Annotated in this window: 112 protein-coding genes, 1 pseudogene and 1 riboswitch (2 of these 114 cut by a window edge); of the genes and pseudogenes, 101 read left to right on the top strand and 12 right to left on the bottom strand. The window is 56.1% G+C overall.

All coding sequences use genetic code 11. The features are described 5' to 3' along the window. Nucleotides 1–427: the start of an AI-2E family transporter gene (locus GT003_RS11405; protein WP_161697630.1), read on the bottom strand. The gene continues 698 nt to the left of window position 1, outside the view; the window shows 427 of its 1,125 coding nt (coding positions 1–427); the start codon lies at nt 425–427; its stop codon lies off the left edge, out of view. A 228-nt stretch (nt 428–655) separates the two neighbouring features. On the opposite strand from GT003_RS11405, the gene GT003_RS11400 reads away from it, so the two are divergent. Further along, entirely contained in the window at nt 656–2,119 is a 1,464-nt protein-coding gene (locus tag GT003_RS11400; RefSeq protein ID WP_161697628.1) for a polysaccharide deacetylase family protein, read from the top strand. A gap of 118 nt (nt 2,120–2,237) precedes the next feature. On the opposite strand, the gene ilvD is transcribed toward GT003_RS11400, so the two are convergent. After that, a complete protein-coding gene (gene ilvD, locus GT003_RS11395) occupies nt 2,238–3,923 on the bottom strand; it encodes a dihydroxy-acid dehydratase (RefSeq protein WP_161697627.1) in 1,686 nt (561 codons plus the stop codon). Nucleotides 3,924–4,274: 351 nt separating this feature from the next. Here ilvD and GT003_RS11390 point away from each other — a divergent pair, with 351 nt between their 5' ends. From GT003_RS11390 to GT003_RS11365, 6 genes are read left to right on the top strand one after another with little or no spacing between them, the layout of a single operon-like run. Continuing rightward, nucleotides 4,275–4,577 carry an urease subunit gamma gene (locus GT003_RS11390; RefSeq protein WP_161697624.1) on the top strand — a complete coding sequence of 101 codons (303 nt, stop codon included), beginning with the start codon at nt 4,275–4,277 and terminating at the stop codon, nt 4,575–4,577. Nucleotides 4,578–4,597: 20 nt separating this feature from the next. Continuing rightward, nucleotides 4,598–4,966: an urease subunit beta gene (locus GT003_RS11385; protein ID WP_161697622.1), complete on the top strand. Its 369-nt coding sequence runs from the start codon at nt 4,598–4,600 to the stop codon at nt 4,964–4,966. Continuing rightward, nucleotides 4,963–6,681, top strand: a complete 1,719-nt coding sequence (ureC, locus tag GT003_RS11380; protein ID WP_161697620.1) for an urease subunit alpha — start codon at nt 4,963–4,965, stop codon at nt 6,679–6,681. The genes GT003_RS11385 and ureC overlap by 4 nt, the downstream gene beginning before the upstream one ends. A gap of 5 nt (nt 6,682–6,686) precedes the next feature. Then, nucleotides 6,687–7,430, top strand: a complete 744-nt coding sequence (locus GT003_RS11375; protein WP_338045927.1) for an urease accessory protein UreF — start codon at nt 6,687–6,689, stop codon at nt 7,428–7,430. 27 nt (nt 7,431–7,457) lie between these two features. Beyond that, on the top strand, nt 7,458–8,207 hold the full coding sequence (ureG, locus tag GT003_RS11370; RefSeq protein ID WP_161697617.1) for an urease accessory protein UreG: 750 nt from the start codon (nt 7,458–7,460) through the stop codon (nt 8,205–8,207). Next, nucleotides 8,176–9,039 (top strand): urease accessory protein UreD, encoded by an 864-nt coding sequence (locus GT003_RS11365; RefSeq protein ID WP_161697614.1) that lies wholly within the window; start codon nt 8,176–8,178, stop codon nt 9,037–9,039. The genes ureG and GT003_RS11365 overlap by 32 nt, the downstream gene beginning before the upstream one ends. Nucleotides 9,040–9,142: 103 nt before the next feature. On the opposite strand, the gene GT003_RS11360 is transcribed toward GT003_RS11365, so the two are convergent. Further along, nucleotides 9,143–9,685, bottom strand: a complete 543-nt coding sequence (locus tag GT003_RS11360; protein WP_161697612.1) for a GNAT family N-acetyltransferase — start codon at nt 9,683–9,685, stop codon at nt 9,143–9,145. A 341-nt stretch (nt 9,686–10,026) separates the two neighbouring features. After that, the gene (locus GT003_RS11355) at nt 10,027–10,374 is read right to left on the bottom strand and encodes a hypothetical protein (protein WP_161697610.1); all 348 of its coding nucleotides are present in this window, start codon (nt 10,372–10,374) and stop codon (nt 10,027–10,029) included. A 510-nt stretch (nt 10,375–10,884) separates the two neighbouring features. Between GT003_RS11355 and GT003_RS11350 the strand changes: the two genes are divergently transcribed. Beyond that, entirely contained in the window at nt 10,885–11,823 is a 939-nt protein-coding gene (locus GT003_RS11350; RefSeq protein ID WP_161697608.1) for a phytanoyl-CoA dioxygenase family protein, read from the top strand. Nucleotides 11,824–11,907: 84 nt separating this feature from the next. Here the strand turns inward: GT003_RS11350 and GT003_RS11345 are convergent, their stop codons facing one another. Beyond that, on the bottom strand, nt 11,908–13,056 hold the full coding sequence (locus tag GT003_RS11345; RefSeq protein ID WP_161697606.1) for a LacI family DNA-binding transcriptional regulator: 1,149 nt from the start codon (nt 13,054–13,056) through the stop codon (nt 11,908–11,910). A 365-nt stretch (nt 13,057–13,421) separates the two neighbouring features. On the opposite strand from GT003_RS11345, the gene GT003_RS11340 reads away from it, so the two are divergent. The 8 genes from GT003_RS11340 to GT003_RS11305 all read left to right on the top strand — a co-directional run bounded on the left by GT003_RS11340 (nt 13,422) and on the right by GT003_RS11305 (nt 23,229). Next, nucleotides 13,422–15,170, top strand: a complete 1,749-nt coding sequence (locus GT003_RS11340; RefSeq protein ID WP_161697604.1) for a cache domain-containing sensor histidine kinase — start codon at nt 13,422–13,424, stop codon at nt 15,168–15,170. After that, nucleotides 15,167–15,937: a response regulator transcription factor gene (locus tag GT003_RS11335; protein WP_161697602.1), complete on the top strand. Its 771-nt coding sequence runs from the start codon at nt 15,167–15,169 to the stop codon at nt 15,935–15,937. Before GT003_RS11340 ends, GT003_RS11335 begins: the two co-directional genes overlap by 4 nt. Before the next feature lie 204 nt (nt 15,938–16,141). Continuing rightward, the gene (locus GT003_RS11330; RefSeq protein ID WP_161697600.1) at nt 16,142–17,893 is read left to right on the top strand and encodes a type 2 periplasmic-binding domain-containing protein; all 1,752 of its coding nucleotides are present in this window, start codon (nt 16,142–16,144) and stop codon (nt 17,891–17,893) included. A gap of 93 nt (nt 17,894–17,986) precedes the next feature. Next, nucleotides 17,987–18,892 (top strand): ABC transporter permease, encoded by a 906-nt coding sequence (locus GT003_RS11325; protein ID WP_239565807.1) that lies wholly within the window; start codon nt 17,987–17,989, stop codon nt 18,890–18,892. Between the two features lie 17 nt (nt 18,893–18,909). Then, nucleotides 18,910–19,794, top strand: a complete 885-nt coding sequence (locus tag GT003_RS11320; protein WP_161697598.1) for a carbohydrate ABC transporter permease — start codon at nt 18,910–18,912, stop codon at nt 19,792–19,794. 144 nt (nt 19,795–19,938) lie between these two features. Continuing rightward, nucleotides 19,939–21,045 (top strand): glycoside hydrolase family 172 protein, encoded by a 1,107-nt coding sequence (locus GT003_RS11315; RefSeq protein WP_161697596.1) that lies wholly within the window; start codon nt 19,939–19,941, stop codon nt 21,043–21,045. A 166-nt stretch (nt 21,046–21,211) separates the two neighbouring features. Beyond that, on the top strand, nt 21,212–22,168 hold the full coding sequence (locus tag GT003_RS11310) for a 3'-5' exoribonuclease YhaM family protein (RefSeq protein WP_161697594.1): 957 nt from the start codon (nt 21,212–21,214) through the stop codon (nt 22,166–22,168). 74 nt (nt 22,169–22,242) lie between these two features. After that, a complete protein-coding gene (locus tag GT003_RS11305) occupies nt 22,243–23,229 on the top strand; it encodes a Gfo/Idh/MocA family protein (RefSeq protein ID WP_161697592.1) in 987 nt (328 codons plus the stop codon). A 161-nt stretch (nt 23,230–23,390) separates the two neighbouring features. Here the strand turns inward: GT003_RS11305 and GT003_RS11300 are convergent, their stop codons facing one another. Beyond that, entirely contained in the window at nt 23,391–24,239 is an 849-nt protein-coding gene (locus GT003_RS11300; RefSeq protein ID WP_239565823.1) for an AraC family transcriptional regulator, read from the bottom strand. Between the two features lie 173 nt (nt 24,240–24,412). Here GT003_RS11300 and GT003_RS11295 point away from each other — a divergent pair, with 173 nt between their 5' ends. The 9 genes and pseudogenes from GT003_RS11295 to GT003_RS11255 all read left to right on the top strand — a co-directional run bounded on the left by GT003_RS11295 (nt 24,413) and on the right by GT003_RS11255 (nt 31,826). Beyond that, nucleotides 24,413–24,736 (top strand): UxaA family hydrolase, encoded by a 324-nt coding sequence (locus tag GT003_RS11295; RefSeq protein ID WP_161697588.1) that lies wholly within the window; start codon nt 24,413–24,415, stop codon nt 24,734–24,736. Beyond that, nucleotides 24,737–25,900 (top strand): UxaA family hydrolase, encoded by a 1,164-nt coding sequence (locus GT003_RS11290; RefSeq protein ID WP_161697586.1) that lies wholly within the window; start codon nt 24,737–24,739, stop codon nt 25,898–25,900. It begins immediately after the preceding gene. A 22-nt stretch (nt 25,901–25,922) separates the two neighbouring features. Beyond that, entirely contained in the window at nt 25,923–27,035 is a 1,113-nt protein-coding gene (locus GT003_RS11285; protein ID WP_239565808.1) for a Gfo/Idh/MocA family protein, read from the top strand. A 170-nt stretch (nt 27,036–27,205) separates the two neighbouring features. After that, nucleotides 27,206–28,027 (top strand): hypothetical protein, encoded by an 822-nt coding sequence (locus GT003_RS11280; RefSeq protein ID WP_161697584.1) that lies wholly within the window; start codon nt 27,206–27,208, stop codon nt 28,025–28,027. A gap of 161 nt (nt 28,028–28,188) precedes the next feature. Further along, on the top strand, nt 28,189–28,941 hold the full coding sequence (locus tag GT003_RS33015) for a DUF4309 domain-containing protein (RefSeq protein ID WP_161697582.1): 753 nt from the start codon (nt 28,189–28,191) through the stop codon (nt 28,939–28,941). 257 nt (nt 28,942–29,198) lie between these two features. Beyond that, nucleotides 29,199–29,474 carry a hypothetical protein gene (locus tag GT003_RS11270; protein WP_161697580.1) on the top strand — a complete coding sequence of 92 codons (276 nt, stop codon included), beginning with the start codon at nt 29,199–29,201 and terminating at the stop codon, nt 29,472–29,474. A 104-nt stretch (nt 29,475–29,578) separates the two neighbouring features. After that, nucleotides 29,579–30,220 carry a tyrosine-type recombinase/integrase gene (locus GT003_RS11265; RefSeq protein ID WP_239565809.1) on the top strand — a complete coding sequence of 214 codons (642 nt, stop codon included), beginning with the start codon at nt 29,579–29,581 and terminating at the stop codon, nt 30,218–30,220. Between the two features lie 261 nt (nt 30,221–30,481). Continuing rightward, nucleotides 30,482–30,907 (top strand): annotated as a pseudogene (locus GT003_RS11260) (NUDIX hydrolase). A gap of 250 nt (nt 30,908–31,157) precedes the next feature. After that, nucleotides 31,158–31,826 carry a hypothetical protein gene (locus tag GT003_RS11255; protein ID WP_161697578.1) on the top strand — a complete coding sequence of 223 codons (669 nt, stop codon included), beginning with the start codon at nt 31,158–31,160 and terminating at the stop codon, nt 31,824–31,826. A gap of 322 nt (nt 31,827–32,148) precedes the next feature. Here GT003_RS11255 and GT003_RS11250 read toward each other — a convergent pair whose 3' ends face one another. Continuing rightward, nucleotides 32,149–33,003 carry an AraC family transcriptional regulator gene (locus GT003_RS11250; protein ID WP_161697575.1) on the bottom strand — a complete coding sequence of 285 codons (855 nt, stop codon included), beginning with the start codon at nt 33,001–33,003 and terminating at the stop codon, nt 32,149–32,151. Between the two features lie 130 nt (nt 33,004–33,133). Here GT003_RS11250 and GT003_RS11245 point away from each other — a divergent pair, with 130 nt between their 5' ends. Both GT003_RS11245 and GT003_RS11240 read left to right on the top strand, forming a co-directional pair. Continuing rightward, nucleotides 33,134–34,327 carry a Gfo/Idh/MocA family protein gene (locus tag GT003_RS11245; protein ID WP_161697573.1) on the top strand — a complete coding sequence of 398 codons (1,194 nt, stop codon included), beginning with the start codon at nt 33,134–33,136 and terminating at the stop codon, nt 34,325–34,327. A 15-nt stretch (nt 34,328–34,342) separates the two neighbouring features. After that, nucleotides 34,343–35,170, top strand: coding sequence for a TIM barrel protein (locus GT003_RS11240; RefSeq protein WP_161697571.1), 828 nt, complete (start codon nt 34,343–34,345; stop codon nt 35,168–35,170). Between the two features lie 519 nt (nt 35,171–35,689). On the opposite strand, the gene GT003_RS11235 is transcribed toward GT003_RS11240, so the two are convergent. Then, the gene (locus tag GT003_RS11235; RefSeq protein WP_161697569.1) at nt 35,690–35,911 is read right to left on the bottom strand and encodes a hypothetical protein; all 222 of its coding nucleotides are present in this window, start codon (nt 35,909–35,911) and stop codon (nt 35,690–35,692) included. 102 nt (nt 35,912–36,013) lie between these two features. Further along, nucleotides 36,014–36,142, bottom strand: a riboswitch (SAM riboswitch). Nucleotides 36,143–36,706: 564 nt separating this feature from the next. On the opposite strand from GT003_RS11235, the gene GT003_RS11230 reads away from it, so the two are divergent. The 42 genes from GT003_RS11230 (at nt 36,707) to GT003_RS11030 (ending at nt 74,099) form a co-directional block, all read left to right on the top strand. Further along, nucleotides 36,707–37,228: an AAA family ATPase gene (locus GT003_RS11230; protein ID WP_170312216.1), complete on the top strand. Its 522-nt coding sequence runs from the start codon at nt 36,707–36,709 to the stop codon at nt 37,226–37,228. Between the two features lie 265 nt (nt 37,229–37,493). Next, complete coding sequence (locus tag GT003_RS11225) at nt 37,494–37,976, top strand: DinB family protein (protein WP_161697565.1); 483 nt, start codon at nt 37,494–37,496, stop codon at nt 37,974–37,976. Nucleotides 37,977–38,404: 428 nt separating this feature from the next. Beyond that, nucleotides 38,405–38,944 carry a histidine phosphatase family protein gene (locus GT003_RS11220; protein ID WP_161697563.1) on the top strand — a complete coding sequence of 180 codons (540 nt, stop codon included), beginning with the start codon at nt 38,405–38,407 and terminating at the stop codon, nt 38,942–38,944. 184 nt (nt 38,945–39,128) lie between these two features. Continuing rightward, nucleotides 39,129–39,443, top strand: coding sequence for a hypothetical protein (locus tag GT003_RS11215; protein WP_161697561.1), 315 nt, complete (start codon nt 39,129–39,131; stop codon nt 39,441–39,443). Between the two features lie 136 nt (nt 39,444–39,579). Then, nucleotides 39,580–39,777, top strand: coding sequence for a DUF4177 domain-containing protein (locus tag GT003_RS11210; RefSeq protein ID WP_161697559.1), 198 nt, complete (start codon nt 39,580–39,582; stop codon nt 39,775–39,777). 130 nt (nt 39,778–39,907) lie between these two features. Continuing rightward, the gene (locus GT003_RS11205) at nt 39,908–40,426 is read left to right on the top strand and encodes a DinB family protein (RefSeq protein WP_161698236.1); all 519 of its coding nucleotides are present in this window, start codon (nt 39,908–39,910) and stop codon (nt 40,424–40,426) included. A gap of 55 nt (nt 40,427–40,481) precedes the next feature. Continuing rightward, the gene (locus GT003_RS11200; RefSeq protein ID WP_161697557.1) at nt 40,482–40,853 is read left to right on the top strand and encodes an iron chaperone; all 372 of its coding nucleotides are present in this window, start codon (nt 40,482–40,484) and stop codon (nt 40,851–40,853) included. 84 nt (nt 40,854–40,937) lie between these two features. After that, complete coding sequence (locus GT003_RS11195; RefSeq protein WP_161697554.1) at nt 40,938–41,276, top strand: hypothetical protein; 339 nt, start codon at nt 40,938–40,940, stop codon at nt 41,274–41,276. Between the two features lie 75 nt (nt 41,277–41,351). Continuing rightward, the gene (locus tag GT003_RS11190) at nt 41,352–42,017 is read left to right on the top strand and encodes a hypothetical protein (protein WP_161697552.1); all 666 of its coding nucleotides are present in this window, start codon (nt 41,352–41,354) and stop codon (nt 42,015–42,017) included. 55 nt (nt 42,018–42,072) lie between these two features. Further along, a complete protein-coding gene (locus GT003_RS11185; protein WP_170312207.1) occupies nt 42,073–42,417 on the top strand; it encodes a low molecular weight protein tyrosine phosphatase family protein in 345 nt (114 codons plus the stop codon). 199 nt (nt 42,418–42,616) lie between these two features. Continuing rightward, nucleotides 42,617–43,663: a zinc-binding dehydrogenase gene (locus tag GT003_RS11180; RefSeq protein ID WP_161697551.1), complete on the top strand. Its 1,047-nt coding sequence runs from the start codon at nt 42,617–42,619 to the stop codon at nt 43,661–43,663. 217 nt (nt 43,664–43,880) lie between these two features. After that, nucleotides 43,881–44,717 carry a helix-turn-helix domain-containing protein gene (locus GT003_RS11175; protein ID WP_161697549.1) on the top strand — a complete coding sequence of 279 codons (837 nt, stop codon included), beginning with the start codon at nt 43,881–43,883 and terminating at the stop codon, nt 44,715–44,717. Between the two features lie 46 nt (nt 44,718–44,763). Beyond that, on the top strand, nt 44,764–45,900 hold the full coding sequence (locus GT003_RS11170) for a glycoside hydrolase family 172 protein (protein WP_161697547.1): 1,137 nt from the start codon (nt 44,764–44,766) through the stop codon (nt 45,898–45,900). Then, entirely contained in the window at nt 45,861–47,216 is a 1,356-nt protein-coding gene (locus tag GT003_RS11165) for a glycoside hydrolase family 140 protein (RefSeq protein ID WP_338045918.1), read from the top strand. Before GT003_RS11170 ends, GT003_RS11165 begins: the two co-directional genes overlap by 40 nt. A 131-nt stretch (nt 47,217–47,347) precedes the next feature. Then, nucleotides 47,348–49,009: a beta-L-arabinofuranosidase domain-containing protein gene (locus tag GT003_RS11160; RefSeq protein ID WP_161697545.1), complete on the top strand. Its 1,662-nt coding sequence runs from the start codon at nt 47,348–47,350 to the stop codon at nt 49,007–49,009. Nucleotides 49,010–49,032: 23 nt separating this feature from the next. Beyond that, nucleotides 49,033–49,824: a hydroxypyruvate isomerase family protein gene (locus tag GT003_RS11155; protein WP_161698226.1), complete on the top strand. Its 792-nt coding sequence runs from the start codon at nt 49,033–49,035 to the stop codon at nt 49,822–49,824. Between the two features lie 300 nt (nt 49,825–50,124). Next, entirely contained in the window at nt 50,125–51,003 is an 879-nt protein-coding gene (locus GT003_RS11150; protein WP_161697543.1) for a sugar phosphate isomerase/epimerase family protein, read from the top strand. Then, on the top strand, nt 51,000–52,025 hold the full coding sequence (locus tag GT003_RS11145; protein ID WP_161697541.1) for a Gfo/Idh/MocA family protein: 1,026 nt from the start codon (nt 51,000–51,002) through the stop codon (nt 52,023–52,025). The genes GT003_RS11150 and GT003_RS11145 overlap by 4 nt, the downstream gene beginning before the upstream one ends. 16 nt (nt 52,026–52,041) lie before the next feature. Further along, on the top strand, nt 52,042–52,848 hold the full coding sequence (locus GT003_RS11140) for a sugar phosphate isomerase/epimerase family protein (protein ID WP_161697539.1): 807 nt from the start codon (nt 52,042–52,044) through the stop codon (nt 52,846–52,848). 166 nt (nt 52,849–53,014) lie between these two features. Beyond that, a complete protein-coding gene (locus GT003_RS11135; protein WP_161697537.1) occupies nt 53,015–54,742 on the top strand; it encodes an extracellular solute-binding protein in 1,728 nt (575 codons plus the stop codon). Nucleotides 54,743–54,842: 100 nt separating this feature from the next. Further along, nucleotides 54,843–55,739: an ABC transporter permease gene (locus tag GT003_RS11130; RefSeq protein WP_161697535.1), complete on the top strand. Its 897-nt coding sequence runs from the start codon at nt 54,843–54,845 to the stop codon at nt 55,737–55,739. 15 nt (nt 55,740–55,754) lie between these two features. Then, a complete protein-coding gene (locus GT003_RS11125; protein WP_161697533.1) occupies nt 55,755–56,639 on the top strand; it encodes a carbohydrate ABC transporter permease in 885 nt (294 codons plus the stop codon). Between the two features lie 107 nt (nt 56,640–56,746). Continuing rightward, entirely contained in the window at nt 56,747–58,492 is a 1,746-nt protein-coding gene (locus GT003_RS11120; RefSeq protein WP_161697531.1) for a sensor histidine kinase, read from the top strand. Next, complete coding sequence (locus tag GT003_RS11115) at nt 58,489–60,135, top strand: response regulator transcription factor (RefSeq protein WP_161697528.1); 1,647 nt, start codon at nt 58,489–58,491, stop codon at nt 60,133–60,135. Before GT003_RS11120 ends, GT003_RS11115 begins: the two co-directional genes overlap by 4 nt. 35 nt (nt 60,136–60,170) lie before the next feature. Further along, nucleotides 60,171–61,157, top strand: a complete 987-nt coding sequence (locus GT003_RS11110) for an aldo/keto reductase (protein WP_161697526.1) — start codon at nt 60,171–60,173, stop codon at nt 61,155–61,157. Nucleotides 61,158–61,218: 61 nt separating this feature from the next. Further along, entirely contained in the window at nt 61,219–62,301 is a 1,083-nt protein-coding gene (locus GT003_RS11105; protein ID WP_161697524.1) for a glycoside hydrolase family 172 protein, read from the top strand. A gap of 29 nt (nt 62,302–62,330) precedes the next feature. Beyond that, complete coding sequence (locus GT003_RS11100; protein ID WP_161697523.1) at nt 62,331–64,427, top strand: glucosidase family protein; 2,097 nt, start codon at nt 62,331–62,333, stop codon at nt 64,425–64,427. Between the two features lie 9 nt (nt 64,428–64,436). After that, nucleotides 64,437–65,771 (top strand): glycoside hydrolase family 140 protein, encoded by a 1,335-nt coding sequence (locus GT003_RS11095; protein WP_161697521.1) that lies wholly within the window; start codon nt 64,437–64,439, stop codon nt 65,769–65,771. A 284-nt stretch (nt 65,772–66,055) separates the two neighbouring features. Next, on the top strand, nt 66,056–66,415 hold the full coding sequence (locus GT003_RS32470; protein ID WP_338045919.1) for a zinc ribbon domain-containing protein: 360 nt from the start codon (nt 66,056–66,058) through the stop codon (nt 66,413–66,415). Between the two features lie 68 nt (nt 66,416–66,483). Further along, a complete protein-coding gene (locus tag GT003_RS32125) occupies nt 66,484–66,660 on the top strand; it encodes a hypothetical protein (protein ID WP_170312206.1) in 177 nt (58 codons plus the stop codon). A 31-nt stretch (nt 66,661–66,691) separates the two neighbouring features. Continuing rightward, nucleotides 66,692–67,228 carry an NUDIX hydrolase gene (locus tag GT003_RS11085; protein ID WP_161697519.1) on the top strand — a complete coding sequence of 179 codons (537 nt, stop codon included), beginning with the start codon at nt 66,692–66,694 and terminating at the stop codon, nt 67,226–67,228. Nucleotides 67,229–67,717: 489 nt separating this feature from the next. Continuing rightward, nucleotides 67,718–68,170, top strand: a complete 453-nt coding sequence (locus GT003_RS11080; protein ID WP_161697517.1) for a GNAT family N-acetyltransferase — start codon at nt 67,718–67,720, stop codon at nt 68,168–68,170. Nucleotides 68,171–68,218: 48 nt separating this feature from the next. Further along, on the top strand, nt 68,219–68,677 hold the full coding sequence (locus GT003_RS11075; RefSeq protein ID WP_161697514.1) for a GNAT family N-acetyltransferase: 459 nt from the start codon (nt 68,219–68,221) through the stop codon (nt 68,675–68,677). Nucleotides 68,678–68,731: 54 nt separating this feature from the next. Further along, on the top strand, nt 68,732–69,367 hold the full coding sequence (locus GT003_RS11070) for a histidine phosphatase family protein (RefSeq protein WP_161697512.1): 636 nt from the start codon (nt 68,732–68,734) through the stop codon (nt 69,365–69,367). A 90-nt stretch (nt 69,368–69,457) separates the two neighbouring features. Next, a complete protein-coding gene (locus GT003_RS11065; protein WP_161697510.1) occupies nt 69,458–69,889 on the top strand; it encodes an NUDIX hydrolase in 432 nt (143 codons plus the stop codon). 143 nt (nt 69,890–70,032) lie between these two features. Next, a complete protein-coding gene (locus GT003_RS11060) occupies nt 70,033–70,344 on the top strand; it encodes an RNA polymerase alpha subunit C-terminal domain-containing protein (protein WP_161697508.1) in 312 nt (103 codons plus the stop codon). A 95-nt stretch (nt 70,345–70,439) separates the two neighbouring features. Further along, nucleotides 70,440–70,943: a GNAT family N-acetyltransferase gene (locus GT003_RS11055; protein WP_338045920.1), complete on the top strand. Its 504-nt coding sequence runs from the start codon at nt 70,440–70,442 to the stop codon at nt 70,941–70,943. A 154-nt stretch (nt 70,944–71,097) separates the two neighbouring features. Next, entirely contained in the window at nt 71,098–71,721 is a 624-nt protein-coding gene (locus GT003_RS11050; RefSeq protein ID WP_161697506.1) for a hypothetical protein, read from the top strand. After that, nucleotides 71,706–72,002 carry a MazG nucleotide pyrophosphohydrolase domain-containing protein gene (locus GT003_RS11045; protein WP_161697504.1) on the top strand — a complete coding sequence of 99 codons (297 nt, stop codon included), beginning with the start codon at nt 71,706–71,708 and terminating at the stop codon, nt 72,000–72,002. Before GT003_RS11050 ends, GT003_RS11045 begins: the two co-directional genes overlap by 16 nt. A gap of 255 nt (nt 72,003–72,257) precedes the next feature. Next, on the top strand, nt 72,258–72,695 hold the full coding sequence (locus GT003_RS11040; RefSeq protein ID WP_161697502.1) for a GNAT family N-acetyltransferase: 438 nt from the start codon (nt 72,258–72,260) through the stop codon (nt 72,693–72,695). A 36-nt stretch (nt 72,696–72,731) separates the two neighbouring features. Then, on the top strand, nt 72,732–73,400 hold the full coding sequence (gene rpiA, locus GT003_RS11035; protein ID WP_161697500.1) for a ribose-5-phosphate isomerase RpiA: 669 nt from the start codon (nt 72,732–72,734) through the stop codon (nt 73,398–73,400). Between the two features lie 30 nt (nt 73,401–73,430). Then, nucleotides 73,431–74,099, top strand: coding sequence for an HAD family hydrolase (locus GT003_RS11030; RefSeq protein ID WP_161697498.1), 669 nt, complete (start codon nt 73,431–73,433; stop codon nt 74,097–74,099). Between the two features lie 77 nt (nt 74,100–74,176). On the opposite strand, the gene sigK is transcribed toward GT003_RS11030, so the two are convergent. Next, nucleotides 74,177–74,878, bottom strand: a complete 702-nt coding sequence (gene sigK / locus GT003_RS11025) for an RNA polymerase sporulation sigma factor SigK (protein ID WP_161697496.1) — start codon at nt 74,876–74,878, stop codon at nt 74,177–74,179. Nucleotides 74,879–75,153: 275 nt separating this feature from the next. Between sigK and GT003_RS11020 the strand changes: the two genes are divergently transcribed. The 4 genes from GT003_RS11020 (at nt 75,154) to GT003_RS11005 (ending at nt 81,147) form a co-directional block, all read left to right on the top strand. Further along, entirely contained in the window at nt 75,154–75,465 is a 312-nt protein-coding gene (locus GT003_RS11020) for a hypothetical protein (RefSeq protein WP_161697494.1), read from the top strand. 167 nt (nt 75,466–75,632) lie between these two features. Next, nucleotides 75,633–76,724 (top strand): LacI family DNA-binding transcriptional regulator, encoded by a 1,092-nt coding sequence (locus GT003_RS11015; RefSeq protein ID WP_161697493.1) that lies wholly within the window; start codon nt 75,633–75,635, stop codon nt 76,722–76,724. 62 nt (nt 76,725–76,786) lie between these two features. Further along, a complete protein-coding gene (locus GT003_RS11010) occupies nt 76,787–78,571 on the top strand; it encodes an L-fucose isomerase (RefSeq protein ID WP_239565827.1) in 1,785 nt (594 codons plus the stop codon). Between the two features lie 116 nt (nt 78,572–78,687). After that, nucleotides 78,688–81,147 carry a GH116 family glycosyl-hydrolase gene (locus GT003_RS11005; protein ID WP_161697489.1) on the top strand — a complete coding sequence of 820 codons (2,460 nt, stop codon included), beginning with the start codon at nt 78,688–78,690 and terminating at the stop codon, nt 81,145–81,147. Between the two features lie 1,128 nt (nt 81,148–82,275). Here the strand turns inward: GT003_RS11005 and GT003_RS11000 are convergent. Further along, complete coding sequence (locus GT003_RS11000; RefSeq protein WP_161697487.1) at nt 82,276–83,163, bottom strand: helix-turn-helix transcriptional regulator; 888 nt, start codon at nt 83,161–83,163, stop codon at nt 82,276–82,278. A 133-nt stretch (nt 83,164–83,296) separates the two neighbouring features. Between GT003_RS11000 and GT003_RS10995 the strand changes: the two genes are divergently transcribed. From GT003_RS10995 to GT003_RS10945, 11 genes are all read left to right on the top strand, one after another. Further along, on the top strand, nt 83,297–84,073 hold the full coding sequence (locus GT003_RS10995) for an SDR family NAD(P)-dependent oxidoreductase (RefSeq protein WP_204798901.1): 777 nt from the start codon (nt 83,297–83,299) through the stop codon (nt 84,071–84,073). 62 nt (nt 84,074–84,135) lie between these two features. Next, entirely contained in the window at nt 84,136–85,137 is a 1,002-nt protein-coding gene (locus GT003_RS10990) for a sugar phosphate isomerase/epimerase family protein (RefSeq protein WP_161697485.1), read from the top strand. After that, nucleotides 85,134–85,943, top strand: coding sequence for an SDR family NAD(P)-dependent oxidoreductase (locus tag GT003_RS10985; protein ID WP_161697483.1), 810 nt, complete (start codon nt 85,134–85,136; stop codon nt 85,941–85,943). The genes GT003_RS10990 and GT003_RS10985 overlap by 4 nt, the downstream gene beginning before the upstream one ends. Next, nucleotides 85,940–86,710 (top strand): SDR family NAD(P)-dependent oxidoreductase, encoded by a 771-nt coding sequence (locus tag GT003_RS10980; protein ID WP_161697481.1) that lies wholly within the window; start codon nt 85,940–85,942, stop codon nt 86,708–86,710. The genes GT003_RS10985 and GT003_RS10980 overlap by 4 nt, the downstream gene beginning before the upstream one ends. Nucleotides 86,711–86,797: 87 nt before the next feature. Then, on the top strand, nt 86,798–87,436 hold the full coding sequence (locus GT003_RS10975; protein ID WP_161697479.1) for a TetR/AcrR family transcriptional regulator: 639 nt from the start codon (nt 86,798–86,800) through the stop codon (nt 87,434–87,436). 211 nt (nt 87,437–87,647) lie between these two features. Then, nucleotides 87,648–89,531 (top strand): LTA synthase family protein, encoded by a 1,884-nt coding sequence (locus tag GT003_RS10970; protein WP_239565810.1) that lies wholly within the window; start codon nt 87,648–87,650, stop codon nt 89,529–89,531. Between the two features lie 115 nt (nt 89,532–89,646). After that, nucleotides 89,647–90,630 carry an aldo/keto reductase gene (locus GT003_RS10965; RefSeq protein WP_161697475.1) on the top strand — a complete coding sequence of 328 codons (984 nt, stop codon included), beginning with the start codon at nt 89,647–89,649 and terminating at the stop codon, nt 90,628–90,630. A gap of 156 nt (nt 90,631–90,786) precedes the next feature. After that, the gene (locus tag GT003_RS10960) at nt 90,787–92,838 is read left to right on the top strand and encodes a molybdopterin-dependent oxidoreductase (RefSeq protein ID WP_161697473.1); all 2,052 of its coding nucleotides are present in this window, start codon (nt 90,787–90,789) and stop codon (nt 92,836–92,838) included. A gap of 333 nt (nt 92,839–93,171) precedes the next feature. Beyond that, the gene (locus tag GT003_RS10955) at nt 93,172–93,543 is read left to right on the top strand and encodes a hypothetical protein (RefSeq protein WP_161697471.1); all 372 of its coding nucleotides are present in this window, start codon (nt 93,172–93,174) and stop codon (nt 93,541–93,543) included. Between the two features lie 157 nt (nt 93,544–93,700). Beyond that, a complete protein-coding gene (locus tag GT003_RS10950) occupies nt 93,701–94,570 on the top strand; it encodes a helix-turn-helix transcriptional regulator (protein WP_161697469.1) in 870 nt (289 codons plus the stop codon). A 105-nt stretch (nt 94,571–94,675) separates the two neighbouring features. Continuing rightward, nucleotides 94,676–95,554 (top strand): phytanoyl-CoA dioxygenase family protein, encoded by an 879-nt coding sequence (locus GT003_RS10945; protein ID WP_161697467.1) that lies wholly within the window; start codon nt 94,676–94,678, stop codon nt 95,552–95,554. A gap of 109 nt (nt 95,555–95,663) precedes the next feature. On the opposite strand, the gene GT003_RS10940 is transcribed toward GT003_RS10945, so the two are convergent. Beyond that, nucleotides 95,664–96,533 (bottom strand): AraC family transcriptional regulator, encoded by an 870-nt coding sequence (locus GT003_RS10940; RefSeq protein ID WP_161697465.1) that lies wholly within the window; start codon nt 96,531–96,533, stop codon nt 95,664–95,666. 130 nt (nt 96,534–96,663) lie between these two features. Here GT003_RS10940 and GT003_RS10935 point away from each other — a divergent pair, with 130 nt between their 5' ends. The 3 genes from GT003_RS10935 (at nt 96,664) to GT003_RS10925 (ending at nt 99,337) form a co-directional block, all read left to right on the top strand. Next, complete coding sequence (locus GT003_RS10935) at nt 96,664–97,731, top strand: Gfo/Idh/MocA family protein (RefSeq protein ID WP_161697463.1); 1,068 nt, start codon at nt 96,664–96,666, stop codon at nt 97,729–97,731. A 17-nt stretch (nt 97,732–97,748) separates the two neighbouring features. After that, on the top strand, nt 97,749–98,588 hold the full coding sequence (locus GT003_RS10930; protein WP_161697461.1) for a sugar phosphate isomerase/epimerase family protein: 840 nt from the start codon (nt 97,749–97,751) through the stop codon (nt 98,586–98,588). Between the two features lie 173 nt (nt 98,589–98,761). Then, nucleotides 98,762–99,337 (top strand): nitroreductase family protein, encoded by a 576-nt coding sequence (locus tag GT003_RS10925; protein WP_161697459.1) that lies wholly within the window; start codon nt 98,762–98,764, stop codon nt 99,335–99,337. Between the two features lie 134 nt (nt 99,338–99,471). On the opposite strand, the gene GT003_RS10920 is transcribed toward GT003_RS10925, so the two are convergent. Further along, on the bottom strand, nt 99,472–102,639 hold the full coding sequence (locus GT003_RS10920; RefSeq protein WP_161697457.1) for a beta-galactosidase: 3,168 nt from the start codon (nt 102,637–102,639) through the stop codon (nt 99,472–99,474). Nucleotides 102,640–102,811: 172 nt separating this feature from the next. Between GT003_RS10920 and GT003_RS10915 the strand changes: the two genes are divergently transcribed. The 14 genes from GT003_RS10915 to rsfS all read left to right on the top strand — a co-directional run. Further along, nucleotides 102,812–103,915, top strand: coding sequence for a LacI family DNA-binding transcriptional regulator (locus GT003_RS10915; protein WP_161697455.1), 1,104 nt, complete (start codon nt 102,812–102,814; stop codon nt 103,913–103,915). Between the two features lie 360 nt (nt 103,916–104,275). Next, complete coding sequence (gene spoVAC / locus GT003_RS10910) at nt 104,276–104,773, top strand: stage V sporulation protein AC (protein ID WP_161697452.1); 498 nt, start codon at nt 104,276–104,278, stop codon at nt 104,771–104,773. A gap of 2 nt (nt 104,774–104,775) precedes the next feature. Then, nucleotides 104,776–105,792 carry a stage V sporulation protein AD gene (spoVAD, locus tag GT003_RS10905; RefSeq protein WP_161697450.1) on the top strand — a complete coding sequence of 339 codons (1,017 nt, stop codon included), beginning with the start codon at nt 104,776–104,778 and terminating at the stop codon, nt 105,790–105,792. 23 nt (nt 105,793–105,815) lie between these two features. Then, entirely contained in the window at nt 105,816–106,166 is a 351-nt protein-coding gene (gene spoVAE, locus GT003_RS10900; RefSeq protein ID WP_161697448.1) for a stage V sporulation protein AE, read from the top strand. Between the two features lie 186 nt (nt 106,167–106,352). After that, nucleotides 106,353–107,309: an AAA family ATPase gene (locus tag GT003_RS10895; RefSeq protein ID WP_161697446.1), complete on the top strand. Its 957-nt coding sequence runs from the start codon at nt 106,353–106,355 to the stop codon at nt 107,307–107,309. 5 nt (nt 107,310–107,314) lie between these two features. Beyond that, complete coding sequence (locus GT003_RS10890) at nt 107,315–108,571, top strand: DUF58 domain-containing protein (protein ID WP_161697444.1); 1,257 nt, start codon at nt 107,315–107,317, stop codon at nt 108,569–108,571. Then, a complete protein-coding gene (locus tag GT003_RS10885; protein ID WP_161697442.1) occupies nt 108,568–110,811 on the top strand; it encodes a transglutaminase-like domain-containing protein in 2,244 nt (747 codons plus the stop codon). The genes GT003_RS10890 and GT003_RS10885 overlap by 4 nt, the downstream gene beginning before the upstream one ends. Nucleotides 110,812–111,075: 264 nt before the next feature. Continuing rightward, nucleotides 111,076–111,603 (top strand): YqeG family HAD IIIA-type phosphatase, encoded by a 528-nt coding sequence (locus tag GT003_RS10880; protein WP_161697440.1) that lies wholly within the window; start codon nt 111,076–111,078, stop codon nt 111,601–111,603. Beyond that, on the top strand, nt 111,600–112,724 hold the full coding sequence (yqeH, locus tag GT003_RS10875; RefSeq protein ID WP_161697438.1) for a ribosome biogenesis GTPase YqeH: 1,125 nt from the start codon (nt 111,600–111,602) through the stop codon (nt 112,722–112,724). Before GT003_RS10880 ends, yqeH begins: the two co-directional genes overlap by 4 nt. Nucleotides 112,725–112,790: 66 nt before the next feature. Then, the gene (locus tag GT003_RS10870; protein ID WP_161697436.1) at nt 112,791–113,654 is read left to right on the top strand and encodes a shikimate dehydrogenase; all 864 of its coding nucleotides are present in this window, start codon (nt 112,791–112,793) and stop codon (nt 113,652–113,654) included. A 25-nt stretch (nt 113,655–113,679) separates the two neighbouring features. Further along, nucleotides 113,680–113,970, top strand: a complete 291-nt coding sequence (gene yhbY, locus GT003_RS10865) for a ribosome assembly RNA-binding protein YhbY (RefSeq protein ID WP_161697434.1) — start codon at nt 113,680–113,682, stop codon at nt 113,968–113,970. Between the two features lie 45 nt (nt 113,971–114,015). Next, entirely contained in the window at nt 114,016–114,606 is a 591-nt protein-coding gene (gene nadD, locus GT003_RS10860; RefSeq protein ID WP_161698215.1) for a nicotinate-nucleotide adenylyltransferase, read from the top strand. Beyond that, on the top strand, nt 114,593–115,168 hold the full coding sequence (gene yqeK / locus GT003_RS10855; protein WP_161697432.1) for a bis(5'-nucleosyl)-tetraphosphatase (symmetrical) YqeK: 576 nt from the start codon (nt 114,593–114,595) through the stop codon (nt 115,166–115,168). The genes nadD and yqeK overlap by 14 nt, the downstream gene beginning before the upstream one ends. After that, nucleotides 115,165–115,343, top strand: partial view of a ribosome silencing factor gene (gene rsfS, locus GT003_RS10850; RefSeq protein ID WP_161697430.1) — the 5' portion only. 169 nt of this gene lie beyond the right edge of the window; only the first 179 of its 348 coding nucleotides appear in the window; its start codon is at nt 115,165–115,167; its stop codon lies off the right edge, out of view. The genes yqeK and rsfS overlap by 4 nt, the downstream gene beginning before the upstream one ends.

Genomic DNA, 115,343 nt, shown 5'->3' with positions numbered 1-115,343 from the left:
AATCGGTTACATAACCGATGACTTCCTCGGCTTTGTCTACGTATTCGGGCGGAAGGCCGGAGATTCGCTCTTGGAGCTGGCTGGTGTTGGACTGAAATTGATCCACCAGGAGCCGCTGGTACGTCGGCAGCTTGTCCGCCAGTCCCGTGATCTGCGTCGTTACCACATATCCCGCGCCCACGAACGCCGCGACGATGACCAGCGTGAACAAGAGCACCGAGATGCCCGATGCGATCGACTTCTTCAACCCCAGCCGGGATAACCATCTTGCCGGAGGTTCGATAAACAGATAGATCAGGAACGATAAAAAGATCGGCGTCGCGATTCGGTACATGTAACTGAACACGTACATGATGAGCCACACCGTCAACACGATCAGCGCGATATCGAATGCGGTGCGCCAGTATTTGCGGTAGAAGGAAAGCATGTATAAACTCCTTTTCATTCTAGTATTCTTTTATAGAATATCATTATTTCCTAAAAACGCTATGTTTAGTGCTTTTTGTTGCCGGGCGCTTCATGTTTGCCTCAACTTCCGTAGCCGATTTCCGCGGGGCTATGGTACAATGGTTGGAGTCGACAAAACATGAGCACATGGCACTCCCTCTTCCATGGACGGACAAGGATTGAAACTAGGGGTGGTGGGAAACGAGACATGGAAAACTTCCTGCTATGGGGCTTTTATTTTTTGACGTTTTATGCGTTTTTACCCGGTCTGGTCAGCCGGACATTCGGATTTCGCGTATTTAAACGAGGAAGGGCAGAACGAGAAATCGCGCTTACGTTCGATGACGGCCCTGATCCGGTTTATACGCCGCTGCTGCTCGATTTATTGAAGCGTTATGACGCGAAAGCGACATTTTTCGTCGTTGGCAACCATGCGGAACGGCATCCGGAAATCTTGAAAAGGATGCATGACGAAGGACATATTATCGGCATTCATAATTACGTGCATAAGACGAATTGGCTCATGCGGCCGCGCACGGTCAAGAAACAGATCCAACGGACCTCGGAAATCATTCGCAACGCAACCGGTTCCGATTCCGTCTACTATCGTCCTCCGTGGGGGATCGTTAATCTGTTCGATTTCTCGAATTTGGGCTATATGCAAATTATTCTTTGGTCAGCCTTGTTCGGCGATTGGCGCAAACGTGTCGGCGCGGAAAGACTGAAGAAGCGGATCATGAAGAAGCTTCGGCCAGGCGAAATCCTGCTGCTGCATGATTGCGGCGATACGTTCGGCGCGGATAAGGAAGCGCCGGTCCATATGCTGGCCGCTTTGGAGCCCGTGCTGGCGGCTGGACAAGCGAAAGGCTACAAATTCGTGCATATCGCCGAGATGATCGCAATAACGGACGAGGCAAAGAAATCGAATGCCGGGTCGGATGCCAAAGCCGAATCAAGAAAAGGCGGTTCCAAACCGAAGCTGGGCTTGATGAAACGAATCGCCGTTAGCTGCTGGATGGGCTGGGAGCGGTTGTTTCATGTCGTGTTCCGGGTGAAGTCCGTAGCCGATGGGAGTATCTTCCACTATAGGGTCATCAAGTATCGCGGCGCGACGCTCGAGCTTTCCGACGGCAATCGGATTGCGGATAAGGATGACGTCGTCGAACTGCACTTCGATAATGGCATGCTGCTGCAGCTGATGACGAATTCGCGCTCCATGATGCAGCTAGCCGTCATGCTTATTCGGGAAGTGAAGAAGAGCATGCCGCAATTGGCCGAGCGGCTCGCCTTGGACGCGGACGCGCAGCTTGTCAAAGGTCTCTACGGCGTTAGCTTGATGAACAGAGGCGTCGAGAATTTCGGCTTCGACGTTCACAAGCTGCCGAAAGGCTTGTTCGACTTCTCGAGCCGGTTGTACTTGAAACTGCTGCTTCGCGTTCTGAATCCGTCGGGCAAGCAACGTTTAAGCGAGCAGGGCGCGCGCATGGAACCTAGAATCATGGCGATGTCGATGGATACCTTCTGGCAGCGTTTCAGCAGCGATGACGAGAGGACTGCGCCGAACCGCGCTGCCGCGAGAGACTTCGACGGCCGACTGCACGGAAACGGGACGAACGAGCTTCATTCCGCCGCGTACGACAACGCGAATGCCGCCAGGGAGTTTACTCCCTAGGCGGTTTTTTGCGTTCGCCGGAGAGGAAGCATGGCCAAGAAAGACAAAAGCCTTGCGAGATGACTGTGTTCAGTCATACGCAAGGCTTTTGTTAAGGTTTCAAGCACGTAGCGGTTCGTTAAATTTTCATGACGCCGCCTTGGCTGGCATTCGTGACCATCGCGGCGTAACGCGCGAGGTAACCGCGCTTGATTTTGAGTTCGAAGCCCGGCCATTCGGCTTTGCGGCGTTCGAGTTCTTCGTCACTCACTTCGAGCGTCATCGTGCGGTTGTTCATGTCGAGCTCGATCATGTCTCCGTCGTGGACGAACGCGATCGGGCCGCCTTCGGCCGCTTCCGGGGATACGTGGCCGATCGAGATGCCGCGGGATGCGCCGGAGAAACGGCCGTCGGTGATGAGGCCGACTTTGGTGCCGAGGCCCATGCCGACGATCTGCGACGTAGGGGCGAGCATTTCCGGCATGCCGGGACCGCCTTTAGGTCCTTCGTAGCGAATGACGACGACATGGCCTTCTTTGACTTTGCCGTTCGCGATGCCGGACAGCGCTTCTTCCTGGGAGTCGAAGCAGATGGCCGGTCCGCGATGGTAGCCGCCGACGGATTTGTCGACCGCGCCGACTTTGATGATCGAGCCGCGAGGCGCCAAGTTGCCGAACATGACGGACAGGCCGCCTTCCTTAGTGTGCGGATCGTCGATCGGACGGATGACGGAATGATCGAGGATTTCGCAGCCTGCCACGTTCTCGCGAAGCGTCTTGCCGGATACCGTCATTTCGTCGCCGAACAGCGCGCCGTCTTTCTTCAGCAATTCGTTGATGATCGCGCTAACGCCGCCGGCGTTGTGCAGATCCTCGATATGATGATCGGAAGCCGGTGCCAGCTTGGACAAATAAGGCACCTTCTTCGCGACTTCGTTGATGCGTTCGATCGGATACTCGATGTCCGCTTCGTGCGCGAGCGCGAGCGTGTGAAGAACCGTGTTCGTCGAGCCGCCCATCGCCATGTCGAGCGCGAACGCGTTGTCGATCGTGTTCTTGGTGACGATGTCGCGCGGCTTGAGGTCCTGCTTGATCAATTCCATCAGCTGGCGCGCCGATTTCTTGACGAATTCGATCCGTTCCGGAGCGACCGCAAGGATCGTGCCGTTGCCCGGAAGGGCAAGGCCGAGCACTTCGGACAAGCAGTTCATGGAGTTCGCCGTGAACATGCCGGAGCAGGAACCGCAAGTCGGGCAGCCGTATTGCTCGAGCTCTGTAAGGCTCTGTTCGTCGATCTTGCCGGACATGAAAGCGCCGACGCCTTCGAAGACGGAAGTAAGGGAGATGGCGCGGCCGTCGCTCGTACGGCCGGCTTTCATCGGGCCGCCGCTGACGACGATCGTCGGAATGTTGATGCGAAGGGCGGCCATGAGCATGCCCGGCGTGATCTTGTCGCAGTTAGGGATGCAGATCATGCCGTCGAACCAGTGCGCGTTGACGACGGTTTCGACGGAGTCGGCGATGATTTCGCGGCTCGCGAGGGAATAACGCATGCCGATGTGGCCCATGGCGATGCCGTCGTCGACGCCGATCGTGTTGAACTCGAACGGAACGCCGCCCGCTTCGCGAATCGCTTCCTTGACGATTTTACCGAATTCCTGCAAGTGGACGTGACCCGGAACGATATCGATGTACGAGTTGCAAACTGCGATGAACGGTTTGCCGAAATCTTCTTCTTTGACGCCTGCGGCACGCAGCAAGCTGCGGTGCGGCGCGCGGTCGAAACCTTTAGTAATCATGTCGGAACGCATCTTTTTTGAAGCCATTTCGGTACCTCCCTAGTGTATGTCCAATACAAAGTAGTCTATCACATCAATCTAGGAATGACCAGTCGCGGCGGGGCTTGGAAGGGTCTTGAAAGCCTGCTGCCGGCCGACTTGGCCCGGGGAAACAACTCACTCATTTCGACAGGATATGACATGAGATGGTGAGATATGTTTCATTTTGATGAAATATCTTTCATATTATGTTAGTAAACTTGACGTAAAAGATTTACTTGCCCGTTTTTGCCCGCTATAATAGGAAGTGTTCACGTGTATTATCTGTCATCATAATGCCGTTTTGCCCTGCGTGCGGGATAAAGCGGTCATGCATAAAAATTAAGGAAGAGGTGCTTCATGCAGCTGACAGAACGCGAGAAAGAGAAGCTGCTCGTCACGATCGCCGCCGATTTGGCGCGCAGACGCTTGCAGCGAGGCGTGAAACTGAATTATCCCGAGAGCGTCGCCCTGATTACGTCGGAAATTCTTGAAGGCGCGCGCGATGGACAGACCGTCGCGCAATTAATGGCCTTCGGCACGACGATATTGACAAGGGAGCAGCTGATGCCCGGCGTCGCCGACATGATTCACGAGGTTCAAGTCGAAGCGACCTTCCCGGACGGAACCAAGCTGGTTACCATTCATCATCCCATTCATTGACGTTAGAGAGGATGTTCCTCATGATACCTGGACAATACCGCATCGAGGCAGGCGAGATCGAGTTGAATGCGGGCCGGGCAACGACTCGCGTCATCGTCGCGAATACCGGCGATCGTCCCGTTCAAGTCGGATCGCATTTTCATTTTTTCGAAGTGAACCGGGCGCTTTCGTTTGCCCGCGAGGAAGCGTTCGGCATGAGACTCGACATACCCGCCGGCACCGCAGTCCGTTTCGAACCCGGGGAAGAGAAGCCCGTTCGATTGGTCGAGCTTGGCGGACGTCAACGATCCTACGGATTGAACGGATTGACGAATGGGCCGGCCGTTCACGGCAGCATGCCCGATGAAGTTCGATCCCGACTGTCGGCGTGGGAGGGAGAACGGCCATGAGCACGATGGACAGAAGCAGCTACGCGGCCATGTTCGGCCCAACGGCCGGCGATGCCGTAAGGCTTGCGGATACGGAACTATGGGCTCGGATCGAGCATGATCATACGGTGTACGGCGACGAGTGCAAGTTCGGCGGCGGCAAAGTCATCCGCGACGGCATGGGACAGTCGAGCGGCGCGCTGCGCAGCGAAGGCGTGCTGGATACGCTGATCACGAACGCCGTCATCATCGACCACTGGGGAATCGTCAAGGCGGATATCGGCATTCGGGACGGCGTCATCGTCGGCATCGGCAAAGCTGGCAATCCCGATATTATGGATGGCGTCATGCCCCATATGATCGTTGGCGCCAGCACGGAAGTCATCGCGGGCGAAGGCAAGATCGTAACCGCCGGCGGCATCGATTCGCATATCCATTATATCTGCCCGCAGCAGATCGAAACCGCGCTGTCTTCCGGCGTGACGACGATGATCGGCGGAGGGACGGGGCCGGCGACAGGCACGAACGCCACGACTTGCACGCCCGGGGCATGGCATATGCGGCGCATGCTGGAGGCGGCGGAAGCCTTTCCCATGAATATGGGCTTCACGGGCAAGGGCAATGCGTCATTCGCCGAGCCGCTGATCGAGCAGGTGGAAGCGGGGGCGATCGGCCTGAAGCTGCATGAAGACTGGGGGACGACGCCGGCTGCGATCGACACGTGCTTGACGGTGGCGGACCGGTACGACGTGCAGGTAGCCATTCATACGGATACGTTGAACGAAGCCGGGTTCCTCGAGGATACGCTCGCGGCATTCAAGGGACGCACGATTCATACGTATCATACGGAAGGCGCCGGAGGCGGACATGCTCCCGATATCATTCGCGCCGCGGGCGAGCCTAACGTGCTTCCGTCCTCGACGAATCCGACCCGCCCCTTTACGGTGAACACGATCGAAGAACACTTGGACATGCTGATGGTTTGCCATCACTTGGACAGCCGCATTCCGGAGGATGTCGCTTTCGCGGATTCGCGGATTAGGCCGGAGACGATCGCGGCGGAAGATATCCTGCACGACATGGGCGTGTTCAGCATGCTGAGCTCCGATTCCCAGGCCATGGGGCGCGTAGGCGAAGTCATCATCCGCACGTGGCAGACCGCCGACAAGATGAAGAAGCAGCGCGGACCGCTGGCGCCGGACACCTCCGAAGAGGCGGACAATTATCGCATCAAACGGTACATTGCAAAATACACCATCAACCCTGCGATCACGCATGGGATCTCGCATCTGGTCGGATCGATCGAGCCGGGCAAATTCGCGGATCTCGTAATCTGGAGTCCGATGTTCTTCGGCGTTAAGCCGGACCTGGTGCTCAAAGGCGGCATGATCGCGTATGCGCAGATGGGGGATCCCAATGCATCCATCCCGACGCCGCAGCCGGTCTTCGGCCGGATGATGTTCGGCGGTTTCGGCAAGGCGACTGCGAGCAGCTCCATCACCTTCGTCTCCCAGGCGGCCTATGACCGCGGGATCGCGCAGGAGCTGGGGCTGGCCAAACGCATCGAGCCCGTGCGCGGCTGCCGCAGCGTGACGAAGAAGGATATGATCCATAACGATGCCACGCCCGTCATCGAGGTGAACCCGGAGACGTACGAAGTGAAGGTCGACGGCGTTCCGGCCGTATGCGAGCCGGCGGAGGTGCTGCCGATGGCGCAGCGTTACTTCCTGTTTTGAGCGAAGTGGCGAAAGCCGGAACGCCTGAAACGCCACATTCGGCGGTGACAACGCCGGCGCCGGCCATCGTACCGTGGCTTGCCCTGCAGCAGCTGCTCGATTCGGCGCTGCCGGTTGGCGGCTTCTCGCATTCATTCGGACTGGAAACGCTGGTCCAGGAAGGGGCGCTGCGGACAAGCAGGCAGCTTGAGGAGTATGCGGCGGCGATGCTGATGCAAAGCTGGGCAACGGCGGATGCGATGGTCATCAAAGCCGTGTACAGAGACGTTCCGGACGAAAACTGGGACTCGCTGTGGAAGGTGGAGAGACTCGTTCATGTGCAGCGTACCGCCCAGGAAACGAGAATCGGCGTGGAAAAAGTCGGCCGCAGGCTGCTGAAGCTGCTCGACGCGGCGTATCCGCAGATCGATTGGAAGCCACTCACGGAAGCGCTGCGAAGCGGGAATTGTTTGGCGACGTATCCGCTTGTTTTCGGTTACGCCTGCCATCGGCTCGGGATTTCTCTCGAACAGGCGGCGCAGGGCTATCTGTACGGCTGCGTCGTGAACGGCGTCAACAGCGCGCTGCGCTTGATGTCCATCGGGCAGACGGAAGGACAGGCGCTCATCGCCCGGCTGATTCCGAGAACAGCCGATGCTTGGCGCATCTCGGAGGCGCTGGTGCCTGAAGAGGCGTATACGAATATGCCGCTTGGCGAGATCGCGATGATTCGCCATGAGCAGTTGTATTCTCGATTATTCATGTCATAGTCCCTAGAATCTGAGGAGGAATGCAGGATGTGTCAAGGACAAGGTCATACGCACCAAGAATGGGAACAGCCGGCGCTGGATCGTTCCAGGCCGATACGGATCGGGATCGGCGGTCCCGTAGGTTCGGGCAAGACGGCGCTCGTCGAACGTTTGGCTGGCGCGCTCAAAGATACGTACAACCTCGCCGTTATTACGAACGATATTTATACGAAAGAGGATGCGCGAATATTGGCCGCGACCGGCGTGCTTCCGGAAGAACGCATCATCGGGGTGGAGACCGGCGGCTGTCCGCATACGGCGATCCGCGAGGATGCCTCGATGAATTTCGAAGCGGTCGAAGAGCTGACAAGCCGTTTCGAGGGGCTGGATCTCATCTTTATCGAGAGCGGCGGAGACAACTTGGCGGCTGCTTTCAGCCCGGAGCTGGTGGATCGTTTCATCTATATCATCGACGTCGCGCAAGGGGAGAAGATTCCCCGCAAGGGCGGTCCCGGCATTATGCGTTCCGACCTGCTGATCGTCAACAAGATCGATTTGGCTCCTCACGTCGGCGCCAGCCTGCAAGTTATGGAAGAAGATACGAAACGGATGCGCGGCGAGCGTCCATATGTATTCTCCAACCTGTACGGCGGCGAGAACGTTGACCGGATCGTCGCATGGCTGGAGCATGAGCTTGCGCACGCGCACGGAATTGCGCATCACCATGAGCACGAGCTAGCGCATAAACACGAGCATGAGCACAAGCATGAAGATGCTGCCCAGCACCGCCACGCCTAGCGGTCAGCGGCTGTCCGTCCTTCGGACGACCTTTCGCAAGCGGGAGAACGATACGGTCATCGTATCCAAATACCATACGGCGCCGATCAAGATCGCCAAGACGTTTCCGCTCGGGGACCAGCTCGGCGTCATCGTCATGGACGTCTCGCCCGGGCTGCTGGCCGGCGACCGCTATGAATTGCGATGGAACGTCGAAGCCGGCGCGCATGTGTATGTGACGAATCAATCGTTCACGAAAGTCCATCCTTCGCATGGCGATCATGACCGTTCTTCGCTCAGCCAGCATTTCGAACTGGGGAGAGGGGCGGTCGTAGAATCGATGCCGGAGCCGATCATGCTGTTTCGCGACGCCGCGCTCGTCAGCGAGACGGAAGTGCGGCTGTCGCCGGATTCGATTTGGATGGGCGCGGAAGTGTTTTGCCCGGGAAGGACGATGCGCGGAGAACGGTTCGTCTATCGGGAGTTCCGCAACAAGCTGCATGTTTATTATGGGGATGAGATGATCTATGCTCAGAATCAGCTGATAAAGCCGTCTGGGCAGCGGTTGTCCGCGCCTGGATGCATGGCGGATATGACGCATACCGGCGTGTTCTATGCGTTCTCCGACCGGATCGGCATTGGCGAAGCGGATGCAGTTCGCGAGGCGCTCGGCGCGCTGCCTGCAACAGAAGGCCAGCCATTAACCTGGGGCGTGTCGCTAACTTACAAGCATGGCCTGGCCGTGATGGCAGCCGGCATGTCTGCCTGGCAGCTGCAGGAAACGCTGGATGCGGCGTGGCGCGCGCTTCGAATGAAGCTGCTGCAGATGAAGCCGTTAAAGTTCTTAAACTAACGAAGAAGCTGGCGAACTCCGCCAGCTTCTTTGCTTGAAAACAATCGTTTGCCCTGCAAGCTTCCGATGGCCAACGACGTGAATGCATAGGATAGTAACGCGATTATAGCGTTAGGAAGTCCGCGCTCGTCAATCCGTAGTAATCGACATCCTCGTATACGTTCCATTTTCGAATATGCTGCTTGAAGCAGCCTTCATAATGCATGCCGATCTTCCGCAGCACAGCGGACGAAGCTGGATTCTTGGTCATGGCAGCCCCCACGATGCGATTCAGGTGAAGCTCTTCGAACCCGAACCGGACGATTCTTCCGGCCGCTTCCGTCGCATAACCGTTTCCCCAATAGCGGCTCCCCAGCCAGTAACCGATTTCGGCGCGTTTATGTTCCGAGGTGAGATTAAGGCTGACGCATCCCATGAGTTGATTCTCCGCCAATGCCGTTATCGCAAACGTATATCCATGCCCATGCCGCGCCGCATCCGTGCGAAAGGCGATCCAGGACTCAGCAGCTCCGTCCGGGTAGGGGTGAGGAAGCGATAAGGTGGTTCTCGCCACTTCGTATTCGCCGGCCAACTGCTGCACTTCCACGGCATCCTGCGGATTGAACGGACGCAGCAGCAGGCGGTCGGTCTGGAAAGTTCCTTGCAACTCGCTCACCTCGCGATCTTTTATTTACATTATAGCAACAAAGAGAACCCCTTGGCTTCGCATTTTCGAGTGCGAGTCCAGGGGTTCGGGGTATCGAGCCTATTGAGATTATGGAGCCAAGAGCCTAGGTTGCCGGATTACTCTCCGGAGCTGCCGCCGCTTTTCTTGTCTTTGGTTCTTGTCGTCGTGTTCTTGCGTCCGTGTCCTTGTTGTTTAGCCATGGGACGTCCTCCTTTCGCACAAGATGCCGTGTATTGTGCGTAAATCGGGGCGGCCTTATGCGCAGTAAAAAACCTAGTTCCCGGAAGACATCGTCCTCCGAAAACCAGGTTTTATGAAGGCTACATCGCCATGGGTTTGTTTGCGGACAGCAGGCTCTTGATCCCGCTCATTCTCCACTTCGGAACGTGAATGCGGTTGGCTTCCGAATAGCCCTGGTCGAAGCAAATCAACCCGTCCGTAACCGAAAGTACTTTGCGCGCATTGACGTAGCAGTTCGAGCTTACTTTGACGAAATGGCCTGAAGTGACGTAGCTGTTCAACTGCTCGGCAGTGATGCTCTTTTTAATGTTGTAGTTTCTGCCGTGAAAGCTGACCATGCAGAGCCGCCCGACTTTGAAATAGTAAATATCTTTCTCCACTTCGAAGCTTTCGTAGATACTGCGCGTTTCCTCTGCTAGTACATTCATCGTGTGATGATCCCCCTTAATAAGATGAATTTGTTAGCGCTTTCATTCTAACACAAGGCGTTTCGTTTGTGAACCGGAGGGACAAGGTTTTATAAAAAAAATTATCGATTTTTATACGGAAGCGTACGGAGACAGCTCGTGAAGAGTCGTCGTTTTTGCGTCGCCCAGCGGCTTATTATTCGTGATGAAAGTTTACAAAACCGAAAATTGTAAACTAAAATGCTATGGAATTCTTAGGTTTTAATAGATAGATGTAGTATTTACAAAAAAAAGACCGCAATATATAATCATAATCATTAAAACTGTATGTTTGTAAGTTTACATTTTGTAATTTTGTAAATGAGATTATTCTGAAAAGATCTATTCGGTCCTATTATCGGGCAACTTGGAACACGAAGAACTGGCACCGAAGATGACGTCTGAAGATTCCAATGAAGATCTGCTATGTCTCGTATGATTATGAAAGCGCTGCAATGTCCGAACGGATAATCAACCAGGGGAGTGTTGAGCATGGCGAACGTATTGACGGAAGCGCAAGTGCAGCATTTTAAAGAAAAAGGCTGGGTCAAGGTAGAAGGGGCCTATCCGCGCGAGGAGGCGCTGAAGGTGCAGCAGTTCCTCTGGGACGAGCTCGCGGCACGCGGCATTATCAAGGATGACGAACGAACATGGACGGAACCCGTTGTCCGCCTTGGAGACTATGTGCATCCCGTCATGGATGGCTTAAACTCGAAGCGGCTCACCGGAGCGATCGAGGATCTGCTCGGCGAAGGACGCTGGCAGGAAGGGGACAAGATGACCGGCGCAAGCTGGGGCGGATATATCATTAACTTCGGACCGGATATTCCTGGAGGCTGGCATTACGACGGCAGCCACTTCCGTCATTATTTGGACAGCTGGGAGCAAGGGCTGCTCCTGGTGTGCCTGTTCTCCAGCGTGAAAAAGGGAGGCTCGGGAACGCTCGTCGCCGAAGGCTCCCATAACATCGTGGCCAACGTGCTGGCGCAGCATCCGGAAGGCATGGGGCTGGGCGAGGCTTTGCGCGAGTGCGGCAAGCACCCATGGCTCGCGGAGCTGATCGGCAAGAACAAACCGGCGGCGGACGATATCTATGCGGACGCTCCCTCCAAGGAGAAGAAATCGCAGAAAGAGCATTTGGCCGCATTCATGAATACGACGTACGACGATCCTGCCGGCTTCTCCCTGCGGGTGGTCGAAACGACTGGAGAACCGGGGGACTTGGTCCTGTGCCATCCGTTCTTGTACCACGCTCCGTCGCCGAACGAACTTGGCGTCCCGAGATTCATGTGCAATCGGGTGGCGCCGACGCGCGAGCGGATGAATCTCAACCGCGAGAATCCGGCCGACTATTCGGTCGTGGAACAGATGATACGGACATCGCTGGGGCTCAAAGACGGGGAACCGTGCGCATGGGCGAGACGGGAATAGCGAGGAAAGGGCAAGAAGAAGAAGGCTGACGCGGCGTCAGCCTTCTTCTCGTTCATTGCTAGGCGGGTTACCGCGGCTTGCGGGTCATGTTCCGGTCGATCTACCCACGGTAGGCCGGCTTCGCCGTTCCTGCTCCTGCAGCCAGGGATCGGTTGAGACACTTAGTCGGTTAACCTCCGAGATAGCGGCGGCGTGCGGCGGCGTGCTCTCTCCGAATACGACCGTAGTGGACAAGCGAATCGTTTCGTGAACGCTCTCGGGTTGACTGATGCGCCGGAGTAATTGCTCCGCTGCCCGTTGGCCGAGCTGACGCTCATCGACTGCGACAGTCGTGAGCGTGAACCCTAGGAATTCCGCTTCGTCGATCTGATCGAATCCGGAGACGGACAAGTCGCGCGGGACTGCCTTGCCGGCTTCATGGGCGAATTTAATTACATGGAGCGCGATCTTGTCATTGACGCAGACGAAAGCGGCGGGAAGTTCATTCATGCCTTGCAGCGCTCGGGAGAGGCTGTCGTAGAGCTGATAACCGTCCGAGGACGGCGAAGTAACGCAAAACGCCGGGTCGACGGCGAGGCCTGCGTCGAAGTGAGCCCGCTGAAAACCGAACCAGCGTTCCATGAAGCTGCGGCAGGATGAGATATCCCCGATGAAGCCGATATCCGTATGGCCTGCTTGCAGAAGATGCCGCGTAATTTGATGCATGCTGTCCTCGTTCTCCATGAAGACAACGTCAGCCTTCAGTCCGGCAAGCGACAAGTCGGGATTGATGTTGATGAACGCCTTCGGCAGCGGCAGCTCGATCAGCTTCTCGGTGTAAGCTCTGTCCATACTTCCGGCAACGATAAAACCGGCCAAATCATTGTTGGTCAACACGGCTGGCAGCGCGAGCGAATCGATATCCTCGTTCTTGATAAAGCTGATCTTCATTTCGTATCCGTTGCTGCTGATGATCTGCTCGACGCCGCTTATGACATTCATCCAAAAGCCCGTCCCGTGATGAAGCTGCTGCTTGGTAATGTACGCGATGCTCTTGGCGGCAGGAACAGGCTCGGCAGGATGTCCGTCGTCAGACGGCTTTAACTTTTTGTACCCAAGTGCAATAGCCTGCTCGACGACTTTTCGTTTCGTCTCGGCAGTAATGCTGGGATGATCATTAAGCGCCTTGGATACGGTATTTCTGGATAGTCCGAGACTCAGTGAAATATCGTTGGTGGTGATCTTTTTGGGCAACTGCATCATTCCTTCGGCTAGTAGAAGTTTCTAGTTTCATTCTAGGGCAGGCAGTGATTTTGTCAATAAACGAATAAGGCATATTGTAAGGTTGAAGAACAAGCGAAAAGGGATTCCACAATCGAACAAGTGATAAAGAATTCATATTTACAGTGGGTTTAGCCGTGATATATAATCATCTTCAACAATAATCTGTTACATCATTCAAAATTTGTATGATTATGGATTACATTATTTCGTATTTGGAGATACGACGTTGGTAAACATGCTTCACATCAGTGAACAGGGATAAATCGCACACGTTTTTGTAAGCGCTTCAAAAATTGTATTCATAGCTAGTTTGATTACCGTCCGGGGGAATAAACATGCTTCCAAAAACGACCTACTCCTTGAAGAACCGAGCGTACTTGTTCCTGATTCTAAGCTCCATCATTCCGTTAATCACCATCGGCTATATTTCGTACATCTCGATGTATTCCTTGTTGAACCGCAATACCGACGACGGCATACGCAGCAATATGAAGCAGATCCAAGTCAGCCTTAGCAACGTCTTCGCCAACCTCGAAGATTCGGCGCTTCAACTCGCCATGTATAACGGCAAAGTCGCGGACGATATCGAAACCTACCTGGATACGACGGACATTCTGACCAAGTACGAGAAGAAGAAGTCCGTCATCGAGAGTATCTCGTTCATTAACGCTTCCAAGCCGGATATCGGACTTATCTTCATCTATTACGCGAACAAGCATCAGGTCATGTTCGAGAACCAAAGCGTGCAGCCCGGGTTCGATCCGGCGCAGCTGCCGATGCTCGCGAACGGCATCAACGCGACCTTCTACGGACCGCATACGACGGTGCGAACTACGCATGACAGCCCGGTGTTTTCGATTGCGCGCAAGGTCAATCTGATTGAAGGCGCGGACATGTACGTTTATTTGGAGACGAGCATCAAGTTATTCGAGGATTTGCTGAAATCGCAGCAGTATAAGCTCGCCGTCTCCTCTATTCTTGTAAATGACCGGGGGCGGATCATGTACAGCCAGCAGGAAAAGGATTTTCCCGTCGGCTCCATCATCGACATCGCGAAGCTGTCCGATACAGCGAAAACGAAGGAGATCCGAGGCGGCTACTATGTATTCTCCGAAAAGGGGCAGCAGGGCTGGTACGTTCTCTCCGCAGTAGACACGAAGGCTTACAGCTCCGACATCCGGCAATGGATGGGGAAGTTCGCGTTCTTCGCGGTCGTGTCCATCGTGGCCAGTCTTCTGCTTGGCCTATCGATGTGGCGGATCGTCTATCGGCCGCTCCGCACCATCAATCGAGAGATTATGCTGCTGAGCCACAATAAGTTCTACTCCAAGCTGAAGACGACCGGGATTCTCGAATTCGACAGCCTCCTGGCGGAGTTCCATGACATGAAGAGCAAGATCGCCGGCCTGTTCACGGAACTGGAGGAGAAGGAACGGAAGAAGCGGATCATCGAGGTCGAGAAGCTGCTGCATCAAATTAATCCCCACTTCCTCCACAATACGCTCAATACGGTGCAATGGCTGGCGCGGATGAACGGCCAGGACGAGATCGATCGGCTGGTGGCGCTGTTCACGCGCGTGCTGCACTACAACTTGGGCAAGGAGGGCGGGATCGTCGCTCTGAACGAAGAGGTCGAAGCGCTGCAAAATTACGTGGATTTGCAGCGAATACGCTACGCCTACCATTTTGACGTGCAGATCAAGGTCGATCCGGCCCTGCTGGACGTCGACGTGCCGCGGTTCATCATGCAGCCGATCGTGGAGAACGCGATCTATCATGGGCTCAAAGACGAGAGCGGTTATATCCTCATCGAAGCTGCCCGGATTGGCGCGGAGCTCCTCATCACGGTCAAGGACAACGGAGCGGGCATGAGCGAACGGGATATCGAACGGCTGCTGGAGCCGCTCTCCGAGGAGCATAAGAAGGTCGGCATGGGGATCGGTCTCAGTTATGTTCGCTACATGCTGGATGTCAATTACGGCGACCAAGCTTCAATGGATATCATCGGAGAGAAGGACAAGGGAACAACCTTTATATTGCGATTGCCCATCAGCCGGGGGACAGGAAAGGAGGTACGGACATGATCAAGACCTTGATCGTCGATGATGAAATTTACGTGCGCAAAGGGTTGATCTCGGTCCTTCCCTGGGAGAAATTCGGCTTCAAGATCGTCGGGGAAGCGAGCGGAGGAGAGCGAGCGCTGGAGTTCCTGAAGGATAACCGCGTGGACGTGGTGTTCATGGATCTGACGATGCCCGGCATGTCGGGTTTCGAATTAATGAAGGAAACGCGGAGCGGGCATCCCGGCGTGAAGACGGTCGTGCTGACCTGTCATCAGGATTTCGGTTTTATTCAAGACGCGATGCGCCTCGGCGCCATCGACTACATCGTGAAAACGCAGCTGGAGAAGGAGAAGCTGGACGACGTGCTGGAACGTATTGCCAACCGGATCAAGCTGGACAATCAAGACCGGAACGGCGAGTTCGAGCCGACGTACGAGAACGAGCAGGGCAAAAGATATTCTGAAGAAGTCGTGGCCGCGATTCATAATGCGGTCCGCTACATGAACGAGCGTCTGTTCGAGGGTATCCATCAAGAGGAGGTTGCCAAGGCGGTCAACATGAGCCGAGGTTACTTCAGCATGTGCTTCAAAGATATTGCCGGGAAATCGTTCAGCGATTACCTGCGGAACCTCAAAATCGGCGCTGCCGAGTCCTTATTGCGCAAAACGAGCAAGCCGGTTTACGTCATTGCCGATCAGCTCGGCTTTCAGGACGAGAAATATTTCAGCAAGCTGTTTCGGGAGCAGAACGGCATGACGCCTTCGGAATACCGGGAACGCAGTCGGTAGAGAGGTCCATCTCGGCGAGTGGTGAATCGGAGTGGATCGCAAGAGAAGTTTTTCATGAGCTAGTCCGATTCCTGTCATGTAAACGCCTTCAAACTGATGACCAAATTCCGATCAGGTTAGGAAGATCGTCTATCCCGCGGTCTTCCTAACTGCGTTTACTATTGAGACAGCAAGACATACCGCTCACGACCAAGGGGGATTCAAGTGAACAAGAAAATGAAAGCCGCCGCATCCGCCTCTCTGATCGCCGCGCTGCTGCTGACAAGCGCTGCCTGCGGCAATAATGCGGACAACAACAACACGAGCACGGATAATAACGCGAGCGCGAACAACCAAGATAAGGAGCAAGCGGCAAACGGCGGTACGGGCGACAAGAACGGCACGGCGGCCAATGCTGCGGCGCCGGCGGAGAAGCCCGATCCGTTCAGCAAGATGACGGAAATGGTGGAATTCACGACAGGTATCTCGCTCTCCGCGGATGCGAAGCCGCCGGCGGGAGAAAGCTTCGAGAACAATGACGTCGAGAAATGGTTCGAACAGAACTTGAACGTGAAGCCGAAGATGGCGTGGTCCACGAGCGACCAGAACTTCGCCTTCGAGCAAAAGGTCAGCCTGTTGATCGCGGCCAACAACATTCCGGATGTGTTATCGATCAGCGTGGATCCGAACGGGCTCAGCATATTGAAGAAGCTGATCAAAGCGGACATGATCGAAGACTTGACGCAGGTTTATGCCGACTACGCATCTCAGAACCTGAAGGACAGCATTGCGCTGGGCGGTCCGGATGCGCTTAAGTCGGTTTCCTCGGATGGCAAACTATATGCCATTCCTTCGATTGCGGACGTCGAGACTGCAATCCCGGTCGTCTGGACGCGGAAAGACTGGCTGGATCAAGTCGGGCTGCCCGAACCGCAAACGCTCGAGGATGTCGAGACGGATCTCAAAGCGTTCAAAGATAAATTCGGCGCGGGCTCGCTGCCGTCCCAGCAAAACATCTACGGCGCGGATACGGCTTCCTTCGACTTCGTCTTCGGCGCTTACAACTCCTATCCGGGGCAATGGATCCGGACGGCGGACGGCAGCGTAGGTTACGGTTCCGTGCAGCCTGAAATGAAAGGCGCGCTGGAAAGACTGGCGAAGTGGTACAAAGAAGGCCTCATCGCGAAGGATTTCATCATGAACGACAGCAACAAAGCGGTGGAAGCGATCGCGAAGGGCAAAGCCGGCCTGTTCGAAGGCGCCTGGTGGGCGACTTGGTATCCGCTGCCGGACTCGGTGAAGAACGATCATAATGCCAACTGGCAGGCGACCGTGCTTAAAGGCGTCGACGGCATCGCGCATGCCAAGGGCTACGGAGCGGTCCGGTCGTTCGTCGTCGTGAAGAAAGGCTTCAAGCATCCCGAAGCGATCATGAAAATGCTGAACTTCGCGCAGGAAGCCAACACGAAGAAACTGGACTGGTACAACAAGCTGACGATCGACGACGGAGCCAAATATTTGAACGCGAAAATGCCGCTGCTTCCGGTGAGCGTAAGCGCGAAAGACCCGCATGAAATCACGGTCCGTTACAAGGCCATTATGGACGTAAACGACGGCAAAGCGACGATGGACGCGGCCGATCCGGAAACGAAGGTACAGGCGGCGGCGATTCAGAACTATCAGAAGGCAGCCGACAAATTCGCGGATATGGGCTTGTGGAGCCTGGCGAACCAATTCTACGTCGGGGCGGCCGGCTTGGTGAAAAACCCGGTCCAGCAAACGCTTCCAGCTTTTATCGGTTCCACGGATCTGATGCAGAAGAAAAAAGCGTCCATGGACGATCTGGAGAAGAAAACGTTCCTGGAAATCATCACGGGCAAGAAGCCGATCGACGCCTTCGACGCCTTCGTCCAACAATGGAACGGCATGGGCGGCGCGGATATTACCAAAGAAGTAAATGATATCGTAGGCGGTTAAGCAAGTTCTCGACGTAACTACTTAACTTTTCGAACAAGTGCCGGGGCTCTTCGGCCGCGGTACTTGTTTCATTCGAACCGAGGTGGCATTTCGTTGAAAGAAAAGAAAATTCGCAGCCTGGAAGCCGTCCATTATCACGTCATGCTGCTTCCTACCCTTATCCTGTTGGCTATATTCAGCATTTATCCGACACTCGGTTCGATCATGGCATTTAAATATTTCGACCCGATCGAGGGGATATGGGGATCGCCTTGGGCCGGTCTCGACCATTTCAAAATGCTGTTTCAAATACCGGAGTTCAAGCAGATTACGATCAATACGATTACCATTTCGTTGATCAAGATTATATTGAATATTTCCTGCGCGCTTGCTTTCGCTCTGCTGCTGCATGAGATCAAGAAGAGATGGTTCAAGCGGTCGGTTCAGACGATCGTCTATCTGCCTTTTTTCCTTTCGTGGGTCATTATGGCCGGTATTTTCAAGGATTTCTTCTCGATCGACGGCCTTATCAACGGCATCATCCACCGATTAAGCGGCGGCGAGCCGATCATGTTCTTCAACAGCAACACGTGGTTCATGATCATCGTGTACGTGACGGACGTATGGAAAGGCTTCGGATTCAATGCCATCGTATTCCTGGCGGCGCTGACGGCCATTAATCCCAATCTGTACGAGGCAGCCGACGTGGACGGCGCTTCCAGATGGGCCAAGCTGGTGAACATCACGCTTCCGAGCATCAAAGGCACGATCGTGCTGATTCTCATCCTAAGCCTGCAGGGCATCTTAAGCGGCGGCTTCGATCAAATCTTCAATTTGTACAATCCGCTTGTCTACCAAGTTGTGGATATCTATGACACGTATATCTATCGCATGGGATTCCAGAGCAATCAATACGAATTTGCTACCGCGGTCGGGCTGTTCCGTTCGGCAGTCGCCTTTATCTTCATCCTGATCTCGCAATGGCTGGCTAAAAAATACGGCGAATATAAGGTGTTCTAGACGATGAGGTGAAACGGATGTCCATTCGGTTAACGAAAGGCGACATGATCGCCAATACGATTATCTATACGATTCTGACCCTATTGGTCGTCGTTACGCTGGTGCCGCTGCTTAACATATTGGCCATCTCGTTAAGCGACAGCGCCAAAGCGACGGCAGGTCTCGTGACGATTTATCCGCTGGGGCTGAGTTGGAGCACGTATACGACGATTTTCAAGGATCATGCGATTCTGACGGCTGCAGGCGTATCATGCCAACGGGTCGTCCTCGCCCTGGTCATCGATATGGTGCTGGTCGTCCTGGCCGCTTATCCGCTGTCGAGAAGCAAGAAGGCGTTCCGCTCAAGAGGCATCTATATGTGGATCGTCATCGGAACGATGCTGTTCGGACCAAGCACCGTGCCCATGTTTTTCACGGTGAAGGACATGCATATGCTCGGCACGATATGGGCGCTCGTCATTCCGGGCGCGGTGGGGCAGTTCCATATCATCCTCATGCTTAACTATTTCCGGAATATCCCGTCCGAGCTGGAGGAGTCCGCCAGCATCGACGGCGCAGGACCTTGGCGCAGACTGCTGCAAATCTACGTGCCGCTGTCCATGCCCATTATGGCAACCATCGCGCTCTTCGTCGTTGTCGGCAACTGGAATGCGTATTACGACGGCTTGATCTATTCGATGAAAACGAGCGATTTCCCGCTTCAAACCTACATCCAGCAGCTCGTCGTCAATTACGATACCACGATCCGGGACGTCGATCAGGTGAGAGACCTGCTGGCCATATCGAACCGGAGCTTGACCGCCGCGAAGCTGGTCATTACGATGATTCCGATCCTGCTCGTGTATCCGTTCATGCAGAAGTATTTCATCAGCGGCATCATGCTCGGTTCGGTCAAAGAATAGCAGGATTGAAAGGCGCTGGCGAAGAAGGATTGACCTGTGCTGGCGAAGAATGACAAAAGCAGTGACTGGCGAGCATTCGGAAGTCCTCTTGGACCGCTTCGGGTGCTCGTTGTTCGATTTCAGATTAGGGAGGCAGCTTCAGCGATGCTCTATGAGATGAAACAGACGAAGAGCCGGGCGTTCACCGCGGAGAACACGGCTGGCGCCGCAGGCAGCGGCGGACAAGCGAACCGCGGCCGGAAAGGGGCGCCTTGCATCGAAGGCTTCAAGCAGGGCGAGACGATCGAGCTGCTGCATTGCGAAGGGGCTGGCGTCATTCGTCATATCTGGATGACGATTCCGCCGGGCAATGCCGATCATATGCGCAACGTCATTCTGCGCATCTATTGGGACGGCCAGAAGCATCCGAGCGTGGAAACGCCTATCGGCGATTTCTTCGGCGTCGCGCACGGTCGCCAGCGGCCGATGCAGTCGGACTGCGTGACGATGCAGTCGGGGAAAGGGTTCAACTGCTGGATCCCGATGCCCTTCAAGCAGCAAGCCGTCGTCACGATCGAGAACGATTCCGATTCGGACGTGCGGCTGCTGTTCTATCAAATCGATGCGACGCTCGGGGACGAGCTGGACGACGCTGCGGGTTATTTCCATGCCCGGTTCCGGCGCAGCAACCCATGTCCCATGCATGAGGATTTCGTCATTACGGACGGGATTGAAGGGCGGGGCGTTTACTTAGGAACGACGCTCGGCGTACGCAGTTTGTATAACGACTGCTGGTGGGGAGAAGGCGAGGTCAAATTTTATCTCGATGGCGATGAAGAGTACCCGACCCTATGCGGAACAGGGGCCGAGGATTACATGGGCTCCGCATGGGGGCTGGAAGAAGTCCTGACTCCGTATCAAGGCGCGCCGCTCGTGGACGGCGGGAACGGGCTGTATTCGCTCTATCGCTTTCATGTGCGCGATCCGATCTATTTTCAGGAGCGCTTGAAAGTGACGATCCAGCAAATCGGCTACGGATCGGGTTCCAAGGCACGCGAGCACTATGGCGACGCGCTCGTCCGTTACCGCGCGTTTGGCAATGACGAAGCGGCCGATGACTGTTATTTCGAGCGCAGCGACGATTATTGCGCCGTCGCGTATTGGTACCAGTCGCTGCCGTCCTTGCCGTTTGATCGCTTCCCTACACGGGAAGAGCGAAGCCGAGATCTTGGGACGAGCGATTCCGGAAGGCCGGCGCGGACGGATATGTAGTTGAGCATTGATTCTGCGACGATTCCCCTTTTGCTCGACAGCGTAAAAAGAGTTCATGGTATGATGGACTAGAACGCTGTCTTCCGAGAGGGGATTTTTTTGCGGTTTTGTCCGCATTTGCCTCGGGAGGACGGCTTGGGAGAGAAGATAGCAGGAGGGAAACGGGATGTCACGGATCAATGAACTGCGGGACGGCGAAGAGTTTGTCGGCTTCTATCTCATCAAGGAGAGCGAGATCAAGCAGACGAACACGACGCCGCCGAAGGATTTTATGAATTTGACGTTGTCCGATGCGAGCGGCCAAGCGCCGGCCAAGCTGTGGGACGCTGCCGAGAGCGACAAGGAGCAGTTCAAGGCGCTGACGCTCGTCAAGGTGCAGGGCATCGTCCAGCTGTATCGGGAGAAAATACAATTGAAAGTCAACCGGATCCGCAAAGCGACGGAGGCGGACGGCGTTACGTTGACGGACTTTATCCGCGCGGCTCCGGTCGAGCCGGAAACGCTCGTGGCCCGCATACATGCGGTCAAGGACGGCATCGCGGATACGGTCATCCGCACGATCGTCGCTTATTGCCTCGACAAGGCAGGAGAGCGGCTGTACCATGCGCCGGCGGCGAAAACGCATCATCACGCCTATTATGCCGGACTGGCCTATCATATCGTGCGCATGCTGGAGCTCGGCGAATTCATTTGCGCGCAGCGTCCGTTCTTGAATGCGGATCTGGTTAAAGCGGGCATTATTCTGCATGATATCGCGAAGCCCGAGGAGATGATATCGGAGCTCGGCATCGTATCGGACTATAGCAATGCGGGCAAGCTGATCGGTCATATTGCGCTCGCTTCGCTGTGGATCGCGGAGGCCGCCCAGCAGTCCGGCATCGCCGCGGATTCGGAGCGGGTGCTGGCGCTGCAGCATCTCGTGCTGTCGCATCATAACCTGGGCGAATGGGGCAGCCCCGTTCAGCCGCAGATCGCGGAAGCGGTCGCGCTTCATTATATCGACTCGCTCGATGCCAAGCTGCAAATGATCGAAGACGCGCTCGACACGGCCGCGACCCACGAGGATTGGACGCCGCAGGTGCGAGGCTTGGAGAACAAGGCGTTCTATCGCTTGAAGTGGTAATGCGGAAGCCATCGTCTCGTTGTCCTGGGCGAGCATAACGGGTAAAATGAATACCGACGAAAGGGGATTGAACGATGATACGTTTTGGCATAATCGGCTCCAACTTTATTACGGATCAATTCGTGGCGGCCGTGCGCGAAGTCGAAGGGGTTGCCTTGTCGGCGCTCTATTCGCGGACGGCTGAGCGGGCGGAGGAATATGCGTCGAAGAACGGGATTCCGCTGACGTTCACGGATATCGGCGAAATGGCGGCGAGCGGCGAAGTGGACGCGGTGTATATCGCTTCGCCGACGTCCTTCCATGCGGAGCAGGCGATTCTCTGCATGCGCGAGGGGAAGCATGTGCTGTGCGAGAAGCCCGCGGCCTCCAATGCGCGCGAGCTGCAGCGGATGATCGAGACGGCGAAGGAGAACGGCGTCGTCTTCATGGAAGCGATGAAGAGCTCGTTCATGCCGGGGTTCCAGGCGATTCGGGAGCTGCTGCCGTCGCTTGGCACGATTCGTCGCTATACGGCAAGCTACTGCCAATATTCATCGCGCTACGATGCGTTCCGCGCAGGCAATGTATTGAATGCCTTCAAGCCGGAGTTCTCGAACGGCGCGCTCATGGATCTCGGCGTTTACTGCGTGTATCCGCTCGTGCTGCTGTTCGGCGCGCCTGAACGGATCTCCGCCAGCGGCACGATGCTGTCCTCCGGCGTCGACGGCCAAGGCAGCATCATTGCCGGCTACAAGGACATGGAAGCGATCATCACGTATTCCAAAATCTCGAATTCCTCGCTTCCGGCGGAAATTCAAGGCGAGGAAGGCACGATGATCATCGATGCCATCAACCTGCCGCGCCAGATTACGGTCCGTTACAGGGACGGACGCGTGAAGGAAGCATCCGCGCCGGAGCAGGGCTTGGTCATGAGCTATGAAGTGCGGGCTTTCGCCGAGCTGATTCAAGAAGGCGTACAAGAGTCGCCGCTCAACTCGCATGCGAACGCGCTTGCCGTCATGAACGTACTGGATGAAGCAAGACGGCTTCAGGGGCTTGTCTTCCCGGCCGATTTGAAGTAGTACGCTTAGGGCAATAGTCGAGGCGTAACAGATTGCTTTGCCGTAAAACCTCGAAATCAAAACGCCGCAGCTGAACGGAATTCCGTCGGCTGCGGCGTTTTTGCCGTGCTGGGGAGTAAGGCTTAGCAATTAGCCGAGGTAGCCGCAAAGACCGTCTTCTGCTACGTCCGTTTATAATGCGCAGGCGTGAGACCGGCGAATTTCTTGAACATCCGGTAGAAATGCGGCAGGCTTTCGAAACCGCAGGCCGCTGCGATCTCCGCCACGGTACTATCCGTCTCGGTCAGCAGCTCCTTCGCATGCATGATGCGTTTCGTGATGATATACTCCGTTAAGCCCAGTCCGGTGTGCTGCTTGAAGATCCGCGAGAAGTACGACGGGCTTACGGAGGCGTGCGAGGCGAGCTCCGTCAAGCTGATCGTTTGCAGCAAACGGGTCTCGATTTCATTCAGCGCGTTCTGCAGCCATGCTGGCCTGGAAGCGTGCGGCGTCCAACGGTTGCCGGGATTGATTTTGCGATTCGCGTGGAGCAGGATGCTCTTCAATAGCAGCAGTATGGCTTGTTTGTATCCGGGCTGTTTGGCGGTCATTTCACCCTGCATGTCGTTGAATACGGCTTCTAGGCGCAAGCGTTCATCGGAAAGCAGCTCCAGCTTGTAGCTTCGGCTCGTTCTTGCGGTATCGAAGCATTGCAGGAACGAGTAGGAAGCATCCATGCCGATGGAGGAGGCCTGCACGAATTGACCGCTGAAGAACACGACGGAGGACGTCAAGGGCTCGTCCGGATGAGGGAGCGTCTTGTGAATCGTATTGCCGGGAATGAGATAGAGATCCCCTGGCTGCATTTCGTAAAACGTATGGTTAATAAAGAACGAGCCTGCGCCTCCGTGCACATAGATGATCTCGTGCCAGTCATGCAAATGATCCGGCAGCTCGGCCTGCAGATTCTTCGTGCTGTGCAGCGCCAGCTCTACCGGCAGGGTATCGTCGGCAGCAAATTGCTTTCGCATCGCGTTCAACCGCTTCGTCTCCTTTCACCGTGAAGATGCATATGTGCAAGAAAGGGTATATTTCCGGCGATATGCGCTATTAAGATTCTGTTTCTTATTATTTATAATGAAACTATAACGAACGCTGCAGGGATTGTCCATCACATCACAGGGATAAGGTAAGGTGAATACCGATGGCACATGTAATCGGCACGGGCGCAGATGCGCTGTATATGAATGAACGCGATCACGTCGTAACGGCGCTTCGGGAGATTCGATCGGGCGAGACGATCAGCTATCGGAATGCGGCAGGTTTGCAGGAAGTGACGACGCAGAATGATATTCCTTTCGGCCATAAAATCGCGGTTGCGGCGATCGAGGCAGGCGACGACGTGCGCAAGTACGGTGAAGTAATCGGCCGCGCCGTGGCGCCGATCGTTGCAGGACAGCATGTGCATGTACACAATATCGAAGGCATCCGCGGACGCGGCGACCTCGGCGCGAAGGAGACGAATTAAATGGAACGTACCATTATGGGTTATGAACGGCCGAACGGCGAAATCGGCATCCGCAATCATCTGCTGATCATTCCGACTGTCATTTGCTCCAATCAGGTGTGCAGCCGGATCATGCAGATGGTGCCGGGGGCGGTTGCGATTCCGCATCAGCATGGCTGCAGCCAGATCGGCGCGGACAAAGACCGCACGTTCGAGATGCTCGCGGGCACGGGGAAGAATCCGAATGTCGGCGCCGTCTTGATTATCAGCCTCGGCTGCGAGGTCGTCGATCCGATCGCGCTGGCAGCGGATATCCGCCAGACCGGCAAACCCGTGGAAGTATTCGACATTCAATCCGTCGGCGGCTCGGTCAAAGCGATCTCGTACGGCACGGAAGTGGCGAAACGATTGATGGCCGATCTCGAGAAGCAGGAAAAAGTGCCGGTTCCGTTGAATAAATTGAAGGTTGCCGTCAAATGCGGCGGATCAGACGCAACGTCGGGCCTGGCTTCCAATCCCGCTCTTGGCGTGGCTGCGGATGCGCTCATCGGCGAAGGCGGTTCGATCGTCATCGGCGAAACGACGGAAATCATCGGCGCGGAGCATCTGCTTGCGGAGCGCTGCGTGACGCAGGAAATTTCGGACAAGCTGTACTACATCGTGGATCGCTTCGAGAAAGAGGTCGAGCGGATGGGGGCCGACATGCGCGGCGGCAATCCAAGCCCGGGCAATATTGCCGGCGGTTTGTCCACTATCGAAGAGAAGTCCCTCGGCTGCATCAGCAAATGCGGAACGGCGCCGATCAAGGGCGTCATCGAATACGCCGAGAGCATTCCGGATCATGGGCTGTACTTCATGGATTCGCCCGGCAACGACATCGAGTGCGTATCGGGCATGGCGGCCGGCGGCGCGCACATCGTCTGCTTCACGACGGGCCGCGGTACGCCGACGGGCGCAGCGGTCGTGCCGGTCATCAAGATTACGGGCAACCAGATGATGTTCCGGCGCATGGAGGATAACATGGACGTGGATGTCAGCGACATGCTGGACGGCAGCGTCAGCCTGGGTCAAGCGGGCGAACGGATATGGCAGGAGATCTTGGACGTTGCGGAAGGGAAATGGACGAAGGCGGAGGTGCTGGGGCATACGGAATTCAGCATCAACCGGATCGGTCCAAGCTTGTAATAGACAGCGGAGGTGCGCCAGCATGAGCGCGTTAATGAACGAATGGCTTGATTTGGACTATCGTCCGGCCTTGCCACGGAACAAAGAAATCGGTATCGCCATTATCGGTGCCGGCGAAATCGTCGAAGCCTGTCATCTGCCGGCTTACGAGATGGGCGGCCTTCGCGTCGTCGGTATCTTCGATCTGAACCGCGAGCGGGCGGAACAATTGGCCGCGAAGTTCGGCATCGCCAAAGTGTATCGGGAAATCGATGAACTGTTATCGGATGCCGAGGTGCGTATCGTCGATCTAGCCGTTCCGGCTAAGGTACAGCCGGGCATCGCGGAGCGGGCAGCCGCGGCAGGCAAGCATATCCTCTGCCAAAAGCCGCTTGCGGAGTCTTACGAGGAAGCCGTGCGCATCGCCGATGCCTGCGCGAAGTACGGCATTAAAGGCGCGGTCAACCAGCAGATGCGCTGGTCGCCGAGCATCCGGGCCAGCCACACGATCATCCAGCGCGGCTGGCTGGGCGAGCTGCTGCAGGCGACGATCCAGGTGAACGTGAAGCAGGATTTTGCCAACTGGGGCTGGCTGCGGGAGATGCCGACGCTGGAATTCATGTACCACAGCATTCATTACATGGATGCGATCCGGTTCTTGTTCGGTACGCCGGAATACGTCTATGCGGACGGCGCGCGATTCCCTGGGCAGCAGACGGTCGGCGAGACGCGGACGCTGCTGCATGTGAAGTTTCCCGGCGAAGCGCGCGGGTTGATTCACGATAATCACAACCACATCGCGGGCGAAGATGATTGGTTCGCGACGTATCGGTTCGAAGGCACCGAGGGGATCATCAAAGGCACGAACGGTTCCCTGTACAATTATCCGGTCGGCCGCGAGGATACGCTGAGCTTTCATTCGCGGGCGATTCACGAGGATTATTGGTTCCAACCGCGGCTGCATGGCAAATGGTTCCCGCATGCTTTCATGGGTACGATGGGCGAGCTGATGCGCGCCGTCGAAGAGGATCGCGAGCCGGAGAACAGCGTGGCGGACAATCTGAAGACGATGCAGATGGTATTCGGGGCTTACTTGTCGATGAAGGAGAATCGGCCGGTAACGCTGGCGGAGATCGCTGCGCAGAAGTTGAAGTAAGAGTCGAGATCGAGATGCAGCTCATGAACAGATCAATAATCAAGAACTATTATCAAATGAACCCATAGGGAGCGCGGTGCGCTCTCTTTTTTGCATGCAGGTGAAACCATTTTCTTCCTCATGGCGTCGATAGCCTATAGAGGATTCAATATAGTTGCAGGAGCGATGAAATGGGAAGCATGCGTAAGTGGAGGATGGGTTCAGGGGCTGTGCTGGCATTCATGATGCTGGCGACAGGCTGCACGGGGCAAAGGAACGAAACGGAGAACGCCGCGAGATCCAAGGTGCAGTCGGTTAGCGTGTCGGAGTCGAGTGCTGCGGATGATGAAGCTGCTACAATCGGGGAGATCGTAGCAGAATCGAATGCGGCTAATGCGAGTGAGGTTGATGCTGCTATCGCCGAACCTAATGGAGATAATACGAGAGAAGACATTTCCGTGCGAGCTAGTGTTCAGTTGGCAGAGGGACAGTTAGTCGTTAAACCGACTGTCCATGCGACGGTCTCGGAGCTGGGCGTGCCGAGCTGTCTCGGACTGGAATCGGATCTGAACTGGCGCGGGACGTTCGAAGCGGATTGGATTCCAAAGGATGGGGAAGCGGAGCGGGTATTTACGTTTCCCCGGGAGTTTGAAATGATCCAGCCTTCGGAGAGTCCTGTCGGCATGGAGCGTCTAGAGCTGAACGATGTGCTGCTGCTTGCTTTCAGCCCGCGGTATACGGATTGCCGAATGGTGGAAACCTATTTCTTCGGTATGAAAGACGGGAAAGCTTTTCCGGTCCCGATTATCATGAGCGACACGAGCACGTTGACCAGCATCGGACAATATCCGCATCGGAAGCTGGAAGTGAAGCAAGACGAGGTGATCGCAGTCGGCGGTTTCGGCGCAGGCATGGACGCGGTTCCGGTGTACCATTTGCGCTACGACGGGGAGAAGAAGGCTTTGGTCCTGACGAAGACCGATCTGCTACCAGCGAATGAGCTCGACCAATAAGCTTCATGGCGGCCTGCAGGCGTTTCGGCTGCAGCGAAGCGATTTAAGAGGGAATATTGTCACGGCGTTGCTGGATCAGCGGTCATGATTGGAACATTTTCAGGAAACCGTTCGTCTAGTGGATGCAAACATGAAATCTAACATAATGGAGATGAACGAAAGTGAAGAAGAGTAAATCCGTAACGATGCTGGCTTTCGCGGCACTGATGGCCGGCGTCCTGATGCTGTCCGCTTGCAACAACAACACTAACGGGGACGATCCGTCGAACACGACGACGCCAGCGAACGATAGTTCCGGCAGTAATGCCCCAAGCAATAATGCTGACCAAGGCGGCGATCAAGTTAACGGGGACAACGGTGACGGCAATTCAACGAATGCCCCTGCTGGAAACTCGGGTAATGCGGGAAATTCAGGAAACTCAGGTAACTCGGGCAACGCCGATAACGGCAGCGTGTCGACGCCGCCGAAAGATGAAGATGCGACAGCGAAGATGTTGAAAGCGATGCTGGCGCTGGCGAAGGAAGGCAAAGTGGAAGGCATTCCGTTCCAAGCCATTAAGGGGCTGACCGAAGATGTCGAGAAGGAATGGGGCAAGGCGGACAAAAGCGACTTCGCCGGCAAAGGCATCTACGCTACGTATGCCAAGAAGCATGCGGTAATTGGTTACAATAAAGGCAGTCAGATCTTCGATGTCCGTTCCGATGCGCCCGAGCTGCAGAAGCTGACCTTGAAGCAGATCGAGACTGCGCTCGGCAAAGCTGCCAAAGTCACGAAGAACGGCACGGACAGCATCTATACGTACGCTGCGAGCAAGACTTACGAGCTGCGCTTCGTCATTGCCGCGGAAACGGGCAAAGTCGACCATATCTCGGTGTACGCCCCATCGGCTGCCGTGAATAATATGGCAGGTTAAGGCGCGAACGGGTAGTAGAAAGTTAGAACAACTGGTTTGTTCTGTCGGAAAAGCAGTAGCGTTTACAAGCGATTGAGGCCGTGATAAGCTGGTATTATCGCAGCATAGACCGAAAGCATCGGGAGATTTCTTCGTCCACTTGGACGGGGGATCTCCTTTTTTGCATTTCCGGGCAGAGGCGATACTTCGAGGGCGAAGAGAACTTTGAAACGGTTACCAGTATTTAGTGGAACTGGTATACTGAAAGGGAGATTAGGATGAAGATTCGGTTAGCGAAAGAAGATGAAACCTGCCTTGCCGTTACGTTTGCGTACGAAGCGTCGATCGTGAAAGCGATCAGATCCATCGACGGCAGACGATGGCATCCTGCGTCGAAGACGTGGTTCATCCCCTATACGCTGCTTGCGCTGGAGCAGCTGAAAGAGATGTTTCTCCGGGCTGACGTGGATATCGATGCGGAGCTCGTGGAAGAGTGTCCGGCGTTAGAGGAATGGGAACCGATGGAGCCGGTCGAAGAGATCAGCTATCGTTGAGATGCCGAGCATGAGCACCGGCTTCGTCAGTCGATGGCGCTTCGGGGGTATAGTCTGAAGACGGTGAAGGCGTATTGCAGCCAGGTGGATGTTATTACCGGTTTTTGAAGGAACAGCATCTTGACGAAGATGCCCAATCAATTGCGAAATATTCGCTGCATATGCTGGGGCGCGGCTCATCGCACTCCGATGTCAATCAAACGTTGAGTGCGGTCAAGTTCTTCAGCAGCCGCGTGCTGGGAGAGACCATGACTTCCACTTCGTACGTTCGACCGAAGAGGGAACAGAAGCTGCCGCATGTATTGTCGCAATCCGAGGTCATGCAGATTCTTCGCTCTTTCGAGAACCCGAAGCACCGGGCAATTATGTATATTACCTATTCCTCCGGCTTGAGGGTAAGCGAAGTCGTGCGGCTGCGCCTAAGCGACTTCGACCGCGAGCGAAAAACACTTCGTCTCCGTCAAGGCAAGGGGCGCAAGGACAGGCAGACGTTATTGTCCGACGCAGCTTATGCAGTCGTCCAACACTACGTGGAGCGGGAAAAGCCGCAAGATTGGCTCTTTCCCGGCCAGTACGAAGGAAAGCATCTCACGGAGCGCACCGTCCAAAAGCTGTTCGAGCAGGCCCTTGCTCGTTCAGGTGTCCATAAGCCGGTTAGTCTGCATGTTCTCCGTCATTCATTCGCTACGCATCTGCTGGAAAGCGGCATCGATATTCGCTATATTCAAGAACTGCTCGGGCATTAGCATCTTCGCACGACCGAGAAGTATACGCACGTTAGCACGAGGGATATAAGAAAGATCAAAAGTCCGTTAGATCGTATGGAGGATGCGGGAGCGAGTACGTGAATACCCCCATTGCGAGTGACCGTTGGAATTACGTAAACATTCTACTGTGTGAAAGTTAGCGAAATACGTAAAAAAGACGTTAGATGAAACCTGCTAGAAGACTAAAATAAAAGGGATGAAAACCACTGGAAACTAAAAACTGATTAAAGGAGCAAAACAATGAATCCTCCTAAACATATTGTTTCCGCAGCTGCATTTGTGATAAATGATAAAAGTGAATTTTTACTAGTTAAAGGACCAAGACGAGGATGGGAGATGCCTGGGGGACAAGTTGAAGTAGGAGAATCATTAAGTCAGGCTGCAGTAAGAGAAACAAAAGAGGAATCGGGAATTGACATAGAGATCATTAAGTTTTGTGGAATATTTCAGAACATTGGAAACTCAATAGTAAATACCCTGTTTTTAGCCCGGCCCAAGGGTGGGGAGTTAATAACCACTTCAGAAAGTCTGGATTCAGGATTCTTTCCAGTTCAAGAAGCTCTTAGTATGGTAACTTGAAGAGATTTCAGGAAGAGAATTGAGTATTGTTTAAATCCCGATCAGCAGCCATTTTGTATTGAATTTAAAGACGAGGAGAACATTTGAGTGTAATTCAAGAAGTCGCAGGCATCATCTAACACCGTATTCACGCTGCGGGCTGGCGCCCTTGGTCCGGACCGAAGTAGAAGTGCCGAGGGTGAATTCAGCCGGACAGCCCTGCGAGGCTAAGTCTGGCGACCCGTTCCCTACGGTCACTTAAGCCTCTTGGGTTCGTGAATACAAGAACGTTATAGGAAATCAGCGCAAACCATCAAAAACCTTAAATAATATATCTTGAGAGGAATGAATAATAGATTTGACTATGATTTTCGACATTACAAATAGTAAAGAATATTTTAATACTGAACGCGTTTACTATAATGGACTAGCAAACCAATGTATTGAATTGCTAGATGAATTGCTTATTTTAGTTGAGGCAACGCAGGACTTGAAGGAATTGGAATATAGGTATACAAATCTATTGGTAATTCTTCGGTTTATTGATGTTGAATATAGCTATCTTCAACAAGTCGTTAATCAATTACGCACAACTGGAAGTAGTATAAGACCAGTAGAATTTCTAATGCATCTTAAGAATTACTTAGTTCATGTAGACAGTTTTATTGATTATTTAGATGGTTTTCTTGAAGTTTTAAGTGAACAGGCCGATCTTAATTATCGATTTGACCGTAAATCAATAAATGAATTCGATTTGATAAATAGTATCAGAAATCAGATCCATCATGAGAGCCTTCCAACTGTGGATTACAATCATAAATCCTATGCTCCTGCGCATGGCGATTTTGCACCAGTATCTTCTACAGTATTTGAAATTAGAATGCGTTGGCCTATGACTAAAGTAGATGTACCATCAATAGATCTGGAAAGATTAATAAATGACTCCAAAAATGCTATAAAGACTAAATTTGAATCTATAGTTGACTCGTTACTTGAAGAAGTGAGGAAAAAATCAATAATTTTATGAGTTTTTGTCATGCCAATTTTCATTCCCGTATGAAGACAATTTAAATCTCATTAGGTAATTCGAAGAAGGCGCTGACATCCTATAACACCATATTCACGCATCGGGGCATTCGCCCCCCGGTCAAGGACTCCACCTACTTTGATCGCATAACAATCCCGATAAGGGATGAATTTACAGGCAGATTCTTGGAAGTCCCTGACATGACATAACGCCTCATCTACGTCCAGTGATGGTTCTGTCAGCCAGGCGAATCAAGGCCGGGAAATCGGGAAGCGGCACTACGGCGGGGCCAAGTAAGCAAGCGGCTTACGGACTGTCGGCATCACTTAGGCGCGGTTGTCTGATGCTGCTTGGCGTACTGCCGGGGCAACAGGCCGACTTTCTTCTTGAACACACGAAGGAAGCCCGAATAATCGTTAAAGCCCGCATCCATGCTGGCTTCGGTTACGCTGCGTCCTTCCCGGAGCAGCGTCTTGGCGAGGGCGATGCGTTTGTACAGAATGTATTCGTGAATCGTGCTTCCGGTATGTTTCTTGAACAGCCGGCTGAGATGGAACCTGCTGATGAAGAACAAGCCTTCCAGCCGTTCCAACGATAAATCTTCGGCCAGGTGTTGATCGAGATAGGCGAGAATAGGAGAGAGCTGCGGAGGCAAGTCCAAGCGGCTCTCTTTTTCCTTGTTTTTATGGAAACACCGCTGCACCAGCACGAGAATTTCGAGCAGGCAGCCCAGCTTCAGCAGCGGCGCTTCGGGAAAAGGCTGCTTCTGCAGGTCGGCGTATTTGGCGAACAATGCGGACAGCGCCGTTTGATCGTGTTCGCTCAGCTTGATTATGTTATGCTCGCCGATCGGTCGGTCATAGAAGCACTGCAGCAGGTTCATGTCGGCCGTCTGAAACAATGCGATCAGCGCCGGGTCGAATTCAATCGTGACGCGTTCGTACACTGCATCCGTCGTGAGGGCGGGCTTATGAATTTCATGTTCGTTCGTAATGACGAGATCGCCGTGTTGAAGCGGGTACACGGCTTTGTCCACGAAATAATTCACGTCGCCGCGAATAAGGAAGTAAATCTCGCAGCCTTGATGCAAGTGGAAATGAATGCTGAACGGCGGCTGCCGGGTCGCATGCAGGAATTTCACATGGTCGTCGAGCCGAGCCATATAGTCGCTGATCATTCTGCCGGACCTCCCGTGATTTTGAGCAATATTATCCACTTTGAGGGCAATTCCGTCAAGGAAGTTGTACTTGGAATTCGATAGTATGGGAGAGTAGCGTGTATTTCAACGTATTCGGGAGGGCTAACGGATGAACGATCATAGTATCAAATTCGGGCTTGTCGGGATCGGCGGCATCGGACAGCATCACGTGAATTATTTGCGCACCATGGAGCATGTAGCCTTGGTCGGCGTCTGCGATACGGACAAGGAGAAGGCGGACGCGACGGCACTAGCCTGCGGGGCAACGGCCTATTACGACGCCATCGACTTACTGGAGCAAGCGGAAATCGATGTTATCATCATCGCCGTGCCGCATTACGATCATCCTGCGATCGCGATCGAAGCGTTCAAGCGGGGCATACACGTCATGTGCGAGAAGCCGATCGCGGTGCACGTCAATGCCGCGAGGGCGATGATTCAGGCGTACGAAGCGGCCAAAGCGGACAAACCGGACCTGCAATTCGCCATCATGTTTCAGGAGCGGACGCTGCCTTTCTACGCGAAGCTCAAAGCAATCATGGACGGCGGATCACTGGGCAAACTATCGCGCGCGACTTGGATTCATACGAAGTGGTTCCGCTCCCAAGCCTATTACGACAGCGGCGGCTGGCGCGCTACTTGGGCGGGCGAAGGCGGAGGCATTCTGACCAACCAATGTCCGCACACGCTGGATATGTACCAGTGGCTGTTCGGATTGCCGGAACTGATTTCGGGTCATGCCCATATCGGCAAATACCACGATATCGAGGTCGAGGATGAAGTGACGGCATATTTCGAGCATGCATCCGGTATGGTCGGCCATCTGATCGTGACGACGGCGGAGCTGCCGGGTACGAACCGGATGGAAATCGTCGGCGATCTCGGCAAGCTGATCTTGGAAAACAATAAACTGCTCTATTATAAATATCCGCAATCGATGCTCGCGTTCTCCCAAGAGACGGACCAGCGTTTCGCCGAATGGGACATCACGCCGGAGGAAATCGTTGTCGACACGGACGTTCCGAACGGCCACCATGTCGTTACGGAACGGTTGGTGCAACGGCTGCTTGGCAAGCCGGTCGACTTGATCGCGGAAGGACCGGAAGGGCTGGGCTCCCTGACGCTGGCCAACGGGATCATGCTGTCTTCCTTTCAGAAGCGTCCCGTCGCGGTACCGATCGACGGCGATGCTTTCCAAGCGGAGCTGGAAGAGCGGATCCGCACGTCGAGCTACGTAAAGAAAGCCATCCAAGAGCCGGGTGCCAGCCAAGATATGTCCGCTTCTTTCGGGACGACCAAATAGGAGGAGATCGCGATCGTGGCTACCGTCAAACTAACTTGCTTCGCTGATGAAATATCGCAGGATTTAGAAGAACAGCTGGATGTGCTGCAGCAGGAGGGACTCCGCTATATCGAGGTTCGCGGCGTATGGGGCAAGAACGTTCTCGATTTGACCGGCGAGGAGCTCCGGCAAATCCGTGCGTTCACGGAAGAACGCGGCTTCGGCATCTCGTCCATCGCGTCCCCGATCGGCAAATACGCTTTGCAGGACGATTTTGCGCCGCAGCTTGAGAGCTTGCAGCGCGCGATTGCGGCCGCGCATGCCTTGGGAACGCCTTATATTCGCGTCTTCTCTTATTATTTGCCGGAGAACAGCAGCCTGGATGATTGCAGGGACGAAGTGTTGAGCCGCATGAAGCAATTAGCGGAGATCGCCGAGCGGAACAACGTTATTCTCATTCTGGAGAACGATGATCATCTTTACGGCGCGAAGGATGACCGCTGCTTGGATATCTTGCAGCATTGCGCTTCGGATTCGCTGCGGCTTGCGCTGGATCCCGGCAATTTCGTCATCAACGGTGTTAAACCGATGTCGGAGGCCTATCCGAAACTGCAGGCGTACGCGTCGTACGTTCATGTGAAGGATGCCACGTCAGAGCCGAGACAATTCGTCCCTGCCGGCGAGGGCGAAGGTCAACTGGATCAGCTGCTGCCGGCGCTCCGGGAGCGCGGGTACGATGGGTTTCTGTCTGTGGAGCCGCATCTGCACAATTACATGCCGCATGCCAGCAATCCGAAGCGCGTCGTGACGGCCGTCCGCGCGTTGAAGCGGCTGTTGGAACGGGCCGATATGGCATGGAAGTAGGTTATTCATGCCTTTGAAGCTACAGGGAAGAGAAGAATAGGAATGCGAATACGAAAGAAAGCCATCGTTGCCCTGTGACGATGGCTTTTTGGCGCTGCTTCCGGCTAAGGTACTGCGGACGAGCAGGGCAGGTGTTTTCAGTTTTTTCTCAACTTTAGTCGGTAATCACTTCATGGCCGCTCACGGTTACAGAGGTCCCGTTTAGAAGGAAACGTACGATTGCGTATGACGAAGCAAGTAGGTGCGATCCCCGAGGTATTCGCGATCTTCATCGTTAGCTGCTGTCCGTTCACGATTGCCAATAAGCTCTTTAAGCGCCAACGCAAGGAGTTCGGATCTTGCTGGCCCCCAAGTGTCCTGCTTATCCTGAACGTAGTTGAGGCTCTCAAGCAAGGTTTGACCTTTCATCCGCTGAAAAGGGGCGGCCCACATCACCAAATCGCCGTTCAGGCTTTTGCAAGGAATCGCGAATTCCCCAATTCCCCTTGCTCCTGAATTCGTGGTGATTGCAAGCAGACCTCAGCAATCATCATTACCGCGGCCGGGACGCAGCTTTTCCGTAAGCGCGCTGTCGAATCGAAAACATTCGATATGGGAAATCTTGCATTGCTGTAAATAGGCTAACGATAATTCAATGACCGAATTCCTCAAATTGAGGAAAGAAATCAGTTGGGACAGCGGTTCCGGTTGATACTCGATGGAATCAGCCAGGATCGAAAAGTCAGGCATTTGGTTCGGCATTATGGTTTTCCTCCCGTACGCAAGGTGAATTCAGTTTGGAAATCAAAAAAGACCCTCTCTGGAATCAGAGAAGGTCATAGGATTTCATGTCATCGATCCTCGCTCTTATCTCCCAGATTCGCTTCGTAAAGCGTTCCGCAAGAATTAGCACCGTGCATGCCTTTGGTTGACAAAGGTCTGTCGGTTGCCGGGTATCATCGGGCTTGTCCCTCCACCTGCTCTTGATAAGAAAATACATATTAAATTTCCACCATTATGCGATAAAAGTAAGCAGGATGTCAAGTCTTGTTCAGGCCAGCGGCTCATAGGTGGAATATGGTTGGGAGCTATTCAGAGATGACACATTCCATTTTGTTTGCTTTATTTTTACATAGGGTATTTAATACATTTTCGATTCTTTATTCAAAGAAAATAATAAGAATGAGCCGTTTCTGACGGCTATAAATTAATATTCATATTGTTTTTCATAAGTAAGCGAATCTTCGCGACTTTTCTTATGCATTGGAGAATTGGATTAGAAGAAAAAGGGAAATCAGGAAAGTGGAGTGAATAGTTAACTTATAGAAATCCATAGAAGGGATGATCGATATGGAACACTGGGAATACAAAACCATTAATTTTAAAATTGGCGGCTTGTTTACACAATCTATTTTACAGACTCTTGAAGGAAAAAATCACCGGAAGCGATTAGTCGGATAACCACTTGGCCTAAGTCTTGCAACGCTTTCACCCCAGTCAATTACGACTCTCAACGGAGATAATCTAAACGAATATAGGAGTGATAACGTGATCATCATGATCAATGGAGCCTTCGGCTCCGGCAAGACTTCGACTGCGCAGAGGTTACAGCCTTTGATTGCGGATAGCATGATTTTTGACCCTGAGGAAATAGGATATATGTTAAGAAAGATCCTTCATGAAAACATGCTATTCGAAAATGAACGAACGGATGATTTTCAAGATATTGAATTATGGAGAATCTTAACCGTAAAGACGGCTGAAGAATTAAAACGTAGATACAAGAAACATCTCATTGTTCCAATGACGATATACAAAGCTGATCATTTCGACTACATATTGAATGGATTTAAAAGGATTGATGAAGAGGTATTTCACTTTTGTCTTACTGCATCTGAAGACACGATTAGACAACGAATCGAACAACGAGGAGATACCTTTAATCACTGGTATCAGCTGCACACCAGAAGCGGGGTATCTGCCTTTGCGGATAAAAAGTTTCATGATCATATACAAACCGATCAGTTGGAACCAGATAAAATTACTGCAATTATACTGCAGAAGATATCCCAACGCTGACTTTCGTTCTTTGGCCAGTCTTAGTGTGATTGTCAGATAAACCTATAAACTCATGAAGGAATTCGTGAGGATGGATGTTGAAATTACTACACTCATGAACCGAGTGAAGGAGGCAATCCATGGAGGATGCAGATTTTGGCACCAAGAGATCGTTGAAGAAGCAAGGTATTATAGACCCTGGCATGATTAGGTCGATTCAGGTATCGGGAACAAAAGAACATGATCCGAAAGAATGCTAAATACAGTCAGAGATGAGGAGTTTTGGATGACCTATAAAACCATTTTAATCGATCAATTAACAGCCTGTTATAACGATAAGAGCTGGTTTATTCCTCTGGCGGAGATGCTGGCGGATCTAACAGTGAAAGAAGCAACGACTGAGAATGAAAGTAAACAAACCATAGGGGCAATCCTGAATCATCTTCTTTATTGGAACGAAACATGGCTTGAGCGATTTAAGGCTGGAGAAATCGTATTGAATCATGACATCGACAATGATGAAACGTTTTCTTTGCGTTCCGATCAATCGGATGAACTTGGTTGGAAGGAAACCTTAAGTAGACTTGAGAATGTGTTTGGCAATTGGAAAACGGTCTTAGAAGAATCTGATGAAGCAAAGCTTACGCAGCAACTTCCAGAATATTTTAATGCTCCTTGGTGGGGAGTCGTATCTAATTTGATTATTCATAATGCCTATCATATCGGACAAGTGATGTTGTTGAAGAAACAAATTCGAAAGGGGCTTTGAAATTTGATATCGCAGGCAGTCGTCGTCATTGAAGGGAAAGTACTTAAACGAAGATATCATTGAAATAGGATGGCAGCCGATTACAGAAATGCAGACATTTGATCGTTACACTAGACGGATATATAGAACAATTTGTTAATCAACTCCAAGTCCCGAACGTCCTGTAACACCACTCACCTTTTGGCCACTGGCCCTCAGTTAACATGCTTCCACTACGGTTTTACGAGGAGACACAATGAAAATATTTCTATATATGATTTATGCCGGCATCCTTGGGGTCATTTCTTTTTTCACGCACGAGATTGTCGCCTACGTTCTGTTGGGATTTATATTGATTGCCCTAAATAATATATTAACCGTCTTGAGAGAAATCTCGAAGAAAATGGACACGAAATAAGCGGTTGCGAGAATGCATGATGGAGGCGCTAATGAAGACAATCTATCTGATTAGGCATTGTAAAGCTCAGGGTCAAGAGCCGGATGCGACGCTCACGCTAGAGGGGCACGCTCAGGCAGAAGCGATTACTGAGTTTCTCATGGATAAGGATATCGAATGGATCATTTCAAGCCCTTATTTAAGGGCCATCCATTCGATTGAACCATTTTCAAGGTTATCCAGGATTCCGATAAATGTAGATCCAAGGCTGTCGGAAAGAGTCTTGAGTTCAGAAGGCATGGCCGACTGGATGGATAAATTGAAAGCATCCTTCGAGGATATAGACCTCAATCTGCCTGGAGGAGAATCCTCTGCGGAAGCTGCCGATCGAGGGGTTGAAGTCATTCGCGAGATTGCAGAAAGCAGCGCCAATCCTATTGTGGTCGTGACGCATGGGAATTTGCTTTCTTTGATCATCAACCATTTCAAAAAGGAATTCGGATTTAATGAATGGAAAGGTATGACAAACCCTGATGTTTTTGAGCTACTTATGGAGAAGGACAAGTTCCAAATAAGCCGGATTTGGAAATGAGGCAATGTAGAAGCTGCAGCACATCAAGTAATGACGAGGAATGATTATTGGAATGGTATTTCAAATAACTCTTTTTGCAAAATTAGTCTTCATCCTCGTACTAAGTGGTATAAATGCGTTTTTATATTTCAACATTCTTGGTATCTATGTAGTTATAAGTGTTATCGTTTCAGGAATCATAATCGTGATGAGTTCCGGAACAAATTATGAAATTTCGGACGGGATGCTTCGTAAACGTTTCTTTGCAATCATCCGAAATGAAATAAACATTGATGATATCCAAACGATTGAAATCTACAACGAACTGAAAGCAGGGCAAATAAGAATCAACATTGCTAGCCCGGACGAGGACGAATACAGGCTTATTTTTAAGAGCGGCGAAGTCATGAAGATACCGTCTTATTATATGAACAAACGAACTTCAGTCGGGAAGTATCTCGCTAAGAAATATAAAATCAAAACAAAAGATACCAAGAAAGTGAAATATCTTTATGGTTGAATCCCATTGTTAGTACCAGTCGCGACTTTCGCGGCTTTTTTTATGCGTTGGAGAAATTACATGAGGAGGAAAAGGGAATTCAAGAAACTGGAATGAATAGATTACGTATAGAAACCAAAAAGAAGGGATGATCGAAATGGAACAATGGGAATACAAGACCATTAAATTCAAGATAGGCGGCTTTCTGGGCGGCAAATTAGATCCGAATGAATTCGAAGACATGCTAAACCAATATGGCGTCCAAGGCTGGGAGCTCATATCTTGCTTTGATACGAGTAAGTATCAAGGAGAATCGAAGGACATCATTTCGATTTTTAAAAGAAGAACATCATAAATCATCGCGCATTCACGAATCCTGCCGAAGGAATGTTAAGCTTCTGCTTGGATCGTTCGAGTGAACTCGCCAAAACGCTCAAATTGCACCATACGAAGGACAAAAATCGGAGGAATAATCATTGATCCATATGGAGAACCTGCTGCGAATAACCGATATTAAGGGCTATGCGCCTCAAATCGGTCGGTTAATATCCATGATGAATTATGCTCGATTTACAACCTTGGAAGCGGTAAAGGATTTGAATCCCGAACAACTCGATTTTCTCCTTGATCCGCAGAGCAACTCCATCGGAGCATTGTTATTGCACATTGCAGCGGTAGAATATGCTTATCAAGTCTCGACATTTGAAAAGCGTACATTGAATGAAGAAGAGCTCGCAACTTGGGGTCCTGCGCTGGATTTAGGAGAAGAAGGGCGAGAGAAGATCAAAGGGAATGATTTAGCCTTTTATCTTACGAATTTAGAAAAGGTAAGGAATCGAACGCTCGAATTGTTCAGTTCCGTTCAAGATGATTGGTTAGCTATTGAGGAAGAATTTTGGTGGGACAAGCAGGCCAACCATTATTTTATGTGGTTTCATGTATTCGAAGACGAGATCAATCATAGAGGTCAGATCAGAATGATTCGGAAGAAGTTGCTTAGTTAGGTTGAAGGTCAGTTGGGTAACGACAAATTGGAATCTCAATAATGGAGGACATGACATGGAAACTTTTGCAGAATATTTAGAGAAAATCGGTAATCCGCAGCATCGGGCGCGAACAGAAGAAGTGTTGACTTGGGTCGCGCAGACATTCCCTCAATTAGAGACGAAAATCGCGTGGAATCAGCCGATGTTTACCGATCACGGTACGTTCATTATCGGTTTTAGCGTATCCAAACAACATTTGGCCGTTGCGCCCGAGAAGGCGGGCATGAATCGATTCTCTGAAGAAGTCGTTCAGGCGGGCTATGCGCACACGAAGGAACTGGTTCGGATTCCGTGGGGAAGTCCGGTGGACTGTGATTTATTGGAAAGAATGATCGATTTTAACATCATCGATAAAGCGGATTGTTCCACGTTTTGGCGGAAATAAGGGGAGGCGTGATCGCTAGTTCGGCTGCTATCCGTTCGTTCGCAAAGTTCAAGATTAAGTTTCGCCTTCACTTGGAGGGATGATATGAGTATGGATCGAGGACATTCGCTTTTTGATTCGATAAGCCGCGATAACGTTGACCTCCATAAAGAGGGCTTTGTCATGGTTACTCGCGGCAGAGGGGGCAACATTTATTTTGTTGAGCATCAGGCTGTCGTTGTAATCGGCATTGAAATGCCTGGTGTCGCTGATCTGGATGTCCTGGTCTATGGGGAGCTGCAGTACATCGTCAATCGCTATGATCCTATACGCCGCACCGCAGAACAACTGACGATCGAGGAGCGTAAACGAATACAAAAGCTCTTGATCGAGTGGCTCGCTCTGAAAGGCTTGCGTCATGATATACATACAGCAGCAGAATAACATGGGCTTCTCCTAGAGAGTCTCAGCTGCGAAGTACCCCTGATAGTACGATGGGGGCAGCGAGGAGTGGAAGAAATGAACCGGTATAACCTCATTACCGCGAAGAATCAGGTAACGCCTAATTATGAGATCGGCGGCAAAGAAATAACGTTTGAAATCTATGTAAGTCCTGAAGAAGAAGTATGTGTGGTTGGTACGGTAGATAACAACTATATTTGTTGGTGCTCCATCACGAAAGGCGCAGATAAGGACACGAACGTTGAAATATTAAACGACTTGCTGACAGAACCCCAGGAGAGATTATACGGTACGAAATTCAAGGTGCTAGAGTCACGCTATCAGGAAATCATGCAATGGCATTCGTTTACGGTTTCGAAAGCATGGCATCATGATCAGTATCGCTACCGTTCACCCGTGAGCAATAGTTTCTTGGGTGCTCCTCCGTATAACAATGGCATATTCTTAGCTGCAGAGATTCGGGCGTTCTTCCGAAAAGAACTTCGAAAGTGTGAATATCGACTCGTAGATCCGGTCTATGTGAAGGTTCTTCAAAGCTATAAAAGGCTGCTTACGATGGAACGTAGTCCGGAATATTATCATCACATGCTGCCCGTTATCGATATTTTGAAACATGAAGCTTACTTAAAATTATGTCCTGATGTAGACGTGAGAAAGCTGTATCTGGAATGTCTTGATCTATGCTCGAGCTTGTATAACACCTATATGTCCGCTTCGCGTTAAGCCAAGGATGCAGTCAACGCCGGCAGTGACATCATAGGTCATAACTCAATTCACAATGAAGGTGATTTTAATCAGGGTATTGTTTATTTGCAGCAGAAATAAATGGAGAAGCCTAACGGCTGAGAAGATTTTCGAACCATACAGCGGCCTTCAGGTAAGGTCTGCGGGAACCGAAGAAGGCGCGCGCATAAAAGTAAATGCTGGACATATTGGATGGGCAGAAATGATTTTCGTTATGGAGAAGAAACATGAGCAAAGACTCCACGAGAAGTTCAGGCAAGAGATCATCGGGAAGCGACTCATTAGACTGGATATCCCGGACGACTACGGCTTTATGAATGAAGAGCTAATCGATATTTTAAAGAGCAGGGTATCGGACTATATTGAATTACCGGATTAAAGAATTGGACTGGTATGATAATTGGTATTATCCTCCATCTGTAGAACGGACAAAAGTTGATGTGATCCTGCGGTGTGATGCTTCTTCCCTGCGTGCTATCATCTGGATAACGGCGGCGTTGACGTGCAGGAACGACCTAGGATCCGGTCATGAATACCGCCGATTTGCCTAGCGCTTGCGTAAATTGGAGGAGAGACATATGGGAGAGGTAGTGGTGTTCGATCAGCCGCGGTCGGTTCGTATCGACAATTTTCGGGAGAATGAACTGCAGCTCGGACAAGTAAGGCTGCAAACGTTGTACTCAGGCATTAGCGCGGGGACGCAGTTAACCGCTTACAGGGGCAGTAACCCGATGGTGGGCAAGGTCCGCGATCCGGAAACGGGCCTGTTTGTCGAGCGAAGCAGCGGCTCGTCGCTGTACCCGGTCGTTGGCGGCTGGGCGTACGAGGAAATCGGCAAAGTCATTGAAATCGGACCAGGCGTGGAGCATGCCGCCATCGGCGATTTGATCTACGGCACGTGGGGACACCGAAGCAGTCATATCGTAACGGAAGCATTCGCCCTCGATCATAAGCTGCCTGCCGGACTCGATCCGATCGTCGGCATTTTCTCGCAAATGGGCTCGATCGCGCTCAATGCGGTGCTCGATGCCCACATTCATGTCGGCGAAACGGTGGTCGTGTTCGGGCAAGGGGTGCCGGGCCAGCTAGCCGCCCAATTCGCCAGGCTGAACGGAGCCCGCGTCATCGCGGTCGATCTGGACGACTGGCGCCTCGAACGGTCCAAGCAGTTCGGCGCCGCGGCGACCATCAACAGCGCGAAGGAAGATCCCGCCCAAGCCGTCAAGGCGCTGACGTCGGGACTTGGCGCGGACGCGGTAATCGACCTGTCCGGCTTTACGGAAGGCCTGCATCAAGCGATCCGCTCGGTCGTCTATAACGGCCGCGTCGTAGCGGCAGGCTTCTATCAAGGGGAAGGACGCGGCTTGTACCTCGGCGAGGAATTCCATCATAACCGGGTACAGGTCGTCTGCTCGCAGATCGGCAATGTCTCGATCGAGTTGACCAACCGCTGGAATCAGCTTCGGCTGGAGCGTACGGTCTATGAACTCGCGGCTGCCGGACGGTTGGACCTGGAGGGACTCATTACGCATGTCGTGCCATTCCGCGACGCGGCGGCGGCTTATGACATGCTGGATATGCGAACGGAGCCCAGCATGCAGGTCGTGCTGAAGTTCGAAGAATAACTCGAGCTCTCTTCACCGTTATTTCTATATGAGGGTTCTTCGAGCGAAGGTGACGCAGCAGCATGGCGAGCCCTTCGCTTTTTTTTGCAGGGCCGCATGTGGGAGCGAAGGTCTCCGAGAAACTGCCCGATGTCAATAGATAGCATGGAATGTCAATCGATTCAGGTAGAGCGAGCCGAGCGGCGCGCTTACAATAGAGCTACGGGGAATCGAAAGGGTGGAGACGGTGGAACAGTGGGATAGGCTGCGGACGATTGTCGAGATGGCGGCATTGGATATCATGACGTTCGATGTCCACAGCCGGACGGAGCTGAATTATCGGGATCGGGTGCTGCCCTGTTACGTCGTGTCCTACATCAAGGAAGGCTCGTGCAGAGTCCGGTTCGAAGGCAAGGATTACGCTGCGGGTCCGGGAGACGTCATCTTCCTGCCGCCGTTCATCCCTCACGATCATGTCAAGGACACGAACGAGAACACGGTGTTCATGTGGTGGCACTTCAATTACCGGATCGCGGGCGCCATGGACGTGTTCAGGCTGTTCCATCTTCCGGTATGCTTTCCGCTGTCGAATGCCGAGCGGCTGGAAGCCATCTTCAGCCAATATATCGGATATGCGGGCAAGCCGGGGAGCATCGCCGATCTGATCATGAAGGAAGCCAAGGCGTTGGAGTTGATCGCGATCCTGCTGGAGGCCGTCGTGACCACTAGCGGGATTCGGCCTACCGATAGGGTTTCCGAGGCATTCTCCGAGATCTTGACCGACATGGTCCGGCATCCCGAGCGGCATTACACCTTGAACGAGCTCGGGGAGAAATACCATATGCATCCGACCTATATCACGAATCAATTCAAAAAAATATTTCAGCTGACGCCGAAGCAGCTGCAGTCGAAGATCCGGGTGGACAAAGCGCAAAAGATGCTGCTGGCCGACCGGACGGGCATTGCGCAAATCGGGTATTCGCTGGGCTATGCGGACATCGACGACTTCACCCGATTTTTCAAAAATCAAGTCGGAGTCTCTCCGCTTGCTTACCGGAAAGCGAAACAACCGTAGGACCCCGGTACGATAAAGGGACGCAGATCAGAGGAGGGGCATAAGGATGACGGCGCTTGATTCCATCTATCAGGTTCGGAACGGACGCAGAACGAAGCGCATCTCGAGCTACGACAGGTCGGGAGGCAACAAGGACTCGGTTGCGATTCCCGCTGGCGAGACCGCCGAGATTGCGAACATCGGAGGCGCGGGCGTGATTCGCCACATCTGGATGACGATCAATTGCGCGGACCGGATGATCCGGCGTAATGCGGTGCTGCGCATGTATTGGGACGGCGAGAGCGAGCCCAGCGTGGAATCGCCGATCGGGGACTTTTTCGGGCAGGGTTGGGGGGAGAACTACAACTTCGCCTCGCTGCCGCTCGCGGCGGCGCCTCATAAGGGACAGGCGCTGAACTGCTATTTTCCGATGCCGTTCGGAGACGGTGCCGTCATTACGCTGACGAACGAATCGGAGGAACCGATCGAATCCTTCTATTACTATATCGATTACGAGGAGCACGACGCCATGCCGGAGGACGCGGGCCGGTTTCATGCGCAGTGGCGGCGGGAGCTGACCGAAGCCGATTCGGCGGACGGCGAGAACGAAGGCCTGGAGCTCGTGCCGCAGCAGCCGAACCAATCGGACGCGGGCAACTACGTCTTTGCCGATATTCGCGGCAAGGGCCATTTGGTCGGCATCAACTATTACGTGGATAATCCAAGTCCGATGTGGTACGGCGAAGGGGACGATATGTGGATGATCGACGGCGAGCCATGGCCGGGCTCGCTGCATGGCACCGGGACGGAGGATTTCTTCAATACGGCCTGGTGCCCGAAGGAAATTTATATGCACCCGTATTTCGGCTGCGCCAGGGTGAACGGCGAAACCGGATTTCTCGGGCGGACGCACGTGTACCGGTTTCTGCTGGAGGACCCCGTCTACTTCGAGAAGTCGCTGCGCGCCAGCATCGAGCACGGCCACAATAATGCGCTGACGCTTGATTTGGTTACCGTCGCCTATTGGTACCAGCTCGAGCCGCATCAGCCATTCCCCGAGCTTCCGGACAAGGAAGGCAGGCAAAACAAGCCGATCATCAATCTGCACGATATCCATTATTGGCGGCATGAGTACCGCAAGGCATTCGGCGGCGGAACGACGCTGTGGGGGAACGAGTGGCGGTCGAAGCGGGAGGAACCATGATCAAGGTATCGGACAACAAACGGTTTTTGACGTACGACGACGGACGGCCGTTCTTTTATCTCGGCGATACAGCCTGGGAATTGTTTCACCGTCTTACCCGCGAAGAAATGGCAGCGTATATGGAGAACCGCAGCGCCAAGCGTTTTACGGTCATTCAAGCGGTCATCCTGGCGGAAATGGACGGCCTCGAGGAGCCCAACGCTTACGGTGACGTGCCGCTGAGGAGGAACGCATCCGCCGCGTTCGATCCGATGCTGCCGGCGGTCGATCCGGACGGCTACGATTATTGGCAGCATGTCGACTATGCGGTCGATCTGGCGGCTTCCCTGGGTCTGGTCATGGGGCTGGTCCCGACATGGGGAGACAAAGTGACGCTCGGCAATCCGTATGCCAAGGGGCCGGAGCTGTTCGCTGCCGACAATGCCCGCGCATTCGGCCGTTATGTCGGCGCGCGATACAAGGCATGCCCCAATATCGTATGGATTCTCGGCGGCGACCGCAATCCGGATACGAAGCTCGCCGTATGGCGCGCGATGGCGGAAGGACTGCGCGAGGGCGACGGCGGCAGTCATCTGATCACGTATCATCCGCTGGGGGGTTATTCCTCTTCCATCTGGTTCCATCACGACGAGTGGCTCGACTATCATACGAACCAGTCGGGACACGGCGCCAGGCATTTGGACAACTACAATATGATCGCAAAGGATTACCATCTCCATCCGCCAAAGCCGACGTTCGACGGGGAACCCCGCTACGAGGGACATTCGGTCAATTGGAACGAGACGGCCGGCTATTTTACGGATGACGACATTCGGCAGGCCGCCTATTGGGCGGTCTTGGCCGGCGCGTTCGGGCACACCTACGGCCATACGAGCGTGTGGCAGCTGTTCGAACCCGGCAGACCGGCTTACAGCGGCGCGAAGCTGCATTGGCGCGAGGCACTGGACAGTCCGGGAGCGGAACAAATGCGGCATTTCCGGGCGCTGTTCGAATCCAGGCCGTTTCTTAGGCTCGTGCCCGACCAGCAGCTGCTCGTGGATCCGCTTGTCGGTTCCGATCATATCCGGGCGGCGCGCGGCGACGATTATATCTATGCGTACAGCTCGACCGGGCAATCGTTCGAGCTTCGCATGGGCCGCATTCCGGGCAGCCTGGTGCAGGGGCACTGGTACGATCCGCGAACGGGACAATCGACCGCACTGGCCGAGAGGACGGCCAATCGCGGCATAGCCCGATTCACGCCTCCGACGTCCGGCATCGGCCAGGATTGGGTGCTCATTCTGGATGCGGACGAAGAAGGAGATTGCGTCGTTTGAGCAGAAGATGAGGAAGAAGCGGGGGCCGCACGAGGTCGGCCAACGGAACGTGCGGCTCCCATGCAGCGTTTCGGAAAGCGGGCAGCAAGCCGGCTCCACGGACAGGTTGAAAGCGAATGGAGGAGAATACGATGAAAGCGATCCCATTGGAGCGTTTATCGCTCGAAGGCGATCTGCGCGACCGGCTGACGGCCAGCGCCTCGCGGCTAGCCGATTCGCTGTACGGCCCGGACGAGGTATTCAAGCCGGCGAGCTATGATTGGCCGGGCGACAATGAAGGCAGAACGCTGCTGGCTCAAGTGTTGACCGCGCGCGCTACGGGTACGGAGCCGCTGCACGCGGCGGCGATCATGGCCAAGCTGCCGGAGGCCGTGAATGAACGCGGGTATTTCGGCAGCATACTGCCTGACGGGATGACGGACGAGCAGCAGCTCTCCGGCAACAGCTGGTATCTGCGGGCGCTAGCCGAGCTGTATGCGTGGAAGAAGGAGCCTGAGGTGCTTCGTCAGATCGAGCGGGTCGTCAGGGGGCTGCTCCTGCCCGCCAAGGCGCATTTCGAGCATTACCCGACCGATCCGCTGGAACGCGCGAACGAGGGAGAAGCCGCAGGGACGCGAGGGGACAAGCCCGTACGGGACTGGTACCTGTCGACGGATATCGGCTGCGCGTTTATTATGCTTGATGGCGCCACGCACGCTTACGAGCTGCTCCGGTGGCCGGAGCTGCGAGAAACGATCGACGCGATGATCCGGAAATTTCTGTCGATCGATCTGCTGGCAATCAACGCGCAGACGCATGCGACGCTGTCGGCGCTGCGGGGGATGCTCCGCTATTACGGCCTAAGCCGCAATGCCGGGCTGCTGGCTGCGGCCGAACGCGTATTCGAACTGTACGTCCAGGAAGGCATGACGGAGAACGGCGCCAATCGGAATTGGTTCAACAGGCCTTGGTGGACGGAGCCGTGCGCCGTCGTCGATTCGTTCGTCGCCGCGTTCGAGCTGTGGCGTCTCACCTCGAAGCCGGATTACTTGGAGACTGCCCATCTGATTTATTATAACGGCCTGAGTCACGGCCAGCGGCCGAACGGCGGCTTCGGCTGCGATAACTGCGCCGGATCGAAGGAGCGCGAGTTGTTCGCGCTGGAGAATCTGTACGAGGCGTATTGGTGCTGCACGATGCGCGGCGGCGAAGGGCTGGCGCGCGCGGCGGAATACGGCTACTGGCTGGACGGAAACCTGGTTACGGTGCCTTTCTATCATAACGGAGTCGCCAGATTGCCGTTAGCCGCGGGAGAAGCGGTTATTCGGCAGACCACCTCGTATCCGTACGAGGGGCAGACCGTATTCGAGGTGTTGAGCGTCCCTGCGGCTTGCGGCGCGACGCTCCGCTTCTACGTTCCGCAGCATGCGGTTCCTGGAACGGAGGCCATCAGTCTGAACGGCGTACGACTGGATGCCGCTAGCGATAACGGGTTTCTGGAGATTCAAGCGGAGTTGGCGGCGGGAATGCGCTTGGAGCTGAACTTCGAGCTCGGCCTGACCCGCGTTCCGGCGGCGCATGCGCCGGCCTTTCCGGATGCCGTCACACTGCGGCATGGAGCGCTGCTGCTGCGCGGCACGCGGAAGCAAGAAGATTCGGATCGCGGCGAATCGGAGCTTGGACCGCTGAAATATGCCTCAGAAGGAACGTATGCGGACGCCGACGGATCCGTCGTACTGTCCCCCGTATTCGTGCCGATTCGCAAGAACGATAAAGAAACGGTGCTAGAGCAAAAAACCATACTGTTCACATAAAACGAGGAGGCAGGAACGTGAATATGAAATTTTCTGTATCATTAGGCGCGGTATTTGGCGGCAGCGGCATGTCCACGGAGGAGAAAATCAGAAAGTCGGCGGAACTGGGGTTCCCCGCGATCGAGTTCTGGGCCTGGTGGAACGAGGATCTCGAGCTGGTGGCGCGGGTGACGAAGGAATGCGGCATCGCGGTCGCATCCGTCTGCACCCGATTCGTGTCGCTCGTCGACGCCGCGCGAAGGGCGGAATACATCGAGGGACTGAGGGAGAGCATCGAGGCGGCCCGCAGGCTTGGATGCCGCTATCTGATCAGCCAGACCGGCGACGAGCTCGCCGGCGTCGACCGCTCCGAGCAGGCCGCTTCCCTGGTGGCGGGCTTGAAGGAGGCCGCGCCGCTTCTGGAGGCAGCGGGCGTGACGCTCGTCGTGGAGCCGCTTAATACGCGGGTCAACCATCCGGGCTACTTTCTGCAGACGACGGAGGAAGCGGCTGCCCTGATCGGGGAAGTGAACAGCCCGAATGTCAAAGTGCTCTACGACGTCTATCATCAGCAAGTCACCGAAGGCAACCTGATTCCGAATATTCGGGCGAACATGGACGTCATCGATTATTTCCATATCGCCGACCATCCCGGCCGCCATGAGATCGGGACTGGCGAGATCAACTATGGCAACGTGCTGCGGGCCATCCAGGAAACCGGCTTTGCCGGCTATATCGGGCTGGAATATTTCCCTTCGGCCGAGGCGACCGAAACGCTTCGTCAGCTGCTGCGTTCGTACGGCAGCTTCGTACAGCCTGCCCCTGCAGCAACCTGAAACCCGTCCAGCGCATGCGGGCATCAATAAGCGGAGAGATTCAACGAGTCGAGAGCCATCCAGGTCCATATGCCTGCGTGGCTCTTTGCGTTTCAGGCGTGCATCTCACGAACGGCTGGCCGGCGACAAGGAACGGGTTGTCGGTCAAGGACCCGGATGTCAATAGAAAGCAAGGCAAGTCAACATCCTCTTCTAGCGGAAGACGCCGCGGCGCGTCTATACTTTGGATGAGTTTTAAACCGTGCGCGAACCGGATTTCTCGACTTGGAATCGGAAAGCAGCGATAAAGGAGCGAGCATCATGTCTGCAAGTGAAAGCAATCAACTGACGCGAATCGGGCGCTGGGGGTATGCGGGCCCGTGGTACGGCGGGCTTACGACGCAGTCCGAGCATCCGCTGCTGGGCAGGCTGGCCATGCTCAGGCGGTTCGGCCTCGAGGTGTTTACGGTAGGATTAACCGATTGGGACTCGCTCCGGGAGCAGGAGCGCAAGACGATCGTCGACCTTCTGGATGCATACGGCATGCAGCTTGCCGTTCATATCGGCTATCCGTATATTACGGCGAGCGACGAGGAGATTCGCGCGAACAATGCGCATATCCTGCTGGCGCTTTCCCGGCTTGCGATGTATCGGCAGCCGGCGATCGTGACCACCGAGCCTCGCTACAGCCACCGCTTCGACAAACGCCTGCCGCTCGATCACGCGCTCGAGCGGCTGTCGAAGTCGATTGCGCCGATCGCCGCGGGCTGTCGCGACCTTGGGGTACGGCTGGGCATCGAAAACCACGGCGATTTCTACTGCTCGGATCTCGTGCAGGTATGCCGCGAAACGCCGGATTTATATCTGTTTCTCGACACGGGAAATACGTTCCTCATCGGGGAACGGCCGCTGGAAGCGTTCCGGACTGCGGCCCCCTATGTCATCGGCGCGCACTTCAAGGACCATAAGGTGCGTCCGAGGCTGGACGCGAGGCCGCTGCATTTGGAGATCGGACCGTCCGCGCTGGGCGACGGCGACGTCCCGCTGCAGGCTTGCTACGACCTGCTGGCCGAACAGGCGCCCTATCCGTATGAGCTGATCATGGAAATCGAGATGATCTGCCCGGACGATGAATCTCCCATCGACTGCTTGAACCGATCGATTGCTTATATTCGAACGCTGGACGGTGAACAAGGATGAGCACTCAATTAAAGGCTGTCGTCGTCGGCTGCAACATGGGCAAGAACCAGGCATTCGCGCTCGCGCAATTGCCCGAATACGAGCTGGCCGCGTTATGCGACCTGCAGGAGAGCACCGCCCGCCGGATAGCGGACGGCAGCGGGAATCCGGCCGTGTATACGGATTTCGCAGCCATGCTGCGCGAGGTACGCCCGGACGTTGCCGTCATTGCCACGCCGAACGGCAGCCATGCCGCGCTGTCGCTGCTGGCGGCGGAAGCAGGCGTCCGAGGCATCTATTGCGAGAAGCCGATGGCGATCAACCTGGGCGATGCCAGAAGGCTCGCTCGGGTCTGCGAGGAACGCGGCATCGCGCTCGTCGTCGGCCATCAGCGGCGGATGACCGCCGTCTATCGGACGATGCGCGATATCATGGACAGCGGGGCGCTGGGCGACATTCAGCTGATCCGCGGCATGTGCGCCGGCGATTTGCTGTCGGACGGCACGCATCTGATCGATTCGATGCTGTATCTGCTTCAGGACGCGCCGGTGAGGCGCGTAACCGGGCAAGTGAATCGGAGCCTGACGCCCGCGTTTACGGGCAAGCGTTACGGGCACGATGTAGAGAGCGGCGCCATGGCCGTTCTGGAATTCGAGGGAGGCGTGCGCGGCGAACTATTCACCGGGGAATGCCGCATGCCGGACAGCGGCTATCAGGATATCGAAATCATCGGCAGCAAGGGCCGCCTGCGCCGGCGCGGCGACGGCAGCCAGCCGCCGCTGCTCGTGGCGGACGAGCGAGGGGGATGGCGTCCCGTGCCGGTTGCGGAGGAGCGCGAGTCGATCTTCCTGGACGCGTTTCGCGCGATGGCGGCTTCGATTCGCGGCGGGACTCCCCATCCGATGTCAGGCGCGTCCGCGCTGGCAGGTCTCGAGGCGCTAATGGCGATTTTCGAATCCGCCAGGCGCCATGCGCCGATGACGCTGCCGCTCGCGGAGGAGCGGTTTCCGCTGGAAGCGATGATAGACGAAGGACGGTTTTGAGAGAGGAGCACCGACAATGACGATTGCATGTTCGACTTCCATTCGTTCCGGCAGCTCGCTCGAGGCGGCGCTGGCCGAAGTAGGGGGGCTCGGCTTCAGCCGGGTCGACCTGCTGGCGATCGACGGCTGGGCGCATATCAACCCGAGCGACCTCGCGCGAGACTACGAGGGAGAGCGCGACAGGCTGACAAGCCTGCTTGCGCAATACAAGCTGCAGCCGCTCGCCTTGAACACCGGGACGGGGCCGCAGCTGCACGACAGATCCGAGCCTTCCAATCGCAGGCGGATCGAGGAAATTCAAGCCATCATTCGACTTATGAACGATTACGAAATCACCTTGGCAGCCATTCAACCGCGCAATAATGACCCGGGCAGGCCGTGGTCCGATGTACTGGCGGACTGCGTGGCAACGCTGCGCGAATATGATGCGCTGGGCAGGGCGGCGGGCATCACGTTCGCGCTGGAGCTGCACGTGAACAGCCCTTTCGAGACGCTGGAGCAGGCGAAACGCCTGGTCGATGCGATGCCCCAAATCCGGCTCGTCTACGATCCGACCCATTTCGTCATGCAGGGCATCGATATCCGCGAGACGGAATGGCTGATGGATTATGCTTCGCATGTTCACCTGCGGGATGCGTCCTTAGGGCGCATGCAGACCGCTTTCGGCGCGGGCGGCGTCGATTTCGACTGGGTGCTCGGAACGCTTGCAGCCAGAGGCTACGCGGGTCACTTCTCCATTGAATATTTGGAAGAAGGCGGCGTCGATTGGACGGCGGATATCTTGGCGCTGCGCGATCGAATCAGCCGGTACTTCCCGGAATAATCATAGCGGTTCGCTCGCTTCATCAGGACAATATTGACATTCCCGGTCCTCCGTTGACAAAGGTAAACAGAGGTCAAGAAGAGTCAATACTTTCGCATTTCACGGCTGGGCGGTCTTCGTTATGATGAGGCGGCAGGGCAAAAATAACATAGGGAGGCAACAAGCAATGAAACATTCGAGGAAGCTCGCCATGCTTGCACTGATTCTGATTCTTGCGCTCGTTACGGCCTGCTCGAAGTCGAACGATAACGGCAGCGGCAGCGGCACCAGCAATGGAAACGCGGACGGCAGCACGGCTGCGGAGAACGACGGCAAAGCGGCGGGCGATGCGGCGCCGGCCGATATCAACGCGAAATACGATCCGCCGATTACGGTGACGGCCGTGCGGGATCAGGACGCTTCGATCACGTTCAAGCAAGGCGAGGATTTCGACGCCAATAACTGGACGAAAGCTTACCAAGACGAGCTTGGCATTACGGTCAAGCACAACTGGATCGTGCCGAGCGATCAATATAACGCGAAGCTGAACATCGCGATCGCTTCCGGCGATCTGCCGGATATTTTCAAGGTCAACGGTTCCCAGTTGAAGCAGCTTGTCGATGCGGGCATGCTGGCGGATCTGACGGACGTGTACGAGAAATACGCCTCCGACCTGACGAAGAACGCGATCGATTCCGGTCCGCTGGCGAAGGCGGCGGCTACGTTCGACGGCAAGCTGATGGCGATACCGCCGGATGAAAGCGGATACGAGGGCGGGCTTAACCTGCTGTATCTCCGTTCGGATTGGCTGCAGAAGCTGAACCTGAAGACGCCGACGACGTGGGCGGAACTGGAGAACGTGATGGATGCGTTCGTCAACCAGGACCCGGACGGCAACGGCAAGAAGGATACGTTCGGCCTGGCGCTCACGAAGGACCTGTACAAGAACGGCGTGGCGGAATCGACCGGCGTGTTCAATGCCTTCGGATCGCACCCGAACATCTGGATCGAAGGGGCGGACGGCCAGATCGTCTACGGCGGCATTCAACAGGAGACGAGAACCGCGCTCGCGAAGCTGCAGGAAATGTACAAAAAAGGCTGGATCGACCCGGAATTCGGCGTCAAGGACAGCGGCAAGGTCGGCGAGGACTTCGCCAATAACAAGGTCGGCGTCGATTACGGCGCGCTGTGGGATCCGCTGTGGCCGCTGCAGGACACCGTCACGAAGAACCCGAACGCGGACTGGAGCGTATCGCCCGCCGTATCGGCAACGGATAAGCCGCTGCAATATTCGGCAGACCTCAGCTTCAACGAATTCATGGTCGTGAACAAGAACATGAAGAACCCGGAGGCCGTCATCAAGCTGATGAACTTCGGCAACGATAAGCTGTTCGGCGGCAAGGCAGATCCGAAGGTATTCCATTCCGAGAAGATCGGCGACAAGCAGTACGATTACTTCAAGGAAAACGTTATCCGCGTCGCCGGCTCCAATCCGATCGGCGGCAACTTCGGCCACTACAAGAAAGTAACGGCGGCGCTGTCGGCGAACGATCCGTCCGGGCTCAATCCGGAGCAGAAGGACTACTACGACAAAATCGTGGCTTACAACGGCGGCGACCGCACGGCATGGGGAACGATGCGCGTCTTCGGACCGGAGAGCGCCTACAGCACGATCGAAGGCGTCTACCAGAACAAGGAGCAAAATTTGAAATTCACGAAATTCTACGGCGCGCCGACGAAGACGATGGCAGCCAAGAAGTCGACCCTGGACAAAATGCAGCTCGAAACCTTCACCAAGATCATTCTCGGCTCGCCGATCGAAGACTTCGACAAGTTCGTCGCGGACTGGAAGAAGCTCGGCGGCGACCAAATGACGCAGGAAGTGAACGAATGGTCGGCGCAGCAAGGTAAATAACGCCGAACCGGAACGGGGCGAAGAAGGAGAGCGGGCGGGAACGACCGGCCTGCCGCCTTCTTCTTTCCTGAACCGGATTACCGAATATGGAGGACGAACAATGAATAAAACTCGAGTCAGCCAGCTGCCGTTCCACCTCATGCTTCTGCCGGGCGTCGTCCTGGTGCTCGTCTTCAGCTACGGTCCGATGTTCGGCATTATCATGTCGTTTCAACAATATATTCCCGCCAAGGGCTTCGCCGGTTCCGAATGGATCGGCTTGGATAATTTCCGCTACGTGCTCGACATGCCGGATACGTTCACGGTGCTGTGGAACACGATGTACATTTCCATGATGAAGATCGCGGCAGGACTCGTATTTCCGATTCTGATCGCGCTGCTGCTGAACGAGGTGCGCAAGAACGTCGTCAAACGGACGATTCAAACCTTGATCTATCTGCCGCACTTTCTATCGTGGATCATTCTGGGCGGCATTCTGATCGACGTGCTGTCGCCGTCTTCGGGCATCGTGAACCATTTTCTGGCCATCTTCGGCATCAAGCCGATTTTCTTCCTCGGCAGCAATCACTGGTTCCCGTTCACGATCGTCCTCAGCGACCTGTGGAAAGAGTTCGGCTTCGCGACGATCGTCTATTTGGCGGCCTTGACCTCGATTAATCCGGTGCTCTACGAGGCCGCGATCGTAGACGGAGCGAACCGCTGGAAGCAGACGCTGCACGTGACGCTGCCCGGCATGGCGCCGATCATCGTCCTGCTGCTGACGCTGAGCCTCGGCAACGTGCTGAACGCGGGCTTCGATCAAATCTTCAATCTCTATTCGCCGCAAGTGTACGAAAGCGGCGACATCATCGACACGATGGTGTACAGACTCGGCCTTGTCGACGCGCAGTTCGGTCCGGCTGCCGCGGTAGGACTGTTTAAATCGCTCGTTTCCTTTGTGTTTATCTCCGTTTCTTACTTGCTTGCCTATCGTTTCGCTAACTACCGCATCTTCTAGAGGGGAGCATGCCGCATGGACTTTCATATGACTACCGGACAGAAGGCATTCAATGTCCTGAACCAGATTTTTCTGATCGCGCTCTCCATCGTCTGCATTCTGCCGCTCATTCACGTGCTGGCGATATCGCTCAGCGACAAGACGGCCGCATCGGCGGGCGACGTCGTGCTGTGGCCGGTTCATTTTACATGGCAATCGTATTCCTACGTGCTCGGCAAGCCCGAATTCATGCGCGCGTTCTGGATCACGCTCGAGCGGGTGGCGCTCGGCCTGCTGGTCAATATGTTTCTGACGATCCTGCTCGCCTATCCGCTGTCCAAGGAAGTGCGGGTGTTCAAATACCGGACCGTGTACGCCTGGTACTTCGTCCTGACGATCCTGTTCAGCGGCGGCTTGATCCCGACCTATATGATCGTCAACCAAACCCACCTGATCGATTCGATCTGGGCGTTGATCATTCCCGGCGCGGTGCCAGTATTCAACGTGATCCTGCTGCTTAACTTCTTCCGCGGGCTGCCGAGGGAGCTGGAGGAAGCCGCGTTCGTCGACGGCGCCAAGCAGTGGACGGTGCTGTGGCGACTCTTCGTGCCGCTGTCGACGCCGGCGCTGGCGACCATCGCGCTGTTCACGATCGTCGGCCACTGGAATGCGTGGTTCGACGGGCTCATCTACATGAACAAGCCGGAGCATTACCCGCTGCAGAGCTACTTGCAGACGGTGATCATCAAGACCGACCTTGCCATGCAGTCGGCCAGAGATTTGGATTCGTTGTCGCAGGTCTCGGAGCGTACGAGCAAAGCGGCTCAGATCTTCATGGGCGCCCTGCCGATCCTGCTCATCTACCCGTTCCTGCAGCGGTTCTTCGTCAAAGGCATCGTGCTTGGCAGCGTGAAGGAGTAAGCTTGAAGCGGATAGAGGATGCGGGAAGCATGAAGGCGTAAAGACGTACGACTTTTCTGCACGGAGGGCGTATACATGATGATTAATTCCGAAGGGAAGTCGATGAATTGTTACGCCTGAGAATGCCGAAAATCGCAATCTTTTACAAGCTTGTCATCGTTCTGCTGCTCGTGATCGCGCCGTTGTACGGCATCAGCATGTATCTGAACCAGCAGGGCGAATCGAGCGTGCGCAGCGAGATTTCCGGTTCCATGCAGTCCCGGGTTCACTTCTATATTCAGTCGCTCGTCGTCGAGCTCGACCGGATCCAGCGGCTGCAGCGGGAATTCATCAACGACGACGACCTGCAGAAGCTGAGCGTCGCCGGCCCCGTCATGTCCGACCTGGAGCGCACCGAGGCGATGATCCGCCTCCAGAAGCGGCTGCTGCTCGTGCAGAATTCCAGCAACTATATCGACAGCGCCAATGCGTACGTACCGGGCCTGGGCAAGGTGCTCAATTCGAACGATATCTACGTGACGGCCAACCAGGATCGTCTTGGCCAGCTGATCGGCGCGTCGCAGCTTCATCTGTCTCTTGTCCCGCTCGCGGATGAATTGTTTATTTGCCAGCAGTATCCGGATACGCCCGATCAAGACTCGCTTATTTTCTTTCTCTATCTCGAGCTTTCCAAGCGTGCGATTCAGCAGGAACTGACGCAGTTCATGAGCTTCAACGGCGAACAAGCGATCTTGTTCGGAAGCGGCTTCGAATGGTCGATCACGACGGACGACAACGCGGAACGCACCGAGGCGCTCAAGACGATCGCCAAGTCGAGCATCGACGGCGCCGCCCCGGGCATGAATGCTTTCACGTACGACAAACAGCGGTATATTCTGACGCTGGAGCATTCGGCCGCCGTCGATATGACCTTGCTCATCTATACGCCCGAGAAGAACGCGCTCGGTCCGATTCAGAAGTACAATACGTGGTTCTGGGTGCTGTCCCTGTCGTCGGTGCTGATCGTATTCGTCTTCTCCTATTGGATCTACAGATGGATTCACCGCCCGCTCAAGCAGCTTGTCCGGTCGTTCCGGAAGGTGGAGAAGGGCAATCTGGACGTGAAATTGACGTTGAACAGCAACGATGAATTCGAATATTTGTACGCGCAGTTCAATTCGATGCTGAGTCAACTGAAGATATTGATCGAAGAAGTGTACGAGGAGAAAATCCATTCGCAGAAGGCGGAGCTGAAGCAGCTGCAAGCGCAGATCAATCCGCATTTTCTGTACAACACCTTCTTTATTCTGAATCAGATGGTGAAGCTCGAGGATTACCCGAAGCTGAAGCCGTTCACGAAGCATCTCGGCAATTACTTCAAATTCATTACGAGAGACGCCTCCGACGACGTTCCGCTCCGAGAGGAGTTGGAGTTCGCCAGGGCGTACCTCGAGATCCAGAAGATCCGCTTCGAGGATCGCATTGCCGTACAAGTCGATGAGCTCCCGGATATGATCGCCGGCGTGCTCGTGCCGCGCTTGACGCTGCAGCCGATCATCGAGAATTCGTATAAATACGGTCTCGAGGAAGTCGGCGGCAGCGGGCGGCTGAACGTGCGATTCCTTCTTGCAGCCGATCAGCTCGTCATCGAGATCGCGGACAACGGGAAAGGCATGAGCGACGAGGAGCTGTGGAATTTGAACCGCAGGCTGAACGATCCCCCTCCCCATATCGAGAGTACGGGAATCATCAACGTGCACAAGCGGCTGCGGCTGAAATACGGACCGGGGAGCGGCGTCAAAGCATCGATCGACGGCAAGCTCGGCGGCTTGAAGATCAGCCTCTATATTCCCGTAAAGGAGAACAATCCATGATGCTGCACCGGATGCTTATCGTCGACGACGAGCCTTACATCGTGAACAGCCTTCGCATGCTGTTCGAGGAAGCCGAGCAGCTCAAGCTTGACCTCTACACGGCGACTTCCGCCGCGGAGGCGCTGGACTGGCTCGGGAAGACGCGAATCGACATCGTCCTGTCGGACATTCGCATGCCCGGGATGTCGGGGCTCGAGCTGCAAGAGCGGATTCGCGAGCAGTGGCCGTCCTGCAAGGTCATCTTCCTGTCGGGGCACAATGAATTCGGCTACGTACAGGCAGCCATCCAGAACGGAAGCGCGGGTTACTTGCTCAAGACCGACGACGAGGAAGACATTATCCGCACGGTGGAGAAGGCGGTACGCGAGCTGGCCAGCGAGCGCTCGATGAACAGCTTCATCGACCAAGCGAAGGAGCAGATGCGCAAGGCGCTCCCCGTCCTGCAGCGGGATTTTCTCGCCGCCATGGCGGAGGGGGAGCCGACGAGCGAAGCGATCCGCGCGAGACGGTTCGGCGAGCTGGAGCTCAAGCTGTCCGCCTCCCGGCCCGTCATGCTCGTGGTCGGCCGCGTAGACCGGTGGGGAGAGAACTACTCCTCGGTCGATAAGGAGCTCCTGCTCTACGCCGTGCAAAATATTGCCGTCGAAGTGTTGAGCCATTCGGCTGCCATGGCGACGGCGGTGATCGACCGCACGCGGTTCATGTGGCTGCTTCAGCCGGACCGCGAGGATCGCGCGGAGGACGCGACGTGGGTTCGGTTCGTCCAGGAATCGCTCGATTTCATTCAGGACCGGTGCAAAACGCTGCTTCACGTTCCGTTGTCGCTCGGCGCTACCGTGCAGCCTTTCGAGTGGGAGGAGCTGTCGGCGAAGCACGCCCATCTGTCCCGGCTGCTTATCCGCGGACTCGGCGAAGGCGACGAGATGCTCCTGTACGAGATTAACGGGAACGCGGAGGACGAAGGGGATGCCGCCGATTCGCGCAGGGAAACGACAGCGCATCAGCGCCAGGTAAAGCTCAATCAACTCCGGACGCTGCTCGAGAGCGGCCAGAGCGTCCCGTTCGCCGAGCTGTTCGACAGCTTGTTCGCGGAGGCGCCGGGCCTGCAGTACGAAGAGCTGCAAGAAATCTATTACTCGGCGGCAACGATGATTCTATCGCAAATCAACCGCTGGTCCGCCTACGAGCGAATCGCCGGCCGGCTGCCGCTGAACCGTCTGTTCGCGCTCGACGCGCATGCCTCCTGGCCGGAGGCCGGCCGTTATTTGCGGGGGCTGGCCGATGCGCTCACCGTGCTTCTTGCGGAAGACAGCTCCGAGCGAAGCAACGAAGTCGTCGAGAAGCTTCACCGTTACATCCACGACCATATCGCCGGCGATTTGTCGCTCGTGCGGCTCGCCGACGAGGCGGAGTTGAACTCCAGCTACCTATGCCGCTTGTATAAACAGCTGACCGGCATCGGATTGTCGGATTACATCACGGACGCGAAGCTGGCGCTGGCCAAGCAGCTGCTTGGGGAGACGACGCTGAAGGTAAGCGAGGTCGCGGTCCGAATCGGCTTCGATTCGGGCTACTTCTCCCGGTTTTTCAAGAAAAGCACGACGATGACGCCCCAAAAGTACCGCGAGAACGTAACCAAATGAAAACCATATGAAGCGACGACTGAAGGAGGGATACGATGCGAACGAACCGCATTGCGAATACGGATCTGCAGCCGTCCGTCATTTGTCTCGGAACGTCGGGGTACGGATCGGAAATCGAGAGAGAAACCGCATATCGTCTCATGGATCTGTACACGGAGCGGGGCGGTAATTTTCTCGATTCGGCGAATATCTACGACGATTGGGCGGGGCTTGGCAAGAGCCTCAGCGAGAAAACGGTCGGCGCCTGGCTGAAGGAGCGGGGCTGCCGGGACCGGATCGTGCTGGCGACGAAGGGCGCGCACCCCGACCTGGCGGCGATGGATCGATCGCGTCTTAGCCGCGCCGACATCCTGCATGATCTGCAAGACAGCCTGTCCAACCTGCAGACGGACTATATCGATCTCTATTGGCTGCATCGCGACGATCCCCGGGTCGCCGTCGAGGGGATCGTCGACGTGCTCAACGAGCAGGTTCGAGCTGGGACGATCCGTGCGTTCGGCTGCTCGAACTGGACGACGCGGCGTATTCGCGCCGCAAATGAATACGCTTCCGGAAGCGGGCTGCTCGGGTTTGCCGCCAACCAGCCGCTCTGGAACCTCGCCGTGCTGAACCCGGGCGCGCTCGAAGGCTCGACGGTTGCGGCGATGGACGACGAGATGGCTGCCTATCATGCGGCCGCGAATCTGGCTGCGGTGCCGTTCTCTTCCCAGGCCAACGGCTTCTTCGGCGGGCGCTACGTTCGCGGACAGTCGCCGGAGAAGGGCGGCCGGTCGGCCATCGTCGCGGCGATGTACGCGAACGAGGCAAGCTTCGACCGTCTCGACCGCGCGATACGGCTGGCCGAAGAGCTGGACACGACGCCGACGCGGATTGCGCTTGCGTATTTGACGGCGCATTCGTTTCCCGTGTTTCCGATCATCGGCGTCTCGAAGTCCGACTATCTGCTCGACAGCTGCGCGGCCGCCGATCTGCGCCTTAGCCCGAAGCAAGCGCGCTGGCTGGAAACCGGCGAAGCGCAGTAAACTCGCCGCAAGCAGGCTAGGCATGCCATCATTTCATTATTCATTCATGGAGGAGATCGCGATGAGCTTTAACGGAACGAATTTGAACATGGGCAATCTTGCCCGGCTGTCCAAGGCCAAGACGCGTTCGATCAGCGCCGAGAACTTTACCGGGGAGAAGGGGAAAGGCGGCATGTCGCTCGACGGCGCCAGCGCCAGCTGCGCGCGGGATCTCGGCCAAGGCTGGAAAATCTCGCCGTGCATTCCGCTCAAGAAAGGCGAAACGTTCGAGCTGGCGAACATTCGCGATTCCGGCATGATCCAGCATATGTGGATGACATGCGCGCCGGAGCGGTGGAGAAGCTTGATCCTGCGCATGTATTGGGACGGCGAGGAGTCGCCTTCCGTGGAAGTGCCGCTCGGCGACTTCTATTGCAACGGCTGGTGCCAGCGCAGCATCGTCAATTCCATGCCGATCTCCGTCATGACGGGCGGCGGCATGAACAGCTATTGGCAGATGCCCTTCCGCCAATCGGCCCGCATCACGATCGAGAACCTCGGCGGGGACATTCCGCAATTCTTCTATCAAATCGACTATACGCTTACGGATATCCCGGAGGATATGGCGTACTTCCATGCGCAGTGGCGCCGCAGCAATCCCGTCGGCTACAAGGACGTGCACACCATCCTGGACGGCATTAAGGGCCATGGCCATTACGTAGGCACGTACATGGCTTGGCAGTCGAACAACGACGGCTGGTGGGGCGAGGGCGAGATTAAATTCTTCATGGACGGCGACGACGAGTTCCCGACGATCTGCGGCACGGGAACCGAGGATTACGTAGGCGGCGCATGGGCGTTCGAACAGGTCGAAGGCGAAGGCTATCTGCCGTATACGTCCCCTTACCTGGGCTTCCATCAGGTGTCCAAGTCCAATGGATTCTCGAAGGTCAATCAGCGTTTCGGCATGTACAGATGGCATATTCTGGATCCGATTCGGTTCGAGGAGGACTTGAAGGTGACGATCCAAGCGCTGGGCTGGCGCAGCGGAGGCCGGTATTTGCCGCTGAAGGACGATATCGCCTCCGTCGCTTATTGGTATCAGGCAGAGCCGCATGCGCCGTTCCCGGCGCTGCCGGACAAAGACGAGCTTGAGGTCATTTAACTAAGCCCCCAACCAGGAGGAGAGACGAGATGTCGGACAAACCGATTTATAATGTCCACAGCATGGTGGAGCATTTGAAGATGGCCGAGATGAGGAAGAAGCATCCGGACTGGCTATGGAACCGCAGCGACACGCATGTGCTGCTCGGCGTACCCACTTCGCACGAGGGTTATAAGACGGCCGTCGAGCCGGGCAACTCCTTTTCTCCGGGCCACCGTACGTACGGCGTATCGACATGGCTGTACGCGGACGGGAAGCTTCATGCGCCGGAGGAGCTGCCGATCGAGCAGCTGAACTGGTCCTTCCTGGAAGGCCATGTTCCTATCCTTCGTTCCGTCTGGCAGGCCGGCGGCTTCTCGGTCGAGTCCAGGCTGTTTACGGACGGCAATCCCGATACGAACGACATCAAGACGTATCTCACGGTCGAGCTCGGCAACGAAGGCGGCGCGGCAGTAACCGGTATCTTGTACGTAACGATCCGCTCCTTCGGCGCGGCAGGAGGGGCAATCTCCCGGCTGGCCATGGACGGGACCAGTCTCAAGCTGAACGGCGAGCGAGTCATGGTTGCGGAAGAGCCGCCGGCCCGATTCGGCGCGGTCAGCTATGCGGACACGGGCCAGGATATCTACGCGTACCTTGCGAAGGGACAGTTCCCGGAAAACGCGCAGGTGGAAGACGCATCGACCTGGGCAAGCGGCGCCCTCGCGTACGACGTGACGCTGGAGGCCGGCGAGAAGCGATCGCTGTCGTTCGTTTGCCAGGTGCACGGGGACAACTGGATGGTGAAGCGCATGGTCGATCTGCCCGCGGCTTGCCCGGACGTCGGCAGCGTCGCCGAGCAGTTCGCCGCGGACTGGCAGGCGAAGAGCCGCATCAAGCTGCAGCTTCCCGACCGTCGCTTCCAGGAAGCGATGCTCGCCCAGCTGACGCATCTCTACATGTTTACGGTCGATGCGGAACCTCGCATTACGCCGGTCTCCTATCCGCTGTGGTGGTTGAGAGACGGCGCTTACGTGGTCGTCGCGCTCGACAAAGGCGGCTATGGCGAATTTGCCGAACGCGCGCTGCGGGCTGCGGCTCACCGGGATGCTTTCGGAGGCTTCGGCGCGGAAGGAGACGGACCGGCGAACGGGATCTGGATGATCTCCGAGCATTACTTGCTGACGCGGTCGAAGCCGTATCTGCAGGACATGTACCCGCATATCGTGCGCAAAGCGGAGTTGCTGCGGGAAATGCGCCATACGACCGTTCCGGTCAAACGGCATAACGAATTCCGCACGCCGGAAATGCTGCTGCGGGCGGAGAGCGATATCCTGTGCATGGCGAGCCGGGACGGCCTCATCATGGGCCGGATGGACCATCATCAGCCGATTCTGTGGATTAACGGCTACGCCTATCTGGCGTTGAAACGCGCCGCCATATGCGCCGAAGCGCTTGGCATCGAAGGAACCTGGTTCGCGGAGGAAGCCGAGGATCTGAAACAGGCGATCCGCCGCAAAGCCGAGCAAATCTTCGGCGACAACCCGCGCGATCCGAATTCGGTCTTCTGGCCGACCGGCTGGGGAGAGAAGGACGACGCCCGCATCGTCGAAGGCATGGAGCGTTTCTGGAACGAGGAGCGTTTCCCTAACGGCCGCCACAATCCGGAACCGCATTGGACGTATTTCGAAGCCGGCCAGGCGCATAACCTCCTATTGATGGGCCGCCGCGACCGCGCTTGGGTATCGATCGAGCATTTCCTGAATCTCCATACGGCGCCGGGCCTGTACACGTACCATGAAGGCTGCGATGACGAGAATTCCTCCCTGCAATGGCAGCGTTCGCGCGGCTGGGACGAGATCCGCTATATTACGCCGCACGGCTGGACGGCCGCGGAGCTGTTCCTGCTGCTGAGGGACTGCCTCGCAAGAGAGGAAGAGGAGACGCTCGTGATCGGTTCTGGGATTCCGGAATCTTGGATGAGCGAGCCGTTCTCCGTCTCCGGTCTGCCGACGTACTTCGGATCGGCGTCATTCTCGTACGCGCCGGAGGGCCGCAAGCTGCGCGTGACCGTCGAGCGGCTTCCGCAGGGCGGCATCCGTTCGGAGCTGCCGGGCGATGTCGAGGTTGTCGTCGAGAGAGGCTGAGGGCCGGCGATGATCGAACAAGCAAAGGGTCTGCAAAAGCTGCGGATTAGCGAAAACAACCGGCATATCGTCCATGAAGACGGTACGCCGTTCCTCTGGCTCGGCGATACGGCGTGGGAGCTGTTCCTGCGTTTGAACCGCGAGGAAGCGGATCGTTATTTGCGCCGCCGGGCGGGGCAGGGCTTCACGGTCATTCAAGCGATCGCCTTGGGCGAGACGGACATGTCCCGAGCGGCCAATGCTTACGGCAGAAGACCGCTGCTTCGGGGCGGGAACGGCGATTGCGATCCGTCGCTTCCCGATCTGGCGCAGAACGGCGAGTATGGCTATTGGGACCACGTGGATTATATCGTTGATCGAGCTGCCCATTACGGTTTATATATCGGGATGCTTCCGACATGGGGAGACCGCATCCATACGGCGTGGGGAGGCGGACCGGAAATGTTCACTTCGGACAATGCGGCCGTATACGGCAGCTGGCTGGGCAGTCGGTACCGAGATCGCGGTAATCTGGTCTGGATTCTCGGAGGCGATCGGCCGCTGACGAACAGGCGGCATCTCGGCGTCGTTCATGCGATGGCGGAAGCGCTGCGCGCAGGGGACGGCGGCGCGCATCTCATGACGCTGCATCCGAACGGCGGACAATCCTCGTCCACTGCCGCGCATGAAGAAGCGTGGCTGGATTTCAACATGATTCAATCCGGTCATGAAGCGAATATTGCGAACGAGACGATGATTACGCGCGATTATGCGCTCCAACCGCCGAAACCGGTCCTCGACGGAGAGCCGTGCTACGAGGATCATCCGGTCGGCTTCAAGACGGAGAACGGGTTCTTCGACGCGAAGGATGCGCGGCAGGCGGCTTACATGGCATTGTTTGCCGGCGCGTTCGGCCATACCTACGGCCACCATTGCGTCTGGCCGATGATCACGGAACCGAACGCTTATTTTATCATGAGCTGGCAGGATGCCCTTGGGCGTCCGGGCGCCGAGCAGATGAAATACGTCCATCGTCTGATGACGTCCAGACCGATGCTGGACCGCGTGCCGGACCAGTCTCTGCTCGTCCGCAATTATAAGGGCAGCGGCCGATTGCAAGCATGCAGGGGCAAGGACCATGCGTTCATCTACAGTCCGAACGGTCTTCCGATTTCGCTCCGGTTAGGCGTCCTATCGGGAAGCGCTTTGCATGTGCAATGGTATGACCCGAGGACGGGGCAATCTCTTTGTTGCGGTGACGTGGACAATGAGGGCGAGCGGACGTTTAGGCCGCCTTCCTGCGGACGGCAGGACGACTGGATACTGATGCTTGACGATGCGTCAGCCTGCTACTCGGCCCCGTAACCGATATGGGGGACAATTTATTCTATTAGGATCGTCCGCATAGGACAAAGAAAATCCGAAATCTAGAAGCAATGACTCGCCTCCAGGGTGCAATGGGTAACCCCATTTGCCGCTGGGGGCTTTTTGCATGCAAGATAATCGATGCCAACCTGCTGGAGATGGGATACAATACCAGTTGAGGGTGGTTTTAGAATGCTAATTGGGCACTTCATAGTCCGAGCTTCTCATTCCTATAGGATCGGATGTGTGTCTCTATGGTGGAATGTCCCTGGTGTCACGAAGAGGTGGAAGTCAACAACGGACGATGTCCCGCATGCAAAAATGATATCGATGCAGAGGCCATTGTCCATGAGTTTGATCCGGAACGGGAGGAATTCATCTTTAAAGCCAACGCTCATTTGAGCGTGGAAGACAGGATAGCCCATTCATTTCAATGTGCCAAATGTAAATGCGACGAATGCTTGATCAAAGAGGTTGCCATGACCGGAACCGGGCTGAGTAAATTATTCGATATCGAGCATCACCATTTTCTGGCCGTCTCCTGTACGCATTGCGGCTTTGCGGAATTCTATAATCCCGATATCCTGAAGGGCAAGAAATCCGGGCAGCTGGGAACGATCATGGATATTTTGTTCGGAGGATAATCGCGGCTGTCGTTCCGTGCCCAGTAGGAAATAGGAGCATCGATAGGGACTGAAACGGAGGCAATGCCATGAATTTTTCATCGGGATCTTCAGTGATCACGATATTACCCTTCATTTTGTTCGTCGTATACGGTTTATTTCTATTGCTCGGTCTTTACGCGCTCTATCTGTTTATTAAGCTGGCGATTCGCGCGATCGCGGCGCTCGACATTTACCTCGATGAGAAGAGAAACAGGCGGTTATAAATAAAACCCAAATCAGGAGAACGGAATCGCTATGATCAACTACAATATTTGCTTCATTCAACGCAAGGATCACATCCTGCTGCTCAATCGAAACTTCAAACCGTGGATGGGCTGCTGGAACGGCGTGGGCGGAAAAATCGAGGCGAACGAGCTTCCCAGGGACTCGATGATAAGGGAAATTTTCGAGGAAACAAGCATCGTCGACTATGATCTGTTTTTCAAAGGCTTGATCACGTGGACGGTTAACGATAGCCATGTCGGAGGCATGTATCTTTATCATGCGAAGGTTAAGGATTCCTTGGTCTATGAAACGCCGATAAGAACCGAAGAGGGACTGCTGGACTGGAAATCGATTCCGTGGATATTGGATCCGAGCAACATGGGGCTCGCGGCCAATCTTCCACAATCCGTTGAAATCATGATGAAGGATTCCCATTGCTACGAACAGCATTGCACCTATGCCGCAGGGAAACTGATCAGCCTCGAATCGAGCAGAGTGGATCCTAATCTTGAAACGAATCGAGAATTGAGAGAAGCCTATTTGCGGAAGTATCAATTAGAGGTGTAGCGGCGGAGGTGAGCATCTTGAGCCAAGAGCTGAGCAAAAGCAAAGTGATCGCAATATGCGGTTCTGCATGCGGAGTCGGAAAAAGAGTCGTGCGAGCGACGAAACCCATGTTGATCGTCGGTGCATTATCCTTTGCGTTGTTGGGGTGTACAGACTCTAATCAATCATCGGATAAACAGAATGCGGTGGTTTCACCGAATGCGCCTAATACGCCAGCTCAAATCGTCTCCTTGGAACAGCTGAAGCAGGTTTCTCCGAATATGACGTATGGTGAAGTAATCGGAATTTTGGGAGACAGCCAAGACATTGGTTCAGGAAGATATATCAGACGGTATCGGGACAAGGACGGAAGACGGTTTACGCTAAACTATGGAAGTTCCCAATCTGTCATTAGCAGCAGAGAGTATAAGATCCTTCACAATTTGATAAATGACAGGTCTTGATAACGATAACTTTACGATCGTATTCTTCGTTAGAAGAGGTGTGTATATGACGGACAATCCGGCTCGAATGATTCAACCGGACGAACTGCCCCAATTGCTTGACCTGTATAAGCATTTGCACGAGCAGGATGCAGACATCGTAGACCAGGAAGCCCTCCAACGGCTGTGGAGCGAAATCATGACGGACCCCTACATGAAGATCATCGTCATGGAACGGGATGGCAGGCTCGTCTCCACTTGCGTGCTGAGCATTTTGAAAAACGTAACGCGAGGCGCCAGGCCGTATGGTCTGATCGAAAATGTCGTCACGCACGGCGATTATAGAAAGCAAGGGCTGGGGCGGGCGGTGCTCCAGAAGGCGGATGACATTTGTCGGGCATACAATTGCTACAAAGTCATGCTGTTAACGGGATCGACGCGCGACGAGGTGCATCGCTTCTACGAGCAAGCCGGCTACAGGAAAGGACTCAAGACAGGGTTTCTCAAGAAATTCGAATAACGGGCATGAGCTGTCATTTCGGGTGCCGCAAGAAGGAGAGTTTGACTCATGGAGTTCCGCATTCGAAGACTGGAAGACAAGGAAGAGATCCCCTATGATCTCTTGCTGCTTGCCGATCCATCCAGGGAGCTAGTAGAGGCCTACATTCAGAAAGGCCAGTGTTATTTGGCTTATCGAAATGACGAGGTAGTCGGAGAATTCGTTCTCGTGGAAATAGCGCCGTACGCTTTGGAGATCATCAATATCGCCGTTAAGGAAGCGTTCCGGAGGCAGGGGATCGGAAAACGCTTAATGCTCGAAGCCATAGAAGAAGCGAAGAAGCGGGGAGCGAAGCATGTCGAGATCGGGACTGGCAATTCCAGCGTCCATCCGCTTAACCTGTATCAGTCCTGTGGGTTTCGGATCATCGGCATCGATAAAGGCTTCTTCATTCGAAATTATGCAGAGGAGATCTATGAAGACGGGATCCAATGCACGGACATGATTAGGCTAAGGCTGGACTTATAGTCATAACGCCGTTTATTGGAGGAAACGTTGATACTCGAAAGGGGAGGTTGTTCCATGCAGGAGCCGACGCTCGTATATCTGGTCAGACATGGTCAAACAGAATGGAATACGCAGCGCAGATTTCAAGGCCATGAAGATTCTCCGCTGACGGAGCTCGGCGTGAAGCAAGCGAGCTGGTTAGGCGAGTCGATGCGCAGCATAACGATTGACGTGATCTATTCGAGTACCAGCCCGAGAGCTCGTCGGACGGCGGAGATCATCGGATCGGACAGAAGCATACCGCTTCATACGAGCGACGGCTTCAAGGAAATCCGGCTCGGCCTATGGGAAGGGATGAATCAGGACGAAGCCAAGAGCTTGCATCCCGTACAATTTCATCATTTTTGGAATGACCCCGAAGCGTTCCAGGTGCAGGATGCGGAAGCCTTTCAAGACGTGTCCGAACGAGCGGTCGCCCGGCTGCGCCAGATCGTCGAGGAGCATGCAGGCAAAGCCATTCTGATTGTCGCCCACACGGTAGTGGTGAAGCTCCTGATGGCGTATTTTGAAAACCGCGCCTTGAAGGATCTCTGGAATCCTCCCTATATTCACCCGACCTGTTTAAGTAAAATCGAGATTCGTCAGGACGGTCATGCCATCCTGCTTCATGGCGATATCTCGCATTATAAGGAGGAAACCGTGGAGAACTGAACCGATTTCCCCGCTGGACGGTAAATGAATTGCCAGATGAATACCCGCGCGGATGCACGTGTCGAATTAGAGCCAGGGAGGCGCAGCGCTATGCAGAGAGTCGATGTTACCTATTCCTTAATTACGGATCTATCCCGAACGAAAGTGTTGATGGTCAAAAATGTCGGCGATGCCGGAGATTTCAGATGGTCGCTACCCGGCGGGGCGGTCGAGGCCGATGAAACCTTGGAACAAGCTGCCGTAAGGGAAGCGAAGGAAGAGACCGGACTGGATGTTCGCGTCTATGGCGTCGTTGCCATAAATGAATGCAAGTACACGAAATCTCAAAACCATGCGATCTTCTATACGTTTCGGGCGGAAATCATCGGGGGCGAAGAAACGCTTCAGCGGCCGGACGAGATCGCGGAAATCGCTTGGATCGCCATTGAACAAGCCGATGAACTCATGCCTTACTATCCTGGCGGACTTCATAGGTTGATAGCGGGACATGAAATCCCTTATGTTGATGAGGGGATCAAGTGAAGTGAAAGCGAATCGTACCAAAGTAATTGAAGTCGAAGTCATGTTTGCTTTGCGGCCGCAGCGGCGTGTCTGCTGCCGTATTTGCAGTTGTTCACGAATTGAAATGAAGGTGGATCGATCATGAGTTCAAAGGAGTTGATCGAATGGCAGCCGTGAAGAAAACGCTGAGAACCTGCAACAAAGGTCACCAATACTACAAAAGCACCGACTGTCCCACATGCCCGGTCTGCGAGAATGAGCTCAAGCCCGAAAGCGGATTTCTAGCCGTCCTTTCGGCGCCGGCGAGACGAGCTTTGGAGAACCGCGGAATCACGACGGTTCAGCAGCTGTCCGCGTGCAGCGAAGCGGAAATATTGAAATTCCACGGCATGGGGCCGGGATCGCTTCCCAAGCTTAGGGCGGCTCTGGAGGCGAACGGTTTGTCATTCAGGGATTCGGTGCAAAAGGATGACTAGACGAAGGCCTCGCAGTTTAACAATGAATGGACCGATAACTAACGGAGGAACGTAACTCATGAATAATCAAGACTTTGTCCTAGGAGGGATAAACAGTGGAGCAGCTTCAAGCGCACATCATAACCCGGCCTGCCAAGGCGGAAGAAGCGTCGATCGTGCTGGACCTGTGGCAAATGTCAGCCAGGTGGCTGAACGCGAAAGGCATCTTTCAATGGCGGCCGGAGTATTTTCATCTCGACCAGGTAACGGAATTCATGGCGGACGGCGCGCATGTCTATCTGGCGTATTGGAACGATGCCGTAGTCGGGACGTACACCATCACATGGTCGGATCCGTTGATTTGGAAGGAGCTTGATTCGCCCGATGCCGGATACATCCACCGCTTCGCCGTGCATCGGGATTACGAGGGACAGGGACTCGGCGGGCATCTCCTGCATGCGGCGGAAGAACAGATTCGGCAGGAGGGCAAGACGCTCGTCCGGCTGGATTGCATGGCCGATAATGCGCGGCTGAATCAATATTATCGGGAGATGGGCTATGCCTACATACGACGCTTGGATGCTGCCGATTGGAGCGCGAGTTTGTACGAGAAAAGGTGACAGCGGCGGATTAAATGGCTGCGGAATGGCATGACATGCCTGCGAAGGCCGAGTTGAAAGCCTATCGTTTATCCTACGATCAAGCCGTTTCCGGCTGCGATTTCTAATCAGACGTTCAAGCAGCAGACCGACATGCAGCGGAGGGGAATCGACAATGGGATCGAGAATCATGCATTATAGCATCGGTACGCTGTTGGCAAGAGAGCTGCCAATCGCGGACGAAGAGCAGTTTCTGCTTGGCGGGATAGCGCCCGACGTGAACAAGAATATGAACGAACCGAAGGGCAGATCGCATTTTATCCAAATGGATGCTGAGGGTAAGCAGGATATCGATCTCGAGGGATTCCATGCGAAATACGTGAAACATATGGCAGCTCCTTTTATCTTGGGCTACTATTATCATTTGATTGCAGATCGCATGTGGGTAGACAGCATCTACAAGCCGAAGATCAAATGGCTGCCTCAGCCGGAAAAGAAAGAAGCCCAGGGGAAGTATTACCGGGATTTCTGGCGACTGAACGGTAAGCTCATCGACTATTATTCGCTAACGTTGAAGCCATTGCAGATTCAACCCGTCGACATGGACGAGATCGATTATCGCTTCCTGCCTGATATTATTGAGGATTTAACGAAGGATTTTGAACTGAAAGACGATGCGAAGGATCAGGATCTGGAAATACTGGATATGCAAGAAACGATCGCCGTGCTTGAAGAGACGGTGAGAATCTGCAAAGCAGCGTACTATGGGGCAACGGAGGCTGTATGGAAGAGAACCTAACGCTCAGAGAATTACAGGCGTATATCAAATCAACGGATCACAATCCGACTTTGAAGGAACATTATTTCTATAAGCTGATAGAAGAAACAGGGGAACTCGCCGAAGTCATACGCAAGAACAGAAGATTGGAAGCAAGCGATACGATCAAGGGAACCATAGAAGAAGAACTCTATGACGTGCTTTATTATGTGGCGGCGATCGCTAACTGCTACGATATTGATCTTGAGACCTGCTTTAGACTCAAAGAGGAGATCAATAAAGTGAAGTGGCGTAAGGGCTAAATCTTCTCTTCGTATTAACGGAATATCGCCTATCAACCAATTGCCTATCAACTAAGCTACTCTTCCGATCCATCTCCGAAGGAGACGGGGAGCACTGGGCCGATATCGAAGCCGCGGTCGGGGAGTTTGACAGCCCAACGGAGGCGCAGTACTATTTTGAGCAAGAGTACCTCGCGAAGCCGGAACACGTGAGCGAATGGGCACTGTTCCCTGAATTCTCGCCTGCCGGCAAAACAGAGGAAAGGGGCATGCCCGATGGAAAAGAGGTTCGATTCGTTCGTTATATCCGATGATAAGTCGAAGCTGGACCACGCCGTCATATTGGATTATCTGGCTAGAAGCTACTGGGCGAGCAAGCGGCCGCGGGAGCGGATATTGCAATCGATCGAGAACTCGGCGTGTTATGGCGTCTATCACTTGGACGAGCAGGTCGGGTTCGCCCGCGTCATTACGGATGGCGCGACGATGTATTATTTAGCGGATGTATTTGTATTGGAGGCTTATCAGAGGCAAGGGCTCGGGAAGAAGCTGGTCGAGGCGATCGTGCAGGAATACGAAGGTTTAATGGGACTGCTGGGTACGTTGGATGCGCATGAGCTCTACAGGCAATATGGATTCGAGGAGGTTCCGGGACGGTTCATGCGCAGGATGGCGCAGGCTGCCGAAACTGCGGTGCCGAAGGATGAGGCTTGAACAAAACATAAGACATACCGACAAGGGTGAACGAACATGAACGCCAAACAACTGGCGGCGGAGCAAGCCGTCACGCATCTCGAACACGATATGATCGTTGGACTTGGTACGGGCACGACCGCCTACCATGCCATTCAAGGAATCGCGGCTCGCGTGAAGGAAGGACTCCGCATTCGGACCGTTGCCAGCTCGAAGCAATCGGAAGAACTGGCGCAGCAGCTCGGGATTCCAACCGTCCCTTTCGCTTCCATCGATGGGATCGATCTCACGATCGACGGCGCGGACGAGGTCGATGAATCGCTGCACCTGATCAAAGGCGGCGGCGGAGCGCTGCTCAGAGAGAAGATTCTGGCGTCGAACAGCGCGAAATTGATCATCATCGTCGATGAATCGAAGCTTGTCCGCAAGCTGGGCCAATTTCCGCTGCCGGTCGAAATCACCCCGTTCGCATATGAGCTGACGATGAAGCAGGTGCGCTCGCTGGGCTGCAATCCCGTGTTGCGGGTCGCGGAAGGCAAGACCTTCGTGACGGATAACGGAAACTTCATTCTCGATTGCGCATTCGGCGTGATCGATCATCCGGCAGAACTAAGCGTCAAACTGCTCGCGATTCCGGGGGTCGCGGAGCATGGCTTGTTCGTGAATATGGCCGATACCGTCATCATCGGCAGCAGCGAAGGGACGGTCCGGTACTTACAGCGGTAATGTCGGGCGGAGATCTGGGGGAGGACGTCGATGATAAACTGGTCGAACCTAAAAGCCGTTTTATTTGACTTGGACGGAACGCTGCTGAACCGAGACCAATCGCTGGCTTCGTTTCTGGAGCACCAATATCAGCGTATTCCTGCCTTTCATGCGATGGGGAAGCAAGCGTTCATACGGCGTTTCGTCGAGCTGGACCAGAAGGGATATGTGTGGAAGGACCGCGTCTATCAGTCGCTGGTCGAAGAAGGGCAGCTGGAGCTCGATTGGCAGGAGCTGTTGGCCGACTACGTCTTGTCGTTCCGACATCATTGCATCGGATTTCCGGGCCTGATCGAGATGCTGGAGGCGCTGAAGCTGCGGAATTATAAGCTTGGGATCATCACCAACGGCTTTGGCGATTTCCAAATGAACACTATTCGCGGCCTGGGGATCGAAGGGTATTTCGACGAGATTCTCGTGTCGGAAATCGAAGGTTTGCGGAAGCCGGATATCCGTATCTTCCAATTGGCGCTGCAGCGGCTTGGCGTCCGGCCGGAAGAAGCGATCTTCGTCGGCGATCATCCCGTCAATGATGTCGAAGCCGGCATGCATGCGGGGATGCTGGGGATATGGAAGGAAGAAGATGGGCTTGGCCGTCCGGCATGCGCTGCGTTGACGATCCGGGAATTGCCCGAGCTCCTGGACATGATCTCAGCCTAAGCTCCGCATACGACAAAATCGCTGGAGAACCTCGGTTCGTCCGGCGATTTGTCCGTTTTCTTATGTTTGGCTTTCCTTTACTTCTTCGCTTTATAAAACTCATGATAGAGCTTCATCAAAGCCCGCTTCTCGATCCGCGATACATAGGAACGCGATATCCCAAGCTCTTTGGCGATCTCGCGCTGCGTCCGCTCTTCGCCGCCCGTAATAAGTCCGAAACGGCCGACGACGACTTCTTTTTCGCGCTCGTCAAGAATTTCCAAATTTTTATATATTTTGCTCTTCTCGATCTTCAATTGAACGCGATCCGCCACGTCGTCCGCCTCGGTACCCAAAATGTCGATTAACGTAATCTCATTGCCTTCTTTGTCCGTTCCGATCGGATCGTGCAGGGAGACATCCTTGCGGGTCTTCTTCAGCGACCGGAGATGCATAAGTATTTCATTCTCGATACAGCGAGCCGCAAAGGTCGCAAGCTTCGTCCCTTTTCCGGACTGGAAGCTCTCGATGGCTTTGATCAATCCGATCGTGCCGATGGAAATCAGGTCTTCTAGACCTTCTCCGGTGTTGTCGAATTTTTTGACGATGTGCGCGACAAGCCTTAGGTTATGTTCGATAAGCAAATTCCGCGACTGCTGATTGCCTTCTGCCATGAGCTGTAAATGCTTCAGTTCTTCTTCTTCCTGAAGAGGCTGGGGGAACGCGTTGTTTTTGACATACGAAACAAGCAATGATAATTGCTTAATGAACAACGCGATCGCTGCAAAAAATCCAGGCATCGTAACGGCCACCTCCATGCTGAACGGCGCATGTGAACGAACCTATTCACTTGGCCCTTTCGACTGTTCTATAGTCTATGTGGGCGACGGCCTATCCGTGCCTGTACGTCGAAATTTGCCGTATCGGGCGGCGGGAAGGCCGAATGGGTTCGACGGTGTAAATAACCGCGAAGGTTTTGTAGCTGCTGCGATGCAGGAAATAGCGTGAGCACGGCAGCGGCATTTGTTATACTGAGCAGCGGGACGAGAGATGTCAGAAGAAGGGGAAATGCAAGTTGAATCGTACCAGAACTGCAGTGACTTCGATCATCATGCAGGTTATTTACGCTATATCGCTCGTTGCTTGGTTGTTCGTGCTGGGAATGTCCGCGATGAATTTCGACAGTCCAGGGGCTTTCGGCGATGCCGCGACGTGGTTGATCGTCTTGTTCATCGCCATTTATCCAATCGCTTTTCTCGTCGCGGCGATTACCGGATGGGTAATGTTTGCCCGGAGGAGGCACCGAGCCGCGCTTTTATGGAACTGCCTGCCTTTGCTGTGGTTCGTTCCGCTCGTGGCGCTTCTGATCTATGCGTTCGCTTCCTAAACGCCCCCATCCATCGAAAGGCCTTATCCGGAGCGTTGAAGGATAAGGTCTTTTCGGCTGTTCACTCATGCGAAAATCCTTATTGACAGGTAAACGATCCTGCAGTAATCTCTTGTATGTAATCGATTACGTAATCGTTTACATAACCAGTTCGAGGAGAATGACGTTTGTCCAAAGCAACCATCAAACAAGTCGCGGCAGAGGCCAACGTATCGACGGCAACCGTATCCCGCGTCCTGAACGACAGCGGCTATGTCAGCGCCGAAGTGAAATCGCGCGTGTTCGGGGCCATTGCCAAGATGAATTATCAGCCGAGCGCGATCGCCAGAAGCCTGAAGCAGGACAGAACCTATATGATCGGCATTATCGTGCCGGATATCTCCAACCCTTACTTCATGGGCATTTCCAGAGGCATCGAGGACGTGGTCGGACCGGAAGGATTCCAATTGATGTTCTGCAGCGCAGGCGAGGTGCCGGAGAAGGAAGCCAGGCTGCTGCAGCTGCTGCACGAGAAACGAGTCGATGTTATCGTCCTGGCGACTTCCGGCGGGAATGTGGCGACCATCAACGCCTTGATCGACAACGGCCAGCGGATGCTGCTCATCGACAGGCGGCTGGAGGCGAGCGAAACTGCAATGGAAAGCGATACCGCCGCCGATTCCGATACCGCCACCGATTCCGATACCACCAACGATTCCGAATCCGTTACCGCAATCCCGCCGGCTCTGGACTTGGTCGCGGAGGATAATGTGCGCATCGCGTACGAATTAACGAAAGCGCTGCTGGAGGACGGCCATGTCCGCATCGGCGTCGTGAACGGGCCGACGCGGGTCAGCACGGGACGAGACCGGTTGGAAGGGGTGCTTCGCGCCATGAAGGAGTACGGCGCGGAGGACCGGCTGCTGCTCTACAGCGGGGATTTCTCTACGGAGGGCGGCATCCGCGCGGTACGGCAATTTCTCGGCGAGCCCGTCAAGCCGACGGCTATCGTATCGCTGAATAACAAGATGAGCCTAGGCGTGCTGCTGGAGCTCGTGCAGAGCGGTCTGCGCATACCGGGCGATATGGCCGTCGCTTCCTTCGGCGAGGTGGAAGCGGGCCGGCTGTTGAAGGAACCGGGTCTCTATTACGTGGACCAGCGCCCGTACGAGATGGGCCAACGGGCCGGCGAGCTGGTCCTTAGGCTCCTTCGGGGAGAAGGCGGCGAGCGGGAGCCGGCCAGCGAGATTTTTCATCATGAAGTGATGCGTATCCGGTAACAGGCGTCAGCTGCAGTCATTCTTAATCCATTCCAAGCGAAAGAGGGAAAATGAAAATGAGCATGCACATCGGCAACCGGCTTCGGGGCAGCCTGCCCAAGATTGGCATTCGACCGATTATCGACGGCCGCCGCGGCGGAATCCGCGAATCGCTCGAAGACGTCACGATGGAGATGGCGAGAAGCGCAGCCGCGTTCTTGACGGAAAACCTCAAGCACAGCAACGGTCTGCCCGTCGAATGCGTCATCGCGGACACCTGCATCGGCGGCGTGGCCGAGGCGGCGATGGCGGAGGAGAAATTCGCGCGGGCCGGCGTCGGCTTGACGATTTCGGTAACGCCGTCCTGGTGCTACCCGACCGAAACGATGGACACGCATCCGTCGAGACCCAAGGCGATCTGGGGCTTCAACGGCACGGAGCGCCCGGGCGCCGTTTATCTGGCTGCCGTGCTGAGCGCCCATAATCAGAAAGGGCTGCCCGCCTTCTCGATCTATGGCCGCGATGTGCAGGATATCGGCGACACGACGATCACGCCGGACGTGCAGGAGAAGCTGCTGCAATTCGCCAAAGCAGGCCTCGCCGTTGCCACGATGCAAGGCAAGTCCTATCTCTCGATGGGCTCCGTGTCGATGGGCATCGCGGGCTGCATTGTTGACGAGTCGTTCTTCCAGCGCTACCTCGGCATTCGCAACGAATACGTGGACATGACGGAATTCGTGCGCCGCATGGGACTCGGCATCTATGACCAATCGGAATACGAAGTTGCATTGAACTGGGTAAAGGCGAACTGCCGGGAAGGCGCGGAGGTCAATCCGGAGCATCTGCAGCGGACGGAGGAGCAGAAGGCGGGCGATTGGGAGACGGTCGTGAAGATGGCGCTCATCGCGCGCGATCTGATGATCGGCAATCCGAAGTTGAACGAGATCGGCTACGGCGAGGAGGCATTCGGCCATAATGCCATCGCGGCCGGCTTCCAGGGCCAGCGCGCGTGGACGGACTATTACCCAAACGGCGATTTCATGGAGGCGATTCTGACGTCGTCCTTCGATTGGAACGGCATTCGCGAGCCGTTCATGCTGGCGACGGAGAACGATACGCTGAACGGCGTTACGATGCTGTTCGGCCACCTGCTGACGAACGCTGCGCAAATCTTCGCCGACGTCCGGACGTATTGGAGCCCGGACGCGGTCAAGCGGGTAACCGGTCATGAATTGGAAGGCCGCGCCGCGAACGGCATCATCCATCTGATCAATTCCGGTCCTGCGGCGCTCGACGCGACGGGTCGCCAGACAATCGACGGCCAGCCGGCGATGAAGCCGTTCTGGGAGATCACGGAGCAGGAAGCGGCGGACTGCCTGGAGGCGACGAAGTGGAGTCCGGCGGTCGATTTCTTCCGCGGCGGCGGCTTCTCGACGGATTTCACGACGCGCGGCGGCATGCCGGTCACGATGGCGCGCATCAACCTGGTGGCGGGTCTTGGACCGGTGCTGCAATTGGCGGAAGGCTATACGGTCGAGCTGCCGGACGACGTTCACGACAAGCTGGACCAGCGCAGCAACCCGACGTGGCCGACGACTTGGTTCGTGCCGGAATTGACGGGGGAAGGCTTGTTCAAGGATGTGTACACCGTCATGAACAACTGGGGCTCCAACCATGCGGCTGTCAGCTATGGGCATATCGGCGGAGAGCTCATCACGCTAGCTTCCATGCTGCGCATCCCCGTCAGCATGCATAACGTGGCGGATGACCGCGTGTTCCGTCCGAGCATGTGGAGCGCTTTCGGCGGCATGGATCCGGTCGGCGCGGATTTCCGAGCATGCCAGACGCTGGGGCCGTTGTATCGATAACGGTAATACGGTAATGCCTTTCCTGGATGAGTGTGGCGCAGTGCAGCCCTTGACCAGGCGATCAGAGCGTAGAAGATTCCGAATCGACTATTCATGCAGAAAGCGACGGTGTTCTCATGATCGGATCCAAAGCACGGCTTTATACGGACAATAGTCAGCGCACGTACCCGGGAGCGGCGAAGGAAGCGCGATTTCCGCTGGGCGGCATCGGTACGGGCAACATCTCTCTCGGCAGCCGCGGCGAGCTGAGGGATTGGGAGATATTCAACCTTCCGGCCAAAGGCACCTATATGCCGAATACGTTCTTCGCCATTCGCGTCGAACAGGAGGGGCGCCAGCCGGTCGCCAAGGTACTGGAATCGAAGCTGCTTCCACCGCATGCGCTCTCGCACGGGTATCATCCGCTTACGGGTGCGGGCTTGCCGCGGCTGGATGAATCCGAGTTGATCGGTACGTATCCGATGGCGCGCGTCGTCTTCCGCGACGGCGACCTGCCGGTCCAGGTGGAGCTCGAGGCGTTCACGCCGATGATTCCGCTCGACCCCGAGAATTCGGGCATTCCAGCGGCATCCCTGACGTATCGGGTCACGAATACAAGCGACCTGCCTGCCGAGGTCGTGGTCGCGGGCTCGTTGATCAATCCCGTGGGCGGATTGAAGTACGACAAGTTCGGCAACCTGCACCATCAGATGCCCTGCGGCCAGAACGTCAATGCCTTCCGGCAAGACTCGGACGCGTCGGGCTTGGAGCTTTCCTCCGAGAAGTGGGCCGCCGGTGATCTGAACTACGGCAATCTGGCGCTTCAGACGACCCATGCGAATTTGACGGTCAAACGCGCTTGGCTTCGCGGCGCCTGGTATGATTTCTTGCAGGAGTTCTGGGATGACTTCACCGAGGACGGCCGGTTGACTGATCTCGGATACGAGACCCCGTCGGAGGAACATAAGACGGATACCGGATCGCTGGGCGTCATCGAAACGATCCTTCCGGGAGAGACGAAGGAATTCCAATTCGCGCTTTCGTGGTATTTTCCGAACCGGATCAACGGCTGGTATGACCGCGTCATGGACACCCGGCCCGGTCATGAGACGATCCGCAACCATTACGCGACGCGCTTCGGCAGTGCCTGGGAAGCGGGCGCCTACCTGCTGGACAACCTGGATCGGCTTCGCGGACAGACGGTCGCGTTCCGGGACGCGCTGTTCGGCACGACGCTGCCGGGTTATGTCATCGATGCTTTGGCCGGCAACATGCCCGTTCTTCGCAGCACGACCTGTTTCTGGCTCGAGAACGGCAAATTCCTCGGCTTCGAGGGCACCTTCGACGACGAAGGCTCCTGCGAAGGCAGCTGTACGCATGTATGGAACTATGAGCAGACGCTGGCTTTCCTGTATCCGTCGCTCGAGCGGACCATGCGCCGCGTCGAGTTTCTTGAAGAGGTCGATGCATCCGGCAAAATGGCGTTCCGCGCGATGAGCATGTTTAACTGCGAGTGGCGCTGGGGCGGCTATACCGGGCCGGCCGCGGCGGATGGGCAGCTTGGTGCCATCATGCGCGTATTCCGGGAGTGGAAGCTGTCGGGCGATACCGAATTTCTGCGGGAGCTGTGGCCTAACGTAAAACTGGCGCTGGACTATGCCCTCGTCCATTGGGATCACGATGGTGATGGCGTGATGGAAGGCGAACAGCACAATACGTACGACATCGAATTCTACGGCCCGAATCCGCTCACCGGGATGATGCTGCTGGGCGCTTTGAGAGCCGGCGAAGCGATGGCCGGCGGTCTTGGCGATCAAGAGGCGGCGGAACGGTACGGCCATATCGCTTCGTTGAGTGCCGGGCGGCTCAGCGAGTTGACGTGGAACGGCGAATATTTCGTACAGGTGCTGGACGACGTGAATGCGCACAAATACCAGCATGGGATCGGCTGCCTATCGGACCAACTGCTGGGCCAGCAGCTGGCGCATTTATATGGATTGGGCCACCTCATGGAACAGGAACGGCTCAAGAGCGCGATCCATGCCGTCTTCCGGCACAATTTCAAACCGGATTTCAAGGATCACGTGAACTGCCAACGGGTGTACGCGCTCCATGACGAGCAGGGACTCGTGCTCTGCTCTTGGCCGAACGGCGGCCGGCCGAAGCTGCCGTTCGTCTACTCGGACGAAGTTTGGACCGGCATCGAGTACCAGGTCGCGACCAACCTCGTGTACGAAGGCTTCGTCGAAGAGGGGCTGACGATCGTGAAAGCGGTCCGGGACAGGCAGGATGGCTATCGGCGCAACCCGTGGAACGAAGTGGAGTGCGGACATCATTATGCCCGGTCGATGTCGAGCTGGGGGCTGCTCATCGCATTTTCCGGCTTCGCGTTCGATATGGCGGCGGGTACGATGTCGTTCAAGCCCGCGACGCCGGAAGAGGCCTTTGCCGCATTCTGGAGCACCGGCAGGGGCTGGGGCGTGTACAGGCAGGCCTTGGATCCGGTCAGCGGCAGCATGGTTCCGCAAGTCGAAGTGCTCGGCGGCGATATGAGCGGCGTGCTCGTTCATGCCTGCGGCACGACCGTTCAATTGTAAGAATCGTTTATTACGAGCTGCTCGCGGCGATTTATTGCCGGGAGCAGTTTTTTATTAGGAAGAAGAGGTTTCAGCAGGACCATGGCCCTCGACGCCTCGCCTCGCCGTGGTTGAATCTACGAGGGGCAAGCGATCCCTTTGAGAGGCGCGCGATTCCTTTAACGAAACTGAGAAACGTTATTTCGATCGAATAGGCAGCTTTGAAATCCTAAGGAGCCTCACAATCGTTATTCGCGGAAAAAGCTCGCCAGTTCGCTCGGAACGGGGGAACTAGCATTACCCAGGTTCGTTAGATTTTCAGGTGCGCTAAAATGCAGCCTATAAGTATCCTGAGTTTCATTGGATCCACTGCAGTAATAAAACCGCCATCCATGCATGTGCGGCGTCTCTAACGCTCGTGAGCGTGGCTATTTCGCTCCAATCGCCTCGGTTTAAAATCTAACGATCGCTAGCGAGGTTATTTGACTATTTTCAGGCGAAAATGGGACGTTAGACGGCAGATAAGCACCATGGCGAGCGTTAGAAAATGAAAAGGGGTCAAAACAGGGAAATAACGTGTCTGGCGAGCGTTAGCGTTCCCCTCAGGACGAGGCGTACGGCGCGTTCGTTTGGCCAGTTGTTACGAACGGAAACTTTAGAGCCGATTATATAGATGCGTTTCGTCCGGGTCATCGTCGCCCCAGCGACTACTGGCGCAGGTCCAGATTGACCGGCTGACTTGCCGCCCGCGCCCGCTGCCTCGATCCGCCTCGACCCGACCTCGAGCGCCTGCCGCCTCGATCCGCCTCGGTCCGACCTCGAGCGCAGCGGCCTCGGTCCGGCCTCGATCCGACCTCGAGCGCAGCGGCCTCGATCCGGCCTCGATCCGACCTCGAGCGCAGCGGTCTCCTTCACGCACGCGCCGAGAGACTGCCGGAGTTCAACTAAGCATACAAAAAGCCTGCCTCGTGCAATCGAGGCAGGCTTTTTGGGCTATGCAGCGCTTGGCTGACATACTGTACTAGTAGTTGCAATGCTCGGCGGCGGCAAGTGCCCGATCGAGCAGCGCTCATAGCGCCGTTCTCTACAGCGCGCAGAGCTCCACAGCGATGAGCTGCGAAGCGCCATACTCCGCCGCGGCATCCCGACTTAAATCATGCGCGCCAGCTTCCGGAACTGCAGCGCGCTCATGCCTTCCCAGCGCTTGAAGATCCGGCTGAAATAATGAAAGTCCTCGTAGCCGACCGCGCCGGCGATCCATTCGATCGTATGATCCGTTTCGCGCAGCAGCCGTTTCGCTTCCTGGTGGCGGATCGATTGGACGAATTTGTTCGGCCCGACGCCCATCAGCGCTTTGAACTGCCGGCTCATGTAGTCTTCGTGGACGAGCACGTATTTGGCCATTTCGGCGCAGGTCCAATTCCGGCTGCAGTGCATCCGGATTTCCTCCGCCAGCGCGTGCAGCCGCTGTTCGTATTTGGGCAGCGGCTGCCGTCCGGCTTCGTTCCCGTGACGGACCAGGAGCGTGAAGAGATGCAGCAGCATCGCCTTGCAGGCCGCATCGTGGCCGGGCCGCCGCTCGTTCCACTCCTGCACGATCCCTTCCAGCAGCGAGACGATCCGCCCGGAGATGCCCGGATACAGATAATCCGGCAGGAGAGGCTTCTCTTGCAGGTAAGGGACGGCGCTGAAGGCGAGCGGATTGATCTGCTGCTCGTCCACGATGATGTTGTGGCTGGCGGGAGCTCCGTCGAAAAAGTCGAAATGGACGCCGATCAGCTCCGCATGCGGCTCCGACCGGACCTCGACGACATGCGGCTCCCACGGCGGCAGCACGATCAACGCGCCCGATCGCGCAAGATACGGCTCTCCGCCGATCGTGGCCCGAATCTCGCCATGCTTGACGAAGAGCAGCTCGAAATCGTAAATGCGCCGATTCCACTGGTATGCGGGCGTGCGGACATGATGCTGGGCCCAATGGACGACCGGCGACAAATCGCGCAGCGCGCACGGCCTTGGAGCGGAATAAGAAGGCATTTCCAGAGACGTCACCACCGTTTGGCAGATTTACGGAAAAATCCAAAAAACGATCCTTTTTATGTAAATCCAAGCGGATAGCTGAATGGTACCATGTAAGCGCATTCCCATACAAGCGTACGAAAGGGCTGAGATGATAATGAACGTGCAGCGATTATTTCAAATAGACGGTCAAGTCGCCGTAATAACGGGCGGCGCGGGCGGTCTCGGTTTTATCATGGCGCAGACGCTTGCGGGCGCCGGGGCAGCGGTCGCGTTAACGAGCCGAACGCTCGCCAGAGCGGAAGAAGCGGCAGTCGGCCTGCGGAACGAGACGGGAGCGGAAGCGTTCGCGCTGGAGGCCGACATTGCTTCCGCCAGCGGAGCGGCAGCCATGGTCGATGCCGTCATGGAACGGTTCGGCCGTATCGATATTCTGATCAACAACGCGGGCATGAATATCCGCAAACCGATCGAGGAGTACGACGAAGCCAGCTGGGATCTCGTGATGAACGCGAATCTGAAGTCCCCTTATCTGTGCGCGCGGGCGGTAACGCCGATCATGAAAGAACAGAAGCACGGCCGCATCATTAACATCGCCTCCATGCTGGGTTCGGTCGGCTTGCCCGAACGTTCCGCGTACTGCGCCAGCAAGGGCGGCGTCATACAGCTGACCAAGGTGCTCGCGCTCGAGCTCGCGCCATGGAACGTGACGGTCAACGCGCTTTGCCCGGGGCCGATCGCGACCGAACTGAACACGGTGGTGATGACCAATCCGGAGGCGAACCGGTTCTTCGTCGATCAGATCGCGCTCGGCCGCTGGGGCAGGCCGGAGGAGATCGCGGGCCCGATCCTGTATCTGGCTTCCGAGGCATCGAGCTTCATGACGGGCGCCGCGCTCACCGTCGACGGCGGCTGGACGGCGAAATAAAGACGAGCGTCCTGGTTCAATCATTCGCTCATCGATCTATTCCATTCAAAGGAGTGAACGGCATGCGAATCGGTCTATCCATGTACGGCACCACGTATGCAATGGGGCTTCATCCCCGATCGGGCAAGCGGCCTATGAACGCCGAGAACGTGATCGCCTGGTCACTTGGCGCCAACCTGCAGGGCGTCGAGCTCCCGGAGGTGATCCTTGCCGCTTCCGATCTATCGGCGATCGCCGAACTGACGCGGGAGAAGGGGTTTTATGTGGCAGTCGCTTCCGGAGGCTATGATCCCGCTAAGCTCGGAGAAGCCTGCCGGCTGGCGGCAGCGAGCGGGGCGCGGATCGTGCGTACCGTTGCCGGAGGGGCGCGGATCGGAGGCGACCGACGGCATTTGGCCGGCAGTTGGGGAGCCTTCATGGAGGAAGTGCGGGAAGGGCTGACGGCCGCCGTTCGCATCGCGGAACAAGAAGGCGTGACGATCGCCTTGGAGAATCACCAGGATCTCGCTTCCGAGGAGCTGGTCTGGCTGTGCGAATCCATCGCTTCCCCGAATTTCGGCCTGACGCTCGATACCGGCAACCCGCTCGCTACGGCGGAGGAGCCCGTCGAATTTGCCCGTCGGATCGCGCCGCATATCAAGAACGTGCATCTCAAGGACTACTGGATCTACCCAAGCGAAGAAGGTTATCGGCTGGTGCGTTGTCCGCTGGGACAAGGCGTGGTCGATTTTCCGGCTTTGATGTCGCTGTTCCGTCGGTCCGGGCTGCAGGATCTGCCGATGTCGATCGAGATCGGCGCGCTGGAAGCGCGTCATATCCGCGTGCTCGCCGACGATTACTGGCCGGCGTATCCGGAACGTTCCGCCCGGCAGCTGGCTGAATTGATGCGGTTCGTCCATGCGAACAGCAAGCCCGCGGCGGACTGGCGGACGCCGCATGAGCGCGAAGCGGCGCCGGATGACGTCAACGCCTACGAGCGCTCGCAGCTTCGTTCAAGCATCGCCTACATGCAGTCGCTGTTAGAAGAAGTCGATTCGAACGAATCCGGGGAGGCTTTCTTATGATCATCGATTTGAAGGGCAAAGTAGCGGTCGTTACCGGAGCGGGAAGGGGAATCGGCCGGGAAATCGCGCTGACGCTGGCTCATGAAGGAGTGAAGACGGTCGCGCTGGATATCCGACCGGAGCTGTTGAACGAGCTCGGCGGCCTGTTTGCGGAGCGCGGTTATGAAGGCGCGCAATATAATTGCGACGTTCGGGACGGCAGCCGCGTATTGGAAGTTGTACAAGAAGTGGCCGAGCGCTTCGGGCGCATCGATATTCTGGTCAACAACGCCGGCGTTGCAAGCGGCGGCACCGTGGAGACGCTGGGCGAGGACGTGTGGGACGCGAACCTGGACATTAATTTGAAGGGGACGTTCCTGATGTGCAAGGCGGTAGCCCCGGTCATGAAAGCGCAGCGGCAGGGCAGGATTCTGAACGCGGCTTCGTTTGCCGCCATCGTGCCTTCTTACGGAAGCGCCGCTTACGCCTCCTCCAAGGCGGCGGTGAAGCAGTTTACGCGCGTGCTGGCCGGAGAATTGGGGCCGTGGGACATTACCGTCAACTGCTACTCCCCAGGCATGATTCCGACGGATATGAACCACTTCGCGGAGTTGAACGAGGAACGTCAGCAGCGTCTGCTCGATACGCTGACGCTGCGCCGCTGGGGCAGCAAGGCAGACGTAGCGAATCTGATCTGCTTCTTGTCCTCCGATCTAGCCGCTTATATCACCGGCACGATGATTGATGTCAGCGGCGGCAAGCTCGCGACGCAAATACCGGCCATTGCGTACGAAGCGGCTTCGCGGAAGGATGTGAAGCCGCGATGATGGGAATCGGCATCGCCGGCAGGCTGGTCATCGTGACCGGCGGCTCGCAAGGCATCGGCAGAGCTATCGTGGAGCGATTCGCGCAGTTCGGCGCGCGTGTCGTCATTGCGGACGTTGACGAGGCAGGCTCCGAAACTGCGCGCCAGCTGTGCGAAGAAGGGCATGAAGCCCATTTTGTCCGCTGCGACGTATCCAGCTATGACGACATTCAGGCGCTGGCTTCAGAAGTACAGGCGAAGCACGGAACCGTTCATACGCTCGTCAATAATGCGGGTATTTTTCCGAGGGCCGATCTTCTTCATACGGATGAGGCGTTCTGGGAGCGATTAATGGGTATTAACTTGAAGGGCGCGTATCTGATGTGCCAGGCGTTCGTGCCCGGGATGATCGAGCAGGGAGTCGGCAGCATCGTGAATATCGGCTCCACGCACGCGAGGAGCGGAGACCCCGCGGCCATGGCGTATGCGGTATCCAAGGGCGGCTTGATTACGCTGACCCGGAATTTGGCCAAGGGTTTCGCGAAGCACGGCATTCGCGTGAACTGCGTTCAGCCGGGCTGGGTGGCATCGGAAGGAGAGACGTCGAGACTGAGGGACGCCGGCGTCGATCCCGACAAGCTGTTCGCCGACGTCTCCGCGAGGATGCCGATGGGGCGCATTCAGACGGGACAGGACATTGCGGACAGCGTGATTTTCATGGCATCGTCATTGAGCCTTCAAGTGACCGGCCAAGTGCTGACGGTTGATGGCGGATCGAGTCTGCGTTGACGATCATCTTAGGATTGACAGAACGAGCGGACCGGTACTATACTTCTCACTGTACGATCGTTCAACGAAAGCTGGAGGTAACGGACAATGGCTCAAATCAGTCGAAAAGAACAAGCAGTCGCAACCAGAGAGAAGCTGCTAGATACCGCTAAAAACCTTTTCGCCGAGATGGGCTATCACGGAACTCCGGTTCGTGCGATCACGAGACAGATTCAGAAGGGCGATGGCATTCTCTATCATTATTTTCCCGGCGGGAAGCAAGAAATCATGTCTGTCCTGCTGCGGGAAAGTTTTGAGCATCGCGTCCTCGAAATCAAACAGCTAACGCATGAGAAGATCGAACATCTGCCGCTTCGCGAAGCGCTGCTCGTCATCATGAAGAAGATCTATGAATTGTTTCTCGACGATCTCGACCTCATGCGTATTTTGTTCCGCGAGAACGATTTGCTAGATTTGGAGGAAGCGAAGCAGTTGTCCGTCATGGTGTCCGAGCGGGTAGAATCGATCGCGGACGTTCTCAGGCGACGGCATGCCAAGGGCGAAATCCGATTCATGAATTTCACGCTGGCGGCCCGCCAATTGCTGTCGATGTGGATGCAGTATATTTTCAGCTCTATCATCGGCATCAAGGTTTTGCCAGAGCCGGATGTTTCCGCTTATCTGGAAGAAATGGTCGATTTCACGGTAAGTCTCTGGCAGCCGTTTGACGGGGAGATCATCAGCTGAGCGCAAGGAACGCTGCATGAAGCTTTATACGCGGCAAGGTTTCATCGGAAGAAACTCGCTTCGCAGCCCGAGAGGGCGGCGACGCCGTTTCTTCTTCTTCGTTTCGGCTGACCCGTCGTCTATCAATCGGAAGCGCATGTAGAAAGTTTCGGACGATCTGCTCGCAGGTCAGTCTGACTTTACAATCAAAGTCATGAAGGTGATGAAAGGGATGTTTTGGTCTAATCTGTTAAGCCGGCGTTTTCTGCTGTTCACGCTGCTCTTGCTCATCAAAGGCAGCCTCGTCATGTATGTCGTGTTCGACATCGGATTCTCATGGGAAACGATCGTTACGGAGCTTCCGTTCATATGGATCGTATTCTGCTGCCTCGAACTGTTCGCTAGCAAGCGGAAAGCACTCTATTATTTAATAGCCGATTTATTAATTACGCTGCTCTATTTCACGGTCGTCATGTATTACAAATATTATGGCGTCATCGTCACGTACCACGCGCTGCACCAAGCCGATAAAGTGACGAAGGTGGGCGAGAGCACCTATTCCCTGCTGGATCCCTATTATTTGCTGTTCTTCATCGATGTTATCATCTTGGCCGTTGTCATGTTCTGGCAGAAGAGAAAAAAGAAATACGCGAATGCTTACTCGGCAAGCAGAAACCTTCGTCCTGCACGGAAAGCAACGCTGTATGCCATGATCATCGCATCGCTGATGGTCTGCGTATTCAACGTTTGGCCGAATCGCGCAAGCATGAACGAAAACAAACAGGCGGCAGACATGGGCATTCTCAATTACGAGGTGTTCACGCTTCTCTCCGATTCGACGGAGAAGGACGTCATTCAGCCGATGGATAAAATCACGCAAGCGAATATCGACGCGCTGAAAGGCGTGCAGCAGCCGGCAGCTCCCAAGAACTTCGGCGCCGCCAAAGGCAAGAATCTGATTATCCTGCAAATGGAATCGTTCCAGGATTTCTTGATCGGCTTGAAAATCGACGGTCAGGAAGTAACGCCGAACTTGAACAAACTGGTTCAGGAAACCTTCCACTACGACCGCTTCTATACGATGGTTGGCCAAGGTACGACGTCCGATGCCGAATATGTCGTGAATACGTCGCTGTATGTACCGCATCACGAGGCGGCAACCGATTCATACGTCGAGAAAGCACTGCCGAGCCTGCCGAAATTGCTTCACGCGAACGGCTACGATACGGCGACGTTCCATACGAACGAGGTTCATTTCTGGAACCGGAACGAGCTTTACGCGTCGATCGGCTGGGATAAGTATTACGACCAGAAGTTCTACGGGGACGAGGATCACATCGCATTCGGCTCTTCCGATGAAGTGCTTTACGCGAAGACCATTCCCGAATTGAAGCGGATGGATCAATCCGATAAACCGTTCTACGCGCAGGTTATTTCCATGAGCGCGCATCATCCGTACCACATCCCGGAATCGAAATACAAAATGACGCTTCCCGAAAACATGGAAGGCACGCTCGTAGGCAACTATATCCATGCGCAGAATTATGCGGATTATGCCCTCGGCTCTTTCATTCAAGGCCTGAAAGACAGCGGGCTGTGGGATGACAGCATCATCGTTATGTATGGTGACCATCAAGGACTTCCGATATACTCGCTCAGCGGGGACGAGAAGGATATGCTGAAGGATATGCTTGGCCATGAATACGGATATCCCGATATGTTCCGCATTCCGCTTATCCTGAGCGTGCCGGGCGTGACGTATCCGTCCGTGCAGCACGATGTCGGCGGGCAAATCGACATTTTGCCGACCGTGGCGAATCTGCTTGGCGTATCGACGTCGAACCAAATTCATTTCGGTCAGGACTTGTTCAATCAAACGTCCAATGTGCTGCCGATGCGGCATTTCCTCCCTTCCGGTTCGTTTATTTCGGACGAGAGCGTGTTCCTTCCCGGCAAAGGCTTCGAGGACGGCACGAACTTCCCGCTTCCGGGCGAGACCGCAACGACGCCGGCGACGGAATCGCAGTATGAGCGTGCGCTGAACCTGTTGAATCTATCGGACAGCTACGTGACGTACCTGCCGAATAAAGACGGAAGCGCGTCTGCTGCGAAGTAGCGAGCGTATCGATAGCGAATTGCATTGCCGCTCCCTCCTGAATATGGCATCATGAAGAGGCAATTGTCGCTGCGTATCATGAACGAGACCGATTGAACGGGAGGGATTGCGAAACATGCAGTACAGAACAATACCGGGCACCGATCTGAGTGCCGCAGTCATCGTAATGGGGACTGCCGGCTTCGGAGGCGGCATGCCGGAAGCGGACGCGTTTCGGCTGTTCGACTTGTACGTCGAGCTGGAGGGTAATTTCTTCGACACGGCGCTCGTCTATGACGATTGGCTGAATCAGGGCATAAGCCTGACGGAAATCCGGCTCGGCAAGTGGCTGAAGGAACGCGGCAACCGCGATAAGCTCGTGCTCGCTACCAAAGGCGGACATCCCGATCTGGCTTCGATGCATATCGGAAGGCTCGGCAGGAACGATATCGTTGCCGATGTCGACCGGAGCTTGGCGCAGCTGCAAACGGATTATATCGATTTGTATTGGCTCCACCGAGACGATCGTTCCATCCCGGTCGACGGCATCATGGATGCGCTCGATGAGCAGGTCCGAGCCGGCAAGATCCGCAGCATCGGCTGCTCCAACTGGACCGTGGAGCGTATCGCGGAAGCGCAGGCTTATGCCGGCGCCAACGGCCTTACGCCGTTTGCCGCAAGTCAGCCGTTATGGAATCTTGCGGTGCTTAACCCGGACTCCATCGGGGATAAGACGACGGTGGCGATGTCGGAATCGGACAAGCGTTATTACGAGGAAACCGGGTTGACCGTCATCCCGTATTCCTCGCAGGCGAACGGCTTCTTCAGCGGACGTTATGCCCGAGGCTCGGAAGCGGGCAGCCAAGGAAGCGCATCGACGGTAGCCCGTCACTATTTCAATGCTGCCAGCTTCGATCGGTTGGATCGGGTGCAGGCGCTTGCGGCGGAGCTCGGTTCGACCGGTTCCGCGGTGGCGCTCGCTTACTTGACCTCGCAGCCGTTTCCGGTATTCCCGATTATCGGGGCAACGAAGCCGGAATACGTGAAGGAAAGCTGCGCGGCGGGCGATCTGACGCTGACGCGGGAGCAAGTGAACTATTTGGAAACAGGCGTCAAGTAAAGAGTCAAAGCCTGTCGGACCCTCGGTCCGGCGGGCTTTTTTGCTAGATCCGGACGTGGCTGGATTCCTCGGGAGCAAGGGTTGGTTTGTCGACCATGTCGTCAATCCCTTATACTGAAACTATTGAAAGCGCGAACCATGGGAAGGAGAGACGGCATGAGCAGCTACACAGAACAGGCAAACGGCGTATTCCCGTCCGTTTGCTCCTTGGATTGTCCCGACCAGTGCGGTCTCCTCGTTCATAAACAAGATCATCGGATCGTGAAGATCGAAGGCGATCCCTCGCATCCCGTGACGCAGGGCGCGATCTGCAATAAAGTCCGCAACATGACCGCCCGGATCTACGACGAGAAGCGGCTCCAATACCCGCTGCGGAGGACAGGGCCTAAGGGCAGCGGCCAATTCGAGCGTATCAGCTGGGAGGAGGCGGTCGAAGAGATAACCTCCCGCTGGAAGAAGCTGATCGCGGAAGAAGGGCCCGAATCGATCCTGCCCTACAGCTTCTACGGCAATATGGGCCGGATCAATACGGAGGGCATGGGCCGCCGCTTCTTCAATCGGATGAACGCAAGCCGGCTGATTTACTCCATCTGCGAAGCTGCCGGCACCGTCGGGTATGGATTTACGATGGGCGGCAGCTACGGGGTAGATCCCGAAGATACGGTTCATGCCAAGGTAATCATCATGTGGGGCATCAATGCGGTCAGCACGAACATGCATCAGGTTACGCTTGCGGAGAAGGCGCGCAAGAACGGCGCCAAAGTCGTCGTTATCGACGTGCATCGCAACCGAACCGCCAAATGGGGCGATTGGTTCATTCCGATCCAGCCGGGAACGGATGCGGCGCTGGCGCTCGGAATGATGCATGTCCTGTTTGACGAGCATTTGGTGGACGAAGCTTTCATGAAACGCTATACGGTTGGGCACGAAGAGCTGCGGGAGCATGTTAAGACCTACACGCCGGAGTTCGTATCCGCCATTACCGGCGTGCCCGCGGAGGATATCGTCGGCCTGGCCAGGATGTACGGGACCGTCGACGGGGCCGCATTCATCCGGATCGGCAATGGACCGCAGCATCACGATAACGGCGGCATGACGACTCGGACGATCTCCTGCCTGCCGGCGCTGACGGGACAGTGGCTGAAGAAGGGCGGCGGCGCCATCAAGGGCAACGGCGGTCATCTAGCCCTGAACCGAAGCGCGCTTGAACGGTCGAATTTGAAGCCGAGGGATGCGGTCCATCCGCGGTCCATCAATATGAATCTGATCGGCAGCGCGCTGCTGGAGCTCGAACGGCCGATCTCTTCGTTATACGTCTATAACGCGAATCCGGCGGTCGTTGCACCGCAGGCCGGCAAAGTAAGGGAGGGCTTGGCCCGCGAGGACTTGTTCACCGTCGTGCACGAGCTGTTCATGACCGAGACTGCCAAGTATGCGGACATTGTGCTGCCGGCGACGTCCGCATTCGAGAACACGGATCTGTATTCGTCCTATTGGCATCATTACGTACAGATTCAAGAGCCGGTTATCGCGCCTTACGGCGAAAGCAAATCCAACGCGGACGTGTTTCGGCTGCTGGCGCAAGCGATGGGCTATGGAGACGATGCGCTGCGGGATGGCGACCTCGCCATGATCGATCAGGCGCTCGATAATCCGAACAACCCCAATTTGCAAGGCATTACCGCCGCGCTGCTCCAGGAGCGGCAATTCGCCAAGGCTGAAGTCAAGCCGATTCTGCCGGGCAAGCTTCGTACGCCCAGCGGACGTATAGAATTGTATTCCGCGTCCATGGAGCGGCAAGGATTTCCCGCGCTGCCGACTTACGTGCCGCTCGTGGATGACGGACCGTATCCGTTCCTGTTCATACCGACGGCGAATCATAATTTCCTGAACTCGACCTTCTCCCACAATGGGAAGCATGCGGCCATGGAGAAGAGTCCCAAGCTGTATATGAATGCCGCGGATGCAGGGAGCTTGGGCATCTTGGACGGAGATGCGGTAAGGGTATGGAACGGACGCGGCGAATGCGAGCTGACGGCCGTCGTCGGGGAAGACGTGCTGCCGGGCGTCGTCGTCAGCCAAGGTTTGTGGGCGGACGGCGCGGCGCGCAAGGCGGTCGTGAATGCGCTGACGCCTGACCGCGTCGCGGATATGGGGCAGGGGGCAACGTTTTTCTCGGGACGCGTCGGCGTGGCACGGGCAGTATAAGGCGCGCCCGGCGCAGCCATAAGAGGTTCTTGCCACTTAGGTTAGGTTAATGCCCGGAATTGTTACTTTTGCCGGCGAGGCAGTCGCTATAATTTGCATGAAGCTCATCTAGGCTTATGCAGTGTTCATCACTGCACTTTACTTAAGTTAGTTGCTTGACATTATTAACTGTAACAATTATAATTACAGTAACAAGGAACAGGACGACTGACCAAGCCATAGCTTGCGAAACGTCCTCTTCTCTCCCCTATACTGTAATAGATTCAGGTACAGTTTTCTCGGCAGTCATAGGGCGGAAGAAGTCTTTCCAATTTCGAAAGGGTGGTGCTGACGATGCGTTATGCAATCAGTGATTGGGTACAAGGAAGAACGAGAGACGGAGAGCTTGTTCAAGGATTTATCACGTCGTTTAACGATACGCAGACCGCCGCAGGCGTGTATATCGTTCAATCGGATCATGATGCGGCGGTGGGCACGACGGCAGCGGTACCGAGCCACTGGCTGCGCGAACTTCCGGCGTTCCAGGTGTCGGATCACGAAGAAGCGGTTCGAAGCTTGATCGAACTTGCGCTTGCTACTCGGGACGAGGAATGGTTCGCGGAGTTGACGGGACGGCTGCACGCGATCGAGGCGAATCAGGAGGAGAGCGGCGATAGCGCGCCGGCACTGAACATCCAGAACCGGCTTGGCCGAATACACGGCTGACAGCCACGCCTGCGCGAGAGCGATGGCAGTCGCGAATATAACGAGAAGACGATAGACCGGAATGCTTCTTTCCGGTCTATTCGCCGTTTCCGTATTGACGTAAAATGAACCTATAGGCAAGCTGCTTTCAAACTGATTCCATCAGGAGGATTCCCGTATGACATTTCGGCTTCTTATGCGCGAGCGACCCTTGCGCGTCGAACATATCACGACCGATCGCCAGCAGAACCGCAAGGGATCGGTGAACAACCGCCATCGGCATCCGGTCTTTCATGTCATGTATATTACGGACGGCGAAGGCCGGTTTCTCGTGAACGATCGTGAAACCCGTGCATTGCCGGGACGGCTGTATATTATCAATCCCAACGAATGGCATCAGTTTCACGGCGACGAGGAGAACCCGCTGCACAATTTGGAATGCACCTTCCTCGTCCGGGACGACGAATCGGAGCCGCAGACCGAAAATTTCTTCGATTGGTTTGAGGAGAAACGGGGCATTATCGTCCCGCAGGCCTACCGCGACGAGCCCATTGCCGTACCGGCGCAGCTGCAGCCTTTTCTGTTGGAGGGCTTCAACCGTCTGCTCGATCCCGGCAATCGCTTCGTAACCGACGAGCATCGGTCGCTTATGGTAACGGATTTGCTGCTGCGCGCGGAGGAGCTGCTGTGGCAGCTTCTTACTTCCGACGCTGACCGGGGGGGACGGCTGGGCGGAGCGCAAGAAATCGCGGTATTGCGGCGCTACATGGCCGCGCATCTCGGCGAGACCATTCATCTGGAACAGCTGGCCGAGCTGGTCCATTGGACGCCCAACTATTTGTGCCGCGTCTTCAAAGCGCATACCGGCATGACGCCGATGGCGCAGCTGCAGTCGCTGCGGATGGCGGAAGCGGAGAAGCTGCTGCTGTATACGGATTACCCCGTATTCACGATAGCGGAAATGCTCGGTTACGAGCATCCGTCTTATTTTGCCCGTTTGTTCCGACGCCATCGCAGACGGGCGCCAAGCGATTATCGAAAAGGATAATATCGTCCGCAGCTCCGATTGTTTTGTATCTTCAAGGCGGCCCTGCCTGCTGATAACATAGTGGCAAGGCACCACAACCACATGAATCCTTGGAGGTAGACGGGCATGCAATTGACGATCGAGCAAATCATTTTTTTCCAAACGGAAGGTTATTTGATCGTACCGAACGTGTTGTCGGACGACGAGCTTCAGCCGGTGATCGACGAACTGGAACGGGAGATCGACGATCGGGCGAGAAAACTGTTCGCGGAAGGCAAATTGCAAGCGCTTCACGAGGGGGAGCCGTTCGAGCGGCGGTACGCGAGCTTGCATGCGCAGTGCCGGGAAATCGGCAAAGGCTTCGATATCCAGCACTATCTGGGCGAGGCGATGTTCCGTCATCTAGGCAGCGAGAAGCTGCTCGATGTCGTGGAGTGTCTGCTCGGCAGCGAGCTGAGCTGCAACCCGATCCAGCATTTGCGGGCGAAATTGCCGGCCAAGCAGGCGGGAGACGAGCCGGATTATTTTCAGAACGTGCCTTGGCACCAGGACTGCGCCGTCACGACGCCCGATTCCGAAGCGTCCGAGATTATTACGTTCTGGATGCCGCTCGTCGATGCGACGGCCGAGACGGGCTGCATGGAAGTGATGCCGCGGGTCTTCAAACAGGGCTACATCAATCACCGTGCCGAGGGCGGGACGATGATCGATCCCGACAAGCTGCCGGACGCGGTGCCGGTACTGGCGGAATGCCCGAAGGGAAGCCTCGTCATCATGAACAAGTATACGCCGCACCGCGGCATCGGCAATCGGTCGAACATCGTCCGCTGGTCCATCGACCTGCGTTATCACAAGACGGGGGCGAATTCGGGCCGCTCCTTCCAGCCGTCCTTTCCCGTCCGCAGCGCGTCGCATCCCGAGAGCGTGCTGACCGACGTGCATGAATGGCGCCGCCTGTGGCAGACCGTCAAGGAGGAGAAGGGGCAGAAGCTGCACCGGGTCTAGCTCGGCGATATCGGCGGCGCGAACAAAGAAGGGGCATCCCTAAGCCTGCTGGCTTAGGGATGCCCCTTCGTCTTTATCCTGCGCATGACGGCCTGCGGGACGAGCCGGCCTAGACAGACCTTTTTGCTTTGCGGTAAGCAAGCGGGGCCAGGCCTTTGCGTTCCCTGAAAATTTTGGCGAAGGTCTTGTAGGAGCCGAAGCCGACCTCGAGCGCGACCTGGACGACGCTGAAATCGGTCGAGATAAGCAGCGAACTCGCATGGCGCAGCCGGAGATCCTGGAGGAAATGGACGAAGGTCTGTCCGGTCTTCTCCTTGATGACCTCGCTGATTCGCGAGGCGCTCATGCCGAAAAGTTCCGACAATTGGGTAAGGGTGATATCTTCCTGATAATTGCGGTGGATGTGATGGATGATGGGCCATGCGGACGCTCTGGGCTTCAAAGCGGCCTGCGGCGCTTCCTCGGCGTGCAGCTGCTTTCTGCGCTCCCGGTCGAAGCAGACGAGCAGCTCCTTCAAACGGGCCTGCAGCAGCGCGAGCCGCCAAGGTTCGTTTCCCTTGTACTCCCGCATCATGTCGTCGATGAGGAAGCGCATCCGGTCCGCCATGGCGCCGGTAAACGCCGTGTACGGCGGAAGGGCGCTCGGCTCGATCAACTCGGCCAGTCCGTCGCCCTGGCCCGCGGCATCTATGAGCAGGTCCATGCTGAACATGCAGTTGTACAGCTGAAGCGTGCTGCCAGGCTCCGTGAACAGCTCATGGACTTGATAGGGCTGCACGAACGTGAACGTACCGGGGACCATCTCGTGTCTGACGTTGTTGACGACTTCGGAGCCCTTGCCCGCGATGACGTAGGACAGCTCGAGAAAGTCATGGCGGTGTGCCCGGAAGCCCCGAGGCAGGGCATGAATGTCGATATGAAGCGGAAAAGGAGTATCGACGTTCGGATACGTTTTCAAATAATCCGGAAAATGAGTCATGCTTGGTAAGTCCTCCGAAGAAATGGGACGTTTTTCGAAATATGAGACAAGCTTTTTACTACGGACTATTCTATCATAGATACGGGTAGTTAGGTCATCACGCTTGGTCTTCAGAAAGGAAGATGGGGAAATGGCTGTTCGGATCGGCATTATCGGCGCAGGCAATATTGGAAGCGTTCACGCTTCGCAATTCTCGCAGCTGCGCGACGTTTGTGAAATTACGTCCATTACGGACCTTTATCTGCCATTGGCGGAGCAGCGCGCGGTAGAATTCGGCATTCCCGCCGTGCCGGAATCGCCGGAGGCGCTTATTCAGAGCCCGAACGTCGACGCGGTCATTATCGGCGTGCCGAATCAGTATCACGCGGATTTGGCGATTCAGGCCATCGAAGCGGGCAAGCACGTGCTGCTGGAGAAGCCGATGGGCATCAACGCGGCGGCGGCCAAGCGAATCCTGCAGGCAGCGGAGAAGACGGACAAGGTCGTCATGGTCGGGCATCAAATGCGCTGGGAATCCGTTCCGATGCAAATCAAGGAGCAGATCGACCGCGGCGAGCTCGGCAAAATCTACAATGCCAAGACGGGCTGGTTCCGCCGCAAAGGCATTCCCGGCTGGGGCACCTGGTTCACGCGCATGGATCAATCCGGCGGCGGACCGCTGATCGACATCGGGGTGCATATGCTGGATCTCGCGCTCTATCTGATGGGCAACCCGAAGCCGGTGTCGGTGTTCGGCTCCACGTACGCCGAGTTCGGGCCGAAGCGCAGAGGGATCGGCACATGGGGCAAGCCGAATTGGAACGGCGTCTACGACGTCGAGGATTTGGCCACGGCCATGATTAAAATGGAAGACGGCAGCACGCTGACGCTTGAAGTAAGCTGGGCCGTTCACATGGATACGGACAACACGCCGTTCGTGCACCTGATGGGCACGGAAGGCGGCGCCAGCTACCGCGGCGCAACCGGCAAGCTGCTGACGGAGAAATTCGACAAGCCGATGGAAACGGCGCTTTCCCGGCCGGAGAACGACGAGAGCGAGCGGCTGCGTCTCAGCCGGCATTTCCTGGACTGCATCTTGACGGGCAAGCAGCCGATCACTTCGGCATTGACGGGATTCACGAACAATCTGGTGCTGGATGCGATTTACGAATCCTCCCGTACCGGCCATGAAGTGAAGCTGGACTGGAATCTATCATAAACGGAGGTTGACTATTCATGCTTAAAGGACTATCCCGCGCCGGTCTCGGCGACATCGGCAGCGACGAGCGTTTCATCGCGCTTGCCGGCGAATACGGCTTTCAAACGGTCGATATCGATGCGAAAGGGCTGATCGACCGCAACGGCCTCGAAGGCGCGCGCAAGCTGCTCGCGGACAGCGGCGTAACGATCGGCTCGATCGGCTTGTCGGTGGAGTGGCGCGCATCGGAAGAAAGCTTCCGCGCCGGACTGGCCAAGCTGGCCGAAGAAGCCGCCGCTGCAGCGGCGCTCGGCTGCCGCAGCTGCTGCACGTACGTGCTGCCGGCAACGAACGACAAGGCAGCGCATTTTGCGGTGCTCGCTACGCGCAGGCTGCGCACGTGCGCGCAAATTCTCGGCGCTTACGGCATTCGCCTCGGCCTCGAATTCGTCGGCCCGCATCACTTGCGCACCGCATGGGCCAACCCGTTCTTATGGACGTTGCAAGAAACGCTGGATTGGATCGATGCGATCGGCGAGCCGAACGTCGGCCTGCTGTTCGATGCGTACCACTGGTACACGAACGGCCATACGCTCGCGGATATCTCGGCGCTGACGCCGGATCAGATCGTTCATGTGCACATCAACGACGCGCCGGACGTGGCCGTGGAAGACGTCCTCGATAACGGCCGCCTCTACCCGGGCGAAGGCGTCATCGATTTGGCCGGATTCCTGAGCGCGCTGAACGCGATCGGCTACAAGGGCTCCGTCACGCAGGAGATTTTGACGGCATCGGCGCCGACCGATGCGCCCGAAGCGCTGCTGAAGCGTTCCAAAGCCGGATTCGATAAGGTTTATACGGCTGCCGGGTTGGCTTAATCGCATCGAGCAGAGTTGTCCCGTCACGGTCCGGCGCCAAGCCGGCCGTGACGGGATTTTTTCGCTTGTCCGAAGGAACGCAAGCCATTCGCCGATCAACAACCGCAAGCAATTATGCTACAATAAATCTATCGAATGGCCACTATTAGCGATAGCGAAGATAGGAGATGCGCATGAACGTCATTGAAGCGATCCGCACAAGAAGAAGCATCGGGAAAGTCACGCAGGAGCCGATCGCGCGCGAAACGATCGAGCAAATTCTGGAAGCGGGCACTTGGGCGCCGAACCATCGGCTGACCGAGCCTTGGCAGTTTTTCGTCATGAGCGGCGAGGGCCGCGTCAAGCTGGGTCAAGCGCTGGGAGCGATTGCGCTGCGTCAGGCGGGCGAAGGCTTGGATGCCGAGGCGCAGGCGACCAAAACGGCCGATGCGTTGACCAAGGCGAAGCGCGCACCGGTCGTCATCGGCGTCGCCGTCGTACCGGTAGAGCGGCGCGACGTCATCGAGCTGGAGGAATACGGCGCCGTCAACGCGGCGATTCAAAACATGCTGCTGACCGTGCATGCGCTCGGGCTTGGCGCGGTATGGAGAACCGGCGAGCCGTGCTTCCATCCGCTGATGAACGAAGCATTCGGACTGCGCCCGCAGGATAAAATGCTGGGCTTTCTCTACATCGGCGTTCCCGACATGACGCCGGCGGAGGGCAAGCGTTCGCCGGCCGCCGGCAAGACGACGTGGATCGAGGCGTAATGTTTCCCGGAAGTGCCGGCAGCCGGAATGTAAGAGTCAACCATGCTTCCGGCGATGGCATGCCGAAGCAAAAAGGCGAGTGAAGTTTCCCCTGAGGGAATTCACTCGCCTTTTTCAATGCCAGTACCTTCGGATTACTTCACGTCGATCGTCACTTCGTCCGGACGATAGACGGCCAGCAGCTTGCCGCTTGGATCGGCCGCGAACATGACGGTCCGTTCCTGCGGAAGCGAGAAGGCATAGCCGGTGCCGGATTGGGGGTCGCGAACCTCGACCGCGGCATCGCAGCCGAATTCCGAGACGAAGATATAGAGCGAACCGGAGGCAAACGACAGCTTGCGGCCATAGACGCCCGGAAGGTCCCCGCCGTGCAGCCACTCCAGCTCGGCTTCCACGCCGGCTTGCTCGAGCGCCGTGCCATAGACGGCTTGCAGCGGCTCCAAGCGCTCGTTCAACTCGATCGGAAGCGGGCAATAGAGCAAGCGTCCGGCGCCGAGCCGTACTTCCGTCAGCTTCGCAGGACCGCTTTGCCCCGCGGCAGGCAAGCCTTTGCAGCTGTCCGCGATGCGAGTGCCGCCGAACGAAACCGGCAGCAGCCTGCCGTTCAGCTCGAGCAGTTCTTCGCGGAGCAGGTTGCCGACGGCGCCGAGTCCGAGTTCGCTTGCTTTCGCTTGCACCGGACGCCAGTACTCGTCCAGGCCCAGCGGACCCGTGAAGAGCAGCGTACCGCCATGCGTCTCGATGTGACTCGTCAAGGCTTCGAGCGCCTGGGCGCTGAAGTTGTGCGCGCTTGGCACGATAATCAGCTTCGGCTTCGTCGTAGCCAGCGATTCGAGCTGATATTCGCCGAGACCGAAGGCATGCACGTTCATCGCGTGCGACAGCGTGCGGATGGCCTTCGTCGTCGCCTCGCCCGCGAGCCTCCGGTTGGAGAAGTCGTTGGAGTACGGATAGATGACGGCGACGTCTTCGAGCTTGCGGTCCACGAACAGATCGCGGATGCTTCCCATGAAAGCGCCGAAATCATAGGAGACGTTCGCCTCCGGCTTCTCCGTGCCGTCCGCGCGAAGCGCGCCGATATGGGATTCGTTGATGTTATGCATGTAGAAATTGATGTTCCAAATCCATTGCACCGCTCCCGCGCCGCCGGTCGAGAAGGCGTAGGCGTACTTGCGCTCCAGAATGTTGCGCAGCTCCTCCTCGCTCCGCTTGGCGCGGCCGTCCGGCGTCTCGACGTACATGATGCCGGTTTCCTGGATCAGGTTCGGCTTGTCGGGCGCCTTGGCGAATACGCCGTCCCATACGAGATCGTCCATCAGCCACCAGGAGTGAACCGTCGTATAGTCGACCGCTTCCGCGTAGAAGAACGGCGACGGGCGCTGCGCGCCGAGTCCTTCGTCCTGGCCGACCGTCACGAGCTGCTTCGGCTGGATGGAGCGGATCGTATCGACAAGCTGGGAAGCCCAGCGGTTGTGCATGTCCATCGAGAACAGCGTGTAATCGAGCCAAGGGCCGCCTTTTTTCTCGAGGACTTCCGTCGTGCGGAAGCTGATGTCGTCCGGCTCCGGGAGCTTGACGGCCGCGAAGGAAGGCAGCTCCGACGGCGTCATGTTCCAGCGTTCCTGCAGCAGCTCGATACTGCCGTGACGCGCTTGCAGCCACTCCAGGTATGCCGCATGCTCGAACGGATCGTGCGCGGAGCGCGCGCCGCTGCTGAACACTCGCTTCGGATCGAACATGGACGGTTCGTTGATGAGATCCCAGTGCACGTGCTTCGAGTTCGCGTGGCGCGTGACGATGGCCGCGATAAACCGCTTCTGCGCTTCCACGCTGCGCGGATCCAGGTAAGGATTGACGCCTTCCCATGCCTCCGGCGTGAAGCCGAAGAAGTTGAACGTCACTTCCATGTCGTGGCGTTTCGCCGTCAATAGGAGCGCGTCGATGGCGCGAAGCACTTCTTCGTACGGATGCCCGTCGACGAACATGATGTGGCGCCATGCGGTCCAGATGCCAGTGCGGATGGAGTTGATGCCGGCCCGCTTCATCTGCGCGATGTCGCGGTCCCAGACCGCGGCATTCGGCAGGAACAGGAATTTGCGCGCGACGTCGCTCGTCATGTAGGTCATGCCGACGATCGGCAGCGGACGGCCGTTCTTGATGAAGTAGTCGCGATCGCACGTTAGGAGCTCGCCGGATTCAAGCAGCGCTTGATCCATGCCCCAGAAGCCTTGGCGAAGCAGGCGGCGTTCGCCCGCGGGCGATACGGCTTCGCATTCCACCGTATAGAAACCGGCTTCCGCGTCGAGCGGCGTGACGATGCGCTGAATGACAAGCTCGCGGCCGATCTCGAGCGTCGTTTCCGTGCGCCAAACTTCCGTGAATCCGCCGTTGTCATAGTCGAACGAAGGCACGGATTCCTGAACTTCGCTGTCGACGGCCTTCAGCACGCGAATCTTGAAAGACCAAGCCGCCGTTTGCGAGCTGACGCGCTCCGTGCGGGTCTGAAGCAGCTGCTGGCCTTGCAGCATCAAGACGGGGCGCTCGCCCAGCTCGTAGGCGCCGTAATTCGGTTTCAGCCACAGCTCCGTAACGCCCGACGCCGCGAACGCTGCCCATTTCGCCAGCGCTTCCGCGCCGCTGCCCGACCAGAACGAGGCGCCGAGCCGCTGGTTCACGAAGATCATTCGGCTGCCGGCAAAAGGACCTTTCGTGTGCTCGAGCAATACAGCAGGAGCGGTGCGCTCCCGTTCCAGGCCGTCGCCGCTGATCCCTTTCAGAAGCGGGTAGAAATGCGCATCCATCGGACCGGCGGAACCGTTCTGCTGTCCGGGAACGTCGTCCGCGCGCGTCACGTGCAGGGCAAGCCCGAACGTCGGCTCGATCGCGAAGAGCGATTCACAGCCTTCGAAGACCGGGATATCCCGGTGATGCGCCAATTTGGCGACGCCTTCCGTGGACACGGGAAGGGCCTCGTGAATATGAAGCTGCTGATGGTAGGCCGTTTGTTCCGGCTCCGCCGTCCAGCTGCCGGCCTCTCCCGTAACGGGCGTTTTGAACGGCGCGCCGCCGGCTGCAATCAGGCCGTTGCCTTGCGCGGCATGCGCGAGAATGGACGGCCATGCGGATTTCGGGAAGTACGGGCCATGCAGATGGACGTAGACCGCGGCCCCTTGCAGCGATTCGGACAGCTCGGCAGCACCGACGATCTTGAAGTTCTCCTTCAGCCTCGCCAGTGATGCCGCGTCCGGGCGTTCGCCCGCATAGGGAAAGCTTTCGTCATAGAATAAAATGGAATGGTTCATTTTCGTTCACTGCCTCTCTCGGATTCGATTATTCATCGGAAAACAGGTAAGATGAAGTTGTTAGGTTTGTTAGGTTGGGAAGCGTTTTATCCGGGGCTCACTTTAGAGGGAATCGCAGCAAAAGTCAATCAGAAAAACGAACGCCAGCCGTTCGCGAAACGGGGAATCATTCATGGCCGGAAAAATATCGATGCAGCAGATCGCGGATCGGCTCGGCGTCTCCAAATATACGGTCTCGCAGGCGTTAGCCGGCAAGCCCGGCGTCAGCGAAGCGACGCGCAGGGAAGTAACGGCGCTGGCGGGCGCGCTCGGATATGGCCTCAAACCGGCCGTCGCAAGAAAGAACAGCTCGCCGGACGAAATCCTGGACGGCGCTCATGCCAATCCTGCCGCTCCATCCGCATCCGCCGCGGCGTCGCATGGCGGCAGGATGATCCTGATCGGTTTGGACGAGCGCCATGTCGTGGAGCCGAACTTCTGGAAGCGCGTCGTCGAAGGCTTGGAAGCGGGCTGCCGGATGCACGGGCTGGAGCCGCGCTTCTTTACGTTCGGACAAGCCGCCTTCGATGTCCATGACCTGACCGAGCTGCTAGGCGCCGAGGGCGCTCCGGCAAGAGCGGCAGGCTTTATTATTGCCGGCAATTGCCCGTTAGGCACGCTGCTGCGGATCGTGCGCTTCGGCCTTCCGATTGTCTTGGCGGACCATGAAGCGCCGCTGACAGGGGCGGATGCCGTGCTGAATGCCAATGCGGAAGCGGGCCGCATGGCATGCCATCATTTGCTTTCGCAGGGCTGCGGATCGCTCGTGTTCGTCGGCAGGGACAGCTTCGCGGTCAGCTTCCGCGAGCGCTGGTGGGGCTGCAGGCTCGCGCTCGACGATGCGAAGGGGGGCACCGGGCCGGCCCAACTGAAGAAATGGACGATTCCTTACGGAAGCGCGGGCACGAGGACATGGCTGGCTGAGCTGGAACGTCGCCTGGATGCCGCGGCCGCGGAAGGGAATCTGCCGCAAGGGATCCTATGCGCCAACGACGACATTGCGCTTCTCCTGCTCCAGCTCCTGGACGCCAAGGGGCATCGCGGCATCCGGGTCGTCGGCATCGACAATACCGCCGCGGGCATGGAAGCCGCCGTTCCGCTCACGACCGTCGATCTCGCGAAGGAGCGGCTCGGGATTCGCGCGGTGGAGGCATTCGTCCGCAAGCTCGAACAGCCCGGCGCGCGGCCGGAGAAGATCGTGCTCTCCGCCCGCCTCGTCGTAAGAAGCTCCGGCTGAGCATCCGCGATAGGCGCCGCGCGCTTGTCGCCACTCCGCGAATGTCCGCATAGGATACAGCAGATGCCTATCCGGTCCGAGAGGAGCTTCTTCGTATGACCCTGCAACGTGATCTTCGCGGCATGTTTATGCTGCTTGTCCTGGCGCTGTTTGTTCTGCTCGTCATCCTGCTCGTCGTTGCCATGCTGTAGCGTCGCCGCAGCCTGAACGCAGCCTCCTTGAACCTTCGCTTCCACTCCGGAGACGAGGGTTTATCGGCGTACCCGGACCCAGCGGGTTTCAGTGCGAATCGCCTTCCAGTACTGGCATAAAGCCGCCTCCAAATACGCATACTCCTTTAAAGACCATCAAGAGGAGGGCATGATCATCGCAACCAAGAGCGCAGGACAGAATAAATATAAGAAGATGGCGATGTCGCCGAAAGAATACCAGAACTTTGCCAAATCAAGAGAGCCGTCCAGGTCGATCCTGGCCAATTGCATTCGGGCGTTCCTCGTCGGCGGAATGATCTGCATTGTCGGACAAGCCATATCCGAGGCCTTCGTCTACGGCTTCAACATGTCGCGCACGGAAGCGGGCAACCCGACCGTCGCCGTGCTGATTCTGATCTCGGTCATCCTGACTTGTCTGGGCGTCTACGACAAAATCGCGCAATGGGCTGGCGCAGGAACAGCCGTCCCAGTGACGGGCTTCGCGAACTCCATGTGCTCCGCGGCGCTGGAGCATCGTACCGAGGGACTCGTGCTCGGCGTCGGCGCCAACATGTTCAAGCTCGCGGGTTCGGTTATCGTCTTCGGCGTCGTGGCAGCCTTCTTCGTCGGTCTCGTCTATTTCATCTTCGGCATCGGAGGGCACTGACTATGCTGCGCGGCAAACAAACATGGTGGTTCGAACAGCGTCCCGTCATCATCAGCGCGGCGACGGTCGTCGGTCCCGACGAAGGGGACGGGCCGCTCGCGGCAGACTTCGATCTCGTCCATCCGGAGCTGGACATGCAGCAGAAGAGCTGGGAGAAGGCAGAACGGCTGCTGCTGGAGCAGGCATCCGAGATCGCCCTGGAGAAGGCCAAAGTCAACAAGCAGCAGCTGCAGTTCTATGTCGGCGGCGATCTGATGAACCAGATCATCAGCAACAGCTTCGCGGCCAGAACGATCGGGGCACCGTATCTCGGCGTGTTCGGCGCTTGCTCCACTTCGATGGAGTCGCTCGCGATCGCTTCGCTGATCGTCAATTCGGGCAACGGCCAGTACGTGCTGGCGGGAACGTGCAGCCATAACTGCACGGCGGAGAAGCAGTTCCGCTACCCGACGGAATACGGCTCGCAGAAGCCGCCGACGGCGCAGTACACCGTGACGGGCGCGGGCGCCGTCGTCGTGGCGCCCGACGGCGAAGGCCCTATCGTGGAATGCGCCACGATCGGCAGGATCGTCGACCTCGGCATCACGGACCCGTTCAACATGGGAGCGGCGATGGCTCCGGCGGCGGTGGATACGCTGACGTCGCATTTTAACGACACGGGCAGGCAGCCGAAGGATTACGATCTGATCGTCACGGGGGATTTGGCTACTGTCGGCCATGGGATTGCCAAGGATTTACTGGCCAGAGACGGCATTCCGATGGAAGATACGGTATTCGGGGACTGCGGCTTAATGGTGTACGACGTACAGAATCAGAAGGTGCAGGCGGGAGGAAGCGGGTGCGGCTGTTCCGCCGTCGTCACGTACGGCCATTTGCTGAAGCGGCTGCAGAAAGGCGAACTGAAGCGGATTCTCGTCTGCGCGACGGGCGCGCTCCTGTCGCCGCTGTCGTTCCAGCAGGGCGAGTCGATTCCGTGCATCGCGCATGCGGTTTCGCTGGAGAGTCCATTGCACAACTAAGAGAACGAAAGGAGCAGGGCAGCATGATTTATTTATGGGCTTTTATCGTTGGCGGCGGCATTTGCCTGATCGGTCAGCTGATGTTCGACGTCGCGAAGCTGACGCCGGCGCATACGATGGCGACGCTCGTCGTGGCGGGGGCGGTCGTGGACGGCATCGGCTGGTATGATCCGCTCATCAAGTTCGCGGGGGCGGGGGCGACGGTCCCGATCACGAGCTTCGGCAACGCGCTGGTGCATGGGGCGCTCACGGAACTGCACCGCGACGGGTGGATCGGGATCATAACCGGGATATTCGACATCACGAGCGCGGGCATATCCGCGGCGATAATCTTCTCGTTCCTGGCGGCGCTTGCCGTCAGGCCGAAGGGCTGAAGTCAACCGGCTTTTCAAGCCAAGTCAGACGCAACAACCGGATGCAAGCAGCCTAATTGGAGGTTCCCTGTGGGAATCTCCAATTTTTTTTGGCGGTTATGCGACTGTACGAGGGGGTGGATATTCTGTAAAATAATAGGACTAGAGACCGCATTCATTCTAGCATTTTTTCCGGGAGGAATGTTCATGGAGACGCGTACGGCAGAATACCGTTTAAGCAATGAAATTCGCCGCAATTTGGAAAGCTGCATCCTGGGAAAACAATCCGAAATCGAGCGGCTGTTGACGGCGCTGCTGGCAGGCGGCCATGTTCTCATCGAAGACGTTCCGGGAACGGGGAAGACGCAGCTCGTGAAGGCGCTGGCGCGTACGATCGGCGGCCAATTCCGCCGCATACAATGCAATCCCGACTTGCTGCCCTCCGATATTACGGGGGTTGCGATTTATCACCCTAAGCATGAAACGTTTTTATTCCGGCCGGGTCCCGTCATGGCGAACCTGGTCCTCGTGGATGAAATCAACCGCGCAACGACCAAGACGCAATCCGCGTTGCTGGAAGCGATGGAAGAGCGGCGCGTCACGGTGGATGGAGACACTTACGAGCTGCCGGTCCCGTTCACGCTTATCGCGACGCAGAATCCGATCGAATTCGACGGCACGTATACGCTGCCGGAAGCGCAGCTGGACCGATTCATGATGAAAATCTCGCTCGGCTACCCCGATGCGGCCACCGAGCGCCAAATGATTATTTCGCCCAATGCCACGTCGCCGGCCGATCAGCTGGAGTCCGTCGTCACCGCCGAGGGGATTGCGTCCATGATGGAGGATGTGCGGCGGGTCCATCTCGACAACGCCGTGGCGGATTATATTATCCGCGTCGTCAGGGCTACGCGCGACCACAGCGGCGTGCAGCTTGGCGCAAGTCCGCGCGCGGCGATATCGCTGACGGCGGCCGCGCGGGCGAACGCTTATCTGCAGGAGCGCGACTATGTCATTCCCGACGATATCAAGCAGCTGGCATCGTGCGTGCTGGCGCATCGCATCATTATGCACACCGAATCCCGAATGAACGGCCTTACGGCCGAGGATGTCGTGCAGGCGGTCATCCGCGAAACGAGCGTACCCGTCCGAATGGAGCGATAGCGCCTATGTTGACGGCGAAAGCGACGATACTCAGGTGGCGTCTGATTGGATTTCTTTATATATCTTCCCTGCTGTTCGTGCTGTTTCAAGGCGGCAAAACCTCGCTTATGCTTTTTTGCATCTTCAATGTCCTGCTCGTGTATTTGGTATTCGGCCGCTGGAGCGGCATCGCCCAAGTGTCCGGCGAGCGCCGGCTGGCCAACGGCGCAAGCACGCTGACGGAACAGGCGCTCGTCGCGGGCACGCGGCTCGAAGTGAATATCGACGTGCAAATCCCGGGCTTCTGGCCGATTCCGTACGTGCTCGTGCGAGACCGGCTCATTGCCCAAAACGGAAGCATCGTTCCGTTCGAAGCCTCTTTCGTGCCGAATTATCGCCGCGCGGGGAGCGTGAATTACACGACGCCGCCGCTGGAGCGCGGCGTGTACCGATTCGAAGCGACGGAATGCTCCACGCGCGATATCTTCGGTCTGTTCGAGCATACGGGGACGTTCGATTCGTCGATTCCGTTCAGCGTCTATCCGAGAACGGCGTCTATCCGCGATTGGCGGCAGATGAGGCGGGGCTTCAAAGGCCCGTTCTCCACGTCGGTGTCGCGGTCGTCGTCGAAGGAAACGACCCAGATCAACGGCGTCCGCGAATATATTTACGGCGACCGGCTTTCGCGCATCCATTGGAACGCAACGGCGAAGACCGGCCAATGGAAGTCAAGGGAGTTCGAGCGGGAGTCCTTGCCGCGCATGATCGTCATGCTGGACCGGTATACCGGCGCGTACGAGAACAAAGCCCAGTTCGAGCTTGCGGTCTCCGCCGCGGCTTCGCTGCTGGAGTTCGGATTTCGCCGCTCAACGGCGGTGGGACTGATATCCGTCGGAACCAAGCACGAGGGTTACGCGCCTAATGCGTCCGCCGATCAGCGCGACCTGATGATGAAGCATCTCGTTCGCGTGCAGGCGGACGGCGATCAGCCGCTTTACCGGGCGCTGCGCCAGTCCGGCGCGCTCGCCGGAGCTGGCGCGTTCGTGATCATCGTCAGCCCGCAGCCCGGCGAGGAGACGATTCGCGCGATGGAATGGTTGAATAGGACGGGCGTCATGCCCGTGCTCGTCCATCTGAAGCGGGCGGAAGACGAACGCGGCGGCAAGGTCAGCGACATTCACGCCGGCGAATGGCTGCGGCTGCTGCGCCGAAGCGGGTTCACGGTGTATACGATCAACAAGCTGCAAGAGCTTCCGGAAGCGCTGGAAGGGGGCCGCGTATGACCGCGATCCGCCGCATGGCGTTTCATTGGCTCACGGACGGGCTGTACCGCAAACTTTCCGCCTGCTTGGCGGCGTTAATGATTTCGCAGTGGATCCGCTGTTTGGGCGATTATTGGTGGGAAGAAACGTTTACGATCGTGAACGGCGTGCTGCTGGCTGCCGTCTTGGCGAATCTGCTCCTTCCGTCCAAGACGTTATCGATCGGGGTTCAGCTCATTGCGGTGGCGGGATTGAATATCGCGAATACCGATTACGAATGGCTTCCCTTCGAGGGCAGCCGCAGGCACTTCCTGGATTGGATGTATTGGGTCGGCAATCAATTCGGCCAGTTGAATCCTTACTTATGGATCAGTCTCGGCGTGCTGGCGGCCTTCCATCTCATCGTATCCATTCGCCGCAAGCGAAGCTGGATTATGATACTCGTGGCCATCGCGATCCTATCGCTCGCGGCAGCCGATTCGATATTAACGCCCATCTACTTATGGGAAGAAATCGCCTGGCTCGTTTTTGTCGGGCTCGGCTGGCTGGTGGCCAGTCATTTCGCGGGGTTCAAGGAACGTCATCCCGATAATTGGTCGCGGCTGCTTGAATATCCGCTCAGCCTGTTTCTACCTATTATGCTTATCATCACGCTCGTCATGGCGGCCGGTTTGTTCGTGCCGACAGTGAGGCCGGTGCTGACGGATCCGTACACGGCTTGGAAGGAATCTCGCGGCGAGACCGTGCCTTCCTTCGTCGGGGATAAGGCGATATCGGTCGCCGTCAGCAAGAACAACGCCGATACCCGTTCCGGCTACAGCCGCAACGACAGCGTGCTTGGCGGCGGCTTCACGTTCGATTACACGCTCGTCATGACCGTGACCACGGATCAACGCAGCTATTGGCGCGGAGAGACGAGAGCGCTGTACAATGGCACGGGCTGGACGGAATCTGCCGAGGAGAAGGCGGAAGGCACGCTGAAAGTCAGCGGCAGCGGGCAAGCGTTCCCGGCAAAGGGCGTCGCGGCTTCCACGGAAACCGTCGCCGTCACCCAAACCGTGACGATGGAGCGCAAAGATAAGTACCCGGTGCTGTTCGGGGCGGGCCCGATCAACAAGGTATTGAAGTTCGATGGGGACGAATCGGGGCTCCCCGCACTGAGCTGGCTCGCGAATTCCTGGGAGCTGCGCTTCCCTAAGTCGGCTGCGGATCGATATCCCCAGTCTTATACGATCGAATCGAAGGTTCCCGTCTTGAACGAGGCGGCGCTGAAGGCAGGACCTGCAACACAAGCCGCAGAAGGACTGAGCGATGTCTATCTGAAGCTGCCCGACGGGCTGCCTGCCCGGGTCAAGACGCTCGCGGCAGACTTGACGAAGGAGGCGGCGACGCCTTACGACAAGGTAAGAGCGCTGATCGGCTACCTGCAGATGAATTACAAGTATACGAATACGCCGGACCTCAGTCTCAAATCAAGCAAGGACTTCGTCGACGCGTTCCTCTTCGAGATCAAGGAAGGCTACTGCGACTATTTCTCCACCAGTCTGGCGGTCATGTCGAGATCGCTCGGCATTCCGGCAAGATGGGTGAAGGGCTACTCCGCGGGCAGCCTCCCGGCCAATGAACAAATGCAGCAAATGCAAGGGTTGTCCGGCATGGTCGTCCCCAATCCGGACGGTGCGGGAACCTACACCGTCCGCAATGCCGATGCGCATTCCTGGGTGGAAATTTATTTCAACGATTACGGCTGGCTCCCGTTCGAAGCGACGCCCGGTTTCTCTTATCCGTATGCGCTGCCGAAAGACGAGCCTGCTCCGGTTGTCCAGGAGGATCCGGCAGCGGACGACAGCACGACGGTCGCGCCCGTGGAGGAAGACAGCGGCTTCTCCGTGAAGCCATGGATGTTCTGGTTGGCTGCCGGCGTGCTTGTCCTGGGGATCGCAGCCTATGGCTATCGCTCCTTCCCGGCCCTGCTCCGTCGATACCGCCGCCGGCGCTCCGATACGGTCAATGCCCGCATCGTGAACGAAACGAACCGTCTGATCAAGCATTGCCGCAAGAAAGGCATGGACGTGGAGACGAACGAGACGGTGCGGGAAACGATGGGACGCTGGTCGACCAAGCTGACGTCGCTTCAGCCGCAGTTCAGGATCGTCCAGCATGCCTTCGAGAAAGCGATGTACAGCAGCCAGTCCATGACGCAGGAAGAAGCGGAACGGGCGACGGCTTCGATCAAGCATATTCGCGAGCATATCGGTTAGCTGAGGTGGATTGGTTTGCATTCAAAGCCAAAGCTTTGAATGCGGCATTTCGCCGATGGCCCCGGCACGAAGAGAGGGAGATGGCTTCCGCATTTATTCGGGAGGTCATCTTTTTTCATGCTTGATGCGGTATTTTGCAACAAAATCACAACTTATGGTATAGTTTGCGTGATAGCAAAGACAGGGCTGGTCGTACCCATGTGCTTATTTTAGGAAAGCATATAGGCGTTACTGCTCGCCAATGCAACCGGGGGAGTCGAAAACATGTTTGAACGGCTGTTGCCGCAAATGCGCGTCAATACCATCTACGATATCAATTTGCATGCCTTGAAAGAGCAGGGCATCAGCGGAATTATTACGGATCTCGACAATACGCTCGTCGGCGCGCGGGTGCCGCTCGCGACGCCGCAGCTCGTCAAATGGCTCGACGACGTGCGCGATCTCGGTTTTAGGGTCGTCATCGTGTCCAATAATAACGAAACGCGCGTTTCCAAGTTCGCGAAGCCGCTCGATATTCCGTTCGTGCATGCCGCGCGCAAGCCGGCCAATGCCGCATTCGTCCGTGCATTGAAAGAGCTGGGCCTGCCCGCGGAGAGCACGGCCGTCATTGGCGATCAAATGATGACGGACGTGCTTGGCGGCAGGCGGATGGGACTGTTCACGATTTTGGTCAGACCGATCGCGCCGGACGACGAAGGCGTCATGACCCGTTTCAACCGGATGCTCGAGAAGGTCGCCCTGTCGCGTCTGCGGAAGAAAGGGCTGTGGCCCGAGGAGGAACGGAATTCATGATCAATCGGCAAGAAGAAGGCGTGAAATCTTGCGCCGGCTGCGGCATCAAGCTGCAGACCGAAACGGCTGACAAACTGGGCTATGTCCCGGCGGCGGCACTGGAGAAGGAACTGCCCGTGTGCCAGCGCTGTTTCCGGATTAAGAATTATAACGAAGCGGCTTCGGTCGCGGTCGATCAGGACGAATTCCTGCGGCTGCTCGGCGGCATCGCCGGCACCCAAAGCCTTGTCGTCCATATCGTCGATCTGTTCGATTTCGAAGGCAGCCTGATCTCCGGGCTGCAGCGTTTCGTGGGCAACAATCCCGTGCTGCTCGTCGTGAACAAGATCGACCTGCTGCCGAAAGGAATCAACCCGAACCGGCTGCTCAACTGGGTGCAGAAGCAGACGAAGGCGGAAGGCCTGAAGGTCGTCGATGTCGTGCTCTGCTCCGCGAAACGCAACATCGGCTTCGATCGGGTGATCGAGTCGATCGGCCGTCACCGCGGCGACCGCGACGTCTACGTCGTCGGCGCCACGAACGTCGGCAAATCGACGCTCATCAATCGTCTGATTCGCGACTACAGCGATATGGAACGCGAGCTGACGACATCCCGTTATCCGGGGACGACGCTCGATGCCGTTCATATCCCGCTTGACGACGGAAAAGAAATTATCGATACGCCGGGGATCGTATACGCGCACCGCATGACGGAGATCGTCCCGCGAGGCGTGCTCGGCGCGCTGCTGCCGGACAAGCCGATCAAACAGCTCGTGTATCAGCTGAATGCCGGACAGACGCTGTTTGTCGGGGCCTTGGCCCGCTTCGACTTCATCGAAGGCGATCGTCAGTCCTTCTCGCTCTACGTGTCGAATGCGCTGCAGGTGCACCGGACGAAGCTTGAACGCGCCGACGAGCTGTTCGCCGATCATAAAGGCGAACTGCTGGCGCCGCCGTCGCGCGAAGAGCTGGCCGACATGCCGGCATGGACGAGGCATCGGTTGAAGATTGGGCGGGGAACCGACACCGATATTTTCATTTCGGGTCTAGGGTGGATCCATGTGAACGGCACGAGCGGCGCGCTTGTGGATATCCATGCGCCGAAGGGCATCCGGGTCATGACGCGCGATGCGCTGATCTAGGCATCTGCTTCGGGCAGCCTATTGTTCCGCCGATTCATCAGGTTTTAGGGGAGAGTGACAGGGAGAATGGGCAACAAGGTGGACAGCCATACGGTCCTCTACGGCGTCATAGGCGACCCGGTTCGGCATTCCAAGTCGCCGGTCATGATGAACCGCGCCTTTCGGGAATGCGGCATTAACGGCATCTACGCCGCTTGGCATATCACGGGCGACCGGCTCGGCGATTTTGTCGCGGGCGTAAGGGCCATGGGGATTCGCGGCGTGAACGTCACGATACCGCATAAGCTCGAGATCATGCCGCTGCTCGACGAGATTCACGAGAGCGCGCGGGCGATCGGCGCCGTGAACACGATCGTGAACGACGGCGGCCGGCTTACCGGTTATAACACGGACGGCATCGGCTATGTCCGCTCGCTGAAGGAGGAGATTCGCTCCGATCTGGCGGGAGCCCGAGTGCTCATCGTCGGTGCCGGCGGCGCGACGCGGGGGATTCTGTACGCGCTTGCCCGCGAAGGCGTCACTTCGGTAACGATATCGAATCGGACCGTCGCCCGCGCGCGGGAGCTTGCGGATGCATTCCGCGGCCACGTGCCTTCCATCCGCGCGATCGGCCAGGATGAGCTTCGCGATGCATGCGCGGAGAGCGACATCGTCATCAATACGACCTCGCTCGGCATGTATCCGAACGTGGAATCGACTCCGCTGGACAGCGCATGGCTGAGACCCGGAAGCATCGCAAGCGATCTCATCTACAATCCGCTTACGACCCGCTTCCTGGAGGAGGCGAAGGAACGAGGCTGCCTTATTCATGGCGGTCTCGGCATGTTTATTTACCAAGGCGCCTACGCCTTCGAATATTGGACGGGACAGGCGGCTCCCGCTGCAGCGATGCGCGAAGTCGTCCTGGAAGCTCTTCAGACCAAGGTCTAATTCATTGAGAGAAGGAACGACTATTATGTTAACAGGCAAGCAAAAACGTCATCTGCGCTCGCTCGCGCATCATCTGACGCCGGTATTTCAAGTAGGCAAGGGCGGCATGAATGACAACTTGATCCGCCATGTCGAAGAAGCCATCGAAGTTCGCGAGCTCATTAAAGTGAACGTGCTCAACAACAGCTCGGAAGATCCGAAGGAAGTAGGCGCTTGGGTAGCCGCGGAATCCGGATCCGAGCTCGTGCAAGTCATCGGTAAGACGATCGTGCTGTACAAAGAATCGAAAGATCACAAAACGATCGAGCTTCCTTAACCGGATGCTCGCTCTGCTGGAAGCGAAAGGAGCTGCGGGCAATTGATTAAGGTTGGATTCATGGGAGGCACGTTCGATCCCGTTCATTACGGACATTTGCTTGCCGCCGAGACCGCCAGGGAAGCCTGCGGATTGGACGAAGTGTGGTTTGTCCCCTCGGGAGAACCGCCGCTCAAGGAGTCGGGGCCTCAGGCAGACGGCGCTTCCAGGCTCGAAATGGTATACCGGGGCATCGACTTCCAGCCGCATTTCCGCGCGATGGACATCGAGCTGGAGCGGGAAGGCACCAGCTACACGATCGATACGATCCGGGCGTTGAACGAGCTGTATCCCGATCGGACGTTCAGCATCATAATCGGCGCGGATCGGGTCAACGATCTGCCCCAATGGCACGACATCGAAGCGCTCGCGAAATTGGCGTCATTCATCGGCGTAACCCGCGCCGGCGAAACGTTTCAAGTGGATCAGCTGCCGGCTTACCTTACCGACAAGCTGACGCTGGTCGAGATGCCGCTGATCGATATATCGTCCACGATGATCCGGGAACGGATTAAGTCCGGACGTTCCATCCGTTTCTTGGTACCCGAGAAGGTGCATTCCTTCATTCGGAGGTACGGTCTCTATGAATCGCAATGAGATGATGGCGGCCGTCAAAGCCGAGATGCCCGAGCGCCGCTGGACGCATACGCTCGGCGTTATGGAAACGTCGATCCTGCTCGCGGAACGCTTCGGTGGCGATCCGGTTCGGGCGGAGCGGGCGGCGATTCTCCATGACGTGGCCAAATATTGGCCGACATCGCGCATGGAAATGATCATCAGGGAGCAGCGCCTTCCAGAGGAGCTGCTTCGTTTCGATAAGGAATTGTGGCATGCGCCGGTCGGAGCGTTCGTCGCGGAACGCGACTACGGCGTGACGGACGCGGAGATACTGGATGCGATCCGCTACCATACGTCCGGACGCGAAGGCATGACGCTGATGGACAAAATCGTCTGTTTGGCGGATTACATGGAGCCCGGAAGGGATTTTCCGGGCGTGACGCACATTCGGGAGCTGGCCGAGCATAATTTGGAGCAAGCGCTGGTCGCGGGTTTCGATTCGACGATTTCGTATTTGCTGCAGCAGGGCAAGCGGATTTTTCCGCTGACCATCGCGGCGAGGAATGATTTGATTTTACGATTACGGGAGGCTGAGCAATGACAATTAGCTCTGAAGATTTGCTGCAAGCGGTAGTGGCAGCGGCGGAAGACAAGAAAGCGCAGAACATCGTGGCGCTTGATTTGCAGAACATATCGCTCGTCGCGGATTATTTCGTGATCTGCCACGGGAATTCGGATGTACAAGTACAAGCGATCACGACGGAGATTCGCAAGCA

Origin of the sequence: Paenibacillus sacheonensis, from assembly GCF_009909195.1 — a bacterium.
Classification (GTDB): Bacteria; Bacillota; Bacilli; order Paenibacillales; family Paenibacillaceae; genus Paenibacillus_Z; species Paenibacillus_Z sacheonensis.
This window is presented reverse-complemented; position numbering and strand designations above follow the sequence as displayed.

Bases quoted from the DNA above. Each gene is read 5' to 3' on its own strand.
- GT003_RS11400 (WP_161697628.1), top strand. From the start codon at position 656: ATGGAAAACTTCCTGCTATGGGGCTTTTATTTTTTGACGTTTTATGCG.
- ilvD (WP_161697627.1), bottom strand. From the start codon at position 3,923: ATGGCTTCAAAAAAGATGCGTTCCGACATGATTACTAAAGGTTTCGAC.
- GT003_RS11390 (WP_161697624.1), top strand. From the start codon at position 4,275: ATGCAGCTGACAGAACGCGAGAAAGAGAAGCTGCTCGTCACGATCGCC.
- GT003_RS11385 (WP_161697622.1), top strand. From the start codon at position 4,598: ATGATACCTGGACAATACCGCATCGAGGCAGGCGAGATCGAGTTGAAT.
- ureC (WP_161697620.1), top strand. From the start codon at position 4,963: ATGAGCACGATGGACAGAAGCAGCTACGCGGCCATGTTCGGCCCAACG.
- ureG (WP_161697617.1), top strand. From the start codon at position 7,458: ATGTGTCAAGGACAAGGTCATACGCACCAAGAATGGGAACAGCCGGCG.
- GT003_RS11365 (WP_161697614.1), top strand. From the start codon at position 8,176: ATGAAGATGCTGCCCAGCACCGCCACGCCTAGCGGTCAGCGGCTGTCC.
- GT003_RS11355 (WP_161697610.1), bottom strand. From the start codon at position 10,374: ATGAATGTACTAGCAGAGGAAACGCGCAGTATCTACGAAAGCTTCGAA.
- GT003_RS11350 (WP_161697608.1), top strand. From the start codon at position 10,885: ATGGCGAACGTATTGACGGAAGCGCAAGTGCAGCATTTTAAAGAAAAA.
- GT003_RS11340 (WP_161697604.1), top strand. From the start codon at position 13,422: ATGCTTCCAAAAACGACCTACTCCTTGAAGAACCGAGCGTACTTGTTC.
- GT003_RS11335 (WP_161697602.1), top strand. From the start codon at position 15,167: ATGATCAAGACCTTGATCGTCGATGATGAAATTTACGTGCGCAAAGGG.
- GT003_RS11320 (WP_161697598.1), top strand. From the start codon at position 18,910: ATGTCCATTCGGTTAACGAAAGGCGACATGATCGCCAATACGATTATC.
- GT003_RS11315 (WP_161697596.1), top strand. From the start codon at position 19,939: ATGCTCTATGAGATGAAACAGACGAAGAGCCGGGCGTTCACCGCGGAG.
- GT003_RS11310 (WP_161697594.1), top strand. From the start codon at position 21,212: ATGTCACGGATCAATGAACTGCGGGACGGCGAAGAGTTTGTCGGCTTC.
- GT003_RS11305 (WP_161697592.1), top strand. From the start codon at position 22,243: ATGATACGTTTTGGCATAATCGGCTCCAACTTTATTACGGATCAATTC.
- GT003_RS11300 (WP_239565823.1), bottom strand. From the start codon at position 24,239: ATGCGAAAGCAATTTGCTGCCGACGATACCCTGCCGGTAGAGCTGGCG.
- GT003_RS11295 (WP_161697588.1), top strand. From the start codon at position 24,413: ATGGCACATGTAATCGGCACGGGCGCAGATGCGCTGTATATGAATGAA.
- GT003_RS11290 (WP_161697586.1), top strand. From the start codon at position 24,737: ATGGAACGTACCATTATGGGTTATGAACGGCCGAACGGCGAAATCGGC.
- GT003_RS11285 (WP_239565808.1), top strand. From the start codon at position 25,923: ATGAGCGCGTTAATGAACGAATGGCTTGATTTGGACTATCGTCCGGCC.
- GT003_RS11280 (WP_161697584.1), top strand. From the start codon at position 27,206: ATGGGAAGCATGCGTAAGTGGAGGATGGGTTCAGGGGCTGTGCTGGCA.
- GT003_RS11270 (WP_161697580.1), top strand. From the start codon at position 29,199: ATGAAGATTCGGTTAGCGAAAGAAGATGAAACCTGCCTTGCCGTTACG.
- GT003_RS11250 (WP_161697575.1), bottom strand. From the start codon at position 33,003: ATGATCAGCGACTATATGGCTCGGCTCGACGACCATGTGAAATTCCTG.
- GT003_RS11245 (WP_161697573.1), top strand. From the start codon at position 33,134: ATGAACGATCATAGTATCAAATTCGGGCTTGTCGGGATCGGCGGCATC.
- GT003_RS11235 (WP_161697569.1), bottom strand. From the start codon at position 35,911: ATGCCGAACCAAATGCCTGACTTTTCGATCCTGGCTGATTCCATCGAG.
- GT003_RS11230 (WP_170312216.1), top strand. From the start codon at position 36,707: ATGATCAATGGAGCCTTCGGCTCCGGCAAGACTTCGACTGCGCAGAGG.
- GT003_RS11225 (WP_161697565.1), top strand. From the start codon at position 37,494: ATGACCTATAAAACCATTTTAATCGATCAATTAACAGCCTGTTATAAC.
- GT003_RS11220 (WP_161697563.1), top strand. From the start codon at position 38,405: ATGAAGACAATCTATCTGATTAGGCATTGTAAAGCTCAGGGTCAAGAG.
- GT003_RS11210 (WP_161697559.1), top strand. From the start codon at position 39,580: ATGGAACAATGGGAATACAAGACCATTAAATTCAAGATAGGCGGCTTT.
- GT003_RS11205 (WP_161698236.1), top strand. From the start codon at position 39,908: ATGGAGAACCTGCTGCGAATAACCGATATTAAGGGCTATGCGCCTCAA.
- GT003_RS11200 (WP_161697557.1), top strand. From the start codon at position 40,482: ATGGAAACTTTTGCAGAATATTTAGAGAAAATCGGTAATCCGCAGCAT.
- GT003_RS11195 (WP_161697554.1), top strand. From the start codon at position 40,938: ATGAGTATGGATCGAGGACATTCGCTTTTTGATTCGATAAGCCGCGAT.
- GT003_RS11190 (WP_161697552.1), top strand. From the start codon at position 41,352: ATGAACCGGTATAACCTCATTACCGCGAAGAATCAGGTAACGCCTAAT.
- GT003_RS11185 (WP_170312207.1), top strand. From the start codon at position 42,073: ATGAAGGTGATTTTAATCAGGGTATTGTTTATTTGCAGCAGAAATAAA.
- GT003_RS11180 (WP_161697551.1), top strand. From the start codon at position 42,617: ATGGGAGAGGTAGTGGTGTTCGATCAGCCGCGGTCGGTTCGTATCGAC.
- GT003_RS11170 (WP_161697547.1), top strand. From the start codon at position 44,764: ATGACGGCGCTTGATTCCATCTATCAGGTTCGGAACGGACGCAGAACG.
- GT003_RS11160 (WP_161697545.1), top strand. From the start codon at position 47,348: ATGAAAGCGATCCCATTGGAGCGTTTATCGCTCGAAGGCGATCTGCGC.
- GT003_RS11155 (WP_161698226.1), top strand. From the start codon at position 49,033: ATGAAATTTTCTGTATCATTAGGCGCGGTATTTGGCGGCAGCGGCATG.
- GT003_RS11150 (WP_161697543.1), top strand. From the start codon at position 50,125: ATGTCTGCAAGTGAAAGCAATCAACTGACGCGAATCGGGCGCTGGGGG.
- GT003_RS11145 (WP_161697541.1), top strand. From the start codon at position 51,000: ATGAGCACTCAATTAAAGGCTGTCGTCGTCGGCTGCAACATGGGCAAG.
- GT003_RS11140 (WP_161697539.1), top strand. From the start codon at position 52,042: ATGACGATTGCATGTTCGACTTCCATTCGTTCCGGCAGCTCGCTCGAG.
- GT003_RS11135 (WP_161697537.1), top strand. From the start codon at position 53,015: ATGAAACATTCGAGGAAGCTCGCCATGCTTGCACTGATTCTGATTCTT.
- GT003_RS11130 (WP_161697535.1), top strand. From the start codon at position 54,843: ATGAATAAAACTCGAGTCAGCCAGCTGCCGTTCCACCTCATGCTTCTG.
- GT003_RS11125 (WP_161697533.1), top strand. From the start codon at position 55,755: ATGGACTTTCATATGACTACCGGACAGAAGGCATTCAATGTCCTGAAC.
- GT003_RS11115 (WP_161697528.1), top strand. From the start codon at position 58,489: ATGATGCTGCACCGGATGCTTATCGTCGACGACGAGCCTTACATCGTG.
- GT003_RS11110 (WP_161697526.1), top strand. From the start codon at position 60,171: ATGCGAACGAACCGCATTGCGAATACGGATCTGCAGCCGTCCGTCATT.
- GT003_RS11105 (WP_161697524.1), top strand. From the start codon at position 61,219: ATGAGCTTTAACGGAACGAATTTGAACATGGGCAATCTTGCCCGGCTG.
- GT003_RS11100 (WP_161697523.1), top strand. From the start codon at position 62,331: ATGTCGGACAAACCGATTTATAATGTCCACAGCATGGTGGAGCATTTG.
- GT003_RS11095 (WP_161697521.1), top strand. From the start codon at position 64,437: ATGATCGAACAAGCAAAGGGTCTGCAAAAGCTGCGGATTAGCGAAAAC.
- GT003_RS32125 (WP_170312206.1), top strand. From the start codon at position 66,484: ATGAATTTTTCATCGGGATCTTCAGTGATCACGATATTACCCTTCATT.
- GT003_RS11085 (WP_161697519.1), top strand. From the start codon at position 66,692: ATGATCAACTACAATATTTGCTTCATTCAACGCAAGGATCACATCCTG.
- GT003_RS11080 (WP_161697517.1), top strand. From the start codon at position 67,718: ATGACGGACAATCCGGCTCGAATGATTCAACCGGACGAACTGCCCCAA.
- GT003_RS11075 (WP_161697514.1), top strand. From the start codon at position 68,219: ATGGAGTTCCGCATTCGAAGACTGGAAGACAAGGAAGAGATCCCCTAT.
- GT003_RS11070 (WP_161697512.1), top strand. From the start codon at position 68,732: ATGCAGGAGCCGACGCTCGTATATCTGGTCAGACATGGTCAAACAGAA.
- GT003_RS11065 (WP_161697510.1), top strand. From the start codon at position 69,458: ATGCAGAGAGTCGATGTTACCTATTCCTTAATTACGGATCTATCCCGA.
- GT003_RS11060 (WP_161697508.1), top strand. From the start codon at position 70,033: ATGGCAGCCGTGAAGAAAACGCTGAGAACCTGCAACAAAGGTCACCAA.
- GT003_RS11050 (WP_161697506.1), top strand. From the start codon at position 71,098: ATGGGATCGAGAATCATGCATTATAGCATCGGTACGCTGTTGGCAAGA.
- GT003_RS11045 (WP_161697504.1), top strand. From the start codon at position 71,706: ATGGAAGAGAACCTAACGCTCAGAGAATTACAGGCGTATATCAAATCA.
- GT003_RS11040 (WP_161697502.1), top strand. From the start codon at position 72,258: ATGGAAAAGAGGTTCGATTCGTTCGTTATATCCGATGATAAGTCGAAG.
- rpiA (WP_161697500.1), top strand. From the start codon at position 72,732: ATGAACGCCAAACAACTGGCGGCGGAGCAAGCCGTCACGCATCTCGAA.
- GT003_RS11030 (WP_161697498.1), top strand. From the start codon at position 73,431: ATGATAAACTGGTCGAACCTAAAAGCCGTTTTATTTGACTTGGACGGA.
- sigK (WP_161697496.1), bottom strand. From the start codon at position 74,878: ATGCCTGGATTTTTTGCAGCGATCGCGTTGTTCATTAAGCAATTATCA.
- GT003_RS11010 (WP_239565827.1), top strand. From the start codon at position 76,787: ATGCACATCGGCAACCGGCTTCGGGGCAGCCTGCCCAAGATTGGCATT.
- GT003_RS11005 (WP_161697489.1), top strand. From the start codon at position 78,688: ATGATCGGATCCAAAGCACGGCTTTATACGGACAATAGTCAGCGCACG.
- GT003_RS11000 (WP_161697487.1), bottom strand. From the start codon at position 83,163: ATGCCTTCTTATTCCGCTCCAAGGCCGTGCGCGCTGCGCGATTTGTCG.
- GT003_RS10995 (WP_204798901.1), top strand. From the start codon at position 83,297: ATGATAATGAACGTGCAGCGATTATTTCAAATAGACGGTCAAGTCGCC.
- GT003_RS10990 (WP_161697485.1), top strand. From the start codon at position 84,136: ATGCGAATCGGTCTATCCATGTACGGCACCACGTATGCAATGGGGCTT.
- GT003_RS10985 (WP_161697483.1), top strand. From the start codon at position 85,134: ATGATCATCGATTTGAAGGGCAAAGTAGCGGTCGTTACCGGAGCGGGA.
- GT003_RS10980 (WP_161697481.1), top strand. From the start codon at position 85,940: ATGATGGGAATCGGCATCGCCGGCAGGCTGGTCATCGTGACCGGCGGC.
- GT003_RS10975 (WP_161697479.1), top strand. From the start codon at position 86,798: ATGGCTCAAATCAGTCGAAAAGAACAAGCAGTCGCAACCAGAGAGAAG.
- GT003_RS10970 (WP_239565810.1), top strand. From the start codon at position 87,648: ATGTTTTGGTCTAATCTGTTAAGCCGGCGTTTTCTGCTGTTCACGCTG.
- GT003_RS10965 (WP_161697475.1), top strand. From the start codon at position 89,647: ATGCAGTACAGAACAATACCGGGCACCGATCTGAGTGCCGCAGTCATC.
- GT003_RS10960 (WP_161697473.1), top strand. From the start codon at position 90,787: ATGAGCAGCTACACAGAACAGGCAAACGGCGTATTCCCGTCCGTTTGC.
- GT003_RS10955 (WP_161697471.1), top strand. From the start codon at position 93,172: ATGCGTTATGCAATCAGTGATTGGGTACAAGGAAGAACGAGAGACGGA.
- GT003_RS10950 (WP_161697469.1), top strand. From the start codon at position 93,701: ATGACATTTCGGCTTCTTATGCGCGAGCGACCCTTGCGCGTCGAACAT.
- GT003_RS10945 (WP_161697467.1), top strand. From the start codon at position 94,676: ATGCAATTGACGATCGAGCAAATCATTTTTTTCCAAACGGAAGGTTAT.
- GT003_RS10940 (WP_161697465.1), bottom strand. From the start codon at position 96,533: ATGACTCATTTTCCGGATTATTTGAAAACGTATCCGAACGTCGATACT.
- GT003_RS10935 (WP_161697463.1), top strand. From the start codon at position 96,664: ATGGCTGTTCGGATCGGCATTATCGGCGCAGGCAATATTGGAAGCGTT.
- GT003_RS10930 (WP_161697461.1), top strand. From the start codon at position 97,749: ATGCTTAAAGGACTATCCCGCGCCGGTCTCGGCGACATCGGCAGCGAC.
- GT003_RS10925 (WP_161697459.1), top strand. From the start codon at position 98,762: ATGAACGTCATTGAAGCGATCCGCACAAGAAGAAGCATCGGGAAAGTC.
- GT003_RS10920 (WP_161697457.1), bottom strand. From the start codon at position 102,639: ATGAACCATTCCATTTTATTCTATGACGAAAGCTTTCCCTATGCGGGC.
- GT003_RS10915 (WP_161697455.1), top strand. From the start codon at position 102,812: ATGGCCGGAAAAATATCGATGCAGCAGATCGCGGATCGGCTCGGCGTC.
- spoVAC (WP_161697452.1), top strand. From the start codon at position 104,276: ATGATCATCGCAACCAAGAGCGCAGGACAGAATAAATATAAGAAGATG.
- spoVAD (WP_161697450.1), top strand. From the start codon at position 104,776: ATGCTGCGCGGCAAACAAACATGGTGGTTCGAACAGCGTCCCGTCATC.
- spoVAE (WP_161697448.1), top strand. From the start codon at position 105,816: ATGATTTATTTATGGGCTTTTATCGTTGGCGGCGGCATTTGCCTGATC.
- GT003_RS10895 (WP_161697446.1), top strand. From the start codon at position 106,353: ATGGAGACGCGTACGGCAGAATACCGTTTAAGCAATGAAATTCGCCGC.
- GT003_RS10890 (WP_161697444.1), top strand. From the start codon at position 107,315: ATGTTGACGGCGAAAGCGACGATACTCAGGTGGCGTCTGATTGGATTT.
- GT003_RS10885 (WP_161697442.1), top strand. From the start codon at position 108,568: ATGACCGCGATCCGCCGCATGGCGTTTCATTGGCTCACGGACGGGCTG.
- GT003_RS10880 (WP_161697440.1), top strand. From the start codon at position 111,076: ATGTTTGAACGGCTGTTGCCGCAAATGCGCGTCAATACCATCTACGAT.
- yqeH (WP_161697438.1), top strand. From the start codon at position 111,600: ATGATCAATCGGCAAGAAGAAGGCGTGAAATCTTGCGCCGGCTGCGGC.
- GT003_RS10870 (WP_161697436.1), top strand. From the start codon at position 112,791: ATGGGCAACAAGGTGGACAGCCATACGGTCCTCTACGGCGTCATAGGC.
- yhbY (WP_161697434.1), top strand. From the start codon at position 113,680: ATGTTAACAGGCAAGCAAAAACGTCATCTGCGCTCGCTCGCGCATCAT.
- yqeK (WP_161697432.1), top strand. From the start codon at position 114,593: ATGAATCGCAATGAGATGATGGCGGCCGTCAAAGCCGAGATGCCCGAG.